This window comes from Streptomyces sp. NPDC026377, assembly GCF_055567715.1.
In genome coordinates this window covers 317,613-430,482 of record NZ_JBVHPV010000004.1, presented here as the reverse complement: position 1 = coordinate 430,482, position 112,870 = coordinate 317,613, and the positions used below count along the sequence as shown (strand labels likewise).

The window sequence follows — 112,870 nt, the reverse complement described above, 5'->3', positions numbered from 1 at the left end:
GTCGGTACGCGCCGAGGTCCGCCACACCGCCGCGTCCACCCGGACGACCCGGCTCGGGTCGAGGGCGGCCTCGGCGGCGGGGTTGCGCGCGTACGGCGGCGCGGCGGCGCCGTCCGGGCCCCAGCCCTCGCCCGGCAGGCCCAGGAGCGTGCCGCAGACCGCCAGCGCCGCCGCGGCCACCAGGGCGGCGCGCAGATGCTGGCGGCGGCGCATCAGGTCGGTGGGCCGCGCCTGGAGCGAGCAGGGGTCGAACTCCGCGGCCTCCAGGAGCGCCGCCGCCGCTCCCGGCTCGCCCGCCTCCTCCACGGCCGCCCCGGCGTCCTCGACGCCCGCGGCTTCGAGCTCCCCGCGCACCTCGGCGTCGGTCAGCCGGTCGAGGCCGCGCAGCACGAACGCGGCCCGCGCGGGACCGCTGAGCGCGGAGAGCCGCTGGTCCAGGGCGAGTTCGTCGGCCCCGCCGGAGCGGGGGAAGAGCCGCAGCCCCCACACCTGCGGCAGCAGCGGCGGCAACTGCGCCCGCCTGGGCCACGCCCGCCGCCGCAGCGGCAGCCCGGCCTCCAGCGCCTGCCGCACGACCTGGCGCCGTACGAATCCGTATCCCGGGTCGCCGCGCCGGGGCGCCGGGATCGCCGCCCGGGTGGCGGCGCGGCCCCGGGGCAGCGACCGCTGCACCAGCGCGTGCGCGGTCAGCACCCGCCGGTTGCGCCCGAGGGAGGGCGGCAGCACGAGATAGGCGAGCCGGGTCAGCCGGGGATAGTGCTCCACGAGAGCGGCTTCGGCCTGCTCGATGCCGACGGGGGTGGGGCGGGTGAGGATGTCCTGGGGCGGGGCCACGTTCAGCAAAACGAGCGAATCGTGGGATGGTCACCGCGCCCGTCCGCGCCCGGGTCCCGCCCACGGGCGGCAGAAGGCCGTACGAGCCGCCGGCACCCCCCGCGAATGCCCTCCCGGCAGCCCCTTGAGCGCCCCGCCTCAGGCCGAGCGCGTCAGCCGGGAGCGCAGGCGTCCCAGGACCTCCCGCCGCCCCGGCTCAGGCCGAGCGCGTCAGCCGGGAGCGCAGGTGCTCCACCGCCTCGTCCCCGACCCCCAGCCCGTCCCGTGCGTACGCCTCCATCGACCCGTGCCGCGCCGCCACCTCCTCCAGGCCCGCCGCCAGGTACTCCGGCACCACCCCGATCACCGCGAGCGCCACTTCCGGGTCGCCGCCCTGCGCCGTGAAGCCTTCGACCAGCGGCGCGAACGCCTGCCGCACCGCCGCGTTCACCGACAGGTACTCCCGCTCCACCACCTCGGGCCCCGCCCCCAGCAGGGACAGCAGCACCGTCGCCCCCCACCCCGTGCGGTCCTTGCCCGCCGTGCAGTGGAAGAGCAGCGGCCCCGCCTCCTCGGCCGCCAGCTCGCGCAGCAGCGTCCCGTACGCCGCCCGGGCCGAGGCCGACGTCACCAGGCCCCGGTAGAGGTCCCCGAACACCGCCTGCGCCCGGCCCCCGCCCAGGTGCCGCTCGGCCGTGACCGGGTCGGCCAGCACCCGCCGCAGCTGGGCGGCCGGGGGCGCCCCGTAGGCGCTCACCGCGTCGGCCAGCGCGTCCGCGACGACCAGCCGCGCCCCGTCCGGCAGCCGGTCGGGCCGCTCGGCGCGCTCGGCGTCCGTACGGAGGTCGACGACGGTGCGGAGCCCGAGGCCGGTCACCGCCGGGTCCCCGGCCGGGTCGAACCGGTCGAGCGCCCCGGCCCGGAAGACCAGGCCGGGTCGGACCGTACGGCCCCCGGCGAGCGGCGTACCGCCGAGATCGCGGAGGTTGGCGACGCTGGTGGAGGGGATCGCGGTCATGGGCGGACGCACTCCTGGGGCAGGGGCGGCCGGGCGCGGGCCGCCGGGTCGGGACAGCCGGTGCGGCCGGGGCCGCTGTCAAGCGGGTGTGCGACCGCGGAGGACGCCGGGGCCGTGTGCACGGAGTTCGCCACCCCGGCGGCGGGCCCGGCGACGACGGCTTCCGCGCCGCCCGGCGCCGTCCGTCCCGACGGTCCCAGCGGTCTCGGCGGGAGGGTCATCGGCTCGGTGCTCCTCGTGTCGGGGGGTGGCCACGGACGCCCGCGGAGCGCACGGTGACGGCGGGGCGACTGTCGGGTCACGGGGCCACTGAAATGGTCAAACACCCACGATGGAGGGGTGGTTGAAGGCACGATGGAGGTATGCGCACCCTTGTACGAGCGGCCCTGGCAGCCGCGGTCGTGACCCTAGCCGCGGGCTGCGGCGGGGGCGGCCACGACGCGCCCAAGACGGCCGGCGGAACCCTCGAAGAGATAGCGGCCCAGGCCGCCTGCAAGCCGAAGATCTCCACCGACGCCGCCGAGCTCCGGCAGGCCAACTGCGACACCGCGGACGGGCGGTACGTCCTGGCGACCTTCGCCACGGACCGCGGCCAGCGGGAGTGGATCAACGGAGCCAAGGACTACGGCGGCGCCTATCTGGTGGGCCGCAAATGGGTCGCCGTGGGCGACGAGAGCGTGGTCGACGCACTGCGCGGCCGGCTCGGTGGGAGTGTCGAGACCGGGACCAACCATTCCGGACACCACCACATGAGCTGACCGCGCAGTGTGCGTGCTCCCCCGGGTGGGGTGACCCGGGGGAGCCCATCAAGGGGAGCGGGTTTCCAGGCGCGTGCGCGCCCTGTCGGTCAGGCGCAGCTGCGCCCCGTGTTGATGCAGGTCACCGCCTTCCTCATCAGCGAGTCGCTGAAGACGTTGATGAAGTCACCGTGATCGGTGACCGGCTTGTGGAGCTGCTCCGGGAAGGAGTCGACGGCGAACCCGGGGCCCGGCGGCACGGCGTACACGATCCGCTGCTGGAGCTGCGGGATCGCCTTGAAGCCGCGCGGGCACGCGCCGTTCCGCCCGGCGAAGGCGACGTGCGTCCGGTGGTTCGCGCTGTCCGTGTTCTTCCCGTCCCAGCAGCTCTGGAAATTGAAGGTGCGGACGACTTTGCTGCCCTGGGGGCAGATCGGGTATTTCTCCTTGAGCTGGCGGTTCTCGAATCCGGTGCAGCTCCAGGAGGCGTTGGCATTCGCGTTGCCGTTGGTGAAGGCCTTCGCGTCACCGGTGATGATCCGCAGAAAGCGCGGCATTGCGGTCACCTTGCCGACGGGATTCCCAGCGAGCTTGATGGTGACCTGGGAGGGCGTCTGGATCTTTCCGACGTTCTTGTCCCGGCCACCGCCGTCCGCGTTGGCGTCGTTCTCGTTCTGGCCGTTCTGAAGGCGCAGTACGGGCCAGTAATAGGTGGACTTGTCGCCCTGGTTGCGGCAGCTGGTGCCGCCCTTGGCCAGATCGGCGTCGCTGGAGAAGGCGTCGGTCGCCTGGTTTCCGACATAGTCGTGCATATGGTGGGCGCCATTGCTCACGCCGGGCGCGACGATGACGTTGTCGGGATTCCGCTTGGCGTTCTGGTTGACGCCGCAGCTGCTGGTGAAGAACCCGGTCGAGCCGTTGCGCTGGGTGCGGGGGGCCTGGACGTTCGGCCGTACGGAACGGATGTCGACGAAGTCGCTCTTCGCGGGCCCGTTCCCGACGTTCTGGCCCTGGCCCTGCCCCTGATCCTGGCCCTGACCAGGCCGTTGACCCTGAACCTGGGCTTGTCCCTGGCCCTGGTTCTGACCCTGGGCCTGTCCGGCGGCGCCCTGGCCGCCCGTGCCCGTGCCCCCGCCCCCGGCGTTGTCGTCCGCGCGCAGGGTGCACGGCGCGAGTGCCCGCATGCCCTGCGGCGGCCGTCCGCCGCTGCGGCCGACGGCCACCGCGATCCGGTCGAGCGACGCCGTCCGCCTGTCCTTCAGCGGACCCAGTACGGCTTGCTGGGCATAGCCGGGATCGCGGTCGACCTGATCCTTGTTCGAGGCGAACTTCTCGTACGCGTCGGTGATCTGCGTATCGATGGCCGCCAGTTCCCGGTCCACCTCGGGGCGGGCCGGATCCGGCACGTCGGGGAGGCTGTTGGACACGTCCGGGCAGTCGATCGTCGACGCGTTCGTCACCGGGGCGGCCCGTACCTGGGCCTTCCCCGGATCGTCGCTCGCCGAGGCGTACACATTCACCGCGACAAGGCCGCCCCCACCGATGAAGAGTGCCGCGGCGGCCATCGTCATCCGCCGAGGGAAGGTCGGCCGTTTTCGTATTGAGCGTCCCATGGAACTCCTTCGCTTGAAGCAGCGCGTCGTTCCATACGCAAGGGGCGCGTGGGGCGTTCAAAGCCCCGGCAGTTTCGTAGGTATCTCCTAAGACACCGGTCAGCGCTTGACCGCGCGCAGCACCACGAACTTCGGGTCGCTGGCGACGAGTTCGCTGTTGCCGAAGAGCCGCTGGAGCTTGAGGTGGTAGCCCAGGTGCCGGTTGCCGACGACCCACAGCTCACCGCCCGGCCGCAGGGCCTCGCGCGCGTCCGTGAACATCCGCGTGGAGGTGCGGTCGGTGGTCGCCTGGTGGGTGTGGAACGGCGGGTTGTTGAGCACCAGGTCGGCCGTGCCCGGCGGGAAGCCGCTCAGGCCGTCGCCCAGCCGGAACTCGGCGTCGGCCTCGCGCGCCGCGCCAGCGCAGAGCCGGAAGGTGGCCCGGGCCGAGGCGATCGCCTGGTGCGACTCGTCGGTGAACACCACGTGCGCCTCGGGGTTGGCGAGCGCCGCCGCCGTTCCCACGATGCCGTTGCCGCAACCGAGGTCGACGACCCGGTCCGGGCCCGTACGCGTGGGCAGGTGCTGGAGCAGGAAGCGGGTGCCCATGTCCAGGCGGTCGGCGCAGAACACCCCCGCGTAGTTGGTGACGGCGAGCCCGGAGGCGGGCCCGATGCCCATCTCCAGCGAGTACGTCAGCGGCCACGGGTTCACCGGCCGGACCAGGGCCGGGTCCGGCTCGCAGAAGATCAGCCGGGCCTTCTTCTCGGCCAGCGAGGTCTTGGTCGGGCCGAGGAGGCGCTCGAAGAGGTTCAGGGTGGAGGTGTGGATGTCCTTCACCATGCCGGCGCCGACGACCACGGTGTCCGCGTGCACGGCGGGCGCGAGCCGGTGCAGCTGGTCCTCCAGGAGGGCCAGGCTCTTCGGTACGCGCACCAGCAGCACGTCCACCCGGGCGGGCGGCTCGTCGTGGGTGGACAGCAGCGTGACGGAGTCCTGGGCCGCGCCCGCCCGCGCCAGGTTGGCGCGGGTGGCCTCCTGGCCGAGGAAGGACTCGCTGATCTGGGTGAGCGAGCCCGCCCCCCGGCCCGCGAGGGCGGTCGTCAGGGCGCCCCACCGGTCCCCGAGGGCGACCACGGACCCCGAGAGGCCGATGCCCTCCAGATGCCGCAGCAGATACTCGTCGGCGGCGTCCCAGGCCCGCAGCGGGTCACGCGGGTCCTCGGGAAAACGGGTCAGCTCGTACGCGCCCCAGGGCGTGGTCATCGGATTCATTGTCAGCCAGGCTAACCCGCCCGACCGAACCCCCCGCACCACCCACGCCCCGGGCGTGCCAACGGCAGCCACACCCCCGCGCCCCTCCCAGGGGCGTGGGGAACCGCGCGAACGGCCCCCCACATCCCGCACCCGGCAGTCGGCCGGGAGCTCAGGGGGCGTACTTGTACCCCACCCGCCGGACCGTCTGAATCGCGTGGCGGTGGCGGGTGCCCAGCTTGCGGCGGAGCCGGGCGATGTGGACGTCCACGGTCCGGCCGTCGCCGACGTGGCCGTACCCCCACACCGTGGTCACCAACTGGTCGCGCGTGTGCACCCGCTGAGGGTTCGCCACCAGATGGGCCAGCAGTTCGAACTCCAGGTACGTGAGGTCCAGCGGGCGCCCGTCGACCTCGGCGGTGCGGCGGACGGTGTCGATACGGACGAGCGCGTCGCCCCCGGCCGCCGTGTCCGCGCCCGGCTCCTCGGCCACCGGGGCCGGGGCGGGCGCGGCGGCGAGCAGCGGCGGCTGCTGGTCGGCCGGGAGGAGCACCAGATAGCCGACCATCGGCGGCCGGCCGGGCAGCGAGGGCAGGGTGTGCGGGGGCGCGGGCAGCCAGGTGGCGCCCGGCGGGAGGAAGTCGGCGACGGTGCCGGTGGCGGCCACTTCGTCGCGGTCGACGGCACGGAGGCGATGGCGTCCCGGCGGGACGGGGGCGGGGCGGGCAGCGGTCGCAGCGGAGGCGGAGAAGACAGGGGCGTTCGCCATGAGAGGTCAGCTCTTTCGCGCGGAGTCGTCGGGGGACGTACGTCGTCGCGCGCGGGCCGAAGGCCTTCGGTGAGGGGAGGCTTTAGAGGGCCGGCGCGTTCATCGCGCGGCAACACACCCGGTCGAAGTCGTGGTGCTGACGGGACGGCCAGAACGGCTCCAGATCGCTGCGACCTGTCGCGGGGTTCGGGTGGCTGGCCATGTGCATATTGAACCAGATGCTTCCGGCGGTGAGCAGTGGCCTCCCACACACTGATACGGAACTTGGGCGCACGGTGACCGGAACTCGCCCTGCGCCAAAGCCCGGAGGGCGCCCACCGCATGTGCGGGGGCGCCCTCGGAAGCACGTCGTACGGCTCGGACCCGACCGGTCGTACGGCTCGGAGACACGTCGTACGGCTCGGACCTGACGGGTTGTACGGCTCAGACCTGACCGGCCTTCTCCAGCCCGGTGCAGCAGGTCTCGACGATGAGCCGGGTCACCACGTACGGGTCGACGTTGGCGTTGGGGCGGCGGTCCTCGATGTAGCCCTTCTTGTCCACCTCGACTTGCCACGGGATGCGCACCGAGGCGCCGCGGTCCGAGACGCCGTAGGAGTACTCGTTCCACGGGGCGGTCTCGTGCAGACCGGTGAGGCGCTCGTCGATCCCGGCGCCGTAGTTCTTCACGTGGTCCATGGGCTTGGAGCCCTCGCCGAGCGACTCGCACGCGGTGATGATCGCGCCCCAGCCCTGGTCGCCTTCGCGCATCGCCCTGGTGGAGAAGTTGGTGTGCGCGCCCGCGCCGTTCCAGTCGCCCTTCACCGGCTTCGGGTCGAGCGTCGCCGAGACGTTGAACTCCTCGGCGGTGCGGTAGAGCAGCCAGCGCGCGATCCACAGCTGGTCGGAGACCTCCAGCGGGCCCACCGGGCCGACCTGGAACTCCCACTGGCCGGGCATGACCTCGGCGTTGATGCCGCAGATGCTGAGGCCCGCGGCGAGGCAGTGGTCGAGGTGCTTCTCGACGATCTCGCGGCCGAAGATCTCGTCGGCGCCGACACCGCAGTAGTAGCCGCCCTGCGCGGCCGGGAAGCCGCCGACCGGGAAGCCCAGCGGGCGGGTGCCGTCGAAGAACGTGTATTCCTGCTCGATGCCGAAGACGGGCTCCTGCGCGGCGAACCGCTCGGCGACCGGGCGCAGCAGGGCGCGCGTGTTGGAGGCGTGCGGCGTGCCGTCGATGTCCAGGACCTCGCACAGGACGAGCAGGTTGTCGCCGCCGCGGATCGGGTCCGGGCAGGAGAAGACCGGCTTCAGGACCCGGTCGGAGGCGTGGCCCTCGGCCTGGTTGGTGGAGGAGCCGTCGAAGCCCCACACCGGCAGCTCGGCGCCGTCCGGCACACCCGCTATGATCTTGGTCTTCGAGCGGAGCTTGGCGGTCGGCTCGGTGCCGTCGATCCAGATGTACTCAGCCTTGAACGTCACGGAAGCCATCCTTTGCGGGGAGCTGCTGGTGGTGCGGGAGCCGCGGTGCGGCGGGCCGTCGGCGCCGTGCGGGGCGTCCGGGGCTGCTGGGGGCAGCCTCACATCCCGGGATTTCCCGTCCGTTGCCCGTGTGTGAACCCGGTGTTACCCGGGTTACGTCCGTGCACCCGGGGTTTCCTCCGTGGCCGGCGAGCACACTGATCGGTATGACCGACGTATCCGGCGCCGCATCCGCCTCCGCAGCCCCTCCCGCACCTCTCCGTGTCGGCCTCCTCGGCACCGGCCCCTGGGCGGTCGCCACCCACGCGCCCGCGCTCGCCGCGCACCGGGACGTCGAGTTCACCGGGGTCTGGGGGCGCCGCCCCGAGGCTGCGGCCCAGCTCGCCGCCGAGCACTCCGTTCCCGTGTACGAGGACGTGGACGAGCTCTTCGCGGCGTGCGACGCGGTCGCCTTCGCGCTGCCCCCGGACGTCCAGGCACCGCTCGCCGTCCGGGCGGCCGGGGCCGGTTGCCATCTGCTGCTCGACAAGCCGGTCGCCACGGACACGGACCGGGCGCGCGAGGTCACGGAGGCCGCGCGGCGTGCCGGGGTCGCCTCCGTGGTCTTCTTCACCCTGCGCTTCGCCCCAGGCACCGCCGGGTGGATCGACAGCCGGACCGGCCTGGAGGGCTGGTTCACGGCGCGTGCGCACTGGCTGGGCGCGCTCTTCACCCCCGGCGCCGCCCCGAGTCCGTACGCCGTCTCGCCCTGGCGCCGGGAGAAGGGCGCGCTGTGGGACGTCGGCCCGCACGTCCTGTCGGTGCTGCTGCCGGTGCTCGGCGAGGTGACCCGGGTGACGGCCGCGCCCGGCCCCGACGACACCGTCCATCTGGTCCTGCGCCACGCCTCGGGCGCCTCCGCCACGGTGACGCTGGGCTTCGCCGCGCCCGAGGCCGTGGCGGGCGTGGGCGTGGAACTCCTGGGCGAGCGGGGCGTGGAGCGGCTGCCGGACTGGGGCGGGGCGGACGAGGCGTTCGCGGCGGCGCTGGACGCACTGCTGGACGCGGCCCGCGGCGGGGTGCCGCATCCGTGCGACGCGGGGTTCGGGGCGCGGGTGAGCGAGATCCTGACGGAGGCGGAGCGGCAGTTGGGGGAGGCGTGAGGGGCCGGGCCTCGCGCTGACGGGGCCGGGTGGTGACGGGGCCGAGGGATGTCCGGCCCTCGGGGTGTCCGGCCCCCGGGACCTCACCGGGAGAGCGCGTCCCGTACCGCCTCCTCGGTGCGGCCCACCACCGCCGTGCCGTCGTCCGCCGTGATGATCGGGCGCTGGATGAGCCGGGGGTGCGCGGCGAGCGCGGCGATCCAGCGCCCGCGCGATCCCTCCTCGCGCGGCCACTCCTTGAGCCCGAGCTCCTTCGCCTCGGCCTCCTGGGTGCGCGTGATGTCCCACGGCTCCAGTCCGAGCCGGCCGAGCACGTCCCGGATCTCGTCCTCGGACGGCACGTCCTCCAGGTAGCGGCGGACGGTGTACGAGGCGCCCTCGGCGTCCAGCAGGTCGATGGCGCCGCGGCACTTGGAACAGGCGGGGTTGATCCAGATCTCCATGGGGGACACGGTACCGCCGGTACGCCTGTGACCTGCTCAAAGACCGTACGGCCAGCGGCGATTGTCAGTGGCGGGCAGTAAAATTGAGGCAGTTCGTGAGGGTTCCCGACAGCCCAGGAGGATGCCCATGGCCGCTGCCGTACTGACGTCGCGCGCCCCGCAACAGCTGTCCCTGATGTCCCTGAAGAAGGTGCCGCTCCCGGCCGGACGCCCGCGGGTGTGGTACGAGACGCACAACAGGCGCCTCAAGGCGATGCGCCTGGCCATCGCGCTGCTCGACACGGGGGTCTACCAGCCGGAGCACGCGCCCAACCGCAAGATACGGAGCACGGCGGAGCTGATCGGCGTGCACCCGCCGTCGGACACGACGTGCCGGATGGTCCGGGCCCTGATCCGCTCGGGCCGCTGACGGCAGGGTGCCGCGCCCGGAGGAAACCGGGCGCGGCACTCCCGCCCGCCGCCTCAGCAGGTGGCCGGGGCCCCGTTGGTGGGTGGTGGCGGCGCGCAGCTTGTTGGAGTTGGCGACGTATGCGTCGAAGACGCCGCTGTCCTCCAGCCGGAGCATGGTCTCGTCGCTCTGCCGCAGCGAGTTCCCGCTCCAGTTGTGGCTGGCGGTCCACAGGACCTCGCGGTCCGGGGTCTCATGAAGCCACGAGGGGCGGCCCGATTCGCAGCGGAGTGACATCCTGGGAGTCGCGTCGGCGAAAGGGAGTTGGACCCATGCGGTGGACCGTCCATGGCGAACGGCAGATCTATGACAACCCCTGGGTCAACCTGTGGCTCGTGGACGTCCAGCAGCCCGACGGACGTCGCTGGGAGCACCATGTCGTCCGTATGCGGCACCTGGCGGTGGCGGCCGTGGTCGACGACCGCCGGCGGGTCCTGATGATGTGGCGCCATCGGTTCATCACCGACACCTGGGGCTGGGAACTTCCCATGGGTCTCATCGAGGCCGACGAGACACCGGAGCAGGCCGCCGCGCGGGAGGTCGAGGAGGAAACCGGTTGGCGGGTCGAGGCCATGAAGCCCCTCGTCTACGCACAGCCCGCGAACGGCATCACCGACTCGGAGCACCACGTCTTCCGCGCCGACGGCGCCACGTACGCGGGCCCGCCGACGGAGCTGAACGAGTCGGACCGGATCGAATGGATCCCGATCACGGAGATCCGGGGAATGATCGACCGCCGGGAGATCGTCAGCAGCGGCACCCTGGTCGGCCTGCTCTATCTGCTGCTGGACGAGGCCACCAAACCCGCCGGTTAGCCGAGGGTCTCCCGCATCCGGTACTCGAACGCGATCACCGGCGTCTCATGTGCGTACGGCACCAGGCAGCGGCGGAACTCCTGGACGTGTCCGGCGACGCGGGGTGAGTCGATCGAAGCGGTGAGGTCGAGCGCGACCTCGGCGCTGCGGCACGCGGCGTCGAGCTTGCCCTGCTGGAGTTGAGTGCTGGCCAGCCAGAAGGCGTGGAAAGCGCGACCCCGATTCTGCGTGGCCTTGTCCCGGCGTAGCCCCTCGGCGATGAGCGGTTCGGCACGCGAGGCTTCGCCGAGACGGGCCAGCGCGATCCCGGTGTCGACGATGAGCTTGTTCTCGTCGAAGTAGCGGACCCAGGAGGGTGCTTCGCCCTCGTGCTCCCGAGCCCGGTCGAATGCGTCGCGCGAGCGGTCGATAGCCTGGTGGCACGAGGAGGCGTCGCGAAGCGTGGCGTGGGCGAAGGCTTCACGCATGTGAAGCATGGACATGACCAGCGGCTGGTCTCCCGCAGCGCGGGCGGCGTCCTGGGCCTTGCAGGCGAGGGCGACGGCGTCGTTCGGATGGCCGTCGTAGGTGGCTTGCAGGCTCATGCAGGAGAGCACGTTGGCCATGAACAGCCGGTCGTCCTGACCATGGGACAGCTTGAGGGCCTGAGTGAAATAGGTGCGGGCGGTGCTGAACTGGCGGGCGTCGAAGCAGGCCCAGCCCGCGAGCCGGGCCAGTTCAGCCGCAAGGTACTGCAAGTCGCACCGCAGCGCGGCGTCCGCGCCGTGCATCAGATGGAGCACATAGCGCAGGTGCCCCACGACGGCGGGCCGCAGTGCCGCGCCGCCGTGCTGGTCGTCCCGGCGCCAGTAGTCCTCAACGGATGATTGCAGAGCGGTAAGCGTTGAGCGGGTGACTCGCTCGTCGGCGAGTGCGAGAAGGGCGTCCAGACTCTCGCCGGGTTCAAGGGCAGCGGGTGGTTTGCCCCCGGTCGGCCGTACGGGCACCGCCGCCTGTTCCCACGTCCATTCCCGCGCTGGAATCTCCCAGGGGCGGTGGGCCAGGCCCAGCATCGCGCCGGGGATACGGAGACCGTCGGCCACCCGCTCGATGACATCGATATGAGCCAGGCTGCGACGCCCTGCCATGATCTCGCCGACCCTGCTGGGCGTCATGTCGCACAGCCTCGCGATCCGCGAAGGATAGACCCCGGCCTTCACCTTGAGCAGCCGAAAGATCCGGGTGAAATCGCGTTGACGACAGGCTTCCTGCCACCCCGGGTCGGCCAGTAACGCCGCCGGTAGCGCGCGGTCGGGCTGTGGTCCGGACACTCGCGTCCTTCTTCCTCAGCCCGCAGCACGGGCAGTCGGTGCCTCAACTCCACAGAATTTTACCCACGTTGGGTAACCAACGTGACCTGATCCGGTGACCGGTGATCGCGGTGAACTGGTCCCTCGAACCACTCGTGAGGAGACGCGATGCTCCCTATGGCAAAGCACGATCAGCCAATCACCGAGCAGTGGCACATGCGGCTCACCTCCAGCCCCCAGTGCGTCCCCCTGGTCCGCAGACAGGTCGGTAAGGCACTGGCGGACTGGGGCTGCGGCGCGGACGACATCGACCGGACGCTCCTGGTCTGCGGTGAGCTGGCCGCCAACGCCGTACAGCACGGACCCAACCCCGGCCCTCTCTTCGAAGTCCGCGTGACCGTCAGTGGGGTCACCTGTCTGGTCGAGGTCTCCGACACGAGCCCGCTCCCTCCCCGGCCGGTCGGAGCGGGGTCCGACGATGAGTGCGGCCGCGGCTTGCAGCTGGTCGCGGCGCTTGCTGAGGAGACCGGCCACCACTTCCGTCATCCGCTCGGCAAGACCGTGTGGGCCCGCCTCCTGCTCGACGCCTCGAAGGAGGAGAACGATGTATGAACTGATCGCTGCCCCATATCTGGAGAACTCTCTCCTCGTGCGGCCGGGCAGTCCCAAGGCAGTCAAGCTCCCCTTCATCGAGTACTCCTGGCTCATGCAGGCAGCCGACGCAAATGTCCGCGTCCCGACCTGGCTCATCAACGTCGCACAACGCACCTGGGGTGTGGAGCTCAACGGCCGACGAGTTCACGAGGCGGTCGCCGTCCGGCTGCCCTCACCCTTGGGGTACGGGCGCGCGTCGTACGAACTGAATCTTGGTTGCAACTACGACTGCGACCACTGCTACCTCGGCCTGAAGCGGTTCTCCGGACTGGAATGGCCCGAGCGAGAGCAACTCCTGTACGCGATCCAGGCGGCCGGCGTTCTGTGGCTCCAGCTGACCGGCGGCGAGCCGATGATCGACAAGCTGTTCCCGGAGACCTACCAGAGGGCCCACGAGCTGGGGATGCTGGTGGAGATCCTCACCAACGGGTCCCGTCTCGCGGCCGCGAAGAACCTCGCTCTGCTCACACAGCGCCGCCCGCACAAGATCACCCTCAGCGTGTACGGCGCCACCGCCGAGGCGTACGACGGGCTGACCCGCCGCAAAGGCTCGCACCGCATGTTCCTGAAGGGGCTGAACGGCGCGCACGAAGCCGGGCTGCCCCTCGACCTCGCGTTGATCATCACTCGGCACAACGCTCACGAGGCCGACGGGATGCGGGCCCTGGCCGACCGCTACGACTTGTCGTACCGCGAGTACACCCACATGTCTCCGACGATCTACGGCGGCGCCGAAAGCCTTGCCTCCCAGGCACCGGATCACCTCGCGGACCGCGAACCCTTCCTGGGCTGCAACGCCGGCCACACCTTCTTCCACGTCGACCCGCACGGCATGGCGTCCATCTGCAAGGCCGGCCGCGACGAGGCCATCCCGCTCATCACCGAAGGAGTCGGGGGTCTCGCCCGTCTCTGCGGCGTGGCGGACTCCCTGATGCTTCGCACCGGTGGTTGTACCGGCTGCCAGCTCTCCGGCACCTGCCGGGTCTGCAGGCCGCTGGCCAAGCTCTACCAGGAGGCGAAGGCACCGCTGAACAGGTACTGCCAACACGCAGAGACAAGGAGCTGACCATGGCACCCGTACCCATCGACATCGCACCGTTCCGATCGCTCGACGCCGAGGAAGGAGACTTCCTCATCGAAGTCATCGAGGACCTGGACGCCTTCGCCCAGGCCGCCCTGCCCGGCTGCGGCGACGACAACCCGTACAACTGACCAACCATCGGAGGGGGTTTTCGGCACCACTCCGCGCCGGGAGCTCCCTTCGGTCCTCACATCTGGGACCCTGTCCGCCATGCCCGTGACCGCAGTCGAATTCGGCGACCTGCCCGCCCGAGTCCGCTCCGCCATCGAGGCCGAGACCGGTCCGATCCTGAAGGCGGAGTCGATCTCGGCCGGACTCAACAGCGCCGTGTCCGCGCGTCTGCGGACTGCCATCGGGGCCGTCTTCCTCAAGGGCCTGCGCACCGACCACCGCTGGGTCTGGACCCAGCGGCGTGAAGCGGACATCAACGGGTACGTCACCCCGCTTGCCCCACGCCTGCTCTTCCGCATCGTCACCGACGGATGGGACATCCTCGGCTTCGAGGCGATCGACGGCCGTCATGCCGACTACTCACCGCGCTCCCCCGACCTTCCGAAGGTCGTCGAGGCCATGCGGCGACTCGGCGAGATCCCGTGTCCTGATATCGAACTCCGTCGTGCGGAACAGCGTTTGACCGCCTACGTCGACAACCCGGCGGACGCCGAGATGTTCAAGGGCGACGCCCTGCTCCACACCGACTGGAACAACCACAACGTCCTCATCACGGACGATCGCGCGTACGTGGTCGACTGGGGCTGGGCGACACGGGGGGCGGCCTGGCTCGACGCGGCATACTGGATCATCTGGCTCATCGCTGCTGGTCACATCCCCGAAGAAGCGGAGTATGTGGTCTCGCGAGTGCCCAGCTGGTCTACGGCGTCGCCAGCGGCCGTCGACGCTTTCGCCGTAGCGAGTTCCGGCCTGTGGGATGAGATCGCGGGGAACGCGTCAGATGACTGGACGAGCCGCCAGCGGTCGGCCGTGCGGCAGTGGTGCGACCACCGCACTGCTCGCGCCTGAGCCTGACCTCCGAGTCAAGAGGTGCGGTGCACGAGGGACATCAGGTGGATCCTTCGCCGCCCGTGCGGCTTCGGGCGCGTGCCTTGCGACGCCTACCGGCGGTCCCTTGCCGCGGTCGGCCCTTTTCTGTCATGTGGCGACGGTGATCCAGGAGGGCAATCCACCATGCCAGTCGATCGCTGGAGTCATTTGGGATGAGCACTCGGAGCACCCGGAGAACAAACAAGGCCAAACCAGCGAATGCGACGACCAGGCAGGCAGCCCACCAGGGCATGCCCGTGACCGTGGTCCCCAGGATCTCGATCACGACGCGAGTGCTTCCTGTTGGCGATGAAAGGGCTGGATGGCGTATCGCCGACTAGGTACGCCGCGAGCGAAGGCGGAGAGCAGCGCCTTTGAGGGTGATGATGAGATCGCCAGTCGCTGAGATGGTCCTGGCTCCCGGGATACCGACGATTGGATCGGTCATCGCCGCAGCCAGATCATCCGGATAGGGATATGCGTTCCACTGCAACTCCCACCTGTCGTCGGCCCCATGGAGCTTGCGAGCCCCGAACGGTCTGCGGGCTTTGTCGAGCCGGCCTGGGCACTCCAGAGGATCGTAGAACCAGTTGCCGATGGCCCAGGTTCCGTGGGGGTCACGGACACCGATCCGGGAGAAGAGGCCGGCCAAGAGGCATTGAGCTTCCGTGGTCATGCGGGGGACCACAGCCAACTGATCCCGTTCGGCGTCAGTGAGCGGTGTGTCCGTGGTCATGTAGTCGAAGTAGGGCTCATTAAGCGCGCCGGTAGGTGCTCCGAATGAATTACGCGTAACCACGACCTGCGCAGAAGTCGGCAGATGTCGCATTACGTAGCTTCCGTGGCCGCGACGTTCCTCAAGCCGCAGACCAGGCAGGCCAGTCTTTCCATCCGGGCGGCGGAGCAGACGACTGGCCACATTGTCAGGCACATCGGTGATGAGCACCAGGCGCTCGAAACGAGGGGAGACCGTGAAGGTATAGGTGCTGAGGAGGGACAGTTGCCACCCAGCCGGGCCCTCATGGTCAACCCCATGGTTTAGCAGGCCGATTGCCAGTAGAGCTCGGACTTCTTGCTGGTCGGAACGACAGACGTCCAGCCCCATGGAGTGGTCGCGGGCGATTCCGGTCTCGGCAGCGGCCGGCTTCTCACCTGTGTAGAGGGCACGGATGCGGGCGGCATTCTTGCGTCGGCTTGCGGGCATGCTTCACCTCGCCACTGCCCGGCCAGCGCATCAGGGTCACATACCTAGTGAGACCGCACTTGATCGACTGCTTCGCGGAGTGAGTGCTCCACACCCTTGCGCAGCTTCTGTGAGTACCGGGCTCACGTACTTTTGCTGGCGTCCGGACCTCCGCAGGCCGAGAACTGCCCGCACTCTACAGGAGGTCTCTCCAACTGCGCGGGCGAATGCGGGGGGGGCGAGACGGGCAACGAGCATGACCGGTATAGGAAAAAGACCGCCGACCGTGCCCCACCTGGACGGTGGAAGACACGGCCGACGGCCCACAAACGGCTCAGGCGAGCGGAGACCCGCTCCGACCCGGGGCCCTGCTAAATGTCGAAGTACAGCTCGAACTCGTGCGGGTGCGGGCGCAGCTGGATCGGGGCGATTTCCGCCGTGCGCTTGTAGTCGATCCACGTCTCGATCAGGTCGGACGTGAAGACGCCGCCCGCCTGGAGGTACTCGTTGTCGGCCTCCAGGGCCTCCAGTACCGCCGGGAGGGAGGTCGGGACCTGGGGGACGCCCGCGTGCTCCTCGGGGGCGAGCTCGTAGAGGTCCTTGTCGATCGGCTCGGCCGGCTCGATCTTGTTCTTGATGCCGTCGAGGCCCGCGAGGAGCAGCGCCGAGAAGGCGAGGTACGGGTTCGAGGACGGGTCCGGGGCGCGGAACTCGACGCGCTTGGCCTTCGGGTTCGAGCCCGTGATCGGGATGCGCATCGCGGCGGAGCGGTTGCGCTGCGAGTACACGAGGTTGACCGGGGCCTCGAAGCCGGGGACCAGGCGGTGGTAGGAGTTCACCGTCGGGTTGGTGAAGGCCAGCAGCGACGGGGCGTGCTTGAGGATGCCGCCGATGTAGTAGCGGGCGGTGTCCGACAGGCCCGCGTAACCCTGCTCGTCGTAGAAGAGCGGCTCGCCGCCGGTCCACAGGGACTGGTGGACGTGCATGCCCGAGCCGTTGTCACCGAAGATCGGCTTCGGCATGAAGGTCGCGGTCTTGCCGTTGCGCCAGGCGACGTTCTTCACGATGTACTTGAAGAGCATCAGGTCGTCGGCCGCGGCCAGCAGCGTGTTGAACTTGTAGTTGATCTCCGCCTGGCCGGCCGTGCCCACCTCGTGGTGCTGGCGCTCGACCTGGAGGCCGGACTTCTCCAGCTCCAGGGAGATCTCGGCCCGCAGGTCGGCGAAGTGGTCCACCGGCGGGGCCGGGAAGTAGCCGCCCTTGTAGCGGACCTTGTAGCCGCGGTTGTCCTCGACCGCACCGGTGTTCCAGGCGCCCGCCTCGGAGTCGATGTGGTAGAAGCCCTCGTTCGCCGTGGTGGCGAAGCGCACGCTGTCGAAGACGTAGAACTCGGCCTCGGGGCCGAAGTACGCCGTGTCCGCGATGCCGGTCGACGCGAGGTAGGCCTCGGCCTTCTTGGCGATGTTGCGCGGGTCGCGGCTGTACTGCTCGCCCGTGATCGGGTCGTGGATGAAGAAGTTGATGTTCAGCGTCTTGTCGCGGCGGAACGGGTCCAGGCGCGCGGTCGACAGGTCGGCGCGCAGCGCCATGTCGGACTCGTGGATGGCCTGGAAGCCGCGGATCGACGAGCCGTCGAACGCCAGCTCCTCGGCCGGGTCGAACGCCGTCGCCGGGATCGTGAAGTGCTGCATCACGCCGGGAAGGTCGCAGAACCGGACGTCGACCATCTTGACGTCATTGTCCGCGATGTACTTCTTGGCGTCGTCGGCGTTCTGGAACATCCAACTCCTCCTACTCCCGTCCGGGGGAGACGGGGTTGTAGCTCGTGGTGCGGCCAGTGCGGTGGCACACGCTGGACCCGACCATAGGCAGGCGGGATTTCTCAAGCGTGACCCGTTTGTTTCGCCCAAGTTAACCGGGACCCGGGCAGGGGTCACATCAGGACCCGTACAAAAGGGATATAACCGGGCCTCCGGGCCATCCCGGGGGTGGGGGCGTGGAGGCCGGCCGGTACCGTGGAAGCGTGGACAACAGGCAAGCAATCGGATCGTGGCTCTCCGGGCCCAAGGCGGCGGCCGAGGAGATGGGCGTCGACTTCGGTTACCGGGGCGAGCAGCTCGGTCTGCCGGAGGAGGGGCCGGGCGCCATCGCCCCCCTGGGTCGGCGCTTCGGCGCCATCTTCATCGACTGGTCGGTGAGCGCCCTGATCGCATACGGGCTGCTCGCGCACCGCCAGCTCCACCTCACCAACAACTGGGCGCTCGTCGTCTTCCTGGTGATGAGCATCCTGACCGTCGGCACGGTCGGCGCCACGCCCGGCAAGCGCGTCCTGGGTCTGCGGCTGATCGCGGAGGGCGGCGGCCGGCTGAGCTTCCCGCGCGCCCTGCTGCGCAGCGTGCTGCTGTGCCTCGCCGTCCCGGCCCTGGTCTGGGACCGGGACGGCCGGGGCCTGCACGACCGCCTCTCGCGAGCGATCCAGGTCCGGATCTAGCAGCCCCCGGCCCCCTGGGGGGCGCCCGAAGGGCCGCCCTTTCAAGGGCGCGGGGACCGCGCGACCAGCCACACACGACCCGCAGTCGAACACGCACGCGCAACAAAGGAAGGGGCCCGGCAGAACCTCTCGGTTCTGCCGGGCCCCTTCCCGCACGCCCCAGCGGAGCGTCAGCGCGCCTTCCCGCCGCGCGGCATCCGCATCCCCTTGGGCATCGGCCCCTTGGGAAGCGGCATGTTGCTCATGAGGTCGCCCATCGCGCGCAGCCGGTCGTTGGCCGCGGTGACCTGCGGCCCCGCCAGGACGCGCGGGAGCTTCAGCAGGGTGGTGCGGAGCTTCTTCAGGGGCACCTGGCCCTCTCCGTCGCCGACCACGACGTCGTGGACGGGGACGTCCACCACGATCCGCGCCATCTTCTTCTTCTCGGCCGCCAGCAGCGACTTCACCCGGTTCGGGTTGCCCTCGGCCACCAGCACGATGCCGGCCCTGCCGACCGCCCGGTGCACCACGTCCTGGCTGCGGTTCATCGCCACCGCCGGGGTCGTCGTCCAGCCGCGTCCGATGTTCTGGAGCACCGCGGCCGCGGCCCCCGGCTGTCCTTCCATCTGCCCGAAGGCAGCGCGCTCGGCACGGCGTCCGAAGACGATCGCCATGGCGAGGAAGGCCAGCAGGAAGCCGAGAATGCCCAGGTAGATGGGGTGACCGATCAGGAACCCGAGCGCGAGGAAGACGCCGAAGGTGACGATTCCCACTGCCGCGACGACGAGACCGACCTTGGAGTCGGCCTTGCGGGTCATCTTGTACGTGAGGGCGATCTGCTTCAGTCGCCCGGTGTTCGCAGTAGTGTCTGCGATTTCCTTCCTCGCCATGAACCGAAGTTTACGTGGCTCAGGGCCGACGGCTAGCCACGGCCTCCAGTACGTGCTGGACCTCGGTCCGGTCCTTGGCGCGGCGGCGGTCCTCCAGGACCGCGGTCCAGGCGTTGCGGCGGGCCGTGCGCTGGCCGGCGGCCAGCAGGACGGACTCCATGGCACGCAGCGCGTCGGTGACGGACGGGAGCGCGGTGGCGCGTACGGTCGTCGCGGACTGCATCGTGGGGTCCTCCCTGGGACGGACAGCAGTGGGGCGTGCACTCCGGCGCACACACGGGGAGCGTGCGCGGTGCGTGTGTACAGCGTCACTGACTGGTGTTACCAGGGCGTGTCCGGGCGGTCAAACGGCAATGAAACCTTGACGCGCCCGGGAGAAACGCCGACGCGGCCCCCGCGCGCCTCCTACCTGCGAAGGGCGCGGGAACCGCGTCGAATCGGCCATTACCGGCCAGTAATACTTTGTGCGCGAATTCACACGCCGACGGCGCCCACCGCGGGTGCGGCCTCGGTGGCGCTCACGGCCCCGGCAGCCGCAACCCCGGCGCCCGTCTCCTGGGTCGCGGCCTTCGCGCCCCGGCGCTCCATCGCCTGCTGGAAGAGCCGGCCCGCGCGGTACGAGGAGCGGACCAGCGGGCCCGACATCACACCGGAGAAGCCGATCTCGTCGGCCTCCTCCTTCAGCTCCACGAATTCCTGCGGCTTCACCCAGCGCTCCACGGGGTGGTGGCGCACCGACGGACGCAGGTACTGCGTGATGGTGATCAGCTCGCACCCGGCGTCGTGCAGGTGCTGGAGCGCCTCACTGACCTCCTCGCGGGTCTCGCCCATGCCGAGGATCAGGTTCGACTTGGTCACCAGGCCGTAGTCGCGCGCCTGGGTGATGACGTCGAGCGAGCGCTCGTAGCGGAAGCCGGGGCGGATGCGCTTGAAGATGCGCGGCACGGTCTCGACGTTGTGCGCGAAGACCTCGGGGCGGGAGGAAAAGACCTCGGCCAGCTGCTCGGGCACCGCGTTGAAGTCGGGAGCCAGCAGCTCCACCTTGGTGCGGCCCTCCGCGCGGTCCGCCGTCTGCGCGTGGATCTGGCGCACGGTCTCCGCGTACAGCCAGGCGCCGCCGTCCGCCAGGTCGTCGCGGGCGACGCCGGTGATCGTGGCGTAGTTCAGGTCCATGGTGACCACGGACTCGCCCACGCGGCGGGGCTCGTCGCGGTCGAGCGCCTCGGGCTTGCCCGTGTCGATCTGGCAGAAGTCGCAGCGCCGGGTGCACTGGTCGCCGCCGATGAGGAAGGTCGCCTCGCGGTCCTCCCAGCACTCGAAGATGTTGGGACAGCCTGCCTCCTGGCAGACCGTGTGCAGCCCCTCGCTCTTCACCAGGCTCTGCATCTTGGTGTACTCGGGGCCCATCTTCGCCCGGGTCTTGATCCACTCGGGCTTGCGCTCGATGGGGGTCTGGCTGTTCCGGACCTCCAGGCGCAGCATCTTGCGTCCGTCGGGTGCGACTGCGGACACGACGTGCTCCCTATGACTTCGATTCTTCGGCGGACACCAGGGTACGCCCGTTATTTGCGTGGCATTACGTCTGGCCAACCCGTGGCCAGAGGGGCGCATTCCCGTTCACTGGTGCGCCCCGGGCGTACTAGGCGGTAGCCCGCTCGATCTCCCTCGGTGCCAGGTCCGCGTTCTCCAGGATCTCCTTGAGGTGCTTCTCGACCACCGGCAGGACGTCGGCGATCCGGATCTCGCGGCCCAGTTCGTACGAGAGCGAGGTCACGCCCGCGTCGCGGATGCCGCACGGCACGATCCGGTCGAACCAGGTGTTGTCCGGGTTCACGTTCAGCGCGAAGCCGTGCATGGTGACGCCCTTGGCGACGCGGATGCCGATCGCTGCGAGCTTGCGGTCCTCGCGGCGCTGGCCCGCGTTCGAGGGGGCGTACTCCGGCCCGTTCAGGCGCGGGTCGAACTCCTCGTCGGTGAGGCGCGGGTCGAAGTCGAGGGAGAGGCCGCCGGGCTTCGGGCGCTGCTCGACGGGGTCGCCCAGCACCCACACCCCGCTGCGGCCCTCGATCCGGGTGGTCTCCAGACCGAAGTCGGCGGCCGTACGGATCAGGGCCTCCTCCAGGCGGCGCACGTGCGCCACCACGTCCACCGGGCGCGGCAGCTTCTGGATCGGGTAGCCGACGAGCTGCCCCGGGCCGTGCCAGGTGATCTTGCCGCCCCGGTCCACGTCCACCACCGGCGTCCCGTCCAGGGGGCGCTCGCTGGGGTCCGTGCGCCGGCCCGCCGTGTAGACCGGCGGGTGCTCCAGGAGCAGACAGGTGTCGGGGACCTCGTCGGCGAACCGGGCCGCGTGCACCCGCCGCTGCTCGTCCCAGGCCTCCTGGTACTCGACCGCGTCGTCACCGAAACCCAGTCGGACAAATCGCAGCTCGTTCACGCCCGGCTCCTCACCCAAGTGCATCCATGCGCCTCAGCCACTGTACGACCGCGTTCGATGGCAGCGTGCGGCGGGCAGAAACGGCACCTCCTCACACGATCGGATGAATGCGGGGCGAAGGCGGCGGTCAGGGCGTTATTGGCCGCTAAATTCCCCCCGTTCCATGAGGGCTGCCCGCTTGGCCCGGAAGGCAGGAGATCGCACAGCTGATGACGGAACGACCCGCACAGCGCACACCCAACCGACAGCTCGCCGCACTCATCGCGGAGGCCGGATTCTCCAACGCGGGGCTCGCGCGCCGTGTGGACCAGCTAGGGCTGGAACACGGCCTGGACCTGCGGTACGACAAGACGTCGGTGACGAGGTGGCTGCGCGGGCAGCAGCCACGCGGCACCACGCCGGCGCTGATCGCCGAGGTGTTCACCCGGCGCCTGGGGCGCAGACTCTCGGCCCAGGACCTGGGGCTCGACGCGTGTGCGCCGGTGTACGCCGGGCTCGAGTTCGCGGCGACCCCGGAGGAGGCCGTCGACATCGTCAGCGGTCTGTGGCGCAAGGACTCGGGCAGCCACGTCGAGCTACGGAAGATCGCCTTCACCCCGGCCGGGCTCGTGGTGCCCAGCCGGGACTGGCTGATCGGCCGGGCCGACGAACGCGTGGGCCATGGCGACCCCTCCCCGCGTTTCGCGGGCGAGCCGGCCACGGCGGCCCCCCGCATCCCCAGCCAGGGCCGGCCCGCGGTGCCCCGGCAGCGCGGCTCCGAACGGGGCCCGGGGCAGCGGGTGACCAGCGGTGACATCGCGGCCCTGCGCTCGGTCGGGGAGCTCTTCCGCACCCTGGACCACGCCTACGGAGGCGGCCACGCGCGCCAGGCCCTGGTGCGCTATCTGGAGCACGAGGCCGAACCCATGCTGCGCGGCAGCTACGGCGAGAACATCGGCCGCAGGCTCTTCGCGGCGGCCGCCGACCTCACCCGCCTCGCGGGCTGGACCTCGTACGACATCGCCGCGCACGGTCTGGCACAGCGGTACTTCGTCCAGGCGCTGCGTCTCGCGCAGGCGGCGGGCGACCGGGCGTACGGGTCGTACGTACTGGTCACCATGAGCCGCCAGGCCGTGTACCTCGGCCACGGCCGGGAGGCGGTGCAGCTCGCCCGGGTCGCCCAGCAGGGCGTCGGGTCCTCGGCGCCGCCGGTGGTGCAGGCGATGCTGCACTGCGTGGAGGCGCGCGGGCACGGGGTGCTCGGCGAGATCCGGGCGTGCACGGCGTCGCTGGTGCGGGCGGAACGGGCGATGGAGGCGGCGCGGCCGGGGGACGAGGTGCCGCACTGGGCCCGGTGCTTCGACGACGCTCAGCTGGCGGACGAGTTCGGGCACTGCCACCGGGACCTCCAGCAGTACCGGGCGGCCGCGCAGCACGCCGAGCGCTCCTTGCAGCTGCGCGCCCCGGCGTACGCGCGGTCCCGGCTCTTCTGCCGGGTGGTGCTCGCGTGCGCCCGGCTCGGGCTCGGGGAGCTCGACCAGGCATGCGCGCTGGCGGCGGAGGCGGCGCAGCAGGCGAGCGAGATGCGGTCGGTGCGGGCGATCGAGTATGTGCGGGACTTCGAGCGGCGGCTTGAGCCCTATCGGGATGCGGCGGCGGTGCGGACGTATCGCGATCGGGTTGCCGCGCTCGGGTAGTCACGGGGTGCCCCCCGGGGCGGGGCGCGGTTGCCGTCCCGGGGGCGCGTTTCGTCTGCGGGGGTGTGGTGGGTTGCTCGCGCAGTTCCCCGCGCCCCTGGGCCTGTGTTTGGCTGCGGGTTGTGGGTGGCTGGTCGCGCAGTTCCCCGCGCCCCTGAACCCGCCCTTCGGCTGCCGGTCGTGGTGGGTTGCTCGCGCGGTTCCCCGCGCCCCTGAACCCGCCCTTCGGCTGCCGGTCGTGGTGGGTTGCTCGCGCGGTTCCCCGCGCCCCTAGGTGCCTAGGGGCGCGGGGAACGGCGCGACCAGCCACCCACGGTCCGCAGACGAAAGCTGTCGCCGTCGGCCGTGGGCCGAAACGGGGTCCGGTCAGGCCGCCGGCCTGAGGGGCATCGGTTCCGGGGTTGCCGGGCGCAGGCCCAGGTCGGACAGGAGGGCGTGGGCGGCCCTGCGGCCCGAGTACAGGGCCCCCTGGACCGTACTGGTGTCCCGGTGGTCCCCGCACACGTACAGGCCCGCCAGCAGCCGCACGGGGCGGCGCACGTCGTGCGGCGCCGACATCGCCGGGACCGCCTCGGGGGTGTGGCGGACCGCCAGCAGGTCCCAGTCCGCCGTGGACGTCCCGTACAGCCGTCCCAGATGGGCCAGGACCGACCTCTCCAGGTCCGGCGGCGGCGGGCCCAGCACGGTGGAGCTGATGAGCGCCCGCCCGCGCGGCGCGCGCGCCGGGTCGACCTCGCTCATCACCGCCGTGTGCGCCACCGGCCCGCCCCCGTCGGCGTCCAGCAGCAGCGCCGGTTCGGCCAGCGGGGGCGCGGGCGCGGTGTGGTGCACCACCGTCACCGGGTGGAACGGCGGCACCCGCAGCCCGGGCAGCAGCTCGGAGGCGGCGCGCGCGTCGGTGGCCAGCAGCAGCGAGCGGCAGTTGATCACGCCGTGGTCGGCGGTGGTCACGGCGGTCGTGGCGACCGAGGTGACCTTCACGCCGCTGCGGACCGTGCCGGGCGGCAGCGCCGCCGCCAGCAGTTCGGGCAGCACCGAGGCACCCCCCGACGGCACACACAGCCGTCCGCGCGCGAAGCCGCGCAGCGCGAGGTCCGCGCACCGGCTGGAGGTGGTGAGGTCCGGGTCGCAGAGCAGCGCCGAGAGCAGCGGGCGGACGAACCCGTCGAGGGTGCGGGCGGGCAGCCCCCGGGTCTGCAGGGCCGTCCCGATGGGCAGTTCGGGCCGGGCGAGCAGCCGCTCCACCGGCGTCGCGGCGAGCCGGGCGAGCGAGGCGCCGAGGCGGGCCTGGTCGACCGGGCCGCCCAGCGGGGTGGCGGCGGCCCGCGCGGTGCTCCTGGGCACGCCCCGGGTGCCTCCCCTGGGGGCGCTCGCGAGGGCGCGCGCCGTGGCGAGTGCGCCCCGCGCGCTCCGCGGTACGCCCGCCCGGTAGTGGCGGCCCGCGCTGTGGACGAGCACCCCGGGCGCGAACGCGCTCAGGGCCAGCCCGTCCAGTCCCGGCGAGCGGGTCAGCTCCGGGTACGAGGTGGAGAGCAGCTGGCCGATCCGGTCGAGACGGAAGCCGTCGAGGTGCTCGGTGGACATGCGCCCGCCCACCTCCCCGGCGGCCTCCAGGACCATGACCGAGACCCCCGCGCCGGTCAGCTGGTGAGCCGCTGACAGGCCGGCGAGCCCGGCCCCCACGATGACGACGTCCGCCTGGTGTGCGCTGCTGAGCACGTGCCCCTCCCTGAGGTCGGCGCGGCTTGGTGGAGGCCTCATGCCCCCAACGAGTGAACGAAATGCAGGAGTTCGGAGAGAGAGACTAGAAAGCGCGGTCGATTCCCCGGGTCGCGCACACGACCGGGCACGGAGGCACGGCGGCGCACCCCGTGCGCCGGGGTCTTTCCGGCCGGGCGGGCCGGGCGGGCCGGGCGGGTACGCGGAGCCGCCCCACGAGGGGACGCCGGTGATCCCGCACGCCTACCCCGCCGCCCGGATCGCCCCGTCGATCCCCGGGAACGCGAATCTGAAGCCCGACTCCAGGAGTCGTCGGGGAAGCACCCGCTGGCTGCCGAGGACGTCCTCGGCGAACTCGCCCAGGACCAGCCGGATCGCCGGGGCCGGGACCGGAAAGAGCGCCGGGCGGCGCAGCACCCGGGCCATCGCCGCCGTCACCTCGCGGTTGGTGACCGGCTCCGGGGCCGTCAGGTTCACCGGGCCCGACACCTCGGGGGTGTCCAGGAGGTGGCGCAGCGCCGCGATCTCGTCGTGCAGGGAAATGAACGACCAGTACTGGCGGCCGTCGCCGAGCCGCCCGCCGAGCCCCGCCCGGAAGATCGGGAAGAGCTTGCCCCAGGCGCCGCCCTCGCGGGCCACCACGAGCCCGGTGCGCGCGAACACCGTACGGATGCCCGCCTCCCGGGCCGGGGCCGCCGCCTCCTCCCACTCCACGCAGACCCGCGCCAGGAAGCCCTCGCCGGGCGGCGCCTCCTCGTCCACCACGCGCGTGCCCGTGTCGCCGTAGTAGCCGATCGCCGTGCCGCACAGCAGTACCCTGGGCGGCTCGTCGAGCGAGGCCAGGGCCTCGGCGAGGGCGGCCGTGCCGAGCACCCGGCTGTCGCGGATCTCCCTCTTGTACGCGTCCGTCCACCGGTGGTCCCCGACCCCCGCCCCGGCGAGGTGGACCACCGCCTCGCACCCGGTGAGCCCCGCCGCGTCCACGTACTGGCGCCGCGGGTCCCACTCGACCTCGTCCGCGGTCCGCGCCGGGCGCCGCACCACGGAGACCGGCTGGTGCCCGTCCGCCCGCAGCGAGCGGCCCAGCGCCGTGCCGATGAGCCCGGTCGAGCCCGTGATAGCGATCCGCATGCCGCCTTCTCCCGATGGTGGAGGGTGCCCCGGTCCGGAACGGAAACCATGCTTCCTCATCCGTCCCCGATGGCACAGTTGCCCCATGTCCGCGCCTCGCATACGTCCCGCCCGCCTCGGCGACGCGATCGCCCTCGCCGAACTCGACCACGACGTCTGGTCGCCGCTGCACTCGGTCCAGCCCCGGCCCACGCCGCCGCCGGAGCCGTTCTTCGGCCCCGCGAACCCGCCCGCGCACTACCTCGTGGCGGAGCTCGACGGCTGGGTGGCCGGATATCTGCGGCTGGTCCGGCCCACCGCCCTGGAGTGCAACGGCCACGTCCGCCAGATCCAGGGCCTGGTGGTCGCCGAGGACGCCCGGGGCCGGGGTCTGGCCCGGGCGCTGCTGCGCGCCGCCGTCGAGGAGTCCCGGCGCCAGGGCGCGCGCCGCCTGACCCTGCGCGTCCTGGGCCACAACACCCCCGCCCGCGCCCTCTACGCCTCGGAGGGCTTCATGGTCGAGGGGGTCCTGCCGGGGGAGTTCCTGCTGGACGGGGAGTACGTGGACGACGTGCTGATGGGGCGCGCGCTCACCGAGTGACGTAGAACAGGAGGTAGCAGCGCGAACCCGGCGGCCGAGGAGTTCCCCATGGTGGACGAGGGCGCGTCCGGGCTGCTGCCGGTCGCCCCCCGGCCCCTGTGGCAGCGGGCGCTGCCGGTGGTGGTCCTGGCCGGGATCACGGCCGCCCAGCTCGCCACCCCCAACGGCGTCGAGCTCGGCTACTTCCTGGCCGCCGTGCCCCCGCTCGCCGCCTTCGCCTACGGCCCGCTCGGCACGGTCGTGCTGGCCACCATCACCTTCGTCGGCGTACTGCTGCCGCACACCCGCGACTGGTACCCGCACCCCGGCGACATCCTCACCCTCGCGGTCGTCGTGGTCTTCAGCATCGTGGTGGCCCGGGTGCGCCAGCACCGCGACCACCAGCTGGTGACCGTCCGCACGGTGGCGGAGGCCGCCCAGCTCGCGGTGCTGCCGCCACTGCCGCGGGCGGTGGGGCCGGTGCGCTGCGCCGGGCTCTACCAGGCCGCCCAGCGCGGCACCCTGGTCGGCGGCGACTTCTACGACGTACGCGAGGGCCCGCACGGCGTCCGGGCGGTGATCGCGGACGTCCAGGGCCACGGCCTGGCGGCGGTCGGCACGGTGGCCGCGCTGCTCGGCGCCTTCCGCGAGGCGGTCCTCGACGAACCCACGCTGCCCGGCGTCGCCGCCCGCCTCGACCGCCGCCTGGTGACCGACGCGGGAGCCGACGGCGAGCTGTTCGCGACCGCGCTGCTGCTGGAGTTCCCGCCCGGCGAGCCGGTCGTACGGGTGGTGAGCTGCGGGCACCCCCGGCCGTTCCTGCTGCGCGGGGGCGGCGCCGCCGAACTGGCCGCCGAGCCCGCCCCACCGCTGGGCCTCGGCCTGGCCGGTCTCGCGCCACCGCGCGAACTGCGGGTCGGACTCGCCGAGGGGGACAGGATCCTCGCGTACACGGACGGGGTGACCGAGGCACGCGACGGGGCCGGGGTCTTCTACCCGCTCGCGGAGCGGCTGGCGGGCCTGGCACCGCGCGACGGTCTGGTGACGCTCACCGAGGCGGTACGCGACGACCTCGTGCGGTACGCGGGCCGCGCCCAGGACGATGTGGCGCTGCTGGCCCTGGCCGTGGACGCGCCGCCTCTAGAGTGAGCCGCCGAACCGCTCCCACAGCCGGGGGAACCGTTCCGCCAGGGCGGCCTCGTCCTCCGGGTCGAGCGGGGTGCCCAGCGGCTCGGAGGGCTGCGGCGAGATGCCCGGAGCGGGCGCGGTGACCCCGGTGAGCTGCTCGTACGCCTCGTCCGCCGCGTAGCCGAGCTCCTCGCCGTCCCCGTCGATCTCCTCGTCGAAGTCGTCCAGGAGCTCGGCGAGCCGGTCCGGGTCGTGCAGGGCGCCCTCGAACACCTCGCGGCCCTGCCCGATGAGCCAGCAGCGGAAGTAGTCGAAGGCGTCGTCACCGGCGCCGCCGAGCAGCACGGCCGCCGCGCCCCACAGATCCCAGACGTACGCGCGGTTGTAGCGGGCCTCGAAATGCCGGGCGAAGTCCAGGACGGATTCCGGGTCGAGGCCCAGCAGGCGTTCCACCAACAGCTCCGCGTGGTCCTCGGGGTCACCCTCGGCGTCCGCGCGGGTACTGTCGATGAGCTCCCAGAACTCCGTCTCGTCCATCACGGGTCCAGCATCGTGGCTGGCGGGTGGGCGCGCACGCGGAGCCGTACAAATCAGCCCTTCGGGCGTCCGGATCGAACCAGCGGTCCCATCCCTGCGGCTCACCCGTCCGCAGCGTCCGGCGTGCCGGCGTAGAGCCCGGCCATCGCGCGGGCGGCGGCCGCGAACCGCTCCCGCAGCGCAGCGGGTTCGAGCACCTCCACCTCGGCGCCCAGCGGCATCAGCTGGCCGAACGCCACGTCGCAGGACTCCACCGGCAGCGCCACGGTCAGTCGGCCCCGCGCGTCCGCCTCACCGGCCGCCGCCAGGGCCGCCAGGACCGACTCCCGGTCTCCCAGGACCGACGGCAGCCGGGCGGCGCCCGCCTCGGAGACCCGCACAAGCACGGTCTCCCGAAGCATCGCCCGGGCGAAGTCGGCCGCCCGCTCGGCCCAGAACCCGGCCAGGTCGAAGGAGTCGTCCCGGACGAACGCCTCCCCGCCCTCGCGCACCTCGTCGAACCGGTCGAGCCGGTACACCCGGAAGCCCGGCCGCTCCCCGTCGGCGCGGGCGCACACGTACCAGACCCCGGCCTTCAGGACGAGCCCGTACGGCTCCAGACGGCGCTCCACGGCCTCCCCGTCACGGCGCCGGTAGACCACCCGCAGAGCCCGGTCCGCCCACACGGCACGGGCGACGGCGGGCAGGTGCCCGGGCGTCCCCGGCTCGCGCCACCAGGCGGGCGCGTCCAGGTGGAAGCGCCGCCCGGCGCTCGCCGGCGCGTCCCGCAGCGAGGGGAGCAGGGCCGCCGACACCTTCAGCCGGGCGGCCGAGGCCGCGTCCTGAAGGCCCATGTCGCGCAGGGCGCCCGGCACCCCGGACAGGAACAGCGCGGCGGCCTCGTCCCTGCCCAGACCGGTGAGACGGGTGCGGTAGCCGCCGACCAGCCGGTAGCCGCCGTTGCGGCCCCGGTCCGCGTAGACCGGGACGCCCGCCTCGCTCAGCGCCTGGGCGTCGCGGGTGACGGTCCGCTCGGAGACCTCCAGCTCGCGCGCCAGCTCGGCGGCGGACATGGAGGGGCGCGACTGGAGGAGCAGCACCATCTTGATCAGTCGGGCGGCACGCATACGTCCATGATCGCCCGGGTCCGGCCGGACGGGAACGGCCCCCGGGGGCACGGCACCGAGCCGCGCCCCCGGGGGCCGTACACCGCGAGCCCGGCCCTACAGGCCGTACCGCTCGCGGGCCTCCTTCACGGCCGAGGCCTTGACCTCGCCGCGCCGGGCCAGCTGGGCCAGGGCCGCGACCACGATCGACTCGGCGTCCACGCCGAAGTGGCGGCGGGCCGCGTCACGGGTGTCGGAGAGGCCGAACCCGTCGGCGCCGAGCGAGGACCAGTCCTGCTCGACCCACTGCGCGATCTGGTCCGGGACCTGACGCATGTAGTCGCTGACCGCGAGGACCGGGCCCTCGGCGCCGGCCAGGGCCCGGCGTACATACGGAATCCGCTCCTCGCCGCGCAGCAGCGCGGCGTCCGCCTCCAGGGCGTCGCGGCGCAGCTCGGTCCAGGAGGTCGCGGACCACACGTCGGCGGCCACGCCCCACTCCTCGGCGAGCAGCTTCTGGGCCTTGAGGGTCCAGTGGATCGCGGTGCCGGAGCCGAGCAGCTGGATGCGCGGCGGGTTGACGGCCGCCACGTCCAGGCCCGCCGACTCGGCCGTGTTGAACCGGTAGAGGCCCTTGACGATGCCCTCGTCGACCCCGGCCGGCTTGGCGGGCTGCGGCATGGGCTCGTTGTAGACCGTGAGGTAGTAAAAGACGTTCTGGTCCTCGCCCGGGGCCGCCTCGCCGTACATCCGGCGCAGACCGTCCTTGACGATGGTGCCGATCTCGTACGCGAACGCCGGGTCGTAGGTCAGCGCCGCCGGGTTGGTCGCGGCGATCACCGGCGAGTGGCCGTCGGCGTGCTGGAGGCCCTCACCGGTCAGCGTGGTGCGGCCGGCGGTGGCGCCCACCAGGAAGCCGCGGCCCAGCTGGTCGCCGAGCTGCCACATCTGGTCGGCGGTGCGCTGCCAGCCGAACATCGAGTAGAAGATGTAGAACGGGATCATCGCCTCGCCGTGCGTGGCGTACGCGGTGGAGGCGGCGATGAAGTCGGCCATCGAACCGGCCTCGGTGATCCCCTCGTTGAGGATCTGGCCGTCCTTCGCCTCGCGGTAGTACATCAGCTGGTCGCGGTCGACCGGCTCGTACGTCTGGCCCTTCGGCGAGTAGATGCCGAGCGAGGGGAAGAGCGACTCCATACCGAAGGTGCGGGCCTCGTCGGGGACGATCGGGACCCAGCGCCTGCCGGTCTCCTTGTCGCGGATGAGGTCCTTGATCAGCCGTACGAAGGCCATGGTGGTGGCCATGGACTGGCTGCCGGAGCCCTTGTCGAAGGCGGCGAACGCCTTGTCGGCCGGGGCGGGCAGCGGGGCGAGCGCGTGGGTGCGGCGGGCCGGGGCCGGGCCGCCGAGGGCGGCGCGCCGCTCCTGGAGGTAGCGGACCTCGGGGGAGTCGGCGCCGGGGTGCCCGTAGGGAACGACGCCGTCGGTGAACTGCGCGTCCGAGATGGGAAGTTCGAGCAGATCCCGCATGTTCTTGAACTCGTCGTTGGAGAGCTTCTTCATCTGGTGGTTCGCGTTCTTGGACGCGAAGCCCTCACCGAGGGTGAAGCCCTTGACGGTCTGCGCCAGGATGACGGTCGGCGCGCCCTTGAACTCCAGCGCGGCCTTGTAGGCGGCGTACACCTTGCGGGGCTCGTGGCCGCCGCGGGAGAGGTGGAAGCACTCCAGGATCTTGTCGTCGCCGATCAGCTTCGCCATCTCGACGAGCGCCGGGTCCTTGCCGAAGAAGTCCTCGCGGATGTAGGCCGCGTCACGCGTCTGGTACGTCTGCACCTGCGCGTCCGGGACCTCGCGCAGCCGGCGGACGAGGGCGCCGGTGGTGTCGAGCGCGAACAGCTCGTCCCAGGCGCCACCCCACAGCGACTTCACGACGTTCCACCCGGCGCCGCGGAACTGGGCCTCCAGCTCCTGCACGATCTTGAAGTTGGCGCGGACGGGGCCGTCGAGGCGCTGGAGGTTGCAGTTGATGACGAAGGTGAGGTTGTCGAGGCCCTCACGCGCGGCGAGCGCGAGTGCGGCGGTCGACTCGGGCTCGTCCATCTCGCCGTCACCGAGGAAGGCCCAGACGTGGGAGCCGGAGACGTCCTTGATGTTGCGGTTGGTGAGGTAGCGGTTGAAGCGCGCCTGGTAGATGGCGGAGAGCGGCCCCAGACCCATCGACACGGTCGGGAATTCCCACAGCCAGGGGAGGCGGCGGGGGTGCGGGTAGGAGGGCAGGCCGTTGCCCGCGGACTCCTGCCGGAAGTTGTCGAGGTGGCTCTCGTTCAGCCGGCCGTCGAGGAAGGCGCGGGCGTAGATGCCGGGGGAGGCGTGGCCCTGGATGAAGAGCTGGTCGCCGGACCCGTCGGCCTCCTTGCCCCGGAAGAAGTGGTTGAAGCCGGTCTCGTAGAGCCAGGCGGCTGAGGCGAAGGTGGCGATGTGGCCGCCGACGCCGTGCTTGGCGCCGCGGGTGACCATCGCGGCGGCATTCCACCGGTTCCAGGCCGTGATCCGGCGCTCCATCTCCTCGTCGCCGTCGACGGCGGGCTCGGCGGAGGTGGGGATGGTGTTGACGTAGTCCGTCTCCAGCAGCTTGGGCAGGGCCAGCCCCGCGCCCTCGGCGTGCTGGAGCGTGCGGCGCATCAGATACGCGGCCCGGTGGGGGCCCGCGGCCTTGGCGACGGCGTCGAGGGAGGCCGCCCACTCGGCGGTCTCCTCGGTGTCACGGTCCGGGAGCTGGTCGAGCTCGCTCGGAGACTTGCGCGTGGGGTCGATCATGATCGCCGCCTTCCGGACAGGAGGGGGGTGGAGAAGAGTGCCGTGTCTGGCAGGACAGGGCCGGTGGACCGGGTAAGTCCGCCGTTGACTGTAAGCCGACGATCGATGATCGATCAAAGCGTTGAGCGAAAAACTTCTTGTTCGGGGGAAAGTCGGCACAGGGTGCCGTGGATGGGGGCACGGGGTGCCTTGTTTTCGCAGGTGGGGTGGGGTTCGGATGAGCGGGGGCGCCGGATTTTGAGCGGGGTACGCCCCCCTCTCCCCGCACCGAACCGGGGCTGCGCCCCGGGCCCCCTTGGGTTCGTCTGCGGGTGGGTGGGGCTGATCGCGCAGTTCCCCGCGCCCCTGAGGGTGTTGAGTTTGTCTGCGGACCGTAAGTGGCTGGTTGCGCAGTTCCGCGCGCCCCTGTCTGGCCGGGGGTTTGTCTGCGGGTCGTGTTGGGTTGCTCGCGCAGTTCCCCGCGCCCCTTGAGGGGGCTGTGGCCGAGGGCTGTTTACCGGGGCCCCCGGAGGGGTGTGGGGCGAGCCTTGGTATCCCGGCGACCGGGACCCCCGGGGGCGCGGGGAACTGCGCGACCAGCCATCCACGGTCCGCGGATGACAGCCGACCCAATAAGGGGCACGGGGGCGGAGCCACGCAAGAGTGGTCTGCGCTCAAGCACCCCGGGGTGCGGGCCGAGTCATGGCCCCCAGGGTGCGGGCTATGCCCGGGGCGCGCAGCCCAGGACGTGGGACTTGACCAGGGTGCCGATCCGCGGATCGTGGCGCCGGAACGCCTCGACCAGCTCCTGATGCTCCTCCGCGTACGACTTCTGCACCGTCCCCAACCACCGGATGGACAGAGCCGTGAAGACCTCGATCCCGAGACCCTCCCACGTGTGGAGGAGCACCCCGTTGTGCGCCGCCCGCACCAGCTCGCGATGGAACCCCACCGTGTGCCGCACCTGCGCCGTCCCGTCCGCCGCCGCGTCCGCCTCGTACAGCGCCGCCACATGCGGCTCCAGGGCCGAGCAGTCCGCGGCGAGGCGGTCCGCCGCCAGCTCCGCGGCGATCTGCTCCAGACCCGCCCGTACGGGGTAGCTCTCCTCCAGGTCGGCCGCCGTCAGGTTCCGTACCCGTACGCCCTTGTTGGGCGCCGACTCGATCAGCCGCAGGGACTCCAGCTCCCGCAGGGCCTCGCGGACCGGCGTCTGGCTGACCTGGAGCTCGACCGCGATGCGGCGCTCCACGATCCGCTCACCCGGCTTCCAGCGGCCGCTGACGATCCCCTCCACGATGTGCTCGCGGATCTGCTCGCGCAGCGAGTGGACGACGGGCGGGGTCATGAAGAGCTCCTTCACGCGCGAGCGGTGACCTCTAGACAATACGGCGGCGCCCCCACCTGGAATCACTCCGGGCGGGGGCGCCTTCGTCACAGACCGTACGGCCGCGTGTCCTACAGGCCGAGCTCGACCTCGAACTCGCCGGCCTCCAGGATCGCCTTGACGGCCGTCAGGTAGCGGGCCGCGTCGGCGCCGTCGACCAGACGGTGGTCGTAGGAGAGCGACAGGTAGGTCATGTCGCGGACGCCGATGACCGTGCCCTCGGCGGTCTCGATGACCGCCGGGCGCTTGACCGTGGCACCGATGCCCAGGATGGCGACCTGGTTCGGCGGCACGATGACCGTGTCGAACAGCGCACCGCGCGAGCCGGTGTTGCTGATCGTGAAGGTCGCGCCGGACAGCTCGTCCGGGGTGATCTTGTTGGCGCGGACCTTGCCGGCCAGCTCGGCCGTGGCCTTGGAGATGCCGGCCAGGTTGAGGTTGCCCGCACCCTTGATGACCGGGGTCATCAGACCCTTCTCGGAGTCCACGGCGATGCCGATGTTCTCCGAGTCGAAGTACGTGATGGTGCCCTCGTCCTCGTTGATCCGGGCGTTGACGACCGGGTGGGCCTTCAGCGCCTGGGCCGCCGCCTTCACGAAGAACGGCATCGGGGACAGCTTGACGCCCTCACGGGCGGCGAAGGAGTCCTTCGCGGCCGCGCGCAGCTTCATCAGCTTGGTGATGTCCACCTCGACGACCGTGGTGAGCTGCGCCTGCGAGTGCAGGGCCTTCATCATGTTGTCGCCGATGACCTTGCGCATCCGGGTCATCTTGACCGTCTGGCCGCGCAGCGGGGACGCCTCCAGGGAGGGGGCGGCCTTCGCGGCGGGCGCGGCGGCGGCGGCCGGCGCCGGGGCGGCGGCCTTGGCGGCCTCGGCCGCAGCGATGACGTCCTGCTTGCGGATACGGCCACCGACACCGGTGCCCTTGACCGCGCCCAGGTCCACACCGGACTCGGAGGCGAGCTTGCGCACCAGCGGCGTGACGTACGCGCCGTCGTCACCGGAGGTGGCGGCCGGCGCCGGAGCGGCGGCCGGGGCCTGCTGCGCCGGGGCGGCGGGCGCCGCGGCGGGCTGCGGGGCCGGGGCCTGCGGGGCGGCGGCCGGCGTCTGCGGAGCCGGGTCCGGCACCGGGGCCTGCGCGGCCGGGGCGGGCTGCGCGGGAGCCGGGGCCTGCTGGGCCGGGGCGGCCTGCGCCGGAGCGGGAGCCGCGGCCGGAGCCGGGGCGGCCTGCGCCGGAGCCGCCTGGGCCGGGGCGGCGGCGGGCGCGGAGCCCGCGGCGCCGATGACGGCCAGCTTGGCGCCGACCTCGGCGGTCTCGTCCTCGCCGACCACGATCTCCAGCAGCACACCGGCGACCGGGGCGGGGATCTCGGTGTCGACCTTGTCGGTGGAGACCTCCAGGAGCGGCTCGTCCTCGGCCACCTCCTCGCCGACCTGCTTCAGCCAGCGGGTGACGGTGCCCTCGGTCACGCTCTCGCCGAGCGCGGGGAGGACGACGTCGGTGCCCTCGGCGGAGCCACCGCCGGACGCGGCCTCGGCCGTCGGGGCCGGGGCGGGGGTCTGCGTCTCGGTGGACGGCGCGGCCTGCGGCGCGGGGGCCTCCTGGGCGGGGGCCTCCTGCGCCGGAGCCTCCTGCGCGGGGGCGGCCTCGGCGGCCGGGGCGCCGGAGCCGTCGTCGATGATCGCCAGCTCGGCGCCGACCTCGACGGTCTCGTCCTCGGCCACCTTGATGGAGGCCAGGATGCCGGAGGCGGGGGCCGGGATCTCGGTGTCGACCTTGTCGGTCGAGACCTCGAGCAACGGCTCGTCGGCCTCGACGCGCTCGCCCTCGGCCTTCAGCCAGCGGGTGACGGTGCCCTCGGTGACGCTCTCGCCGAGCGCCGGAAGGGTTACGGAAACCGACATGGTTTCAGTTTCTCCTTACAGATGTGCGGAAGTGGTCGTCGCGCCCGAGGGCAGTCAGTCGTGGGAGTGCAGCGGCTTGCCGGCCAGCGCCAGGTGGGCCTCGCCGAGAGCCTCGTTCTGCGTCGGGTGCGCGTGGATGAGCTGCGCGACCTCGGCCGGCAGAGCCTCCCAGTTGTAGATCAGCTGGGCCTCGCCGACCTGCTCGCCCATACGGTCACCGACCATGTGGACGCCGACCACGGCACCGTCCTTGACCTGGACGAGCTTGATCTCGCCCGCGGTCTTGAGGATCTTGCTCTTGCCGTTGCCCGCGAGGTTGTACTTCAGAGCGACGACCTTGTCCGCACCGTAGATCTCCTTGGCCTTGGCCTCGGAGATGCCGACGGAGGCGACCTCGGGGTGGCAGTACGTCACGCGCGGCACACCGTCGTAGTCGATCGGCACGGTCTTGAGACCGGCCAGACGCTCCGCCACCAGGATGCCCTCGGCGAAGCCGACGTGCGCGAGCTGGAGGGTCGGGACGAGGTCGCCGACGGCCGAGATGGTCGGCACGTTGGTGCGCATGTACTCGTCGACCAGGACGTAGCCGCGGTCCATCGCGACGCCCTGCTCCTCGTAACCGAGGCCCTGGGAGACCGGGCCGCGGCCGATGGCGACGAGGAGGACCTCGGCCTCGAACTCCTTGCCGTCGGCCAGCGTGACCTTGACGCCGTTCTGGGTGTACTCGGCCTTCTGGAAGAAGGTGCCCAGGTTGAACTTGATGCCGCGCTTGCGGAAGGCGCGCTCAAGGAGCTTCGAGGAGTTCTCGTCCTCGGCCGGAACCAGGTGCTTGAGGCCCTCGACGACCGTGACGTCGGTGCCGAAGGACTTCCACGCCGAGGCGAACTCGACGCCGATGACGCCGCCGCCCAGGATGATCGCGGACTGCGGGACCCGGTCCAGGGTGAGCGCGTGGTCCGAGGAGATGATCCGGTTGCCGTCGATCTCCAGGCCCGGCAGCGACTTCGGCACGGAGCCGGTCGCCAGGAGGACGTGGCGGCCCTGGACGCGCTGCCCGCCCACGTCGACCGAGGTGGGCGACGACAGCCGGCCCTCGCCCTCGATGTACGTCACCTTGCGGGAGGCGACCAGGCCCTGGAGGCCCTTGTAGAGGCCCGAGATCACGTCGTCCTTGTACTTGTGGACGGCCGCGATGTCGATGCCCTCGAAGGTGGCCTTGACACCGAACTGCTCGGCCTCGCGGGCCTGGTCGGCGATCTCGCCGGCGTGCAGCAGGGCCTTGGTGGGGATGCAGCCGTTGTGCAGGCAGGTGCCGCCGAGCTTGTTCTTCTCGATCAGTGCGACGTCCAGGCCCAGCTGCGCTCCGCGCAGGGCCGCGGCGTACCCGCCACTGCCACCGCCGAGGATCACTAGGTCGAAAACGGTGCTGGCGTCGTTCGCCACGTCACGTCCTCCATGCATGTGCGCCGGGCGCGGTCGTCGATGACCGGCGGCGGCTGGTGTTCGGCCGCTTTTCTTCGGCCCTGTGGTGGGGGCCCTGTCCTGCCGAGAACCCATCTTCGCACTTGTTGACGGAAGGCGGGACGCGGGGCCGGGGTCTGAGACGGCCGATCGCCCTTCTGGCGGGCGATCACCGGGTACGTACCCCCGGATTTCGTCCACAGCGGAACGGGGCCGGGTGCTGGGGGTGAACACGAATGGCCTCGGGCACATGCCCGAGGCCATCGGTGTCACACGGGTCAGCCCAGCTCGCCGTCGGCGGTGCGCTCGGCCAGCCGGACCAGGGTGCGGACCGCGGAGCCGGTGCCGCCCTTGGGGGTGTAGCCGAAGGGGGCGCCCTCGTTGTAGGCCGGGCCCGCGATGTCCAGGTGGGCCCAGGTGATGCCCTCGCCCACGAACTCCTTCAGGAACAGACCGGCCACCAGGCCGCCGCCCATCCGCTCGCCCATGTTGGCGATGTCGGCGGTCGGGGAGTCCATGCCCTTGCGCAGCTCGGCGGGGAGCGGCATCGGCCAGGACTGCTCGCCGGCCTCCTCGGCCGTCTCGTGGACGGCGGTGCGGAAGGCGTCGTCGTTGGCCATCACACCGAAGGTGCGGCTGCCGAGCGCCATCATCATGGCGCCGGTCAGCGTCGCCACGTCGACGATCGCGTCCGGGTTCTCCTCGGAGGCCTTGGCCAGGGCGTCGGCGAGCACGAGCCGGCCCTCGGCGTCGGTGTTGAGGACCTCGACGGTCTTGCCGCTGTACATCCGCAGCACGTCGCCCGGGCGGGTGGCGGTGCCCGACGGCATGTTCTCGGCGAGCGCCAGCCAGCCGGTGACGTTCACCTTCAGGCCCAGACGGGCGGCGGTGACGACGGCGGCGAAGACGGCGGCGGCGCCGGCCATGTCGCACTTCATCGTCTCGTTGTGGCCGGCCGGCTTCAGCGAGATGCCGCCCGAGTCGTAGGTGATGCCCTTGCCGACGAAGGCCAGGGACTTCTCCGCCTTGGGGTGGGTGTAGCCGATGCGCACCAGGCGCGGGGCGTTGGCGGAGCCGGCGCCGACGCCGAGGATGCCGCCGTAACCGCCCTTGGTGAGCGCCTTCTCGTCGAGCACCTGGACCTTGACGCCGTGCTCCTTGCCCGCCGCGGTGGCGACGGCGGCGAAGGACTCGGGGTAGAGGTCGTTCGGCGGGGTGTTCACCAGGTCGCGGGCGCGGTTGATCTCCTCGGCCAGCGCGATCGCGCGCTCGGCGGCCGCCTTGTGAGCCTTGTCACGCGGCTTGGTGCCGGTCAGTGCGATTTCGGCCAGCGGCGCCTTGCCGTTCTTGCCGCCGTCCTGGTACGCGGTGAAGGCGTACGAGCCGAGCAGCGCGCCCTCCGCGATGGCCGCCACGTCCTCGGCCGCCTCCACGGGCAGCGCGAACGCGGCCTTCTTGGTGCCGGCCAGGGCACGGGCCGCGACACCGGCGGCCGAGCGCAGCGCCTCGGCGGCGAACGTCTCGTCCTCGCCGGGGGCCGCGCCGAGTCCGACGGCCAGCACGACGGGCGCCTTCAGACCGGAGGGCGAGGGCAGCTTGGTCGCCTCGCCTTCGGCGCCGGAGGCGCCCAGGGTCTCCAGGACGCCGGCGAGCTTGCCGCCGAACGCCTTGTCCACGGCCTCGGCGCCCGGCGCGACGACCAGACCCCCCTTGGGCCCGGTGCCCTTGGTGATGCCGACGACCACGGCGTCGGCGCGCAGCGTCGCGGCACCGGCAGTGCTGAGAGTCAGAGCAGTCACGGTGGTGAAGTCTCTCTTCCGTTGAGTTTCCGAGCCGAGGGATGGGTCGGCTGTGCCCCGGCGCATCGTAATTCGGCCGAGTTGGGCGCGGATACGAGCGTACGCGCGCGGATCCGCTTCGCTCACGGCGGCGGCAATTCACTCATCCGTGGTGTCTGTTCCATGTTTGCCCGTCAGACTGTGATCGCTCGGTCACACTCGGCCCGTCCGGGCAAGGGCGCACAGGGCTCCTTTGCACCATTTCCACAGGTCCTGCCGTGTGCGCGCGCATAGGGAAGGGCCCCCATGAGGGGGGAACGTTGAAGAAGGCGAACCGGATGAGAACGGGCAGAACCGCGGTGGCACTGCTCACCGCCGGGCTCCTGGCGGCGGGCATACCCGCGGCCGGCGCCGACGCCGCGACCACGGCCCCGCGCATCGACCTCCAGGTGCTCGTCCTGGACGACGGCGGCGGCGCGGTGGACGCGCTCACCGACCGGCTCAGGAGCATCGGACTGCCGTACCGGACGGTGCGCCTGGGCGACACCGGACGGCAGACGGTCGACGCGGCCTTCCTCGCCGACACGGTGAACGGGCGCCCCCGGGCGAAGTTCCAGGGCGTGATCGCGCCCAACGAGATCCCCTTCGGCTCGGCCGACTCCCCCGAGCAGACCGCGCTCGCGGCGTACGAGAAGACCTTCGGCATCCGCCAGATCGACGCATCCACCTGGGCCCACCCCGGGGTCGGCCTCGACTACACCGACCAGAACGGCGGCTGGGCCGGGGTGCTCGACGGCGCCAGGACCCAGCTCACCCCGGACGGGCTGAAGGGCCCCTTCGCCTACCTGGACGGAACGGTACCCTTCGAGGACAACTCGGCCCAGGTGCCGGAGAGTTACGGCTACGCGGGCCACCCCCGGGAGGGCTACACCAGCTATCTGACCGCGCCCACCGGCGGTTCCCTGGTCGGGACCTACACCCACGACGGGCGCAGCGAACTCGTCGTCACCTTCGCCTACAACCAGTACCAGCAGCAGTTCCAGGTCCTGGCCCGCGGCATGGTCGAGTGGCTGACCCAGGGCGTCCACCTCGGGCAGAACCGCAACTACTTCGCCGTGCACGTCGACGACGTCTTCGCGCCGGACGCCCGCTGGGACACCGCGCGCGACTGCACGCCGGGCGACTTCGACTGCCCCGGCGGGGGCGGCGGCACGAGCGACATCCGGATGACGGCGGCCGACGCGCAGTACGCCGTCCAGTGGGAGCGGTCCAGCGGCTTCACCCTCGACCTGCTGTACAACGCGGGTTCCGGCGAGGAGTGGAAGGCCGAGAACGGCGGCACCGACGCGCTCACCGCCCAGCTCCTCGCCGACAAGGCCGCCTTCCGCTGGGAGAACCACACCTACACGCACGCCTTCCTCGGCTGCGTCCAGGACACCACCACGGTGCCCTGGACCTGCGCGAAGAACGCGGACGGCAGCACCAAGTGGGTCAGCCGCGCCGACATCGCCGGACAGATCACCGACAACTACCAGTGGGGCGTGCGCAAGGGCCTGCCCGTCGACCGCACCGAACTGGTCACCGGCGAGCACTCCGGCCTGAAGACCCTGCCGCAGCAGCCCCAGGACAACCCCAACCTGGCCGCTGGGTTCGCCGACGCCGGGGTCAAGTGGGCCGGCAGCGACAACTCGCGCGAGCCGCAGCAGCGCCCGGTCGGCACCGCCCTCACGGTGCCGCGCCACCCGATGAACGTGTACTACAACGTGGGCACGGCCGCCGAGATGGCCGACGAGTACAACTGGGTCTACACCTCCCGGGCGGACGGCGGCAGCGGGGTCTGTGAGAACAACCCGACCTCCACCTGCCTGCCCGCGCCCCTGGACACCGCGACCGGGTACACCTCCCACATCGTTCCCCAGGAAGCCGCCACCGCGCTGCGGCACGTGCTCGGCAACGACCCGCGCCCGCACTACGCCCACCAGTCCAACCTCGCCGAGGAGCGCCTGCTCTACCCGGTCCTCGACAAGGTGCTCGGCGACTACCGCGCCCTGTTCGCGGACAGCGCGCCCGTCGTCAACCCGCGCCAGCGCGACATCGGCACCGAACTCGCCCGCCGGGCCGCGTGGGCCAAGGCGGTCGCGGACGGCAAGGTCACCGCGTACCGCGTCGGCACCACCGTCACCGTCCAGGCGCCCTCGGGCGTGGTGGCGCCGGTCACGGCTCCCGAGGGCACCCAGCAGCAACAGCTCCTGGGCACCACCGTGTTCGGCTCGCCTTACGCGGGTCAGCGCACCGCCTGGTCCGCACCCGGAGCGCTCCAGACAGCCATCACGCTGAAGCTCCCGGCCTGACCGGCCGACCGACATTCGCTGTCCAGGGGGGACACCAATGCCGAGCAGTGGCCGTCATGTCACCATGCTCACGGAAGGCACCTATCCGCACATCCACGGTGGTGTGAGCACCTGGTGCGACCAGCTCGTCCGCGGTATGCCGGAGGTCGACTTCAACGTCCTGGCGCTCACCGGCAGCGGCCGCGAGCCGGTCGCCTGGGAGCTGCCGCCGAACGTGTACCGGCACACCGCGTTCCCCCTGTGGGGGCCGGCGCCGCGGCGCCGGCCCCTCCTGGGCAAGGAGCGGCGCCGCTTCATAGACGTCTACGAGCGGTTCCTGCTCTCGATGCTCGACCCGGAGTCCGGCTGCGACTTCACCCAGGGCCTGTACGCCCTGGCGCGGCTGGCCCGGGCCGGGCGGCTCTCGGGGGCGCTGCGCTCGGAGGCCGCGCTGCGGTCCCTGATGTGGATCTGGACCATGCCGCACCTGGAGATAGCCGCCGCACGGCCCACCGTGCACGACGCCCTGACCGCCACCGACCTCCTCGAACACGCGCTGCGCCCGCTGACCGCCCGCCTCCCCGAGGACTGCGTGGCGCACGCGGTCAGCAGCGGCCTCGCCACGCTGCCCGCGCTCGCCGCCCAGCACTTCGACGGCGTGCCCTTCCTCCTCACCGAGCACGGCATCTATCTGCGCGAGCGCTATCTCGGCTACCGCACCGGCGAGCAGAGCTGGCCGGTGAAGTCGCTGGTCCTCGCCTTCTACCGCGAGCTCAACTCCCTGGGGTACCGCAAGGCCGACCTCATCACCCCGTGCAACCAGTACAACCGCCGCTGGGAGGAGCGCGGCGGGGCGCCCGCCGACCGCATCAGGACGGTCTACAACGGTGTCGACCCCAGCCTCTTCCCGCACGCCGGCCCCGACCCGGCGGTGCCCACCCTCAGCTGGTGCGGGCGCGTCGACCCCATCAAGGACCTGGAGACCCTGATCCGGTCGTACGCCATGGTCAGGGCGGAGCTGCCGGAGGTGCGGCTACGGCTGTTCGGGCCGGTCCCGGCGGGCAACGCGGACTACCGCACCAAGCTGGAGAAGCTCGCCGCCGAACTCGGCGTCACCGACGGGATCACCTACGAGGGCCGCGTCAGCGATGTCGCGGGCGCCTACGCGGCGGGGAGCGTGGTGATGCTCTCCAGCATCAGCGAGGGCTTTCCCTTCTCGCTGATAGAGGCGATGTCCTGCGGGCGCGCCACGGTCTCCACCGACGTGGGCGGGGTGCGCGAGGCCGTCGGGGACGCGGGTCTTGTGGTGCCGCCGCGCGAGCCCGCGCTGATGGCCGAGGCCGCCCTGTCCCTGCTGCGCGACCCCGAACGGCGCGCGGAACTGGGCGCGTCGGCCCGCGGCCGGGTCGTCGAGCAGTTCACGCTCCACCGGTCCGTGGACGGCTTCCGCCGGATCTACCGGGAGCTCGCCGGGGCCCCCGAGCCCCTGCCCCGGTACGCGCGGCCCGTCGCCGCCCCCGCCGAGGTGCCCGTCGTGGTGCCCGCCGAGGCGGACGACTGGACGCTCGAACTCACCGACCCCTGGTACCGGGAGCTGGCGTCGGACGGATCGGTCTGGTGAGCGGCTCGCTCTGGCTGGGCGCGGAGGGGCAGCACACCCTGCCCTTCATCCCGCGCCAGCGCCCGCACGCGCCCGCCGCCGACCCCGTCGACGAACTGGCCGACCGGATGGCGGAGTTGATCGCCGCCGCCGTCCACCCGGACGAGGTCGCGGCCATCCTGGAGTCCGACGGCATGACCGACTCCCACATCCGTACGGCCTACGGCCGTCAGGACTCCTTCGAACTCGCCGAGGACCTCTACGCGCGCGTGGAGCGCCGCTACCCGTCGGCCGCCGCCCCGGCCGCCGACCCCTGGCACGGCTCCCTGGGCGCCTGTCTGCTGCGCGGCCTGGTCTTCGCCCTGCCCGGCCTCGCGTACGTGCTGGGCGCGCCCCTGCTCGCCGGTCCCGTGGACGGCTCCGGCCTGCCCTTCGGCACGGTCCCGCTGCTCGCCTCCGCCGTCACCGGCTGGGTGTGGAACCAGGGGCTCTCGCACCGGGCGTACACCTGGCTGGGGCTGGGCGACCGGGCCGCCGCGGGTGCCGCCCTGCGCACCGGGGCCCCGGTGGGGGCGGTGCTGAGCGCGCTGGTGGCGCTGGCGGTGAGCGGGCCGGGCGAGTTGCCCGCGGCCGCCTTCGCCGCCGGACAGGCCGGGTATCTGGCGGCGGCGACCGTGCTGCTCGTCCTGGGGCGCGAGCGGGACCTGCTGTACGCGCTGGCGCCGGTGGCGGCGGGCGCCGCGTGGGCCGGCGCCCTCGACCTGCCGGACGCGCCGCGCACCGCACTGCTGCTGCTCTCGCTAGCCGCCGCGACCGGCTTCGCCCGGCGTGCGCTGGCCCGCGCGGGCGGCGGCCGTACGGACGGCGGCGGGGCGGGCGACGGCCGGCCGGGCCCGTCCCTGGCCGCCGCGGTCCCGTACGCGCTCTTCGGCCTGGGCACCGGGGTCCTGGTGCTCCATACGGCCGTCGGGGACGTGCTCGCCGACGGGGCCGGGTCCGCCGTGGCCGCGCCCTCGGCGGTCGCGCTCACCCTGAGCATGGGGCCCGCCGAGTGGCTGCTGTACCGCTTCCGAGGCGAGAGCCAGGCCGGGCTGCGGGCCTGCACCACCGCCCGCGGCTTCCGCCGGACGACCGCGGTGACCCTCGCCGCCTGCCTGGGCGGCTATCTCGCCGTGCTCCTCGCCCTCACCGTCGCCGGCACGCTGCTGTGGCCCGGCGCGCCGGGGCTCGGCGCGCTCCGGCTGACGGGACTGCTGCTCACCGGCGTGGTCCTGTGGACCGCGCTGCTGCTCCAGTCCTACGGCGCCGTCCGCGCCGCCGCGGCCGTGTGCTGCGCGGCGGCCGGGGCGCAGGTGCTGTCCCTGGTGACCGGGGCGGGCCGCCCGAGCACGGTCGGGCCGGTGGTGGCGGGCCTCGCCGCGGTGGTGCTCGCCGTGCTCGTGGGGGCGCTGCTGGGCCGGGCGACGGCCCACCGCGTATGACCGCCGCCGAAGCGGGGCCCATGGCGGCCGCGCGCACAGGGAGAGAACCCACGCACATCATGCACACCACACCGGCAACCTCCGCCACATCGGCGGCATGCACCGCGTCCACCCCTCCCGCCCCGCAGCGGAACCTCCTCGTCCCGTTCTACGACCACCCGGCCGACCGCCCCGACGCCTGGGAGAGGCTCATCGCGGCGGCGCCCCGGCTGTACGGGGTGGTGCTCAACCCGGCCAGTGGCGCCGGGCAGGCCCCCGACGCGGCGTTCGCCGAGGCGGCGGCCCGGCTGCGGACGGCGGGCGTCCCCGTCCTCGGCTACGCGGACACGGACTACGGCCGCCGCCCGCACGCCGACGTCGTACGCGACCTGCTGCGCCACCGCGACTGGTACGGGGCCGACGGCGCCTTCCTCGACCAGGCGGCCACCGATCCGGCGCTGCTCGCGCACTACCGGCGGCTCTCCGTCGCCGCCCGCGCCGCCGGGGCCCGCACGCTGGTCCTCAACCATGGCACCCACCCCCACCCGGGGTACGCCGCACTCGCGGACCTGCTCGTCACGTACGAGGGCACCTGGGCGGCCTACCCTGGGGCGAGCGCCCCGGCGTGGACCCTGGCCCATCCGCCTGAGCGCTTCTGCCACCTCGTCTACGCGGCCCCGCCCGGCGCCCGGCCCACCACCTCCGTGCACTGCGCGGTGCCGGGCGGCGCCCCGCACCCCTGGGGCACGCTGCCGCACCTCCTGGAGCCCGCCCGATGACACGCCGCCTCCCGCTCGCGCTGGTCCTGCTGCTGCTCCTGGTCGCCGGGTGCTCCTCGTCCTCCTCGGACGACGACGATGACCGGCCGGGGCCGGACGAGTCCGGCGCGAGGCCGTCCCTGTCCGGGTCCCCGACCCCGAGTCCGACCCCGACTCCGTCCGCGTCCGGGTCCACGGACGGGCACTGGCGGCCGCGGCCCGGGCTCGCCTGGCAGTGGCAGCTCACCGGGAAACTGGATCCGTCGGTGGACGTGCCGGTGTACGACGTCGACGGCTTCCACGTGTCCAAGGCGCAGGTCGACGATCTGCACCGGCGCGGACGCAAGGCGATCTGCTACGTCTCCACCGGCGCCTGGGAGGACTTCCGCCCGGACGCCGGCCGGTTCCCCGCGTCGGTACTGGGCAGGCCCAACGGCTGGAAGGGCGAGCGCTGGCTCGACGTCCGGCGTACGGACGTGCTGGAACCGTTGATGGCCCGGCGGTTCGACATGTGCCGGGAGAAGGGGTTCGACGCGGTCGAGCCGGACAACATGGACGGCTACGACAACGAGACCGGCTTCCCCCTCACGGCGGCGCAGCAGCTCGCGTACAACCGGCTCGTCGCGCGGCTCGCCCATGACCGGGGTCTCGCGGTCGGGCTGAAGAACGACCTCGACCAGATCCCGGAGCTGGTGGGGGACTTCGACTTCGCGGTGAACGAGCAGTGCGCGGAGTTCGGCGAGTGCGACGCGCTGGGCACGTTCACCCGTGCCGGGAAGGCGGTCTTCCACGTCGAGTACGAGAAGGGGCCCGCGGAGTTCTGTGCGGGGTCGCGGAAGCTGGGGCTCAGCTCCATGCGGAAGGAGTTGGAACTGGGGGTGTGGAGGGTGGGGTGCTAGCGCTTGGGCCCGGCGTTTGTCCGCGGGTGCGCTGTGGCTGGCCGCGCAGTTCCCCGCGCCCCTAAAAGCGCCCTGGCTGAGCCAAGTACTCCGGCTACGGGCAACCTCTGAAGGGACGCGGGGAACTGCGCGAGCAACCACCCGCCGGCCCGCGGACAAAGACCGGGCCTGTCAGGGGGAACCGCGCGGGCATCCCGGGACGGCCGCAGGCCTAGTGCGTCCCCAGTGCCGCCACGAGCAGCACCCCCGTCGCCCCCACCTCGGCCACCGCACCGAACACATCCCCCGTAACCCCGCCGAAGCGCCGCACGCAGTGGGCGAGAAGGAGCTGGGCCACCACCAGCCCCGCCCCGACCGCCAGCGCGTGGTGCAGAGCCGCCCCGGCACCCCCCAGCGCCGCCCCGGCACCGGCGCAGCCCAGCCCCACCGCCAGCCCCACCGCGCCCGCCGCCCGCCACGGCACCGCCCCCGCCACCGCCGCCCCCAGACCGTCCGGCCGGGCCGGGGGGACCCCGGGGCGGCAGGACAGGGTGAGGGCCAGGCGGGCCGTGACGGCCGCGACCGTCGCCGCCGACGCGCCCCGGGCCCAGCCCGCCGCGTACAGCTCGGCCAGCGCCGCCACCTGGCCCAGGAGGACGAGGACGAGGGTGAGCACCCCGAACGGCCCGATGTCCGACTGCTTCATGATCCGCAGCGCGTCCTCGGCGGGCTTGGCGCTGCCGAGCCCGTCCGCCACATCCGCTAGGCCGTCCAGGTGCAGGCCCCGGGTGAGCGCGGCCGGGACCGAGGCCGTGGCGACGGCGGCGAGCAGCGGCCCCGAGCCGAGGAGCAGGAGCAGGCCCCCGGCGGCCGCCGCGCAGACGCCCACGACCAGGCCCGCCAGGGGCGCCCAGAGCATGCCGGAGCGGGCCGCCGCGCGGTCCCAGCGGGTGACCCGGACCGGGAGCACGGTGAGCGTGCCGAAGGCGAAGCGTATGCCGTCCATGGGATTCATCGGGCGCAGGGTATCCCGGGCGCCGCTCCCCGCCCCACAGGGGTAAATTACCCCTATTGCGGCCAAGTGGAGCGGATGCGGATGAGCTGGTTCAACCGGAACTTCGTCGAGCCGGGCAAGCTCCCGATGCTGCTCGCCCTGGCGTCGTTCGTCCTGACCTTCGTCGTCACCCGTACGATCACCCGGCTCATCCGGGCCGGGCGCGGCCCGTTCCGCAACATCCGCCCGGGCGGTCTGCACATCCACCATGTGGTGCCGGGGGTGATCCTCACCGTGGTGGGCGGGTTCGGGGCGGTCGGCAGCGGGCGGCACGGGATCGGCGCCTGCGTCTTCGCGGTGGTCTTCGGGATCGGCGCGGGCCTGGTCCTCGACGAGTTCGCGCTGATCCTGCACCTGGACGACGTCTACTGGACCGAGCAGGGCCGCAAGAGCGTCGAGGTGGTGGTGCTGACCGCCGCCCTGGTGCTGCTCGCCCTCGGCGGGTTCTCGCCGCTGGGCGTCAACGACATGACCCCGCAGGAGAGCCACGACCGGGCGTCGTTCCTGCTCACCCTCGCTGTCAACTTCGGGTTCGTGCTGATCGCGCTGGTCAAGGGCAAGTTCCGGCTGGCCGTCGTGGGCACGCTGGTCCCGTTCGTGGCGCTCGTCGCCGCGATCCGCCTGGCCCGGCCTGGCTCCCCGTGGGCGCGCCGGTTCTACCGCCGCCGCACCCGGGCCCGCGCCCGGTCGGCCCTGCGGGTCTACCGGCACGACCGGCGCTGGACGCGGCTGCGGCTGCGGGCTCAGGACTTCATCGGCGGGGCCCCGGACAGACTGCCGGTGCGCCGGCCCTGACGGGCGCGGACGCGGCGGCGTCGCTGTCGCACCGAGGTGATCCAGCAGAGCACGCCCACCGCGACGATGGCCGCGATGTGCTCCTTGCCCGCGAGGTTGTCCTTGACCACCATCTCGCCCGCCATGGAGGCGGCCACGACCCCGGCCGTCCAGTACGCCCGGTAGCGCCAGCACACGTACACCGCCAGCCCCACCACCGCCGCCGAGGGGCCGGTGTCGACCATCCGGGCGTCGGAGGCGGGCAGCCCCAGGACGCTGTCGGGGCCGAGCGCGATGCCCACGCGCGCGTACATCGTCCCGGCCAGGGTCGCCGCGTAGGCGATGAGCAGGGTGTGGCGGCGGCCGACGCAGATCTCGGCGACCCCGAAGACCAGCAGCAGCTGGGCGAGCGCGCCCCACACCGGCAGGTCGAGGGCCGGGACGAAGAGGGAGAGCGGGGTGCGCAGCAGGGAGACGGCCAGCGCGTCCTCGGCCTTCACCGAGCCGATGACCTGGACCGGCCTGAAGCCCCACGGCTGGTTCTGCACCACCTGGAACAACGATGTCAGCGCGACCGCGCCGAGGGTCATGGGGACCGCCCGCCAGCGCTGGGTGGAGAGCGCGTAGCGGACGGCGAGGTGGAGGGGGCCCCACTCCCGCCGGGCGAACCGACGTACTGGTCCGTTGCCCGGCAGGGAGAGGGGAGCCTTCACCTCTGGGACTCCAGGTGCCTGCGGTGCAGCCACTTGGGCAGCCCGGGCGCCTCCAGGAAGCCCTCGGCGCGCGCGGCGGCGATGCCGATGCGCGGCAGGTCGGCGGACTTCTCGAAGAGCATGAAGCGGGGCTCCCAGATCGGCCGGTACTTGGCGTTGGCGCGGTACAGCGACTCGATCTGCCACCAGCGGGAGAAGAAGCTGAGCAGCGAGCGCCACAGCCTCAGCACCGGGCCGGCGCCGAGCTTCGAGCCGCGTTCGAAGACGGAGCGGAACATCGCGAAGTTCAGCGAGACCTGGGTGATCCCGATCTCCTTGGAGCGCTGGAGGAGCTCGATGACCATGAACTCCATCAGGCCGTTCTCGGAGTCCCGGTCGCGGCGCATCAGATCGAGGGAGAGCCCCTTGGGGCCCCACGGCACGAAGCTGAGGACGGCCCGCAGGGCGCCGTCGCCGTCGGTGCACTCCAGCATCACGCACTGGCCGTCCGCCGGGTCGCCGAGGCGGCCCAGGGCCATGGAGAAGCCGCGCTCGGTGGCGCCGTCGCGCCAGTCGTCGGCCTTGCGCAGCAGTTCACTCATCTCATCGGCAGGAATGTCCGCGTGGCGGCGGATCCTCACCTCGTACCCGGCACGCTTCACCCGGTTGTACGCCTGCCTCACGGTCCGCATGGCGCGGCCGTCCAGAGTGAAGTCGGCGGTCTCCACGAGCGCCTCGTCACCGAGCTCCAGGGCGTCCAGGCCGTGCCGGGCGTAGACGGTGCCCCCCTCCTCGCTGGCGCCCATCACCGCCGGGGTCCAGCCGTGCTCGCGCGCCTCGGCCAGCCACGGCTCGATCGCGCCGGGCCACGCCTCGGGGTCGCCGATGGGGTCGCCGGAGGCCAGCGAGACACCGCCCACGACCCGGTAGGCGACGGCGGCCTTGCCGGTGGGGGACCAGATGACGCTCTTCTCGCGGCGCAGCGCGAAGTAGCCGAGCGAGTCGCGCTCGCCCTGCTTGTCCAGGAGCGCGCGCAGCCGCTCCTCGTCCTCCACGGAGAGCGGGTCGACGGCCTTGCGGTTGCGGAAGGCCGCGTAGATCACGGCGATCAGCAGCAGCGTGGAGAGCACGTTGATGGCCACGTTGACCCAGCCCGGGGTGTCGATCCCGGTGATGTCGTGGTCGTCGGGGACGAGCGAGACGAGCCGCATCACGCCGTAGCGCCAGCGCCCCAGGAACGTCGAGTGCCGGCTGCCCTCGTACGTGTTGGTGACCGTGACCAGGAGCGTGGCCAGCAGCGAGGTGAGCAGCAGCCCGCCGACCGCGACGACCGCCGCGAGCCGGGGGTTGGCGCGGTCGCCCTTGGCGTAGAACTCGCGGCGGCCGAGCAGCAGGGCGAGGACGAAGGCGGCGGTCAGGACCAGGGAGACCCAGTTCTGCGCGTACTGCCGGATCTCCGGGAAGACCATGACGAACGCGAACAGCAGCAGGACGAGGCCGCTGAGCACCATGTTGAGGATCCAGGCGGCACGCTTGCGGCGGCGCATGGTGACGGCGAGGAACAGCGTGAACACACCCGAGGCGAACCCGGCGTCGAGCAGGTACGGCGTGAAATAGTTGTCCGTGTTGTGACGCCGAAGGTCCTGGCCCAGGGAGACCCATACGGCGCTCAGGAAGTTGATGAACGTCACGGCGCGCAGGTACCAGACGGCGAAGGCCGCACTGCGTCGCGACCGGACGGTACTCCGGTTCAATCCTTCGGTGGTCAAGCGGACTTCTCCCATGAAACGCGATCATATGGGGCATCGGACATCGCGCCGCACGGCGGTCACGGACGCGGCCGGGCGGTGCCCGGCCGCGCCGCGGCTCAGTCTTCGGCGCGATCCCCCTCGGTCTCCGCGCGCTCGGTGAGCTCCGCGGCCAGGGCGGCGGCGGCCTGCACGAGAGGGAGGGCGAGCAGGGCCCCGGTTCCTTCGCCCACAGTGACGCCGTGGTCGAGCAGGGGGTTGAGCGCCATCCGGTCCAAGGCCTTGGACTGGGCCGGCTCCCCGCTCAGCTGACCGGCCAGCCACCAGTCCGGAGCCCGGAAGGCGGCCCGCTGAGCAACCAGCGCGCAGGCCGAGGAGACCACCCCGTCGAGGATGACCGGCGTTCGGCGCACCGCGCACTGAAGCAGAAAACCGGTGGCCGCGGCAAGATCGGCCCCGCCGACGGCCGCCAGAAGCTCCAGCTGGTCGCCCAGGACCGGCCGCGCCCGGCGCAGCGCGTCCCGGATCGCGGCGCACTTGCGCATCCACGCCAGGTCGTCGATCACCGCCCCGCCACGCCCGGTGACGACCGAGGCGTCGGTGCCGCACAGCGCCGCGATCAGGGTGGCCGCGGCGGTGGTGCCGCCCACGCTGAGGTCACCGAGCACCACCAGGTCGGTGCCGGAGTCGGCCTCCTCGTCGGCGATCCGCATCCCGAGGCGTACGGCCGCCTCGGCCTCCTCGACGGTGAGCGCGTCCTCGATGTCGATCCGCCCGCTGCCGCGCCGCACCCGGTGGCGTACGACGTCCTCGGGCAGCAGCGCGGGGTCGCAGTCCAGCCCCGCGTCCACGACCCGTACGGGCGCGCCCAGGCGCCGGGCCAGTACGGAGACGGGGCCGCTGCCGTCCAGCACGGACCGCACCAGGGTGTGCGCGGAGCCCGCCGGGCGCGCCGAGACGCCCAGCTCGGCGATGCCGTGGTCACCGGCGAAGAGGATCACGCGGGGGTGCTCGATGGGCCTGACCGGCACCGCGCCCTGGGCGGCGGAGAGCCACTCGCCCAGCTCGTCGAGCCGGCCGAGCGCGCCGGGCGGCACGGTCAGCCGCTCCCGGCGTTCCTCGGCGTCACGCCGCACACCGCTGTCGGGGCGTTCGATCAGATCGGAGAAGTCGTCGAGATTCAGCCTGCTCATTCGCCGAACAGTACCGGCAGCGGGTGTCCGCCCCACCGGTGGTGCGGCGGGATCGGGCCCCGGCGCCCGCCCGGCTCAGCCGCGCAGCACCAGGGCCTGCCCGGCGACGACCAGCAGAACGTGCTCGCACTCGGCCGCCACCGCCGAGTTGAGCCTGCCGAGCTCGTCCCGGAACACCCGTCCCGCGCGCGTCGCGGGCACCACCCCGGACCCCACCTCGTTGCTGACGAACACCACGGTCCTGCGGGTCGCACGCACCGCCGCGACCAGTTCGGCCACCCGCTCGCGCACCGCCGCCGGGAGCTTCTCCTCCACCCACGCCCCGGCCCGGTCCATGGCGTCGGTCAGCCACAGCGACAGGCAGTCCACGAGCAGCGCGGGCCCCTCGCCGGCCAGCAGCGGCACCAGCTCGCAGGTCTCCTCCGTGCGCCAGGCGCCGGGCCGGCGGTCGCGGTGCAGGCCGACACGCGCCGCCCACTCCGGGTCGCCCTCCCGGGTGCCGCCGGTCGCCACGTACACCACCTCGGGGAAGGCCTCCAGGCGGCGTTCGGCCTCCACCGACTTGCCCGAGCGCGCCCCGCCCAGCACCAGGGTGCGGCGCGGCAGATCGGGCACCGCGTGGTACTCCCCGACGATCAGCGTCGATCCGTCCGGCACCGCCCGCGCCCCGGCCGCCGCGAGCCGGCGGGCCAGCTCGCGCCCGGGCGGCACGTCGTGGCCGATGTGCGCGGCCACCACGTCCGTGGCGGGCCCCACCGCGCCCGCCGCCCGCAGCCTCGCCAGCGCGTCCGGCCGCCCCAGCACGTCGCAGACCACCATGTCGTACGGGTGCGCGGCCTCGGCCATCCCCGAGGGCGTCCCGCCGGGCGGCAGATACAGCAGCCGCTCGCCCTCCGGCGAGGTCACCTCGTACCCCGTGCCCGGCGCGTCCATCGGCACGGCCCGCACCCGGTGCCCGCTGATCAGCGTCAGGACCCGGCCGTCCGGCACCCGCCCGGCCGACGGCAGCCCGGGCGGCAGCTCCACCGCGGGCCCGTCGTGCGGATGGGTGAGCAGGACCTGCCGTACGCCCGCGAGCGAGTGCCCGGACCGGGCGGCGGCCAGCGCCGCCCCGGGGGTCAGATCGAGCAGCAGGGCGCCGTCGACGAGCAGGGCGGTCGCGGCGCGCGCCTGGTCGCCGCGGGCCGAGGCGCACGCGGCGCAGGGGCAGTCGGGGCGCGGCAGCCCGTCGGGGGCTCCGGTGCCGAGGAGAGTCAGTTCCACGAAGACGATCCTCCCGCGTCACCGCGGCGGGTGCGCGCCCGGATACGCTGCGGGCAGCAACGTGACCCGGGAGGCGGACATGGCGTGGACGTGGCGATTCGAGAAGTCCGACGGGACGGAGGTCGAGCCGGCGGTGACACCGGAGGAGTTCACGACCCAGGGCGACGCGGAGTCCTGGATCGGTGAGGTCTGGAAGGACCTGCTGGAGGGCGGCGCCGACCAGGTGCACCTCTTCGACGACGGCAGGAAGATCTACGGCCCGATGAGCCTGCAGGCCGACGCGTCCTGACGCACGGACGCACAGGGCGGCGCCCGAGGACCCAACCGGCCCCCGGGCGCCGCCGCACGCCGGGGGCGTGTGCGGGGGTGAGGGCTTGGAGCCTGTGGGCCGGGCAACCGGGGTGCGGGGCCGGCGGCCGGGTTCTGGTGCCGGGGGTCCGGCGGCCTGGTGACTCGTGGCCGGGGGCCGGGGGCCGGAGGCCGGGGGCCGAGGCTCGGCGGGTCCGAGGGCCTGGTGACTCGTGGCCGGGGGTCCGGCCGCCTGGGGCCAGGGCGCCCGGGGCCAGGCCGCCAGGGATCAGGCCGCCCGGGATGTGACGGTCTCAGCCCCCTCCCCGGCCCCCCGCCCCCTCAGATCTCGCCCAGTGTGACCGTGGTGGTCTTCGGTGATCCGTCGCGGGTGTAGGTCACCTGGACCGTCTGGCCGGGCTTGGCGGCGGCCAGGGCCTCCGACATGGAGGTGATGGTGCCGATCTCGGTCTCGCCGAGCCGGGTGATGATGTCCCCGGCCCGCAGCCCCGCCTTCTCGGCCGCCCCGCCCGCCTTCACCTCGACGATCGCGACGCCCGCGGGCCGGTACCCGGAGTCGACCACCGTACGCCCGGTCACCCCCAGCGCCGCCCGGCCCGAGTCGGTCACCCTGCCGCTCTGGATGATCTGGTCCGCGACTGTCTTCACCATCGAGACCGGGATGGCGAACCCGATGCCGGGGGCGGCGCTGCCGCCCATGTCCGGGTCGGTCGCCGCCAGCGTGGGGATGCCGATGACCTCGCTGTCCAGGTTGACCAGCGCGCCGCCGCTGTTGCCGGGGTTGATCGCCGCCGACGTCTGCACCATGTTGCCGATGGTGGCGCCGGTGCCGCCGCCCGCCCGGCTCTCGGTGACCGTCCGGCCGGTCGCCGAGACGATGCCCTGGGTGACGCTGCTGGACAGCCCCAGCGGCGAGCCCATGGCCAGCACGATCTGGCCCATCTCCACCTTGGCGGAGTCCCCGAACCGGGCGGGCCTGAGCCCCTTCGGCACCGTGTCCAGCTTGATCACGGCGAGGTCCTGCTCGGGATAGGCCGCCACCAGCCTGGCCCCGATCGCGCCGCCGCCGGTGGCGGTGGACACCTTGAACGCCTTGTCGCCGCCCACCACATGGGCGTTGGTGACGATGTGGCCCTGGGCGTCGTAGAGGACACCGGAGCCCAGGCTGTTGGATGCGTCGATCTGGACGACCGACGGCAGCACGTCCTTGATCACCCTCTGGTAGTCGGCCTGGAGGCCGCCGCCGTCCGCCCTGCGGGGGGCCTCGGCCTTCCTCGGCGCGGCCACGTCCGCCCGCGCCGGGGAGGAGTGCGTGGTGGAGGAGCCGGAGCAGCCGGCCAGCAGGGCGGCCGTGGCGAAGGCCGCCGTCACGGGGAGCAGCAGCCGGCGAACCCGGCCGCGGGTCACGGATGCATCCATGTCCGCAGTATCGCCACGGCCCCGGCCCACGGCCTCCCACGACGGTCCGATCAGGTCGAACGCCCTACCGGCGGATCAGCCCGTCGCCAGGAACTGGGTCGCCGCCAGCTCCCCGTAGAGGGAGTCCCCGGCGACCAGCTCGGCATGGGTGCCCACCGCCCGTACCTTCCCCGCCTCCATCACCACGATCCGGTCCGCCAGCGTCACCGTGGACAGCCGGTGCGCCACCACCAGGACCGTGGTCTCCCGCGCGGCCTCGGCCACCACGTCCCGCAGCGCCAGCTCGTTGACCGCGTCCAGCTGCGAGGTCGCCTCGTCCAGGAGCAGCAGCCTCGGCCGCCGCAGCAGCGCCCGCGCGATCGCCACTCTCTGCCGCTCCCCGCCCGACAGCTTGGACCCCCGGTGCCCCACCACCGTGTCCAGACCGTCCGGCAGCCGCTCCACCAGCGCGTCCAGCTTCGCCCGTACGAGGACGTGGGCGATCTCCGCGTCCGTGACGTCCGGGGCGCCGAAGACCAGGTTCTCGCGGACGGTCCCGGCCAGCACGGGGGAGTCCTGCTCGACGTAGCCGATGGCGGCGCGCAGCTCGGCCAGCGGCCAGTCCCGCACGTCCCGGCCGTCGATCAGGATCCGGCCGCCGGTCGCCTCGTAGAACCGCTCGACCAGCGCGAAGACGGTCGTCTTGCCCGCTCCCGAGGGTCCCACGAACGCGGTCATCCCGGCGCCGGGCACCTCGAAGGAGACCCCGTGGTGGACGTACGGGAGGTCGTCGCGGTAGCGGAAGGTCACCTCGTCGAAGACGACGGAGGCGGCACCGGTGGCGGGCGCGGCGGCCCCCGCCACGGGCTCCCGGGTCTCCTCGGTCTCCAGGCGCTCGGCCTCCTCGATCCGGGCGATCGCGGCCGAGCCCACCTGGTACTGCGTGGCGGCCTGCACCAGCCGGGAGACCGGGTCGATCAGATAGAACAGGAACAGCAGGAACGCCACGAGCGTCGACACCGAGATCGCCCCCGAGGCGACGCGCGCCCCGCCGATGCCGAGCACCGACAGGAACGACACCTGCACGGCGAGCCCGACCGAGGTCCCGGCCACCGACTGCCACTTGGCCGAGCGCACCCCGTGCCGCCAGGCCTCCTCGGCGGCCGCGTCCACGACCGCCGTCTCGCGCTCCTCGGCGCCGGAGGCCTTGACCGTGCGGAAGGCGCCGAACGCCCGCTCCAGGACGGTGGATATCTCCGCCACCGACTCCTGGGCCCGCGCGGTCGCCCGGGCGATCCGGGGCATCACCAGGGCTACCGCCGAGCCGATCAGGACGATCACGCCGAGCGTCACCCCGAGCAGCACGGCGTCCATGTACGCCATCATCGCGATCGTCGCGAGGAAGGTGAGCCCGCCGGTGGCCGCCGAGACCACGGACTGGGTGGTGACGGCCCGCAGCAGGGTGGTGTCGGAGGTCACCCGGGACATCAGGTCGCCCGGGGGCAGCCGCTCGACCTCCGGCAGCCGCAGCCGCAGCAGCCGGCCGATGAGGGAGCGCCGGGCGGCGAGGACGACGGACTCGGCGGTGCGCTCAAGGACGTACGCCCCGCACGACTCGACCACCGTGCCCAGCACGACGAGCGCGGTGAGCAGGACGAGCACGCCCGCGATCGGCTCGTCCCCGCCGAGCCGGTCCACCAGTGCCTTGGCGGCGAGCGGCTGGGCGAGGCCGGTGGCGGACCCGGCCAGGGTCAGCAGCGCCCCCAGCGCGACGGTGGCGCGATGGGGGCGGAAGTGGCGGTAGAGGGCCCGCCAGGTGTCCCGGGCGGGCATTTTGGAGGGGGAGTCGTCAGTGGTCACACAGGAAGGACGCACAGGACCCCGGCCGACCTGACTCCCAGCGGGCGCCACGGCTGTCCGGCCACCGACCTGATTCCCAGGGGCGGGACCGGCCCGCCCCACCCCGCACCCGGTGGGACTACCCCCGTACGCCGCACAGATGGAGCAGGGCCGCGACCCGCCGGTACGGCTCGGTACGCCCGGCCCTGTCCTCGGCGGCCAGCAGCCGTTCGAGCTCGTCCGCCGCGGGCAGTCGCACGTCATTGGGCACGTTGTCGGTGAAGACCCGCACCCCGTACCAGGCGTGGAGCGGCGCCGCGATCCCGTCCAGCGTCCGCGTCAACGTGTCGAGCCGGTCCGCCCGGACGGGCAGCCCCAGCCGGTTGGTGTACGCCTCGGTGTCGAAGGAGGCCAGCGCCCCGTCCCAGTCCCCGGCCAGCCCCGGCCGCATGGCCAGCGCGTCCGCGTTCCGTACGAGCAGCGACAGCAGCCCGCCGGGAGCCAGCATCCGGGCCAGCCCCGCGAGCATCGGGTCGGGCTCCTGGACGTACATCAGCACCCCGTGGCAGAGCACCACGTCGAAGGAGCCGGGCAGGAAGTGGACACCGGTCTCGTTGCCGTCGCCCTCGATCAGCCGGACCCGCTCGCGGATGCCCTCCGGCTCCGTCAGCAGCGCCTCGCGCGCGACCCTGAGCATCTCGGGGTCGGACTCCAGGCCGGTCACCGTGTGCCCGGCCCGGGCCAGGCGCAGGGCCTGGGTGCCCTGGCCCGTACCGACGTCGAGGACGCGCAGCCGCTGGCCGACCGGGAACCGGCCGGCTATCTGCTCGTCGAGCTGACGGGCCACGAGCTCCTGGCGCACGGTGTTGCGCAGGCCGCCCAGACCCTTCAGCCAGTTGCCGGAGGCGCCGCTGAAGGCGGCGACGTCCGTGCTCAGGGCCGTTCCCCGCGCTTGACCTGCGGCTTCGGCAGCCGAAGCCGGCGCATCTGGAGCGTACGCATCAGGCCGTACGCCACCGCGCCCTTGGTCGGCTCGTCCTGGAAGCGCTCCTTGAGCTGCTTCTTGAGACGGAAGGCCAGACCGATGGAGTCGAGCACGATCAGCACGATCACGGCGAGCCACAGCAGCAGCGCGACGTTCTGCAGGCTGCCGATCCGGACCATCGACAGGACCAGGATGATCACGGCGAGCGGCAGGAAGAACTCGGCGATGCAGAACCGCGAGTCGACGTAGTCGCGCACGAACTTGCGCACGGGACCCTTGTCGCGGGCCGGCAGAAAGCGCTGGTCGCCGTTGGCGAGCGCCTCGCGCTGCTTGGCCAGCTCGGTCCGGCGGACCTCGCGCTGGCGCTTGGCGGCCTCCTTGCGGTCGGTCGGCACGGTCGACGCCCGACGGCGCTGGGTCTGGGCCGCACTGCGCTTGGGCGTGGGCCGGCCCTTGGGGGCCTCGGGGTCGCGGGGCTGCTTGGAGAGGTCCGCCGTCACCTTTTCGGTGGGGGCCTTCTCTGCGTTGGAACGGCTACGGAACACAAAGACCAAGGGTACGGGGTCGCGGGCATGGACCACAGGCCGGTGGGGAACGATCCCGCAACGCCTTGCGTCTCCAGGGGTACGGGCGGAGGCGGAAGCGGGAAGGGAGGGCCCGGTCCCCGACCGTCACCTACTCCCTGCGCCGGAGCGCGCGGGGCCGCAGTCGTCCTTGGGGATGACCGCATCAGCGTCCGAACAGTGCGGTAATGGATGTGGGGCCCGTACTGTGGGTTCTGTCGCAATGCTGGAGCCGGAGTCCGTCAGAAGGGGGCGCGCGAAGCCCATGAGCGGTGTCATGAAGCGTATGGGGATGATCTTCCGCGCGAAGGCGAACAAGGCCCTTGACCGGGCCGAGGACCCGCGCGAGACCCTCGATTACTCGTACCAGAAGCAGCTGGAGCTGCTCCAGAAGGTGCGCCGCGGCGTGGCCGACGTGGCGACCTCCCGCAAGCGGCTCGAACTGCAGCTGAACCAGCTCCAGAGCCAGTCCACCAAGCTGGAGGACCAGGGCCGCAAGGCGCTGGCACTCGGCCGCGAGGACCTGGCGCGCGAGGCGCTGTCCCGCCGCGCCGCGCTCCAGCAGCAGGTCACCGATCTGGAGACGCAGCACCAGACCCTCCAGGGCGAGGAGGAGAAGCTCACCCTCGCGGCCCAGCGGCTCCAGGCCAAGGTCGACGCCTTCCGTACGAAGAAGGAGACCATCAAGGCGACCTACACGGCGGCCCAGGCGCAGACCCGGATCGCCGAGTCCTTCTCGGGCATCTCCGAGGAGATGAGCGACGTCGGCATGGCCATCCAGCGGGCCGAGGACAAGACCGCGCAGCTCCAGGCGCGGGCCGGGGCGATCGACGAGCTGCTGGCCTCCGGAGCCCTCGACGACCAGTCCGGCCTCCAGAAGGACGACCTCCAGGCCGAGCTCGACCGCATCTCCGGTGGTACGGATGTAGAGCTGGAACTGCAGCGGATGAAGGCGGAGCTCACCGGAGGCACGTCGGGCCAGCAGGCCCTGGAGGGCGGCACCGGTGCCCCGCAGGACCGTCCGCAGCAGCAGACGCCCCGCTTCGACAAGCAGTAGGGCCGAGGGCCGAGGAGGAGTCGCCATGATCGTGCGGATCATGGGGGAGGGCCAGGTGAAGCTGGCGGACAGCCACTTCACCGAGCTCAACAAGCTGGACGACGAACTGCTGGAGCAGATGGAGGCCGGTGACGAGGACGGCTTCCGCCGCACCCTGGCCGCCCTCCTCGACGCGGTCCGCCGGCTGGGCGAGCCCCTCCCGGACGACGCCCTGGAGCCTTCGGAGCTCATCCTCCCGGCCGAGGACGCCACCCTGGACGAGGTCAGGGACATGCTCAGCGACGACGGCCTGATCCCGGGCTAGGCTCCGGGCCGCCCGGCCGGGGGTACGGCGCCGTGGGCACGGCCTGTCCCGGGCTTCGGCTTGCCGGGGTGCGCCCGTCCCCGGGCCGGGGCGTGCCGGGTCCACCCCGTCGCGGGCGGGTGCGCAGGGGTGTCTCCGTGCGGCCGGTGCGACCCGTACCGTAAGGAGGCGTGACGTTCGCCCGTATCCATGGATGGCTCCGCGCCCACCCCCTCGCCGGGGACGCCGCCCTCGCGGGGGCCGTCCTCGTCTGCATGGTCGTCGGGTCCTTCGCCGACCCGCACGGCTCCAACGGCCCCGTCTTCGGGACCCGGACCCCCAGCGTGACCGCCCTCGTCCTGGCCGTGCTCGGGGCCGTCTCCCTGGTGCTGCGCCGCCGCAACCCGCTCGCGGTCCTCGGACTGACCGGCGGCGTCACCGTCGCCGACCTGCTCGCGGGCAACTCGCCCGCCCCCATCGCGATCGCCCCCGTCGTCGCGCTGTACACGGTCGCCGCGCACACCGACCGCGCGACCACCTACCGCGTCGGCATCACCACCATGGGCGTCCTCACCGCCACCGCGATGGTCTTCGGGGACGCGCCCTGGTACGCGCAGGAGAACGTCGCCGTGCTCGCCTGGACCGGCCTCGCCGCGACCGCGGGCGACGCCGTCCGCAGCCGCCGGGCCATCGTCGAGTCCATCCGCGAGCGCGCCGAACGCGCCGAACGCACCCGCGAGGAGGAGGCGCGGCGCCGCGTCGCGGAGGAGCGGCTGCGCATCGCCCGCGATCTGCACGACGTCGTCGCCCACCACATCGCGCTGGTCAACGTCCAGGCGGGGGTCGCGGCCCATGTCATGGACAAGCGCCCCGACCAGGCCAAGGAGGCCCTCGCGCACGTACGGGAGGCCAGCCGCTCGGCGCTGAACGAACTGCGCGCCACCGTCGGCCTGCTGCGCCAGTCCGGCGACCCCGAGGCCCCCACCGAGCCCGCCCCGGGCCTGGCGCTCCTGGACGACCTGCTGGGGGGCTTCCGCCGGGCGGGGCTGCCGGTCGAGCTCGCCGCCCTCGACCCGGCCGTACGCGCGGGTCTTCCGGCGGCCGTGGACCTCGCCGCGTACCGGGTGATCCAGGAAGCCCTCACCAACGTACGCAAACACGCGGGACCGGACGCGAGGGCCGAGGTCAGCGTGGTACGGGTGGGGCCGAACGCGGAGGTCACGGTCATCGACAACGGCACCGGCACGGGCGACGGCGCCACCGGGGGCGACGGCGGGGGCCACGGTCTGCTCGGGATGCGCGAGCGCGTCAGCGCGCTGGGCGGCACCTGCACGGCGGGACCCCGCTACGGCGGTGGCTTCCGGGTGCAGGCGATACTGCCGGTCAAGGCCGCCGACACGGCCCGCACCGCGGAGGCCCGCAAGGCGGCCGACGCCGTCCGGGCGGCCGAGGGACCGGGGGAAGGCTGCGCATGACGATCAGGGTGGTACTCGCGGACGACCAGGCGCTGCTGCGCTCCGCGTTCCGTGTGCTCGTCGACTCCGAGCCGGGGATGCTCGTGGTGGGCGAGGCGTCGGACGGGGCCGAGGCGGTCGAGGTGGCCCGGGCGACCCGGGCCGACGTGGTGCTGATGGACATCCGGATGCCCGGGACGGACGGGCTCGCCGCGACCCGCATGATCAGCGAGGACCCGGATCTCGCCGATGTCCACGTGGTCATGCTCACGACCTTCGAGGTGGACGAGTACGTGGTGCAGTCCCTGCGGGCGGGGGCTTCGGGCTTCCTGGGCAAGGGCGCCGAGCCCGACGAGCTCCTGAACGCCATCCGGATCGCGGCGGCCGGCGAGGCGCTGCTCTCGCCCGTGGCCACCAAGGGCCTCATCGCCAGCTTCCTCGCCCAGGGCGGCAGCTGGGACGGCACGGGCGAGCCGCCCGGGGCCCACGCGGAGCGCCTGGCGGCCCTCACCGGGCGCGAGCGCGAGGTTCTGGTCCAGGTGGCGGGGGGGCTGTCCAACGACGAGATCGCCGAGCGTCTGGTGGTCAGTCCGCTCACGGTCAAGACCCATGTCAACCGGGCGATGGCCAAGCTCGGGGCTCGCGACCGTGCGCAACTCGTCGTGATCGCGTACGAGTCGGGGCTGGTGCGGCCGAGGGTGGAATAACCCGACGCCCCTTTTTGGCCCGGCTTCTGTCTGCGGGCGTGTGCTGGGCCGCTCGCGCCGTTCCCCGCGTCCCTAAAGACCCTCGTTCGTCCGCGGGCCGGTGGTGGGTTGCTCGCGCCGTTCCGCGCGCCCCTTGGATAGTCGGGCTCAGCCGGGGGGGCTTGGCTCAGCCACGGGCTTTTAGGGGCGCGGGGAACTGCGCGAGCAACCGGCCACGGTCCGCAGACGAAAGCGGGTTGAGGAGGGCGCGGGAACCGCCCGGGGGGACCCCACCACCCAGGGGCGCGGGGCACCCCCGGAACGGGACGTGCCGCCCAGGGGTGCGGGGAACCGCGAGACGTGCGAGCAACCGTCACCGGGCCGCACACGAAGCCCGGGCACCCGCAGCCGCGCCTACGGCAGCGCCAGCATCCGCTCCAGCGCCAGCTTCGCGAAGCTCTCCGTCTCGGAATCCACCTGGATCCGGTTGACCAGCTTCCCGTCCGCCAGCGACTCCAGCGTCCACACCAGGTGCGGCAGGTCGATCCGGTTCATCGTCGAGCAGAAGCAGACCGTCTTGTCGAGGAAGACGATCTCCTTGTCCTCCGCGGCGAATCGATTCGCCAGCCGTCGGACCAGGTTCAGCTCGGTACCGATGGCCCACTTCGAGCCGCGCGGCGCGGCCTCCAGGGCCTTGATGATGTACTCCGTCGAGCCCACGTAGTCCGCCGCGGCCACGACCTCGTGCCGGCACTCGGGGTGCACCAGCACGTTCACGCCCGGGATCCGCTCCCGTACGTCGTTGACCGAGTCCAGCGAGAACCGGCCGTGCACCGAGCAGTGGCCGCGCCACAGGATCATCTTGGCGTCGCGCAGCTGCTCGGCGGTGAGCCCGCCGTTCGGCTTGTGCGGGTTGTAGAGCACACAGTCCTCCAGCGACATGCCCATGTCGCGGACGGCCGTGTTGCGGCCCAGATGCTGGTCCGGCAGGAAGAGCACCTTCTCGCCCTGCTCGAACGCCCACTCAAGCGCCTTCTTGGCGTTGGAGGAGGTGCAGATCGTGCCGCCGTGCTTGCCGGTGAAGGCCTTGATGTCGGCGGAGGAGTTCATGTACGAGACGGGCACGACCTGCTCGGCGATCCCCGCCTCGGTCAGCACGTCCCAGCACTCGGCGACCTGTTCGGCCGTGGCCATGTCGGCCATCGAGCAGCCGGCGGCCAGGTCCGGCAGGACCACCTTCTGCTCGTCCGAGGTCAGGATGTCGGCGGACTCGGCCATGAAGTGCACACCGCAGAAGACGATGTACTCGGCCTCCGGCTTCGCGGCGGCGTCCCGGGCCAGCTTGAAGGAGTCGCCGGTCACGTCGGCGAACTGGATGACCTCGTCGCGCTGGTAGTGGTGGCCGAGCACGAAGACCTTGTCCCCGAGCCTGTCCTTGGCCGCACGGGCGCGCGCCACCAGGTCCGGGTCGGACGGGGACGGCAGGTCGCCGGGGCACTCCACGCCGCGCTCGCTCTTCGGGTCGGCCTCGCGGCCGAGCAGCAGCAGGGCGAGCGGCGACGGCTGGACAGCGAGATCCTGCCTGGGTTGGGCGGTGGTCACGTCACGCACCCTTTCTCTTTCGCAGACGAGTTTTCGTCTAAATGACGCTATCTATCATAACCGCTTCACGTCAGTTTGACGATGGCCATAGCGTCGATGTGACACACCCCGCTTCACCCGGGCCGCACCTCCGCGGGGTCGGTTTTCCCCAGGTTTCCCCAGGCCTTTTCCGGCCCGCGCCGGGGTGTGCGAGCATGAAGGAGAGCCCCGGCATGGCCGAGGCCCACGCACGGCCCGGAATGAATCCGGCGCCCCGCCGGTTGCAACCGTCGGCAAGCAGTCTCCGTACAACCCGGGAGAGAAGCAGATGTCCGTATCGGACGAGACCACCACTGTGAGCGACGGCATCCTCCTGTCCGACGCCGCCGCGGCCAAGGTCAAGGCCCTCCTTGACCAGGAAGGCCGGGAAGACCTCGCCCTGCGCGTCGCCGTCCAGCCCGGCGGCTGCTCCGGCCTGCGCTACCAGCTCTTCTTCGACGAGCGCTCGCTCGACGGCGACGTCGTGAAGGACTTCGACGGTGTGAAGGTCGTCACCGACCGCATGAGCGCCCCGTACCTGGGCGGCGCCTCGATCGACTTCGTGGACACCATCGAGAAGCAGGGCTTCACGATCGACAACCCGAACGCGACGGGCTCCTGCGCCTGCGGCGACTCCTTCAGCTGAACCGCGCGCCTGACGCGACGACGAAGGCGGGCGCCCCTCTCGGGGGGTGCCCGCCTTCGTCATGCGCGGCGCCGCCGGGTTCAGCCCTTCGGCAGCGGCTTGCCGGTACGGGCGTCCACCACCTCACGCGCTCCCAGCGTCTGATGCAGCGTCACCGAGACCGTCTCCTTCTTCGCGACCATGACGCAGATCTTCTTGGGGTCGTGGTGCGCGACCCCCACCGAGACCCGGACCCGATCGCCGCTCTCGTCCGCCGTCGCCGCGTAGGTGTCGCAGACCCCGCCCCAGAAGGTGACGGCCAGGGAACGGCCGTCGTCGCCGACCGTGTACGAGACCAGCGCCTGGCGGCCCGTCGGGGACGACCCGGACGGCGCCGGCAGGGCGGTGCCGGGACCGGCGGGCGGGGCGGGCGGCTTCGCCAGGTACTTCGGGGCCAGCGCCGGCGCGCTGACGGTGACCGGGCGCTCGGAGCCGGTCGGCTTCACCCGGAAGAGCCAGGACGGTACGAGCGCCTGCTGCCCGTCCACGTACTGCGCGGAGAGTCCGAACACCGCCTTGTCGACGATCACCGTCGAGGGCGTGCCCTGCTTGCAGGGCTCCTGGCCGCCGCCCCGCGGGTCGCTGGGCAGCCCGCGCTGCGGGTCGCTCGGCAGCCGGCCCCGGGTGGGCTCGCCCTGCGGGTCGTCCAGCGGCACCGGGCCCGTGCAGTCCTTGCCGGTCGGGCGGCCGCCCCCCGATCCATTGAGCTGCTTCAGGGTCTCCTCGGCGCTCAGCACCGGATAGGTGGCGCCCTTCTGCGGCGCCTTCAGCAGGCCGCTGCCGCCGACCACCTGCCCGTCCGGGCCGACCCGGACGCCGGTCGTCCAGCCGAAGGTGGGCAGACCGCCGATCACCGGGTCCGCGTTCACCACCCGGACCGCGCCCATCAGCTGGGACGCGTCCAGCTTGGCGTCCTGCTGGCCCACCGCCTTCAGCACGGGCGCGGCCGCCGCCCTGGCGGCCTGCTCACCGGGCGCGGAGCCGTGGCCCGTGGGGTCGTGCTCGCCCGGGGCCACGCCCTGGCCGGTGGTGTGCATGGGGCACTTGCTGCCCTTGGGGCAGTTGTCCGTGCCGCCGGAGCCGTAGCGGGCGAACGTCCAGCTGCCCGGCGCCTTCTGGTTGACCGTCAGTACCGGACCGCCGTCGTCCCTGGTGACCCCGGCCTTCCACACGGAGCCCTCCAGGCGCGGGGGCCCGTCGATCCCCAGGGCCTTGGCCAGCCTCGCCACCTCGGCCTCGCCGACCGTACCCGCGGGCCGGTACACCGGCGCCCGCGCCGGGCCCTCGGGGAGCTTCCCCTCGGCGCGGTAGACCACCCCGTTCGGGTCCGGCTCGCCGGGGGCGATGCCCTCCCTGCCGCTGTCCAGGCCGATCGGCGGCGGACCGTCGTCCCTGCCCGCTCCGGCCTTCGCGTCCGCGGTGCCCGGGGCGGCGGGGGAGCCGCCCGAGGCGGTGGAGGCCCAGTAGACCCCGCCGCCGCCCGCGACCAGCACCGCGGCCGCGACCGAGGCGAGGACGAACGGCGATCGTCGCGTCCGCCGCTGTGCCGGCTCATCCTGCGTGTGCTCGCTGCTCACCGCATCGCTCCTGTCCATTCGTATCCCGCATCCCCTTTACGGGGGACAGGCTTTGGACGGAGCGGGGGAGCGCGCGGTTCCCTCCGCGCGCTGCCCCCGTCGCCCGGGGCCCGCCGGGGCCGCCCCCGGGAACGGTCCCGGGGAGCTGTCGGGAGGGCTCAGTCGCCGTAGTCGGACATGGTGGCGATGAGCTCCACCGAAGACGGTGGCACGGACACCCCGTGGATCCGCGAGGGTGGCACGGGCGCGGGCGCGGCGGCCGCCGGGACCACCCAGTGGGGGGCCATACGGACACAGGCGCCGCGCAGCTCGGCGAGGCTCGGTTCGGCCGTGACGGCCGGTGTGACGTTTCCGGTGCGCTTCATGGTTTCCCTATTCCGCATGGCAGCCGAGGGGAACCATGCGGAAAAAGAACCGTTACGGGGTAGTTTCAGCCCTTCAGCGGAACCTCGGCGACCCGGTAGCGTTAGCTGTCAACAGTCCTCCACGCAGGAGTGTCCTAGCCGTGCGTATCGCAGTCACCGGCTCCATCGCCACCGACCACCTCATGACCTTCCCCGGCCGATTCGCCGACCAGCTGGTCGCCGATCAGCTGCACACGGTCTCCCTCTCCTTCCTCGTCGACAACCTCGACGTGCGCCGGGGCGGTGTGGGCGCGAACATCTGCTTCGGGATGGGGCAGCTCGGCACCCGGCCGATCCTCGTCGGCGCCGCCGGCTCCGACTTCGACGAGTACCGGGCCTGGCTGGACCGGCACGGGGTGGACACGAACTCGGTCCGTATCTCCGAGGTCCTGCACACCGCCCGCTTCGTGTGCACCACGGACGCCGACCACAACCAGATCGGCTCCTTCTACACGGGCGCGATGAGCGAGGCCCGCCAGATCGAGCTCCAGGCGGTGGCCGAGCGCGTGGGCGGTCTCGACCTCGTCCTCATCGGCGCCGACGACCCCGAGGCGATGCTGCGCCACACCGAGGAGTGCAAGACGCGCGGGATCCCCTTCGCGGCCGACTTCTCCCAGCAGATCGCCCGGATGTCCGGCGACGACATCTGTACGCTCCTGGAGGGCGCGAAGTACCTCTTCTCCAACGAGTACGAGAAGGGGCTCATCGAGTCCAAGACGGGCTGGAGCGACGAGGAGATCCTGGGGAAGGTCGGCTACCGGGTCACCACCCTCGGCTCGCGCGGCGTGCGCATCGAGCGCGTGGGCGAGGGCGCGATCGAGGTCGGCTGCCCGGAGGAGGACGCCAAGGTCGACCCGACCGGCGTCGGCGACGCGTTCCGCGCGGGCTTCCTGTCGGGCCTGTCCTGGGGGGTCGGCCACGAGCGGGCCGCGCAGGTGGGGTGCATGCTGGCGACGCTGGTGATCGAGACGCTCGGCACCCAGGAGTACCAGCTGCGGCGGGCGCACTTCATGGACCGCTTCACCAAGGCGTACGGAACGGACGCGGCGGACGAGGTCCGAACGTACCTGTCCTGACGCCCAGCGCCCCGGCGTCGGCGGGCACCGCCCGACGCACACCGGGACGGCTCCCGTCGCTGTGGGCACGGCGCGCCGGGGCGCCGGCCGCCCCACACGGCTGTGGGCGCCGCCCCGCCGCTGTGGCACCGCCCCCGTGCCGCTGGGGGCCCCTCGCCGCTGTGGGAGCCGCCCTCCCTCCCGCCGCTGTGGGCATGCGTGCCGCCAGGGGCGGCACGGGTGGGCACAGCGGCGCCCCCGCTCCCGCCGGGCTGCGCACCCCGTCTGCCCCGGTTCCGCCGTCGGCGGGTGCGGGTGTGTGGGGGCTGGTCGCGCAGTTCCCCGCGCCCCTGAAGGGCCTGGGCTGCGCCCGGCCCCCTCAGGGCACACACCTAGCCCCGCTGAGAACACGCACCCCAAACCCCGCTCAGGAAACGCGCCGCACCCCGTGAGCCATCCCGCACCCCAAGCCCCGCTCAGGAAACGCGTCGCACCACATAAGCCGACCCCCGCTCCCGAGCCTCCTCTCCCACGTACTCCTGCCCCCGCATCCCGCACCACGCCGGGATGTCGAGGCGGGCGGCCTCGTCGTCGGCGAGGATCGTGATCGTGGCGCCCAGCGGGACGTCGTTGATCGCCTTGGCGAGTTCGATCACCGGGAGCGGGCAGCGCTTGCCGAGGGCGTCGAGGGTCAGGTCGCCGGAGGGCGCGGCGGGTGCCGGGGAGGACGCGGGGGCGCCCAGCCGCGCCCGTACCGACGCCACCACCCGGGGCAGCACCTCCAGGAACCGGTCCACGTCGGACGCCTCGGTGCCCCACGGCAGCGAGACCCGGACGTTCCCCTCGCTCAGCACCCCCATCGCCCGCAGCACATGGCTGGGCGTGAGCGTGCTGCTCGTACAGGACGAACCGGACGAAACCGAGAAGCCCTCGCGGTCCAGCTCGTGCAGCAGGGTCTCCCCGTCGACATAGAGACAGGAGAAGGTGACCAGATGCGGCAGCCGCCGCACCGGGTCCCCGACCACCTCCACGTCCTCCACCAGCCGCGCCACCCCGGTACGCACCCGGCCGACCAGCTCGCGCAGCCGCTCCGCCTCGGCCGCCGCCTCCGCCCGCACCGCCCGCAGGGACGCCGCCGCCGCCACGATCGCCGGGATGTTCTCGAAGCCGGGGGCCCGGCCCGACTCCCGCTCGTCGGCGGGGCCCGGCGGGGCGAACCGCACGCCCTTGCGGACCGCCAGCAGTCCGACCCCCGACGGCCCGCCCCACTTGTGCGCGCTCGCGGCCAGCAGCGACCAGCCCTCCTCGACCGGGCCCCACGCCAGCGACTGGGCCGCGTCCACCAGCAGCGGCACCCCCGCCTCCCGGCACGCCGCCGCCACCTCGCCCACCGGCTGGACCGTGCCCACCTCGTGGTTGGCGGACTGCAGGCACGCCAGCGCCGTGTCGGGGCGCAGGGCGGCGGCGAACGCGGCGGAGGAGACCGCGCCGGTCCGCTCGACCGGCACCCGCGTCACCTCGCCGCCGTCCGCCTCCAGGGCCCCGCCCGCGTGCAGTACGGAGGAGTGCTCCACCGCCGACACCACCAGATGGCGGCCGACACGTCTGCGCCCGGCGAGGGAACCGTAAATTCCGGAGTGCACCGCCCGGGTACCCGAAGAGGTGAACACGAGCTCGTCCGGGCGGCAGCCGACGGCCTCGGCCGCGGCCTCCCTGGCCGCGTCGAGCAGCAGCCGGGCCCGTCTGCCCTCGCGGTAGAGCCGGGCGGGGTCGGCCCACCCCTCGTCGAGGGAAGCCATCAGGGCCTGGCGGGCCACGGGGTGCAGGGGGGCGGAGGAGGCGGCGTCGAAGTAGGGCACACGATCACGCTATCCCCGGCGGGGTGCGGGGTGCGGGGTACGCGTCCCCGGGGCGCAGGTCCCCGGGATGCGGGGTGCGGGTCCCCGGGGCGCGGGCCACCCGTCCCCGCGCCCCCTTCGAGGCGACCCCGCACCGCCCCACTCCCCGTACACCCGTACGGAAAGACCCGTCAGATGCCTCCCGGAGGCCCGGATTCCACCCCTTCGGGGGCCCCGGCGGCGCGTTGGGCACCCTCCCCGCGCGACCCCAAATAGCGTCCAGTAGGGTTTGCTCCGCATAAACATCCAAACCCCTGCCCGCGGCCAGGGCGGCGACCGACCAGCGAGACGGACGGCCGGAGCCGGCCGGCGCGGGCGAGACTCTCGGGAAGGCGCTACGTGAGTCCCAACGGCTCCGACCTCCCCCGCTGCCTAGAGGGCGCGGGCGGTTCCCCCACGTCGAGGCGCCCGATGCGGCGGAAGCTGCTGCAGGTGTCGACCGCGGGCCTGGTCCTGGCTACCGCCTCCGGTTGCTCGTACAACTGGAAAGACTTCCCTCGCCTAGGTATGCCCACCCCGGTGACGGAGGAGGCTCCGCGGATCCTGTCCCTCTGGCAGGGTTCGTGGGCGGCCGCGCTCGCCACGGGCGTGCTGGTCTGGGGCCTGATCCTGTGGAGCGTCATCTTCCACCGGCGCAGCCGCACCAAGGTCGAGGTACCTCCGCAGACCCGGTACAACATGCCCATCGAGGCGCTGTACACGGTCGTCCCCCTCATCATCGTCTCGGTGCTCTTCTACTTCACCGCGCGCGATGAGTCGAAGCTCCTCGAGCTCTCCCCGAAGCCGGCCCACACCGTCAACGTGGTCGGCTACCAGTGGAGCTGGGGCTTCAACTACGTCGAGAACGTGGACGGGAACCCGGCCACGGGCGACGCCGCCAAGTCCAAGGAACTGTCCGCCATCCCGGACCGCTTCACCAAGGACTTCCCGGCGGGCGCGGACGGTGTGTACGACGTCGGCATCCCCGGCACGCGGAACCCGCAGACCGGAAACCCCGGGCCCACGCTGTGGCTGCCCAAGGGCGAGAAGGTCCGCTTCGTGCTGACGTCCCGTGACGTCATCCACTCCTTCTGGGTGGTCCCCTTCCTGATGAAGCAGGACGTCATCCCGGGGCACACCAACTCCTTCGAGGTGACCCCGACCCAGGAGGGCACCTTCCTCGGCAAGTGCGCCGAGCTGTGCGGTGTCGACCACTCCCGGATGCTCTTCAACGTGAAGGTCGTCTCCCCGGAGCGCTACCAGCAGCACCTCAAGGAGCTGGCGGCGAAGGGCCAGACCGGCTACGTGCCGGCGGGCATCGCTCAGACCGACCCCGCCAAGAACGCGGAGACGAACAAACTGTGAGCATCCTCAACGAATCCCAGGGTGCCGCGGCAGCAGACGACTCGTACGAGAACGAGCTGCCGGTCCGGCGCAAGCAGCCGGGGAACGTCGTCGTGAAGTGGCTGACCACCACTGACCACAAGACGATCGGCACGATGTATCTGGTCACGTCGTTCGCGTTCTTCTGCATCGGCGGGATCATGGCGCTCTTCATGCGCGCCGAACTCGCCCGCCCCGGCACGCAGATCATGTCGAACGAGCAGTTCAACCAGGCGTTCACGATGCACGGCACGATCATGCTGCTGATGTTCGCGACGCCGCTGTTCGCCGGATTCGCGAACTGGATCATGCCGCTGCAGATCGGTGCGCCCGACGTGGCGTTCCCGCGGCTGAACATGTTCGCCTACTGGCTCTACCTGTTCGGCTCGACCATCGCGGTCGGTGGCTTCCTCACCCCGCAGGGCGCGGCCGACTTCGGCTGGTTCGCCTACTCCCCGCTGTCGGACGCGGTCCGCTCGCCGGGCGTCGGCGCCGACATGTGGATCATGGGTCTGGCCTTCTCCGGCTTCGGCACGATCCTCGGCTCGGTCAACTTCATCACCACGATCATCTGCATGCGCGCCCCTGGCATGACGATGTTCCGGATGCCGATCTTCGTGTGGAACGTCCTGCTGACCGGTGTGCTGGTCCTGCTCGCGTTCCCGGTCCTGGCCGCCGCGCTGTTCGCCCTGGAGGCGGACCGCAAGTTCGGTGCCCATATCTTCGACGCGTCCAACGGCGGCGCGCTGCTGTGGCAACACCTCTTCTGGTTCTTCGGCCATCCAGAGGTGTACATCATCGCTCTGCCCTTCTTCGGCATCATCTCCGAAGTCATCCCGGTGTTCTCCAGGAAGCCGATGTTCGGCTACATGGGCCTGGTGGGCGCGACGATCGCCATCGCCGGTCTGTCCGTGACCGTGTGGGCGCACCACATGTACGTCACGGGCGGCGTGCTCCTGCCGTTCTTCTCGTTCATGACGTTCCTCATCGCGGTACCGACCGGTGTGAAGTTCTTCAACTGGATCGGCACGATGTGGAAGGGCTCGCTGTCCTTCGAGACCCCGATGCTCTGGGCCGTCGGCTTCCTGATCACCTTCACCTTCGGTGGTCTGACCGGCGTCATCCTGGCCTCGCCCCCGATGGACTTCCACGTCTCCGACTCGTACTTCGTCGTCGCGCACTTCCACTACGTCATCTTCGGCACCGTGGTCTTCGCGATGTTCTCCGGCTTCCACTTCTGGTGGCCGAAGTTCACGGGCAAGATGCTGGACGAGCGCCTGGGCAAGATCACCTTCTGGACGCTGTTCGTGGGCTTCCACGGCACGTTCCTGGTGCAGCACTGGCTCGGTGCCGAGGGCATGCCGCGTCGTTACGCGGACTACCTCGCCGCCGACGGTTTCACCGCGCTGAACACGATCTCGACCATCAGCTCCTTCCTGCTGGGCCTGTCGATCCTGCCGTTCCTGTACAACGTCTGGAAGACCGCCAAGTACGGCAAGAAGATCGAGGTCGACGACCCGTGGGGCTACGGCCGTTCGCTCGAATGGGCGACGTCGTGCCCGCCGCCGCGGCACAACTTCCTCACCCTGCCGCGTATTCGCTCCGAATCCCCGGCGTTCGACCTGCACCACCCGGAGATCGCGGCTCTCGACCAGCTCGAGAACCACGGCGCCGGTGGCGACGCGGCGCTGGCCGGCAGCAAGGAGGCGGGCAAGTGAAGATCCAGGGCAAGATGTTCCTCTGGCTCTCCGTCTTCATCCTGATCATGGCCGTCGTGTACGGCGTGTGGTCGAAGGAGCCGGCCGGTGCCACCGCTCTCGTGATGGCCTTCGGCCTGAGCGTGATGATCGGCTTCTACCTGGCCTTCACGGCCCGGCGGGTCGACGCGGGCGCGCAGGACGACAAGGAGGCCGATGTCGCGGACGACGCCGGTGAGCTGGGATTCTTCTCCCCGCACAGCTGGCAGCCGCTCTCGCTCGCCGTCGGTGGCGCGCTGGCGTTCCTGGCCATCGCGATGGGCTGGTGGCTGCTGTACTTCTCGGCGCCGCTGATCCTCATCGGGGTCTACGGCTGGGTGTTCGAGTACTACCGCGGCGAGAACCAGAACCAGTAGGTCCCCGCACGCACCCGTGAAGGGCCCCGCGGCTCGTACCGAGCCGCGGGGCCCTTCCGCGTACCCGGGGGCCGTTCCCGGGCCGCCCAGGGGGAGCACCGCCCGTTTGCAGTCCTCCCGCGCGCCGAACCGGCCCGCTCTTCATAACGTGTGGGCATGAGTCAGGCACCGCGTATCCGTACCGTCCTCGGCTGCACCCTGCTGGTCATCGCCCTGGGGGCGGGCGCCGCCGGGTGCGGCCACTCCGGCGGCGACGGCAACCCGCTCTCGGCCAAGCCCTACGACGCGGCCGGCCAGGTCGCGTACAACGGTCCGGCGGGCAGCGCGAAGGCGGACCCGGACAAGCCCCTGGAGATCACCGCCAGGGGCGGCCGCGGCCGGATCACGGACGTGACGGTCGCGGACGCGGCGGGCCGCTACCTCGCGGGCGAGCTCGACGGCGACGGCAACCGCTGGCACTCCACCTCGCCGCTGGTCGCGGGGACCCACTACACCGTGGTGGTCTCCACGGAGGACTCCGACGGGGCTCCGGGGCGCCGTACGCTGACGTTCGACACCACCGCGCCCACGGACACCGTGAAGGTCGAATTCGGCCCGGACGCGGGCAAGTACGGCGTCGGGCAGCCCATCACGGCGGAGCTCAGCAAGCCGGTCAAGGACAAGGCGGCCCGCTCGGTCGTGGAGCGGGCCCTGAAGGTCGAGTCCACGCCCTCGGTGGAGGGCGCCTGGTACTGGGTGGACGACAAGACCCTGCACTACCGGCCCAAGGACTACTGGCCCGCGCACGCGACCGTCAGGGCCACCTCGCGCCTGGAGGGCGTGCGGATCGCGGACAAGCTCTACGGCGGTCCCGCCAAGCCGTTGAAGATCACCACCGGTGACCGCATCGAGGCCATCACGGACGCGGCCACGCACTACATGACGGTCAAACGCAACGGGGAAGTGATCAATACCATTCCGGTGACCACCGGCAAGCCGGGCTTCTCCACCCGCAACGGCGTCAAGGTGGTGCTGGGCAAGCAGTACTACGTACGTATGCGCGGGGAGACGGTCGGGATCTCGGCCGGCAGCGCCGACGCGTACGACCTGCCGGTCTACTACGCGACCCGGGTCACCTGGAGCGGCGAGTACGTGCACGCGGCCCCCTGGTCGGTGGGCTCGCAGGGCGCGGCGAACGTCAGCCACGGCTGTACGGGCATGTCCACGGGGAACGCGGCCTGGTTCTACGAGACCGTCACCGAGGGCGACATCGTCAAGGTCGTCAACAGCATCGGCGAGGACATGACGCCCTTCGACAACGGCTTCGGCGACTGGAACGTGGACTGGGACAAGTGGCGCAAGGGCAGCGTGCTCCAGGCCGACGCGAAGGCCGGGCAGAGCAAAGTGAACTCCGCCCGGCTGCGGCCGCAGGTCTAGGGCCTGCCCGGTGGGGGCTGGGGCGGGGGGATCAGGCCCGGGTGGCCAGGGCGCCGTCCGGACGGCGCTGACGCAGCAGGGCGGCCAGCGCGGCCGCGAACTCGACCGGTTCGACCGGGAGGGTCACCGCGGCGTCCGCGCGGCTCCAGGTGGCCAGCCAGGCGTCCTGGGGGCGCCCCATGAGCAGCAGCACGGGCGGGCACTGGAAGATCTCGTCCTTGATCTGCCGGCAGATGCCCATGCCCCCGGCCGGGGCGGCCTCCCCGTCCAGGACGCACACGTCGATGCCGCCGCGGTCCAGCTCCTTGAGGACGGCGTGCGGGGTCGCGCACTCCAGGAACGTCACCGGGGGAACATCGGAGGCGGGCCTGCGCCCGGCGGCGAGCCGCACCTGCTCACGGGTGTTCGCGTCGTCGCTGTAGACAAGTACGGTGGCGCTCGACTGCATTGTTCCTCCGATTCGACGGCGGTACGGGCTCGGGAGCCGATGCGCGGATGCTACTCCGTCCGACACGGTGTCAACACCGCTTCGGCGAGCCCCCGGATGGGCCGTTCGGGCAGGACACGGGGTGCGGACACACCGAACGGCACCCCCCGGAGTGAGCGCGAGATAAGCGACCGACATAATGTCGGTCGTGGCGACAGCAACGACAGTAGAAACCGGGCACGCGCACCCGTCGGTCAATCGGCCGAACCTCACCAGCGTCGGAACCATCATCTGGCTGAGTTCCGAGCTGATGTTCTTCGCGGCCCTCTTCGCGATGTACTTCACCCTGCGATCGGTGACGGGTGCCGAGCACTGGAAGGAAATGGCGTCCTCGCTGAACCTTCCGTTCTCGGCGACGAACACCACGATCCTGGTGCTCTCCTCCCTCACGTGCCAGCTCGGCGTCTTCGCCGCCGAGCGGGGCGACGTGAAGAAGCTGCGCACCTGGTTCACGATCACGTTCGTGATGGGTGCGATCTTCATCGGAGGCCAGGTCTTCGAGTACACCGAGCTGGTGAAGAAGGACGGCCTCTCGCTGTCCTCCGACCCCTACGGCTCGGTGTTCTACCTGACCACCGGCTTCCACGGTCTGCATGTGACAGGCGGTCTCATCGCCTTCCTGCTGGTTCTCGGCAGGACGTACGCGGCCAGAAGGTTCACCCACGAACAGGCGACCGCCGCCATCGTCGTGTCCTACTACTGGCACTTCGTCGATGTCGTCTGGATCGGCCTCTTCGCCACGATCTACCTGATCAAGTAATCGGGCACGCAGACCCGACACCATCCCGCACTGACGCAGAAGATCCTGACACCGGGGTAATCCGTGAAAAAGCTCTCCGCACGACGACGCCATCCGCTGGCGGCGCTCGTCGTCCTACTCCTCGCGCTGGCGGCCACCGGGGGGCTGTACGCCGCGTTCGCGCCCGCGGACAAGGCGAAGGCCGACGAAACCGCCCAGTCCCTCGCCATCGACGAGGGCAAGAAGCTCTACTCCGTCGGCTGCGCCAGCTGCCACGGAACCGGCGGTCAGGGCACCTCTGACGGCCCGTCCCTGGTCGGCGTCGGCTCCGCCGCCGTGGACTTCCAGGTCGGCACCGGCCGGATGCCGGCGCAGCAGCCCGGCGCCCAGGTGCCGAAGAAGAAGGTCATCTACTCGCAGGCCGAGATCGACCAGCTCGCCGCGTACGTCGCCTCCCTCGGCGCCGGCCCGATCAAGCCGACCGAGAAGCAGTACAGCCCGGAAGGCGCGGACATCGCCAAGGGTGGCGAGCTGTTCCGCACCAACTGCGCCCAGTGCCACAACTTCTCCGGCAAGGGCGGCGCGCTGACGCACGGCAAGTACGCCCCGAGCCTGGAGGGCGTGGACCCGAAGCACATCTACGAGGCCATGCAGACCGGCCCGCAGAACATGCCGTCCTTCCCCGACACGACGATGCCGCAGAAGCAGAAGCAGGACATCATCGCGTACCTGGACGCCGTGAACAGTGAGAAGACGGCGAGCCCCGGTGGCCTGTCGCTGGGGGGCCTCGGTCCCGTCAGTGAGGGCCTGTTCGCCTGGATCTTCGGCCTCGGTGCCCTCATCGCAGTCGCCATCTGGATCGCGGCCCACTCCGCTAAGGCCAAGAAGTCATGAGTAGCCAAGACAATTCCGAGAACCTGCCCAGCGAGCAGGACCCCGAGCACGGCTCGGTCGAGCGCGCCCGCGACCCGTTCGCGGACCCGGGGCTGCCGCCCCACCGTCCGCGCGTCCAGGACATCGACGAGGCGGCCGCCAGGCGCTCCGAGCGCGTGGTCGCCGGTCTCTTCATGCTCTCGATGGTCGCCACGGTCGCCTTCATCGCGTCCTTCGTGATCTTCCCGATCGACAAGATCGTCTACATCTTCCCGTTCGGGCACGTCAGCGCGCTGAACTTCTCCCTGGGTCTGACCCTGGGTGTCGCGCTGTTCTGCATCGGCGCCGGCGCGGTCCACTGGGCCCGCACGCTGATGGCCGACGAGGAGATGTCGGACGAGCGTCACGAGATCGCCGCTCCGCCGGAGGTCCGCGAGAAGGTCATGCGGGACTGGGCGGACGGCGTCCGCGAGTCCGGCTTCGGCCGCCGCAAGCTGATCCGCAACACCATGTACGGCGCGCTGGCCATGGTGCCGCTCGCCGGTGTGGTGCTCCTGCGCGACCTGGGCACCCTGCCCGAGGACAAGCTGCGCAAGACGATGTGGGCCAAGGGCAAGGCCCTCATCAACATGAACACCAACGAGCCGCTGCGTCCCGAGGACGTCGCCGTCGGTTCGCTCACCTTCGCCAAGCCCGAGGGCCTGGAGGAGGACCAGCACGACTTCCAGACCCAGATCGCCAAGGCCGCCCTGATGATCGTCCGGCTCCAGCCGGAGAACATCAAGGACAAGCGCGAGCTGGAGTGGTCGCACCAGGGCATCGTGGCGTTCTCGAAGATCTGCACCCACGTCGGTTGCCCGATCAGCCTGTACGAGCAGCAGACCCACCACGTGCTCTGCCCGTGCCACCAGTCCACCTTCGACCTCTCCGACGGGGCCCGCGTCATCTTCGGCCCGGCCGGTCACGCTCTGCCGCAGCTGCGCATCGGCGTGAACAGCGAGGGTTACCTCGAAGCGCTCGGCGACTTCGAAGAGCCCGTCGGTCCTGCCTTCTGGGAGCGCGGATGAGCACCACCACGACCGACGAGCGCCGCGAGGCCGGCAACGGCGAGAAGTTCGCCGACTGGGCCGACGGCCGGCTGGGGATCTACACCCTGGCCAAGACCAACATGCGCAAGATCTTTCCGGACCACTGGTCCTTCATGCTCGGCGAGATCTGCATGTACACGTTCATCATCATCATCCTCACGGGTGTGTACCTGACACTGTTCTTCCACCCGAGCATGAACGAGGTCGTCTACGACGGCTCCTACGTTCCGCTCCAGGGCGTACAGATGTCCGAGGCGTTCAACTCGACCATGCACATCAGCTTCGATGTGCGCGGTGGTCTGCTGATCCGGCAGATCCACCACTGGGCGGCGCTGATCTTCCTCGCCGGCATGTTCGTGCACATGATGCGCGTCTTCTTCACGGGCGCGTTCCGCAAGCCGCGCGAGGTCAACTGGCTCTTCGGCTTCCTGCTGTTCTTCTGCGGCATGTTCACCGGCTTCACCGGCTACTCGCTCCCGGACGACCTGCTCTCGGGCACCGGCGTCCGGTTCATGGAGGGCGCCATCCTGGGCGTGCCGGTCGTCGGCACGTACCTGTCGTTCTTCATCTACGGCGGCGAGTTCCCCGGCGGCGACTTCGTGGCCCGGTTCTACTCGGTCCACATCCTGCTGCTGCCCGGCATCATGCTCGGCCTGATGATCACTCACCTGATCCTGGTCTTCTACCACAAGCACACCCAGTTCGCGGGCCCCGGCCGCACCAACAAGAACGTCGTGGGCGCGCCGCTGCTGCCCGTCTACACGGCCAAGGCCGGCGGCTTCTTCTTCCTGGTGTTCGGTGTCATCGCGGTCATCGCCGCGATCGCCTCGATCAACCCGATCTGGGAGATCGGCCCCTACCGCCCGGACCAGGTGTCGACCGGCGCCCAGCCCGACTGGTACATGGGCTTCGCCGAAGGCCTCATCCGAGTGATGCCGGGCTGGGAGATCAACCTGTGGGGCCACACGCTGGTCCTCGGTGTGTTCATCCCGCTGGTGATCTTCCCGCTGGTGCTCTTCGCGATCGCGGCCTACCCGTTCATCGAGGCCTGGATCACCAAGGACACCCGCGAGCACCACATCGCCGACCGTCCGCGCAACGCTCCCGTCCGCACCGGTATCGGTGTGGCGTGGGTGACCGCGTACATGGTGATGCTGGTCGGTGGTGGCAACGACCTGTGGGCGACCAACTTCAACCTGTCGCTCAACGCCATCACCTGGTTCGTCCGGATCGCGTTCTTCGTCGGCCCGGTCGTCGCGTTCATCGTCACCAAGCGGATCTGCCTGGGCCTGCAGCGCCGGGACGCCGAGAAGGTGCTGCACGGTCGCGAGACCGGCATCATCAAGCGGCTGCCGCACGGTGAGTTCGTCGAGGTCCACGAGCCGCTCGACGCGGGCCAGCTCTACAAGCTCACCGCACACGAGCAGACCCGTCCGGCCGAGCTGCCGGCCGCCGTCGACGAGAACGGTGTCAAGCGCAAGGTCTCCCGTATGGAGAAGCTGCGCGTCAAGCTCCACAAGGGTTACTTCGGCGAGCAGAGCCAGATCGCCAAGCCGACCGCCGAGGAGTACGAGGAGATCACCAGCGGCCACGGCCACCACTGATCCCCTCCCAGCGCACCGCTGTACGCCACACAGCACGGGGCCCCGTCCACGCGATGGACGGGGCCCTTCGCCGTCCCCGGGGCTGGATAGGGTGTTCCCATTCCCCATCCGTCGGTGGACCCAGGAGTGGACCATGAACGTTGTGACCCCGGCAGGCGGCGACAGCGTGGCGGCCTACTCCTGGCCGGGCGTACTGGAAGCCCTGCTCAGCGGCACCGACCAGAGCGCCGAGGCGACCGCCTGGGCGATGGACTCGATCATGCGCGGCGAGGCGACCGACGCGCAGATCGCCGGTTTCGCGGTGGCCCTGCGGGCCAAGGGCGAGACGGTCGCCGAGATCACCGGCATGGTCCGCGCGATGTACGAGCACGCCAATCTGATCGAGGTGCCCGGTCGGACCGTCGACATCGTCGGCACCGGCGGCGACGGCGCCAAGACCGTCAACATCTCCACCATGTCCGCCATCGTGGTCGCGGGCACCGGAGCCAAGGTCGTCAAGCACGGCAACCGGGCCGCCTCCTCCGCCAGCGGCGCCTCCGACGTCCTGGAGAAGCTCGGCGTCAACCTCGACCTCACGCCCCGCCAGGTGGTCCAGGTCGCCGAGGAGGCGGGCGTCACCTTCTGCTTCGCGGTCAAGTTCCACCCCGCCCTGCGGTACGTCGCCGCCGCCCGCCGCGAGCTCGGCATCCGCACCACCTTCAACTTCCTCGGCCCGCTCACCAACCCCGCCCGGGTGAAGGCCCAGGCCACCGGGGTCGCGGACGCGCGGATGGCGCCGATCGTGGCCGGGGTGCTCGCCGAACGCGGCTCCTCCGCGCTGGTGTTCCGGGGCGACGACGGCATGGACGAGCTGACGACCACCGCGACCTCCCGGGTCTGGGTGGTACGGGACGGGGCCGTGCGCGAGGAGGCGTTCGACCCCAGGGACGCGGGCATCGACCTGGTGCCGGTCCAGGCGCTGCGCGGGGCCGACGCCTCGTACAACGCGGACGTCGCCCGGCGGCTGCTGGCCGGGGAGACCGGGCCGGTACGGGACGCGGTGCTGCTCAACTCGGCGGCGGCGCTCGTCGCGCTGGACCCGGGGCCGGGCGGCCTGGTCGAGCAGATCCGGGACGGGATCGCCCGGGCGGCCGAGTCGGTGGACTCCGGATCGGCGAGACGGGCCCTGGAGCGGTGGGTGGCCGCCAGCAACGCCTAGCCCCCTCCCGCGTGTGACGTGAGGCGCGGTCCGGATGCCGGACCGCGCCTTGCGCGTACGCGAACGTATGGCAGGATGCTTTCCAAGGTCATGAGTGACAGCGACTACGGCCCCGGCCCGCTGTCCGGCAACCCTCCGTCCGTGGCGGGGTGCCCCGGGTGAAGACCAGGCCGCAGGCAGCGAGGTCGGCGGCAAGCGCGGACCCCTGCGCACCCGTTCTCCGGGTGGCGCGCCCCTGGGGTCCTGGTCCTCGAGGGAGCAGTCTCGTGAGCAAGCGAATGCGATAGGGCCTTCGGCCCCTTCTTCTGTACATCTCCGTACGCCTTCTCCGCGTACGTCGAGGTCACCCCCCGTGCGTCCGGCGCCGTCGGCCGGTCCGCCGCGCCCCGGGGGTTCCACAGCCGATTCGCCTTGTCCCGCCGGGAGATACCGCCATGTCCGCATACGCGTCCACGTCCGCCCTCACCCCCACCTCCTCCGCTGTCGCCCCGTCCCCGGCCCCGTCCGAGGAGCCCTGCTGCGCGGCGCCGCTGCCGGTGCTCGGCCGGGACGTCACCGTGCCGCTGGTCACCGGCGGCGAAGTGACGTACGCGGCCCTCGACTACGCGGCGAGCGCCCCCGCCCTCCAGCGGGTGTGGGACGACGTGGCCGCCTACGCGCCCTACTACGGCAGCGTGCACCGGGGCGCCGGCTACCTCTCGCAGCTCTCCACCGACCTGTTCGAGAAGAGCCGGGAGACGGTGGCCGAGTTCCTCGACTGCCGCCCCGGCGACCAGGTCGTCTTCACCCGTTCGACGACGGACTCGCTGAACCTGCTGGCCCGGGTGCTCCCGGCCGACTGCGAGGTCTTCGTCTTCGAGACCGAGCACCACGCGTCGCTGCTGCCGTGGCGGGACGCCCGGGTGACCTACCTCGACGCGCCGCGTACGCCCGAGCAGGCGGTGGCGACGCTGGAGCGGGCGCTGGCCGACCGCGACCCCTACGGTCCGGCCCTCGTCTGCGTCACCGGTGCCTCCAACGTCACCGGGGAGCTCTGGCCGGTGCGGGAGCTGACGGCGGCGGCGCACGCGCACGGGGCGCGGGTCGTGCTCGACGCGGCGCAGCTGGCGCCGCACCACCCCGTCTCCGTACGGGAGTCGGACGTCGACTGGATCGCCTTCTCCGGGCACAAGCTGTACGCGCCGTTCGGAGCGGGGGTGCTCGCCGGGCGCGCGGACTGGTTCCAGGAGTCCGAGCCGTACCTCGCCGGGGGCGGGGCGTCCCGTACGGTCGCGCGGCGCGCGGACGGCGGGGTGGACGTCGAGTGGCACACCACGGCCGCCCGCCACGAGGCCGGTTCGCCGAACGTGATCGGCGTGTACGCCATCGCGTCCGCCTGCAAGGCGCTGACCGAGGCGGGTTTCGACGCCCTGGTGGAGCGGGAGCGGCACCTGATCGCGAAGGTGCGCGAGGGGCTGGCGGCGGTTCCGGAGGTTCGGGTGCTGTCCCTCTTCGGCGACGACGCGCCGAGGGTCGGGGTGATCTCGTTCGTCGTGGACGGCTGGAACAGCTCGCACTTCGCGGCGGCGCTGTCGGCGGAGTACGGGATCGGGGTGCGGGACGGTCTGTTCTGCGCGCACCCGCTGGTGCGGACGCTGCTGGGCGGGCAGCCGCAGGAGCAGGGGGAGTGCGGGGCGCCGGAGGGGGAGCCGGGGGAGCGGTCGCTGAACGCGATCCGGGTGAGCTTCGGGGCCGGGACGCCGGATGAGCATGTGGAGCGCTTTGTGGGGGCGGTGCGGGAGTTGGTGGCGGAGGGGGCGAAGTGGGGGTACCGGGTGGAGGGTGGCCGCTGCGTCCCGGCGAAGTGACGCCCCGGGGCTGCGCCCCGGCCCCCTCCGGGGGCTGCGCCCCACCCCCTTTTCCGTCCGTGGACCGTGGTGGGCTGGTCGCGCAGTTCCCCGCGCCCATCAAATGCCGCTGCGCGGCATCCCCGGGGCGCCCCGAAGGGGCGCTCTGGGGGCGCGGGGAACTGCGCACCAGCCCAGCACGACCCGCGGCCACAGATGGGCGGAGGCACAAGACCCGGTTGCCGCCCGCTCAAGGGCTACGCGTCGAGGCCGATCGCGAACGCCGCCTCCAGGTCGTGCTGGGAGTAGGTCCGGAACGCCACATGCGTGTCCGTCACCTCCACGCCCGGAATCTTGCTGATCCGCCCGGGGATGATGTCCGCGAGATCGTCGTGGCGGGCCACCCGGACCAGCGCGATCAAGTCGTAGGTACCGGTCACCGAGTACACCTCGCTGACGTTCTCCAGCGACGCGATCGACTCCGCGATCTCGGGAATCCGGTCCACGCTGGTCTTGATGAGCACGATCGCGGTGATCACGGCTGGTTCTCTCCCTCGGTGGCGGCCGGCGCGGACGGCTTCGGCCGTTGCGGTCGTTTCACTCTAGCCGTCCCGCGGAACCGGACCCAGGCGTAGAGAAAGCCCAGGCCGAAGCCGACGAGATGGGCCAGGTAGGCCACTCCGGGACCGGCCGGAGCCGCCCGTACGGCCAGCCACTGGAGCACGAACCAGAACACCAGCACCGGCGCCGCCGGGAAGCGCAGCGGCAGGAAGAAGAGGAAGGGGAAGAGGCTGGTGACCCGCGCGCGGGGAAAGAGGTGGAGGAAGGCGCCCAGGACACCGGAGATCGCCCCCGACGCCCCCACCAGCGTCTGCTCGGACGCCGCGTGCGCCACCGCGTACCCGAGCAGGGCGAGGTAGCCCGCGCCGAGGTAGAACAGCGCGAAGCCGAGCCTGCCCATGCGCTCCTCGGCCATCACGCCGAAGACGTAGAGGAAGAGCATGTTCCCCAGCAGGTGCAGCCAGTTGCCGTGCACGAAGAGCGCCGTGAGGGGGGTGAGGAGCGCGCCGGGGTCACCGGCCGTGAGTTCGTTCGGGATGACACCCCACCGGGCGAAATACGCGCTCTGGGCGGCGAGCAGCGCGTCCCCCGTCCCGTACGAGGGGTTGAGGCCCGAGACGGGGCTGACGAGGAAGACCAGGCAGCAGGCCGCCAGCACGGCGTAGGTGACCGTCGGACCCCGTACCACCGCCACCCGGACGGCGCTCGGCTTGATCATGGACAGAGCATGGCGCACCGGGACCGAACGGTACAGACCGCCTCGCCGTGCCGGGGGGTACCCGGTAGGCCGTAGGGTTACGGGCAGTACATCCGCAGTTCGACGGCGCACCGCGAGATCCTGGATCACGGCTTCGACACGAATGACCCCGCGAAGCGGAAAGAGGACGGCACCACATGACGAGCGTTCCCCTGCCCACCGCCACCACCCGGTGGCGCTGCACCCTCTGCGGCAATCTGACCCGCTTCGACGTCACCCGCTCGTCCAAGGTCGTCGAGTACGTCCATCTGGACCTCGCCGGTGAGCCGAAGGTCGAGGAACGCGAGGTGGTCAGTGAGACCATCGAGTCGGTGCGCTGCCGCTGGTGCAACGCGGTGGACCGGATCGAGCTGGTGGACAGGCCGGGCGCCGGCTCCGAGTGAGCCGCCCGGGTGAGTGACGGACGACAGTTGAGGTGACGGATCGTGGAGCATGCAAGCGGTGCCGAACCGGCCGGTGCGGCCGGTGACGGCCCCGCCGAGGTGCTCGACCGACCGCTGCCCGAAGGGGTGCGGCGCAGGGTCGTCGCGCTGGTCTCGGACGCCTTCGGCGGGTTGACCGTCGCCGAACTGCCGCCGCAGCTGCGGCAGTACGCCCGTTTCACCCCGACTCGTCGTGCCAAGTTCGCCGGCAACGCCATGGCCGCGGCCCTGGAGTCCGACCCGGTCTTCCGGCAGCGGATCGGGGAGCGGTTCAAGGAGGCGCAGCCGGAGCTGGCGGGCGCGCTGGAGTCCGGCGCGCCGCCCGCGGCCGCCGACCCCGTGGACGTCGCGGCCGCCGCGTACGTCCTGCGCCCCACCGGCTGGGTGAAGCTGGTCGCGGCGGCCGGCGAGGAGGCCCAGCGGGCGGACGCCGAGCGGGCCGACGAGGAGGGCCGGCGCGAGCTGGAGCGGCTGCGCCGGGAGCTCGCCGAGGCCCACGAGCGGCTGCGCACCGAGCAGGAGGAGCTGCGCGCCGACCTGGCCGCGGCCCGCAAGGAGGCCGAGGCGCTCCAGCGCAAGCTGCGCAGCGCGCTCAGCGACGTCAAGCGCGGTGAGGCCGCCCTGCGCAAGGTCACCGGGGAGATCGACGGGATCAGAGCGGAGGCGGCGGCCCAGGTGGCCGCCGCCGAGAGCGAGTCGCGGCGGATCAGGACCCGGCTCACCGAGGCCGAGGCGTCGGTCGAGGCGAGCCGCCGCGCGGTGCGCGAGGGACGCTCGATCGAGGACATGCGGCTGCGCCTGCTGCTCGACACGGTCCTGGACGCCGCCTCCGGGCTGCGGCGCGAACTCGCCCTGCCCCCGGCCTCGGTGCGGCCCGCCGACACCGTGGAAGCGGTCGAACCGGGGCAGATGACCCCGAAGGACATCGCGGCCCGGGCGCTCTCCGAGACCGATCCGGCCCTGCTCGACCAGCTGCTCGCGCTGCCCCAGGTGCATCTGCTGGTGGACGGCTACAACGTCACCAAGACCGGCTATCCGACGATGCCGTTGGAGAAGCAGCGGCTGCGGCTGCTCGGCGGGCTCTCCGTGCTCGCCGCGCAGACCGGCGCCGAGGTCACCTGCGTCTTCGACGGCGCCGAGCTGGCCGCGCCGGTGCTGCTGGCGCCGCCCCGCGGCGTACGGGTGCTCTTCTCCAAGCCGGGGGTCACCGCGGACGAGCTGATCCGCCAGCTGGTGCGGGCGGAGCCGTCCGGGCGGCCGGTGGTGGTCGTCTCGACCGACCGCGAAGTGGCCGACGGGGTGGCCAGGGCGGGGGCGCGTCCGGTTGCGTCCGTCATGCTCTTGAAGCGGCTTTCGCGCGTCTAGCAACTCCTGCGTTCAATGCCCGAATTCGGGTGATCAGTTCCCAGCGCTCTGTCAAGTGCCCATTACTACGCGTGGGATGACTGTAAAGAATCCTCCTTTCGACCGAGTTTTTTCCTATCAGGATTTGAACTGATCACAAGGAGGTCACTAGGGTCAGCTCGAACCTTCACGCGGTTGATCACTCGTCCGGGGTGGCCGTGAGGGTACCGCCGAGTCCTTCGCTGTTCGGCGCTGAGGAAGAAGGAGCTCGCCTTCGTGGCGTCCCACCGTCGACCCAAGCCTGCGAGCCGCACCCGCGTGACCGTGCTCACCGCCACCGCCGCCGCAGCCGTCGCTCTCACGTCCCAGGCCGCGCACGCGGACCCGAAGCCGTCCAAGAGCGAAGTGAAGTCCAAGGTCGACAAGCTCTACGACGAGGCCGAGCAGGCCACCGAGAAGTACAACGGCGCCAAGGAGAAGCAGGACCAGCTGGAGAAGCAGGTCGGCGCGCTCCAGGACAAGGTGGCCCGCGGCCAGGACGAGCTCAACAAGCTCCGCGACGGCCTCGGTTCGATGGCCTCGGCGCAGTACCGCTCGGGCGGCATCGACCCCTCCGTCCAGCTCTTCCTCTCCGCCAACCCGGACGACTTCCTGGACAAGGCCTCCTCCCTCGACCAGTTGAGCGCCAAGCAGACCGAGGCGCTCCAGAAGATCCAGGAGAAGCAGCGCAGCCTGGCGCAGCAGCGCAAGGAGGCCCAGGACAAGCTCAAGGACCTCGCGGACACCCGCAAGGAGCTCGGCGCCAAGAAGGCCGAGACCCAGTCCAAGCTCGCCGCCGCGCAGAAGCTCCTCAACTCCCTGACCGCCGCCGAGAAGGCCTCGCTCGCCTCCGACGACGCGCGCGCCAACCGCGCCAACGAGCGCGTCGACCTCGGCCACGAGGCCCCCGCCTCCGGCCGTGGCGCCGCGGCCCTCGCCGCCGCCCAGACCCAGATAGGCAAGCCGTACGTGTACGGCGCCACCGGCACCGCCTCGTTCGACTGCTCCGGACTCACCTCCTGGGCCTACCGCCAGGCGGGCATCTCCATCCCGCGCACCTCGCAGGCCCAGGCCGGCGCGGGCACCCAGATCGGCCGCAGCCAGCTCAAGCCGGGCGACCTGGTGCTCTTCTACGGCGACCTGCACCACGTCGGCCTGTACGCGGGCAACGGCCAGGTGCTGCACGCCCCGAAGCCGGGCGCCGTCGTCCGCTACGAGGCGATGGACAACATGCCGTTCCAGTTCGGCGTCCGCATCGCCTGACGTCAGGGCCGCACGGCCCGCCGTATAACAACTCGGTTGCCACCGCCCTCCGAACGGGCGAATTCCGGCAACTCGCGCTGACGCCACGCCCCGCCGGTGACCTGTGTTCTCCGGTGGGGCGTCACTTTGCGTACACGGCGGGGTCTTTGGACCCCGTGTGGTCGTCCGACTACTGTCCGGCGTGCGGTTCCCCCCATGACTCTTTCCACTCGTCCGCCCGCCCGGGCGGCAGGGGCCCGCACCAGCGGAAGGAGTGCGGCTTCCCGTGGCGTCCCATCGCCGTCCGACGCAGTCCGGGCTCTCCCAGAGCACCCGGGTCACCGTCCTGTCCGCCGCGGCGGCCACCGCGGCCGCGGCCTTCGCGGCCCCCGCCGGCGCCGAACCCGCCGGCACCGGCAAGGAGCGGGTCGACCGGCTCTTCGCCCAGGCGGAGGAGGCCACCGAGCAGTACAACAAGGCGGACGAGCGCGCCGACCTCCTGCGCGAGCAGGTCAAGCACGCGCAGGACAGCGTCGCCCGCGGCCAGGAGCGCATCAACCGGATGCGGGGCGCGCTCGGCGCGATCGCCGGTGCCCAGTACCGCTCCGGCGGCCTCGACCCCTCGATCGCGCTGCTGCTCTCCGAGGACCCCGACACCTACCTCGACAAGGCGGCGGCCCTCGACCGGATCGGGGAGCGCCAGAGCGCCGAGCTGCGCGAACTCCAGCACGAGCAGAGGCGGATCGGCCAGCAGCGCACCGAGGCCACCCGCAAACTCGCCGAGCTGGAGCGCAGCCGTGCGGAGGTCGCCCGGCACAAGCGCACCGTCGAGTCCAAGCTCGCCGAGGCCCGCCGGGTGCTGCTCGCGCTGCCGAGCGCCGAGCGGGCCGCCTTCGACCGGGTCTCGCGCTCGGGGCGCGGCGCGCTGCCCGACCTGAGCGGGGCGGTGCCCGCCTCCGGGCGGGCCGCGGCGGCGGTGGCGGCGGCCCGCCAGGCCGTGGGCCGCCCCTATGTGTGGGGCGCCAACGGACCCACCGGCTTCGACTGCTCGGGCCTGATGCAGTGGTCCTACGCGCACGCGGGCGTCGGGCTGCCGCGCACCTCGCAGGCGCAGCGGTACGCCGGGCGCCGGGTCTCCCTCTCCGAGGCGCAGCCCGGTGACCTGGTCGCCTACCGCTCCGACGCCAGCCACATCGCGATGTACGTGGGCAACGGCCAGGTCATCCACGCCCCCTACCCGGGCGCGCCGGTGCGCTACGACCCGGTGGGCATGATGCCCATCTCCTCGATCACCCGGGTGTGACCGTACGATCGGGGGGATGGCGGACGGCTGGCTGAGCGGCACAGGGCGACGGCGCACGGCGGGATACGGTCTCGCCGCGCTGCTGTCCCTGGGCGCCTGCACCTCCCCGGCCGCGGCCCCCGACCCCGTCACCGGCCAGGTGCAGCGCACTTTGGACGGGCGGGCCGCCGCCGTCCTCGGCCACGACGAGCGCGGCTATCTGGCCGCCCTCGACCCCGGTGCGGCGGGTCTGCGGGACGCCCAGCGCGCCGAGTTCGCCAATCTGCGCCAGGTGCCGCTGGGCGCCTGGGCGTACCGGGTCACCGGCGTCAGCCGCAGGGGCGACCGGGCCACCGCCCGGGTGGAGCTGCGCTACCGGCTCGCCGGGTACGACAGCGCGCCGGTGACCTCGGCCAGGGTCGTGGACCTCGGCGAGCGGGCCGGACGCTGGTACGTGACCGGCGACCGGGCGGGCGAGGGCGCGGCCGAACCGCTGTGGCGGCAGGGCCCGGTGTCGGTGGTGCGCGGCGCCCACAGCCTGGTCCTCGGCGTCGGCCAGGAGCGCGGGACCCTCCAGCGGATCGCGGACACCGCCGACCGCGCGGTGCCCGCCGTCTCGGGTGCCTGGCCCGGCCGCTGGGCGGGCCGGGTGGTGGTCCTGGTGCCCGCCTCGCTCGACGCGATGGCGGCGCTGCTGGCCGCGCCCCCGGCCTCGTACCGGGGGATAGCGGCGGTCACCACCGGCGAGGCGGGGGCGGCGGGGGCGGCGCCCGCGGACCGGGTGATCGTCAACCCGGAGGCCTACGGCGTACTGGGCGATCTCGGCCGGCGGGTCGTCCTCACCCATGAGACCACCCATGTCGCCACCCGCGCCCGCACCTCGTCCGCGACCCCGATGTGGCTCTCGGAGGGGTACGCGGACTGGGTCGGCTACCGGGGCACCGGGCGCACCCCCGCCGAGGCGGCGCCCGAGCTCCAGGAGGCGGTGCGGCGCGACGGGCCGCCCGGCGAACTGCCCGACGACGCCGACTTCGGCTTCGAGGGCGGCGCGGACCGGCTGGCGCGCGCGTACGAGGGCGGCTGGCTGGCGTGCCGCCTGATCGCCCAGCGCTGGGGCGAGGCGAAGCTCGGCGCCCTCTACGCCCAGGTGGGCGGGGCGAAGCACCGCGAGGGCGCGCTGGAGAAGGCGCTCAACGACCAACTGGGCACCACGCCGAGGGAGTTCACCGCCCTGTGGCGGACCTACGTCCGCGACCAGCTGGGCTGACCGGCGCCGCTCAGCCCTCCAGCTCCCCGATCGCCTCGGCGAGCCATTTCTTCTCGGCCGTGCCGGTGGCGCGGGCGATCCTGAGCATCCCCCGGCGGAAGAGGTCGGGGCTCTCCTCGGCCCGTACGGGCTCGCCGTCGCGGTAGAAGAAGCTCGCCGGGGTGTTCAGGAACGCCTGGCGGCGGCGGAGCACGGCGGCCTGTTCGGCCCGGTCGGGCAGCCGTCCGAGGAACGCGAGCAGGGTGAAGAACCGCTGCCCGTCGGTGATGTCGACGTCCCTGGGGTGCCGCAGCCGCTCCAGCAGTTCGGCGCGGCCCGCCTCGGTGAGGGAGAGGATCCGGCGCGGGGCGGCGCCGCTGCCGGGCCCGGTGCGCTGCTCCAGTTTCCCCGCCTTCACCAGACGGGTGATCGCGGGGTAGAGGGCGCCGTCGCTCACCGGGCGGACGTGGCCGCTCAGCCCTCTGATGCGCTCCTTGAGCTCATAGCCGTGCAGGGGCTCCTCGTCGAGGAACCCCAGGATCGTCAGCTCCAGCACCCGCTTCTCCTTCCGGACGCGCTTCTCCTGCCGGCCCGGCCATGATATCTCTTTTCGCGGTACCTCGATTCGATGTACCACGAAAAGAGGGGGAGGGTTTCCGTGTCACACCGCCGCCGGCTGGTCTCGCTCGCGTGCCCGGTCTACTTCGAACTCCTGGCCGGGGTCGCGGCCGGGGTGATCAACATGGTCTGGGTGGCACGGCTCGGCGGGGAGAGCGTCGCCGCGGTCGCCGTCGCCACCAACGTGGAGAACCTGCTGCTCGGACTGATCCTCATGGCGGGCACCGGCACCGCCGTGCTGGTGGCCCGGGCCCGGGGCGCCGACGACCCCGGCGGCATCAGGGCCGCCGTGCGCGGTGGCTGGGCGCTGTGGGCGCTGATCACCCCCGTGGTCGCCGTCGGCGGCTGCCTCGGCCGCGAACCGCTGGCCCGGCTGGTGCTGGGCGGCGCGGACGACGGCGTCCTGGCCCTGACGTCCGGCTACTTCGCCGTCGCCCTGCCGGGGACGGCCGTCTTCTTCGCCACCAACGTCGTCGACGGCATCCTCAAGGGCGCGGGCGACACCCGCACCCCGATGCGGCTCGCCTTCCTCGCCAACGCGCTGATCCTCGTCCTCGACCCGCTGCTCATCCTCGGCTGCGGCCTGGGCGTGCGCGGCGCGGCCCTCGCCACCGTCACCGGGCGGAGCGCCGCGCTCGCCGCGGGCATGCTCGCGCTGCGGCGCGACCCGCACCTGCGCGCCGCCCGGCTCGCCGCGCCGGGCGAGCCGTGGACCGCCGCCCTGCGCCGCACCCTCACGACCGGGCTGCCCATGTCGCTCGACTTCGTCGTCCGGATGGCCGGGGGGCTCGCGCTGGTCGCGGTGGTCGCCCGGATCGGCGTCGGGGAGGCCGCCGCGTACGGCATCGCGACCAAGGCGATGTACGCCGCCACCATGGCCTTCTACGCGGTACGCCAGGCCGCCTCCCTTCATACCGCCCAGCTGCTCGGCGCGGGGCGCGACGAGCGGGCCGCGGTCGGGCGGCAGGCCGCGCTCCTCTCCGGCGCGCTGGGGCTCACGGCCGGGCTGGTGCTGCTCGCGGCGGCGCCCTGGATCATGGCGGCGTTCGGCGCGAGCGGCGAGGTGGCGGCGGCCGGGACGCTCTATCTGCGCTGCCTCGGCCCGTACCTGGTCCTGCTCTCCGTCCTCATCGCGCTCGGCGGGGTCTTCGAGGGCAGCGGCGGCAGCCCGGCGCTCGCCGGGGTCACCGCGTGCGGCGTCGCCCTCCAGCTCCCGCTCGCCCTCGGCCTGTCCGGCGCGGGCCTGCCGGGGATCTGCCTGGCCATGGCCCTGTCCATGGGGCTCCAGTGCGCGGCCGTCGCCCGGATGTACCGGCGGCTGTGTACGGCCGGTCAGCGCACCAGGACCGAGAAGACCCTCGTGCGGACCTGCTGAACGGGAAGCGGGGGGCGGGGCACGGTGCCGCGCCACAGGCGCCGGCACGCGCTCACCGACGCCACCACCAGGAGCCCGTTGCGGACCGACAGGAGCAGCACCCCGAGCCAGTCGCTCGCCACCACGTGCGAGAACCAGATCGGGAACTCCAGCAGGGTCACCCCCGCCGCGGCCAGCACCAGATACGCGGGCCGGGCCATCGGGGAGCGGCGCACGGCCAGGCACACCGCCGCGAGCCCCACCAGCCAGATCAGATACTGCGGGCTGATCACCCGGCTGGTGGTGGTGAACAGCAGTACGGCCGTGAAGGCGGCCTCCGCCAGGGTGCCCGGGCCGGTGCGGCGCGCCCGCAGCCGCCACAGCAGCAGCCAGCCGAACGCCAGCGCCGTCAGCCCCATCGCCAGCGTGGAGACCACCGGCACGTACGGGCCGAGGAACTCCACCGACCCGTAGTTGAGCTGCACCCGCCCCCGCCAGCCCAGATGGCGGGCCACATGGAAGACGAGCGCGCCCAGCGACTCCACCTCGGTGCCCCGGTCGCGCTGGAAGGTGAGGAACGCGAAGGCGCCCGGCGCGACCGCGTGGCACCCCAGCAGGAAGACGCCCGCGGTGACGGCCGCCGCGGCCCACGCCCGGCGCGGCGCCCGGGCGAGCAGCAGTACGGGCCACACCTTCAGCAGGGCGCCGAACGCGGCGAGCGCGCCCAGCACCCGGGGGCGGCGCGCCCCGGCCAGCAGCGCGGCCACCGCGACGGCCGTCACCATCAGGTCGTAGCGGGCGTACGCGGTCGGCCCCAGCAGCGGTACGCCCCACACCCAGAGCCGGGCGCCTGCCCGGGACCCGCCGGGGCGCCCGCCCGCGTACAGCAGCAGCCCCAGGACCAGCGCGTCGGCGAGGAACGCGAGGACGAAGAAGGCGGAGGCGTAGTCGAGGAAGGGCAGGGCGGCGGGGGAGAGGATCGCCAGCGCGGCGGCCGGCGGGTACTGCCAGGTGACGTCGTCCAGCGGATACGTGCCGGTCCGCAGCACCTCGTACCAGCCCTGGTAGATCACCGACACATCGCTGGTGACGTCCGGGCCCGGGACGACCAGCACCCGCAGGACGCAGAGCAGCAGCAGGCACCGGGTGACGGCGAACACCGCGAGGATTCCCGGCACGCCCCTCGCGCGCTCTGTGCCGCTTCCTTCCGACATGCACACCCCGTCCCTGTATCGCGTGCGACGGGCCTTTCGCCCGCCACGGTCATGATGCCGGGCGGGGCCGGGCGCGAGCGACGAGGCGGGGCCGTTGGGTACTGTCGGCGGCGATGCACAAGACGTTGATCGTGACCAATGACTTCCCGCCGCGCCCCGGCGGGATCCAGGCGTTCCTGCACAACATGGCGCTGCGGCTGGACCCGGAGCGGCTCGTCGTCTACGCCTCCACCTGGAAGCGGGGCCGGGAGGGCGCCGAGGCGACCGCCGCCTTCGACGCCGAGCAGCCCTTCACCGTGGTGCGCGACCGCGCCACCATGCTGCTGCCCACGCCCCGGGTGACCCGGCGCGCGGTCGGACTGCTCAAGGAGCACGGCTGCTCCTCGGTGTGGTTCGGGGCGGCGGCGCCGCTCGGGCTGATGGCGCCCGCGCTGCGCCGGGCGGGAGCGGAACGCCTGGTCGCCACCACGCACGGCCACGAGGCGGGCTGGGCCCAGCTGCCGGGCTCGCGGCAGCTGCTGCGGCGCATCGGCGAGGGCACGGACACGATCACGTACCTGGGCGAGTACACCCGCTCCCGGATCTCCGCCGCGCTGAGCGCGCGGGCGGCCGACCGGATGGTGCAACTGCCGCCGGGCGTCGATGAGAAGACCTTCCACCCCGGCTCCGGGGGCGGCGAGGTCCGGGCCCGCCTGGGGCTCACCGACCGGCCGGTCGTGGTCTGCGTCTCGCGCCTGGTGCCCCGCAAGGGCCAGGACACCCTCATCCTCGCGATGCCCTCGATCCTCGCCCGCGTGCCGGACGCGGTGCTGCTGATCGTGGGCGGCGGGCCGTACGAGAAGGCGCTGCGCGCCCTGGCCGAGAAGACCGGGGTCGCCTCCTCGGTCCGCTTCACCGGCGCCGTCCCGTGGGCCGAGCTGCCCGCGCACTACGGCGCCGGCGACGTCTTCGCCATGCCGTGCCGCACCCGCCGGGGCGGCCTCGACGTGGAGGGCCTGGGCATCGTCTACCTGGAGGCCTCCGCGACGGGCCTGCCGGTGGTGGCGGGCGACTCGGGCGGTGCGCCGGACGCGGTGCTGAACGGGGAGACGGGGTGGGTGGTACGGGGCGGCTCGGCGGAGGAGTCGGCGTCCCGGATCGTCACCCTCCTCCAGGATCCCGATCTGCGGCGGCGGATGGGGGAGCGGGGGAGGGGTTGGGTGGAGGAGAGGTGGCGGTGGGATTTGCTGGCGGAGAGGCTGGAGCGGTTGCTGTAGGCGGGGGGTGTGGCGCGGGCGGCACGCCTGGCCGATCGCGCGGTTCCTCGCGCCCCTGAGGGGTCCGTGTTTTTGGGTGCGGCCCGGTGGTGGGCCGGTCGCGCAGTTCCCCGCGCCCCTGAAGGTCCGTGTTCTTGGTGCGGCCCGGTGGTGGGCTGGTCGCGCAGTTCCCCGCGCCCCTTAGCGGGTTGCGGGTGGGGCGGTTGTGCTGGGTCGGGGGGTGTACCCGCCCGTACTTCAGCGGCGCCCCGTAAAGGGGCGCGGGGAACTGCGCGACCAGCCCCCACCGGCCCGCAGGCGAAGGTCGGCCCTGAAGGGGCGCGGGGAACTGCGCGATCAGCCCCCACCGGCCCGCAGGCGAAGGTCGGCCCTCAAGGGGGCGCGGGGAACCGCGCGATCAGCCCCCACGTACCCGCACCTGAGGCACCGGCCCATTGAGGGGCGCGGGGAACTGCGCGAGCCGCCACCCACACCCCCCGCACCCGGACAACAGCCCGACCACCCTCCCACCCCTGACGGTCACTCAGATTCAAGACAACCTCCCCCCTTCGCGGAAGCCCAAATTCCGCCCATGCTGCCCGCATGACACCAAACCTGACGCGCCGTCACCTCCTGGGTCTCGGCGCCCTCCAGACGGCCGCCCTGCTGGGCCTGCCCAGAATCACCCTCGACCCCGCCCGCGCCGCGCAGGCGCAGCCCACCACCCACACCCCCGCCCTGGTCATCGGCTCCGGCTACGGAGCGGCCGTCGCCGCGCTCCGGCTCGGACAGGCCGGCGTCCGCACCCTCGTCCTGGAGATGGGCCGCCTCTGGGACACCCCCGCCCAGGACGGCGCGGTCTTCTGCTCGACCTCCGCCCCGGACCAGCGGTCCATGTGGTTCCGCACCCGCACCGAGGCACCTCTCGCCACGTTCCTCTGGCTGGATGTCGTCAACAAGGCCATCAGCCCCTACCCGGGCGTCCTCGACCGCGTGAACCACGGCGACATGTCCGTGTACGTGGGCCGCGGCGTCGGCGGCGGCTCCCTCGTCAACGGCGGCATGGCCGTCACCCCCCGCCGCGACTACTTCACCCAGGTCCTCCCGCAGGTCGACGCCGCCGAGATGTACGCCACGTACTTCCCGCGCGCCAACGCCATGCTCGGCGTCAACTCCATCGACCCGGCCTGGTTCGAGTCCACCGAGTGGTACAGGTTCGCCCGTACCTCCCGCAAGGCGGCCCAGAACGCCGGGCTGAAGACCGTCTTCGTCCCCAACGTCTACGACTTCGGCTACATGCGGCGCGAAGCCGCCGGCACCGCCACCCGGTCCGCGCTCGCGGGGGAGGTCATCTACGGCAACAACCACGGCAAGAGATCCGTCGACCAGACCTACCTCGCGGCAGCCCTCGGCACCGGCAACGTCACCATCGAGACCCTGCACCACGCCCGCGCGATCCGCAGGGAGCCCGACGGCACGTACGTCGTCACCGCCGACCGCACCGATCTGACCGGCCACGTCGTGGAGACCCGGGAGATCGGCTGCGGCAGGCTCTTCCTCGGCGCCGGCAGCCTCGGCACCACCGAACTGCTGCTGCGCGCCCGCGAGAGGGGCACGCTGCCCGCCCTGGACGCGGCCGTCGGCACCGGCTGGGGCCCCAACGGCAACATCATGACCGCCCGCGCGAACCACGTGTGGGACACGGTGGGCGCCAACGAGTCCACCATGCCCGCCCTGGGCATCGACGACCGCGACAACGCCGCCAACCCGGTCTTCGCCGAGATCGCTCCGCTGCCGATGGGCTTCGAGCACTGGGTGAGCCTCTATCTGGCGATCACCACGAACCCGCAGCGCGGGACCTTCTCGTACGACCCGGCGACCGACTCGGTCAGGCTCAACTGGACGCGGGCGCAGAACCAGCCCTCGGTCGACGCCACGAAGAAGCTCTTCGACCGGATCAACCTCAAGAACGCGACGATCTACCGGTACGACCTGTTCGGCAACGACACCCCGTTCGCGGACGGCTTCTGCTACCACCCGCTCGGCGGCTGCCCGTTGGGGCGGGCGACCGACAGCTACGGGCGGGTGAAGGGGTATCCGGGCCTGTACGTCACCGACGGAGCCCTCATCCCCGGCTCCATCGGCGTCAACCCGTTCGTCACGATCACGGCGCTCGCCGAACGCAACGTCCAGCGCGTCCTCGCGGAGGACGTCCCGGCCTGATTGGTCCGCCCTGATCGGTCCGGCCCGATCAGTGGGCGTAGATCGCCTCGATCTCGTCGGCGAAGTCCTTCGCCACGACGTTGCGCTTCAGCTTCAGCGACGGGGTGATGTGCCCCGCCTCCTCCGTGAACTGGGAGGTGAGAATGCGGAATTTCCGCACCGATTCCGCCTTGGAGACCGCGGCGTTGCCGTCGTCGACCGCCCGCTGCACCTCCGCCAGCAGCTCCGCGTCCTGCCGCAGCGAGGCCGCCGAGGAACCGGCCGGCTTGCCGTGGTCCGCGGCCCAGTGGGCCAGGAACTCCTCGTCGAGCGTGACCAGCGCGCCCACGAACGGCCGCCCGTCGCCGACCACCATGCACTCCGCGACCAGCGCGTGCGCGCGGATGCGGTCCTCGATCACCGCCGGGGCGACGTTCTTGCCGCCCGCCGTGACGATGATCTCCTTCTTGCGGCCGGTGATCGCGAGGTAGCCGTCCTCGTCGAGGGTGCCGATGTCACCGGTGTGGAACCAGCCGTCGGCCAGCGCCTCGGCGCTCGCCGCCTCGTTGTTCCAGTACCCCGTGAACAGGTGCTCGCCGTGCAGCAGCACCTCGCCGTCGTCCGCGATGCGCACCACGGAGCCCGGCAGCGGCTGGCCGACCGTACCGATCTTCTGGCGGTCCCACGGGTTGAACGCGGTCGCGGCGCAGGACTCGGTGAGGCCGTAGCCCTCCAGGACCGTGAAGCCGATGCCCCGGAAGAAGTGGCCGAGCCGCTCGCCCAGCGGGGCGCCGCCGGAGATCGCGTACTCGCCCTTGCCGCCCAGGACCGCGCGCAGCTTGCTGAAGACCAGCTTGTCGAAGACCTTGTGCTTGAGCTTCAGGCCGAGCGAGGGGCCCTGCGGGGTGCCGAGCGCGCGGCTGTAGGCGATCGCGGTGTGCGCGGCCCTGTCGAAGATCGCGCCCTTGCCGTCCGCCTGCGCCTTGGCCCGCGCCGCGTTGTAGACCTTCTCGAAGACCCGCGGCACCCCGAGGATCAGGGTCGGCCGGAACGCGGCCAGCTCGTCGGTGAGGTTCTTGATGTCCGGTACGCAGCCGAGCTTGATCGGCGCCATCACGGACGCCACCTCGACGAGCCGGCCGAAGACGTGCGCGGCGGGCAGGAAGAGCAGGACCGAGCACTCGCCGGTGCGGAAGAGCGGCTTGAGGCGCTCGACCACGTTGCCGCACTCCGCGAAGAAGGCGCGGTGGGTCAGCACACAGCCCTTGGGGCGGCCGGTGGTGCCCGAGGTGTAGACGATGGTCGCCGGGTCGTCGGCGTGCGCCGAGGACATCCGCTGGTCGAGCAGCTCGTCCGAGATGTCCGAGCCGCCCGCGGTGAGCTGCGCCACCGCGTCCGCCTCCAGCTGCCAGACGCCCTTGAGGGCGGGCAGCGCCGACTGCACCGCGGTGACGGACGCCAGGTGCGCCTCGGTCTCCACCACGCACAGGGTGGCGCCGGAGTCGCCGAGGATCCACTGGATCTGCTCGGGCGAGCTCGTCTCGTACACGGGGACGGTGACCGCGCCCGCGCTCCAGATGGCGAAGTCGAGCAGCACCCACTCGTAGCGGGTGCGGGAGAGCAGGGCCACCCGGTCGCCGGGCTCGACGCCCGCGGCGATGAGGCCCTTGGCCACGCCGCGGACCTCGGCGAGGAACTGGGTGGCCGTGACGTCGGTCCAGCGTCCCGCGACCTTGCGGCCCATGACCGCGACATCGGGATGCTGAGCGGCATTGCGGCGGATCAGATCCGTCAGGTTGCCGTCCGTGGGGACCTCGTACAGGGCCGGAAGGCTGAACTCGCGCAAGACTGCTGCTCCTCATCGGGCGCCGGTGCCACGGCTCTGTGTGACGCACCGGCTGCGGTCCAAGATCGGGCAGGTGCCCGGAGCAACTTGTTGGGGGTCTGCTCCGAGCACGACTGGACTGCCCGGACGTTACCCACCGGTAGTGGGTTCCCGATAGGGGGTCCTGGCCAGATGTTCGCTGCGTCACATGGATTTCGCGCCGCTTCACGCACAGTAGTCCACTCCTTTCGCGACTCGGAAGTAACCGCAGGTCCGGCGGCCTAGGGTGGCTGCATGCGAGTACATGTGATCAGCGATGTGCACGGAAACGCCGAGGGCCTGGCGAAGGCGGGCGACGGCGCCGACGCCCTGGTCTGCCTCGGTGACCTCGTCCTTTTCCTCGACTACGCGGATCACTCGCGCGGGATCTTCCCCGACCTCTTCGGTGTCGAGAACGCCCGCCGGATCGTCGCCCTGCGCACCGCCCGCCGTTTCGAGGAGGCCCGTGAACTGGGCCGTTCGCTGTGGGCCGGACTCGACCGTGAGACCGTCATCGAGGCGGCGGTCCGCCGCCAGTACGCCGAGCTGTTCGCCGCCTTCCCCACGCCGACGTACGCCACCTACGGCAATGTCGACCTGCCGACCCTCTGGCCGCAGTACGCCGGTCCGGGCACCAAGGTCCTCGACGGCCACCGGGTCGAGATCGGCGGCCGCGTCTTCGGCTTCGTGGGCGGCGGACTGCGCACCCCGATGCGTACGCCCTACGAGATCTCCGACGAGGAGTACGCGGCGAAGGTCGAGGCGCTCGGCGAGGTCGACGTGCTCTGCTCGCACATCCCGCCGGAGGTCCCCGAGCTCGTCTACGACACCGTCGCCCGCCGCTTCGAACGCGGTTCGCGCGCCCTGCTCGAAGCCATCCGGAAAACGAGGCCCCGGTACTCCCTGTTCGGCCACGTCCACCAGCCGCTCGCCCGCCGCCTCCGCGTCGGCCGCACCGAATGCGTGAACGTCGGCCACTTCGCCGCCACCTCCCGGCCCTTCGCGCTCCAGTGGTGAGGCGGGCACCGGCGTAAGGCCGCGGCCGCACGCGATAGCCTGCACGTCTACCGACCCCCACACACCGGCCCGCGCACTGGAGGAGCCACGACGATGGCGGAACACACCAGCTCGTCTATCACCATCGAGGCGGCACCGTCCGAGGTGATGGGGGTGATCGCCGACTTCGCCCGGTACCCGCAGTGGACCGGAGAGGTGAAGGAGGCCGAGGTGCTGTCGAAGGACGCCGAGGGCCGTGCCGAGCAGGTCCGCCTGGTGCTGGACGCGGGGGCCATCAAGGACGACCACACCCTCAAGTACACCTGGGACGGCTCCCGCGAGGTGAGCTGGAGCCTGGTGAAGTCCCAGATGCTGCGCGCCCTCGACGGCTCCTACAGCCTCGCCGACGCCCCCGGCGGCCACACCGAGGTCACCTACCGGCTGACCGTGGACGTCAAGATCCCCATGCTCGGCATGATCAAGCGCAAGGCCGAGAAGGTCATCATCGACCGCGCCCTCGCCGGTCTGAAGAAGCGCGTCGAGAGCGGCGCGGCCGGCACCGCCGACGGGGCCGAGAAGGCCTGAGGATGCGCACGGTCCTCGTCACCGGTCCCGGCGGCGCGGGCCGCACCACCGTCGCCGCCGCGACCGCGCTGGCGGCCGCCCGGCGCGGCGAGCGTGTCCTGCTCCTCTGCGCGGACCGCGAGGACCCGCTGGACCGGCTGCTCGGCGGCGAGGAGCCGGGGGGCCTCGACGTCGTACGCGTCGACTCCGGCGCCCGCTTCCGCACCGAACTGCTCGCCCTCCAGGACCGGGCCGGGACCGCCCTCGACCTCCTGGGCGCCGGGCGCCTCGACGCCGAGGAGCTGACCGAGCTGCCCGGCGCCGAGCAGCTCGCCCTGCTCGGGGCGGTGCGCGAGGCGGCGGGCGGCGGCCACGACCTGCTCGTCGTCGACCTGCCTCCGGTCCACCAGAGCATCGCCGTCCTCGCCCTGCCCGGGCAGCTGCGCCGCTATCTGCGCCGGCTGCTGCCCGCCGAACGGCAGGCCGCCCGCTCGCTGCGCCCGGTCCTCGCCCAGCTCGCCGGGGTCCCGATGCCCGCCCAGTGGCTGTACGAGACGGCCGCCCGCTGGGACGCGGAGCTGGCCGCCGTCGAGGCCGTGGTGCGCGACCCGGCGACGACCGTCCGGCTGGTCGCCGAGCCCGGCGCGGCCGCCGTGGCCGCCCTGCGCACCGCCCGCCTCGGCCTCGCCCTGCACGAGCTGCCCCTGGACGCGGTGATCGCCAACCGGGTTCTGCCCACCGGGTCCGCCGACCGCTTCCTCTCCGCGCTCTCCGGGCACCAGCAGTGCGCGCTCAAGGAGCTGGCCGAGGAGTTCGAGGGCGTACCGCTGCACGAGGTCCCGCACCTGGGCCGCGACCCGCGGGGCACCGAGGAGCTCGACGAGCTGATCGACGGGCCCACCGGCGAGAGGGGGCTGTGGCCCCAGGACGGCGACGCCGTACGGCCCGGGCCGTGGCACATCGAGGACCGGCTGGCCGACGACGGCGTCCTGGTGTGGCACCTGCCGCTGCCCGGCGCCCGCAAGGACGGGCTCGGCCTGGTGCGCCGGGGCGAGGAACTCCTCCTCACCGCCGGACCGTTCCGCAGGATCGCGCCCCTGCCCTCCGCGCTGCGCCGCTGCACGGTCTCCGGCGCCGGGCTCACCGACGGCGTGCTGCGGATCCGCTTCACCCCGGACCCGGATCTATGGCCCCGGACGTCCTGAACGCCGTACCCCCGTTCGGGTAACGTCGACAGCACAGACCCTTCTCCCAGCAGCTGGAGCCCGCCATGAGCGAAGCCACCGAGCGCCCCGCACCCGACGCGGATGCCTGGGCCGACGCGTGTGCCGAGGACCTCGCCGCGGAGAAGGCGCGCCGCCGCGCCGCCTCCGGGGCGCAGCCCGGCTCGGCCGCCGAGGAGCTGCGCAAACTGGTCGACGCCGTCGCCGACAAGGTCGCCTCCTTCCAGTCCTCGCTGCCCGGCGCGGCCGCGCAGAGCGCCGTGCAGCAGTTGATCGGCCAGGCCAGGGCCGTGGTCGAGCCGGTCATCGAGCGCAACCCGGACGTCTTCGACCACCTCGCCGCGGCCGGTGGCGAGCTGCTGGCCGCCTACCGCTCGGCGGTCGAGGGCGCCGAACGCCGCTGGACGGCGGGCGGCCCGGCAGGCGGCGCGTCCGGTGCCGCGCCCGGAGGGGCGAAGAAGGACGACGGCGGAGCGGGCGCGGGGCCGACCGAGCACATCGACCTGGACTGACAGACCGGTGCCCGCCCTCGGGTACGGTGGGCCTTAGCGGGGCTCGACCGAAAACTGAGGGACTTAATGGGACTCACCATCGGCGTCGACATCGGCGGCACCAAGATCGCGGCGGGAGTGGTCGACGAAGAGGGCCACATCCTCGAGACGCACACGGTGCCCACGCCGCCGACCGCTGACGCCATCGTGGACGCGATCTGCGCCGCGGTCGAAGGGGCCGGCAAGGGCCACCAGATCGACGCCGTCGGCATCGGCGCCGCCGGATACGTCGACGACAAGCGCGCCACCGTACTCTTCGCACCCAACATCCACTGGCGCCACGAGCCGCTGAAGGACAAGGTCGAGCAGCGGGTCGGGCTCCCCGTGGTGGTGGAGAACGACGCCAACGCGGCGGCCTGGGGCGAGTACCGGTTCGGCGCCGGCCAGGGCCACGAGGACGTCATCTGCATCACGCTCGGCACGGGCCTGGGCGGCGGCATCATCATCGGCAACAAGCTGCGCCGCGGACGCTTCGGCGTGGCCGCGGAGTTCGGCCACATCCGGGTCGTGCCCGACGGGCTGCTGTGCGGCTGCGGCAGCCAGGGCTGCTGGGAGCAGTACGCCTCGGGGCGCGCGCTCGTGCGGTACGCCCGCCAGCGCGCCAACGCCACCCCCGAGAACGCCGAGATCCTCCTCGGCCTCGGCGACGGCACCATCGAGGGCATCGAGGGCAAGCACATCAGCGCCGCCGCCCGGCAGGGCGACCTCGTCGCGGTGGACTCCTTCCGCGAGCTGGCCCGCTGGGCGGGCGCGGGCCTGGCCGACCTGGCCTCGCTCTTCGACCCCTCGGCGTTCATCGTCGGCGGCGGGGTCTCGGACGAGGGCGAGCTGGTCCTCGACCCGATCCGCAAGTCGTTCCGGCGCTGGCTGATCGGCGGCCAGTGGCGGCCGCACGCCCAGGTGCTCGCGGCCCAGCTCGGCAACAAGGCCGGTCTGGTCGGCGCGGCGGACCTGGCCCGCCAGGGCTGAGCACCCGCCCCCCGTACGGTGGTTGAGCGCCCGCCGCGTCCCTTCACGGACGCGGCGGGCGCTGCTCTATGTTGTGCCCCATGCCGCTCACCGATCTTCCCGCCTCCCGTACGGAGAACGGCTCGGCCGTGATCCGCGTCCTCAGCTACAACATCCGCTCGATGCGCGACGACACCGCGGCACTGGCCCGGGTGATCCGCGCCTGCGACCCGGACCTGGTCCTCGTCCAGGAGGCGCCCCGCTTCTTCCGCTGGCGCAAGGCCGCCGCGCGGCTCGCGGCGGCCAGCGGCCTCGTGGTCCTCAGCGGCGGCGCCACGGCAGCGGGGCCGCTGCTGCTGTGCTCGCTGCGGGCGGTGGTGGAGCGCACCGAGGACGTCCTGCTCCCGCTCACCCCGGGCCTGCACCGGCGCGGTTTCGCCTCGGCGGTGGTACGGGTCGGGGGCGCCCGGCTCGGCGTCCTCAGCTGCCATCTGAGCCTGCGGGCGGACGAACGCCACACCCAGGCGGGGCTACTGCTCGACCACCTCGCGGCGCTGGACGTGCCCCACGCGGTCGCGGGCGGCGATCTGAACGACCGCCCCGACGGCCGGGCCTTCCGCCGCCTGGCGGGCGCCCTCCAGGACTGCTGGGCGGTACGGCCCTGGGGCGGCGAGTACACCTCGACCCCGGCGGACCCGCACCAGCGGATCGACGCGGTCTTCGCCACGGCGGGGGTGGAGGTGTTGGGGTGCGGGGTTCCCGTGGGGCTGGCGGGGGTGTCGGGGGCGGATCTGCTGGCGGCGACGGATCATCTGCCGGTGCTGGCGGTGCTGCGGGTCCCGGCGGATTCCCCCACCCCGCCCCTCCCCTGAACCCTCAGGGGGACCTTGTCGTCCCCGCGACCCGGTGGACCCCGGGCCCCATCCGTGACCCGGTGGTGGGCTGGTCGCGCAGTTCCCCGCGCCCCTTGGGGCCTGCGTCGTCTGCGGCCCGATGGGTGGGTTGCTGGGGCAGTTCCTCGCGCCCCCTTGGGGCCTTCGATCGTCTGCGGGGCGTGGCCGCTTGCTCGCGCCGTTCCCCGCGCCCCTTCGGGGCGCCCCCCGGGGATTGCCGCGTAGCGGCATCCAAGGGGCGCGGGGAACTGCGCGACCAGCCGTCCACCGGGTCGCAGAAGACCGGGGCGGGGGCGGACCCCCCGTGGCACGGGTGGGGGCCGACGGGGCGGGACCCGGGAAAGCGAGAGCTAGACCACCGCGCCCCGGCCCGGGTCGTCCTCGCCCTCGTCGTCCTCGTTCATCCGGGCGAAGAGGGTGGCGAAGCCCCCGATGAAGCCGCCGACGCCCAGCGTGGTGAGCCACCACGTGAACTCCCACCGGAGAATCGCCGCCAGCAGCATCAGCAGCGGGCCACCGATCACCGCCAGCCAGGCGAACTTCGCCGTCACGTCCGTCTCCGGCAGCGGCGGCGGCTCCGGCGGGACGAAGTGGCCCTCGTCGCCGTCGTCCACGCCGTCGTCGGACGGCTCCTTCACCGTGAAGTCGCGCGGCCCGCCCACCCCGGGCGCGAAGACCACCGAGCTGCCCAGCGGCTTGGGCTCGGGCTCGGGCGGCTCGGGGCGCGCGGGCGCCTCGGGCGTGAGGTTGGGCTCGCTCTCCAGGAGCGCGAGGTCCTCGACCGACTTGAACGGCTTGGCGCCGGGCGGGTCGGACGGCTCGTCGCCGTACCCCGCCACGATCGCCGCCCAGGCGGCCTCCTCGTCGATCGGCTGCGGCTCTCTGTCCGCGTCGTGCTCAGCCACCGGTCGTGCTCCCCTTCATCCCGACACTAGGAGCGAGGCGGCCGATGAACGCGTAACTCTCCTCGAAGATCCGCTCCGCATCGTGGTCCAACGTCGCCACGTGGTAGCTCTGTTCCAACAGGATCTCGGTGACGTCCGCGGACGAGACCCGGCCGAGGATCCGCGCCGAGTCGGCCGGCGGCACCACATGGTCCTGCGGGCTGTGCAGCAGCAGCAGCGGCTGCGTGACCTGCGGCAGCTCGCGGTCGACCAGCCGGAAGAACGTGCGCAGGGCGTGCGCGGCGTGCAGCGGCACCCGGTCGTACCCCACCTCCGCCGAGCCCTCCTTGGCGATGTCGCTGGCGATGCCCTTGGTGGAGCGCACGAAGTGGCGCACCACCGGCAGCGCGTGCGCGGCCAGGCCGTGCACCTTGTTGCCGGGGTTGACGACCACGACACCGCTGACCGCGTCGCCGTGCTTCGCCGCCAGGCGCAGGGCGAGCGCACCGCCCATGGAGAGCCCGAAGACGAAGACCTGCTCGCACCGGCCGCTCAGGTCGCGCAGCGCCCGGTCCACTTCCGCGTACCAGTCCTGCCAGCCGGTGAGCTGCATGTCCTGCCAGCGCGTGCCGTGTCCGGGCAGCAGCGGCAGCTCGACCGTCAGCCCGCGCTCGGCCAGGAAGTCGGCCCAGGGGCGCAGCGACTGCGGGGAACCGGTGAAGCCGTGACAGAGGAGGACGCCGACCTCTCCGCCCTCGTGGCGGAACGGCTCGGCTCCAGGGAGGACCGGCACCGGGGTCTCCTGTTCATGAGCAGGGGCGGGGGAGTCGTACTTCACGGTACGCGACCGGACTGACACCGACCAGAGCCGTCACCGGCCCGCGCGCGGGAGGGCGGGTCCCGTACGGGTTAAGGTCTGTTCGACAGACAGAGGGAAGGCATCCGAGTTGATCTACGGCGCTATGAAGTTCTCCATCGGCGGGTCGCTGAAGCTTGCCTTCCGGCCCTGGGTGGAGGGCCTCGACAACATTCCCGCCGAGGGGCCGGCGATCCTCGCCAGCAACCACCTCTCCTTCTCGGACTCCTTCTTCCTGCCGGCGGTCCTCGACCGCAAGGTGACGTTCATCGCCAAGGCGGAGTACTTCACCTCGCCGGGGGTCAAGGGCAGGCTGACGGCCGCCTTCTTCAAGGGCGTCGGCCAGCTCCCGGTGGACCGCTCCGGCGCGCGCGGCGCGGGTGAGGCGGCCATCAGGAGCGGCATCGAGGTACTGGAGCGCGGTGAGCTGTTCGGGATCTACCCGGAGGGCACCCGCTCGCCCGACGGACGCCTCTACCGGGGCAAGCCCGGCGGCCTCGCGCGCGTGGCGCTGGCCACCGGCGCTCCGGTGATCCCGGTCGCGATGATCGACACCGAGAAGATCCAGCCGCCGGGGAAGGTCATGCCCAAGCTGATGCGCCCGGGCATCCGCATCGGCAAGCCGCTCGACTTCAGCCGCTACCACGGCATGGAGGGCGACCGCTTCATCCTGCGCTCGGTGACCGACGAGGTCATGTACGAGATCATGAAGCTGTCCGGCCAGGAGTACGTGGACGTCTACGCGACCGCCGCCAAGCGCCAGATCGCGGACGAGGCCAAGCGGAAGGCCGACGAGGAGAAGGCGGCCGAGCGGGCCGAGAAGGCCCGGGAGGCCGAGCAGGCCAAGCGCGCGGAGCGACCCGGCGACTGAGCGGGCCGCCCGGCAGGCCGCGACCGTTCGTTTCAGGGGTGGGGGAGCATGGCGAAGCGCGAGCGCGTCATCAGGATGTCCGTAGAGCTGCCGCTGTGGCGTGCGCTCACCGCGTACCGCGTCCTGACGATGCTCTACGCGGTGCTGGTCTTCGTCTCCGAGTACCGGCACTTCGAGCGCGCCTGGGTGGCCGTGGCCTTCCTTTCGGTGCTGGCGGTGTGGACGCTGGCGACGGTGCCGCGGGTGGCGAACGCGGCGAGCTGCACCAAGCGGTTCCTTGGCGTGGACCTGACGATCGCGCTCACCGGCATCCTGCTGACCCCGCTGGCGGACACCGACGCCCAGTCGGTGAACGGCCCGACGCTGCCCACCATATGGACGGCGGGCTCGGTGCTCGCGTTCGCGATCAAGGGCGGCTGGCGCTGGGCCGCCTTCGCCTCCTCGCTGGTCGCCGCCGCCAACCTGGTCGAGCGCGGCACCCCCACCCGGGACACGCTCCACAACGTGCTGCTCGTGTGGGTCGCGTCCATCGCCATCGGGTACGTGGTGGAGGTCGCCCGCGCGAGTGAGGCCACCCTCGCCCGCGCCCTGGAGATCGAGGCGGCGACCCGGGAGCGGGAGCGGCTGGCCCGCGACATCCACGACAGCGTGCTCCAGGTCCTCGCCATGGTGCAGCGGCGCGGCACCGCCCTCGGCGGCGAGGCGGCGGAGCTCGGCCGGATGGCGGGGGAGCAGGAGGTGGCCCTGCGGACCCTGGTCTCCAGCGGTCTGGTGCCCACCACGCGCGCGTCCGAGGACCCGGCGCTCGGCGCCCTGGTCCGTACGGTCGAGGACGACGAGACCGAGGCGCGGCCCGGGGCCGAGGACGCCGAGGTGGATCTGCGCGCCCTGCTCGCCCCGCACGCCGGATCACGGGTCTCGCTGGCGGAACCGGGCGCTCCGGTGCTGCTCGCGCCCCCGGCGGCGCGGGAGCTCGCGGCCGCTGTCAGTGCCGCGTTGGACAATGTCCGCAGACACGCGGGGGAGTCGGCCCAGGCCTGGATCCTGGTCGAGGACTGGGGGGACGAAGTGATCGTGACGGTCCGGGACGACGGTCCCGGCATCCCGGAGGGCCGGCTCGCGCAGGCCGAGGGGGAGGGGCGCCTGGGCGTCGCCCTCTCGATCCGCGGCCGGCTGCGGGACCTGGGCGGCACCGCCGAGCTGATCTCGGTGCCGGGCCAGGGGACGGAAGTAGAGCTGAAGGTTCCACGGGGGAAGGCGAAGGCATGAGTGAGCTGACGACGGTGAAGGTCATGGTGGTCGACGACCACCCGATGTGGCGCGACGCGGTGGCGCGCGACCTGGCGGCGGCCGGGTTCGACGTGGTGGCCACCGCCGGGGACGGCCCGCAGGCGGTCCGCCGCGCCCAGGCGGTCACGCCCGACGTACTGGTCCTGGACCTCAATCTGCCCGGGATGCCGGGCGTCCAGGTCTGCAAGGAGCTGGTCGGCGCCAATCCGGCGCTCAGGGTCCTGGTCCTGTCCGCCTCCGGGGAGCACGCGGACGTCCTGGAGGCCGTGAAGTCCGGGGCCACCGGCTATCTGCTGAAGTCCGCGAGCACCGAGGAGCTCACCGACGCCGTGCGCCGCACCGCAGTCGGCGACCCGGTGTTCACCCCGGGCCTGGCCGGTCTGGTCCTCGGCGAGTACCGCCGCCTGGCCTCGGACCCGGCGCCCGCCGCCGCCGACGAGCCGAAGGCCCCGCAGCTCACCGAGCGCGAGACCGAGGTGCTGCGCCTGGTGGCCAAGGGCCTGTCGTACAAGCAGATCGCCGAGCGCCTGGTCATCTCGCACCGCACCGTCCAGAACCACGTCCAGAACACCCTGGGCAAGCTCCAGCTCCACAACCGCGTCGAGCTCGTGCGGTACGCGATAGAGCAGGGCCTCGACGAGGTGTGAGCCACGCGCGCGTGGACGTGCTCCGCTCGTACGGGTGAATGACCAATCGTCAACGGCCCCCAGAATTCAAGGAATTGACCTTTCGCCCCATCCCGGGGTGACCTGCGTCACCCTTAGCGTGACCGTAGAGGCCTTCGGGGCCTCCCATGCGTCCGTCACGGCGAAGGGACAATTCCATGCGGGTCGGAGTACTGACCGGAGGCGGTGACTGCCCCGGGCTCAACGCCGTCATCCGGGGTGTCGTCCGCAAGGGCGTGCAGGAGTACGGCTTTGACTTCGTAGGGTTCAAGGACGGCTGGCGCGGCCCGCTGGAGGGGGACACGGTCAAGCTGGACATCCCCGCCGTGCGCGGCATCCTGCCCCGGGGAGGCACCATCCTCGGCTCCTCGCGCACCAACCCGCTCAAGGCCGAGGACGGGGTGCGCCGCATCAAGGAGAACCTCGCCAAGCACGAGGTCGACGCGATGATCGCGATCGGCGGCGAGGACACCCTGGGGGTGGCGGCCCGGCTCAGCGACGAGTACGGCGTGAAGTGCGTCGGCGTGCCGAAGACCATCGACAACGACCTCTCCGCCACGGACTACACCTTCGGCTTCGACACGGCGGTCGGCATCGCGACGGAGGCCATCGACCGCCTCCACACCACCGCCGAGTCCCACATGCGGGTCCTGGTCGTCGAGGTGATGGGCCGCCACGCGGGCTGGATCGCCCTCCACTCGGGCCTGGCGGGCGGCGCCAACGTCATCCTCATCCCCGAGCAGCGCTTCGACGTCGACCGGGTCTGCGGCTGGATCACCTCCCGCTTCAAGGCGTCGTACGCGCCGATCGTGGTGGTCGCGGAGGGGGCGATGCCGAAGGATGGCGACATGGTCCTCAAGGACCAGACGCTGGACTCCTTCGGCCATGTGCGGCTCTCGGGCGTCGGGGAGTGGCTGGCCAAGGAGATCGAGAAGCGCACGGGCAAGGAGGCCAGGACGACGGTCCTGGGCCACGTCCAGCGCGGCGGCACCCCCAGCGCCTTCGACCGCTGGCTGGCCACGAGGTTCGGCCTGCACGCGATCGAGGCGGTCCGGGACGGCGACTTCGGCAAGATGGTGGCCCTCCAGGGCACGGCGATCGTCCGCGTACCCATCGCCCAGGCGACGTCCCGCCTGAAGACGGTGAACCCGGAACTCTACGCGGAGGCGGAAGTCTTCTTCGGCTGACCCCGACAAGCGGGTACCCCCTCCGGGGGCCAGGGGGCCAGGGGGCCAAGGGGCCAAGAGGGCAGGGGCCGCAGGCCCCGCCCTCACAGGGGCGCGGGGAACGGCGCGCTCAGCCCCCACGGGCCCGCAGACGAACAGGGGGATGAGGGCCGCAGGCCCAAGCCTTTCAGGGGCGTGGGGAACTGCGCGACCAGCCCCCCCACCAACCCGCACCCAAACCCGACGCAACCCCACCCGGGGGCTGTGCCCCCGGGGCCCGGGGGCACAGCCCCCGGACAGCCACCCGCCCCCACCCCCGGAGGGTTGAGGGAAGGGGCGGGGAGGGGCAACTCACACCCGGGACGAAACCCCCCGCACCAACTCCCCCACAACCCCCACCCCCCGCAAAGTCAACACCGACTCCGGATGAAACTGCACCCCTGCGAACCCGGGCCCCCGCAGGGCATGCACCTCCCCCGACACCACGTCCCGACTCACCTCCACCCCCCGCCCGGCCAGCGCCACAGCCTCCCCCTCCCCGCACCGCGCCGTGAAGCTGTTGTAGAACCCGACCCGCTCCGCACGCCCGAAGAGGTCGATCCGCACCTGCGCCCCCTGGTACGGCACCCGCTTGCGCACCAGCGGCAGCCCCAGCTCCGCCGCGATCAGTTCGTGCCCCAGGCACACCCCCAGCAGCCCGTGCCGATGGGAGCGCAGCAGCTCCGCCGCCAGCGGGCGCAGCACACGCATCTTCTCGTCGGACCCGTCCGAGGGGTCCCCGGGGCCGGGCCCCAGGACCACCGGCCCCCGGTGCCCGAGCACCCGCTCCCGCAGCCCGGCCGCGTCGTACCGCACCACCGACACCCCCAGCCCCGACGACCTCAGCAGATGCGCCAGCATCGCGGTGAAGGTGTCCTCGGCGTCCACCACCAGCGCCTCGCCCCCCGTCATCGGGACGGGCTCCCGCATCCGCAGCCAGAACGGCGCCAGGTCCGCCCGCCGCGCGTCCAGCGCCGCCCGCACCCGCGGATCGTCGCCCAGGGCGGGCGCCGGACGGGCGGGGGCCGGCCGGCCCGGGGCCGCCCCCAGCGCCGCCAGCACCCCCGCCGCCTTGGCGTGCGTCTCCGCCACCTCGCCCGCCGGATCCGAGTGGCGCACCAGCGTCGCCCCGATCGGCACCCGTACCCGCCCGTCCGCCGCGATGTCGGCCGTACGGATCAGGATGGGTGAGTCGAGCGTCTGGGCGCCGCTCGCGTCCCGTCCGAGCAAGGCGAGCGCGCCCGCGTAGTAGCCGCGCCCGCCCGCCTCGTACCGCTCGATCACCCGGCACGCGTTCTGCACCGGCGACCCCGTCACCGTCGCCGCGAACATCGTCTCGCGCAGCACCTCGCGCGCGTCCAGCGAGCTGCGGCCCCGCAACTCGTACTCGGTGTGGGCCAGGTGGGCCATCTCCTTGAGCCGGGGCCCGACCACCACCCCGCCCCGGTCGCCCACCGTGCACATCATCTTCAGCTCCTCGTCGACGACCATGGAGAGCTCGTCGATCTCCTTCTCGTCGGAGAGGAAGGCGAGCAGGTCCTCGGCCGTGGGGCCGGCCGCCGGGTAGCGGTAGGTGCCGCTGATCGGGTTCATGACCACCGTCCCGCCCGCCATCCGCACATGCACCTCGGGGCTCGCCCCCACGAGCGTGCGCCCGCCGGTGTGGACGACGAACGTCCAGTACGCCCCCCGCTCGCCCGCCAGCAGCCGGCGGAACAGCGCCAGCGCGTCCGCCCGGCCGAAGCCGGGGATCTCGCCCGTGTAGGTGCGCCGGATGACGAAGTTGGCGCCCTCGCCCTGCCCGATCTCGTCCTCGATCACCCGCCGCACGATCCCGGCGTACTCCTCGTCCCCGACGTCGAAGCACCCGCCCTCGACCGCCACCTCGTGCCGGGGCAGCGCCTCCAGGACCTCCTCCAGCGGCAGTTCGTACGTCTCGTCCGCCTCCAGGACGGCCAGCGGAGTGCCGTCGTCGCGTACGTCGAAGCCGCGCTCGCGGATCTGCCGGAACGGGACCAGGGCGAGTGAGGGCCGCGGACCGCACGGGATGTCGGCGAGCCGCTCCACCTCCCGTACGCCGCCGATGAGCAGCTCGACCACGTCGTGGTCGCGGCCGGGCGTACGGCGCCGGATCAGCGCGAAGGGCGGGCAGTCGTCGTCGAGGAGTCTTTCCAGCGGCGTGGTGCGCATGGGGTTGTTCCTTCCGGAAGGAGGGAGGGAGGAACGGCCGCGGGAAAGAGAAAAGGCCGCCCCTCGGGCGGCCTTTCGCGTGCTCTGGAGTACGCGCGATCAGTGGGCCGCCGGATGAGCGGTCCACCACCAGTTCTGGTGCGAGTGCGCGAACATGCTCCGCACCCTAGCGGAAGAGGCGCGGAATGCGCGAAGGCCCGTCCGCCCCTCGGAATCCGAGGGGCGGACGGGCCCTGCTGAATCGATTCTGCTCAGACCAGCAGGTTGAACATCTGCCAGCCGCCGCCCACCTGGACCCGCGCGGCGAACGGCGCGCCGGTCGCGCTGCCCGTGCCCTTGTAGTACCAGAGCACGCCCGAGGAGTCCCGGGCCACCAGGTCCGGAAGGCCGTCGCCGTTCAGGTCGCTCGGGCCGAGCAGGGTGTTGTAGCCCTGCCAGCCGCCGCCGACCTGGACGCGCGGGGCGTACGGGGCGGTCGGGGTGCCGGTGCCCTTGTAGTACCAGAGCACGCCGGAGCCGTCCCGGGCCACCAGATCGGCCCTGCCGTCCCGGTTGAGGTCGCCGGTCGAGACCATCGCGTTGTAGCCCTGCCAGCCGCCGCCTATCTTCACGCGCGCGGCGAAGGGCGCCGCCGGGGTGCCGGTGCCCTGGTAGTACCAGAGCGTGCCGGTGCCGTCGCGGGCGATCAGGTCGGCCCTGCCGTCACCGTTGAGGTCACGGGCACCGGTCAGGAAGTTGTACGTCTGCCAGCCGCCGCCGACCTTGAGGCGCCCCTGGAAGGGCACGTCCGGGTTGCCGCTGCCCTGGTAGTACCAGAGCGTGCCGGTGCCGTCGCGGGCCACCATGTCGCCGGTGCCGTCCGCGCGCAGCGCGGTCATCGCGGAGACGGTGTTGTACCCCTGCCAGCCGCCGCCGACCTTGTACCGCCCGTAGAACGGCGTCGAGGCGCTGCCGGTGCCCTGGTACTGCCACAGCACGCCGGAGGAGTCCCGGCCCAGCAGGTTGTAGCGGGTGGTGCCGGGGTCGGGGGCGGTGCTGGTGGCCTGCTCGACGTCATCCGCCTTCACAAAGGCCAGACGGTGGTTGTACCGGATCGGGTAGAAGGCCGTATTGCCCTTTACCAGCGTCCGGTCGGCGGTGCCGGTACCGGCGAACGTCCCGGCGTACCAGTAGTCGCCGTTCCGCGCCGGGCCTGCCTGCACGTAGGCCTGACCGGCCGGAACCGTGTACAGCGTGAGCGGGTCGGAGTTCTTGGTGTTGTTGATGACATCGTCCTGGACCGGGACTCCGGTCCCCGCATAGGCCGAATCCTCCGGATAGGCACGCCCGTACACCCGGACGGAACTCGCGCCGGCCTTGGCCTTCAGGACCGGCTGGCCGGTCTTGCCCACGGGTGCGGTGAACTTGCCGCCGGGGTTGTAGAACCAGGCCTTTTGGCCGCCGTACCAGATGGCGGTCCAGTCGGTCTGCGCCTCGGCGACGACGTACTTGCCGCCGGCGACGACCTTGTTGGACCAGTTGGGGCCCTCGGTCGCGGTCTGGCTGCCGAGGTAGGGGTCGGCCAAGGGCTTGCCCGACGTGGACGGCGTCTCGTACAGGTAGCCGAAGTTCGCCGGACGGCTGTAGGTGCTGCCGTTGTACGTCACCGTGGGCTGGTTGGCCGTGGTGAACGGCGGAACCACGCGGACCAGCTGGCCCGCCTTGAGCGGGCCGCCCGCGCCCTGGTCTCCGCTGGGCGCGCCGGCCAGGGTCATGTAGTGGTTCCAGTCCCAGTACGGGCCCGGATCCCAGTGCTGGGACCTCACATTGCGGTCCAGAACGCCCGGCACCTCGTCGTGGCCGACGATGTGCTCACGGTCGAGCGGGATGGAGAACCGGTTCGCCAGGTACTTCACCAGCGCGGCCGAGGACTCGTACTGAGGCTCGGTGTACCACGTGGCGTTGTCCTTGATGGCATAGCCCTCGTGCTCGATGCCGATCGAGTGCATGTTCATCGTCTTGTTGCCCGCGTGCCAGGCCTCGTCCTTGGTCGCCACCATCTGCGTGACGTGACCGTCCGAGGCCCGGATCACATAGTGGGCGGACACATAGGTCGCCGAGTTCTTGAAGGTGTTCAGCGCCGAGGAATAAGGGGTCTCCGTGTCGTGGATGACGATGGAACGGATGTCCTCACCGTTGCCCGGACGGTTGGAGACGTTGTAGTTGCCGAAGTCCGTGGGGTCGTCCGGCTTGCCGGGGGCGGGCGGGTTGTGCGCGAACGCCGCCCCCTGGAAGTCGCAGTTCAGCCCCGCCGGGCACTCCGGCGTCTGCGCCGTCGTCGCGGTGAACGCCGCCAGCGACAGCGTCTCCGGCCTGACCGGCTTCACCGACGGGTCGGCCGCCAGGGCGAGCTGCTGGCCGTCGGCGGTGACACGGGCCTCACCGGTCCGGATCGACTCGTACACCCGCTTCGCGAACAGCGACGCGCCCTTGGTGTCCGGCGCCTGGCTGTAGCGGGCCACGGCCGCGTACCAGTGGCCCGCGTCCTCGGGCAGCGAGCCCGTCGCGTCCTTCTGGTACTTCGCGAGCAGTGCGGCGCCCGCGCGGACGGACTGGTTCGCGTCCTCGCGGACCGCGTCCACCGGCTTGTCGATCAGCTCGGCGGCCTCGTCCAGCGTGTGCAGCCGGGGGTCGCTCGTGTCGACGGCCTTCGGCGCCTTCTTCAGGGCGCGCTTGGCGTCGAAGTGCTTCATGACGGCCGGGTCGCCGCTCATGTTGAGGTGCGACAGGCGCTCGGCGTCCGTCGGCTGCTCGATGTCGTCCGCCGTCACCCGGGTCAGGCCCATGACGTTGTACGCGCCGGTCGTCGACGGCTGCCCGCCGTGGCTCTCCCACAGCGTCTGCCGGTACGAGACCGCCATCAGCACGCTCTGGGGCACGTGGAACTCCCGGGCGGCGTCGGCGAACCGGGCCTGGAGCTCGGTGGCCGGACCGGTCGGCCTGGTGTTCGCGGTGGCGGGGCCGGGGGAGGCCACCGCCAAACCGGTGATCGCCGCACCGGCGACGACCGCCGTGCTCACCCCGTAAGCGATCAGCTTCTTCTTGCGGTCTCTGCGGTGACTCCGCTTCAACGCCCACCCCTGCATCGCTCTGTTGATTTCTGAAGCACTTCTGAAACGCGCAGAGGCTAGCAGGCCCTCGGCCGGGCCCCGTCACCGGGCGGCCGTCCGCGTGTCTCATCAGATGGGCGGGCGTATGGACGGCTGAGCCGACCCCGTAAGGTGGTGGGGGTGACCGTGAACGTAAACACCTGGCGTGACCTTCCCGCGGCGCAGCAGCCCGAGTACCCCGATGCCGAGGCTCTGCGCGATGTGATCGCGGACCTCGAGTCGTATCCGCCGCTCGTCT

Annotated in this window: 102 protein-coding genes and 1 riboswitch (2 of these 103 only partly in view); of the genes, 54 read left to right on the top strand and 48 right to left on the bottom strand. The window is 72.2% G+C overall.

The genetic code is table 11. The features are described 5' to 3' along the window. The 3 genes from ACZ4MU_RS12230 to ACZ4MU_RS12220 all read right to left on the bottom strand — a co-directional run. Positions 1–843, bottom strand: the 5' end (the start) of a protein-coding gene (locus ACZ4MU_RS12230) for a hypothetical protein (protein WP_467874466.1). 1,083 nt of this gene lie to the left of the window's left edge; the window shows 843 of its 1,926 coding nt (coding positions 1–843); its start codon is at positions 841–843; the stop codon falls past the left edge of the window. 187 nt (positions 844–1,030) lie between these two features. Then, positions 1,031–1,831: a tyrosine-protein phosphatase gene (locus ACZ4MU_RS12225; RefSeq protein WP_467874464.1), complete on the bottom strand. Its 801-nt coding sequence runs from the start codon at positions 1,829–1,831 to the stop codon at positions 1,031–1,033. Further along, on the bottom strand, positions 1,828–2,052 hold the full coding sequence (locus ACZ4MU_RS12220; RefSeq protein WP_467874462.1) for a hypothetical protein: 225 nt from the start codon (positions 2,050–2,052) through the stop codon (positions 1,828–1,830). Before ACZ4MU_RS12220 ends, ACZ4MU_RS12225 begins: the two co-directional genes overlap by 4 nt. Positions 2,053–2,193: 141 nt before the next feature. Between ACZ4MU_RS12220 and ACZ4MU_RS12215 the strand changes: the two genes are divergently transcribed. Next, positions 2,194–2,589, top strand: coding sequence for a hypothetical protein (locus ACZ4MU_RS12215; RefSeq protein ID WP_365110113.1), 396 nt, complete (start codon positions 2,194–2,196; stop codon positions 2,587–2,589). A gap of 89 nt (positions 2,590–2,678) precedes the next feature. On the opposite strand, the gene ACZ4MU_RS12210 is transcribed toward ACZ4MU_RS12215, so the two are convergent. From ACZ4MU_RS12210 to glnII, 4 genes are all read right to left on the bottom strand, one after another. Next, complete coding sequence (locus ACZ4MU_RS12210; RefSeq protein WP_467874459.1) at positions 2,679–4,181, bottom strand: DUF1996 domain-containing protein; 1,503 nt, start codon at positions 4,179–4,181, stop codon at positions 2,679–2,681. 99 nt (positions 4,182–4,280) lie between these two features. Next, positions 4,281–5,426, bottom strand: a complete 1,146-nt coding sequence (locus ACZ4MU_RS12205) for a methyltransferase (protein WP_467874457.1) — start codon at positions 5,424–5,426, stop codon at positions 4,281–4,283. Between the two features lie 160 nt (positions 5,427–5,586). After that, entirely contained in the window at positions 5,587–6,183 is a 597-nt protein-coding gene (locus ACZ4MU_RS12200; protein ID WP_467874454.1) for a winged helix-turn-helix domain-containing protein, read from the bottom strand. A 423-nt stretch (positions 6,184–6,606) separates the two neighbouring features. Next, a complete protein-coding gene (gene glnII / locus ACZ4MU_RS12195) occupies positions 6,607–7,644 on the bottom strand; it encodes a glutamine synthetase (RefSeq protein ID WP_467874452.1) in 1,038 nt (345 codons plus the stop codon). Between the two features lie 206 nt (positions 7,645–7,850). Here glnII and ACZ4MU_RS12190 point away from each other — a divergent pair, with 206 nt between their 5' ends. Beyond that, the gene (locus ACZ4MU_RS12190) at positions 7,851–8,786 is read left to right on the top strand and encodes a Gfo/Idh/MocA family protein (RefSeq protein ID WP_467874449.1); all 936 of its coding nucleotides are present in this window, start codon (positions 7,851–7,853) and stop codon (positions 8,784–8,786) included. A gap of 83 nt (positions 8,787–8,869) precedes the next feature. Here the strand turns inward: ACZ4MU_RS12190 and ACZ4MU_RS12185 are convergent, their stop codons facing one another. Next, positions 8,870–9,229, bottom strand: coding sequence for an arsenate reductase family protein (locus tag ACZ4MU_RS12185; RefSeq protein ID WP_467874446.1), 360 nt, complete (start codon positions 9,227–9,229; stop codon positions 8,870–8,872). A 127-nt stretch (positions 9,230–9,356) separates the two neighbouring features. Between ACZ4MU_RS12185 and ACZ4MU_RS12180 the strand changes: the two genes are divergently transcribed. After that, positions 9,357–9,638, top strand: coding sequence for a hypothetical protein (locus ACZ4MU_RS12180; protein WP_101388032.1), 282 nt, complete (start codon positions 9,357–9,359; stop codon positions 9,636–9,638). Positions 9,639–9,949: 311 nt separating this feature from the next. Then, positions 9,950–10,492: an NUDIX hydrolase gene (locus ACZ4MU_RS12175; protein ID WP_467874444.1), complete on the top strand. Its 543-nt coding sequence runs from the start codon at positions 9,950–9,952 to the stop codon at positions 10,490–10,492. Here ACZ4MU_RS12175 and ACZ4MU_RS12170 read toward each other — a convergent pair. After that, positions 10,489–11,802, bottom strand: a complete 1,314-nt coding sequence (locus tag ACZ4MU_RS12170; protein ID WP_467874442.1) for a helix-turn-helix domain-containing protein — start codon at positions 11,800–11,802, stop codon at positions 10,489–10,491. The two genes, ACZ4MU_RS12175 and ACZ4MU_RS12170, sit on opposite strands and share 4 nt — an antisense overlap. A 156-nt stretch (positions 11,803–11,958) precedes the next feature. Here ACZ4MU_RS12170 and ACZ4MU_RS12165 point away from each other — a divergent pair, with 156 nt between their 5' ends. From ACZ4MU_RS12165 to ACZ4MU_RS12150, 4 genes are all read left to right on the top strand, one after another. Continuing rightward, positions 11,959–12,393: an ATP-binding protein gene (locus tag ACZ4MU_RS12165; protein WP_467874440.1), complete on the top strand. Its 435-nt coding sequence runs from the start codon at positions 11,959–11,961 to the stop codon at positions 12,391–12,393. Continuing rightward, the gene (locus ACZ4MU_RS12160) at positions 12,386–13,501 is read left to right on the top strand and encodes a radical SAM protein (RefSeq protein WP_467874438.1); all 1,116 of its coding nucleotides are present in this window, start codon (positions 12,386–12,388) and stop codon (positions 13,499–13,501) included. Before ACZ4MU_RS12165 ends, ACZ4MU_RS12160 begins: the two co-directional genes overlap by 8 nt. A 2-nt stretch (positions 13,502–13,503) precedes the next feature. Continuing rightward, on the top strand, positions 13,504–13,647 hold the full coding sequence (locus tag ACZ4MU_RS12155; protein ID WP_467874436.1) for a hypothetical protein: 144 nt from the start codon (positions 13,504–13,506) through the stop codon (positions 13,645–13,647). Positions 13,648–13,726: 79 nt separating this feature from the next. Then, positions 13,727–14,536: a phosphotransferase gene (locus tag ACZ4MU_RS12150; protein ID WP_467874434.1), complete on the top strand. Its 810-nt coding sequence runs from the start codon at positions 13,727–13,729 to the stop codon at positions 14,534–14,536. Positions 14,537–14,894: 358 nt separating this feature from the next. Here ACZ4MU_RS12150 and ACZ4MU_RS12145 read toward each other — a convergent pair whose 3' ends face one another. After that, a complete protein-coding gene (locus tag ACZ4MU_RS12145; RefSeq protein ID WP_467874431.1) occupies positions 14,895–15,761 on the bottom strand; it encodes a hypothetical protein in 867 nt (288 codons plus the stop codon). Between the two features lie 350 nt (positions 15,762–16,111). Next, positions 16,112–17,521, bottom strand: coding sequence for a type I glutamate--ammonia ligase (gene glnA, locus ACZ4MU_RS12140; protein WP_467874428.1), 1,410 nt, complete (start codon positions 17,519–17,521; stop codon positions 16,112–16,114). 242 nt (positions 17,522–17,763) lie between these two features. Between glnA and ACZ4MU_RS12135 the strand changes: the two genes are divergently transcribed. Beyond that, on the top strand, positions 17,764–18,231 hold the full coding sequence (locus ACZ4MU_RS12135; protein WP_467874426.1) for an RDD family protein: 468 nt from the start codon (positions 17,764–17,766) through the stop codon (positions 18,229–18,231). A gap of 170 nt (positions 18,232–18,401) precedes the next feature. On the opposite strand, the gene ACZ4MU_RS12130 is transcribed toward ACZ4MU_RS12135, so the two are convergent. The 4 genes from ACZ4MU_RS12130 to lipB all read right to left on the bottom strand — a co-directional run bounded on the left by ACZ4MU_RS12130 (position 18,402) and on the right by lipB (position 21,537). Continuing rightward, a complete protein-coding gene (locus tag ACZ4MU_RS12130) occupies positions 18,402–19,100 on the bottom strand; it encodes a DUF4191 domain-containing protein (RefSeq protein ID WP_358834223.1) in 699 nt (232 codons plus the stop codon). Between the two features lie 19 nt (positions 19,101–19,119). Further along, positions 19,120–19,323, bottom strand: coding sequence for an SCO2195 family GlnR-regulated protein (locus ACZ4MU_RS12125; RefSeq protein WP_467874423.1), 204 nt, complete (start codon positions 19,321–19,323; stop codon positions 19,120–19,122). Positions 19,324–19,574: 251 nt separating this feature from the next. Further along, positions 19,575–20,612, bottom strand: a complete 1,038-nt coding sequence (lipA, locus tag ACZ4MU_RS12120; RefSeq protein ID WP_467874421.1) for a lipoyl synthase — start codon at positions 20,610–20,612, stop codon at positions 19,575–19,577. Between the two features lie 127 nt (positions 20,613–20,739). Then, positions 20,740–21,537, bottom strand: a complete 798-nt coding sequence (gene lipB, locus ACZ4MU_RS12115; protein WP_467874418.1) for a lipoyl(octanoyl) transferase LipB — start codon at positions 21,535–21,537, stop codon at positions 20,740–20,742. Between the two features lie 209 nt (positions 21,538–21,746). On the opposite strand from lipB, the gene ACZ4MU_RS12110 reads away from it, so the two are divergent. Beyond that, a complete protein-coding gene (locus tag ACZ4MU_RS12110; protein ID WP_467874415.1) occupies positions 21,747–23,213 on the top strand; it encodes a regulator in 1,467 nt (488 codons plus the stop codon). A gap of 366 nt (positions 23,214–23,579) precedes the next feature. Here the strand turns inward: ACZ4MU_RS12110 and ACZ4MU_RS12105 are convergent, their stop codons facing one another. Both ACZ4MU_RS12105 and ACZ4MU_RS12100 read right to left on the bottom strand, forming a co-directional pair. Beyond that, positions 23,580–24,932, bottom strand: a complete 1,353-nt coding sequence (locus tag ACZ4MU_RS12105) for an NAD(P)/FAD-dependent oxidoreductase (protein ID WP_467874413.1) — start codon at positions 24,930–24,932, stop codon at positions 23,580–23,582. A 243-nt stretch (positions 24,933–25,175) separates the two neighbouring features. Beyond that, positions 25,176–26,063, bottom strand: a complete 888-nt coding sequence (locus tag ACZ4MU_RS12100; RefSeq protein ID WP_467874411.1) for a TIGR01777 family oxidoreductase — start codon at positions 26,061–26,063, stop codon at positions 25,176–25,178. 85 nt (positions 26,064–26,148) lie between these two features. Here ACZ4MU_RS12100 and ACZ4MU_RS12095 point away from each other — a divergent pair, with 85 nt between their 5' ends. Beyond that, positions 26,149–26,643 carry a GNAT family N-acetyltransferase gene (locus ACZ4MU_RS12095; protein ID WP_467874408.1) on the top strand — a complete coding sequence of 165 codons (495 nt, stop codon included), beginning with the start codon at positions 26,149–26,151 and terminating at the stop codon, positions 26,641–26,643. 48 nt (positions 26,644–26,691) lie between these two features. Next, complete coding sequence (locus ACZ4MU_RS12090; protein ID WP_467874405.1) at positions 26,692–27,771, top strand: PP2C family protein-serine/threonine phosphatase; 1,080 nt, start codon at positions 26,692–26,694, stop codon at positions 27,769–27,771. Here the strand turns inward: ACZ4MU_RS12090 and ACZ4MU_RS12085 are convergent. The 7 genes from ACZ4MU_RS12085 to ACZ4MU_RS12055 all read right to left on the bottom strand — a co-directional run bounded on the left by ACZ4MU_RS12085 (position 27,763) and on the right by ACZ4MU_RS12055 (position 38,719). Continuing rightward, positions 27,763–28,287 carry a DUF4240 domain-containing protein gene (locus ACZ4MU_RS12085; RefSeq protein ID WP_467874651.1) on the bottom strand — a complete coding sequence of 175 codons (525 nt, stop codon included), beginning with the start codon at positions 28,285–28,287 and terminating at the stop codon, positions 27,763–27,765. The genes ACZ4MU_RS12090 and ACZ4MU_RS12085 overlap by 9 nt on opposite strands. 101 nt (positions 28,288–28,388) lie before the next feature. Continuing rightward, a complete protein-coding gene (locus ACZ4MU_RS12080) occupies positions 28,389–29,393 on the bottom strand; it encodes a helix-turn-helix transcriptional regulator (protein ID WP_467874403.1) in 1,005 nt (334 codons plus the stop codon). A gap of 96 nt (positions 29,394–29,489) precedes the next feature. Then, positions 29,490–32,189, bottom strand: a complete 2,700-nt coding sequence (gene aceE / locus ACZ4MU_RS12075; RefSeq protein ID WP_467874401.1) for a pyruvate dehydrogenase (acetyl-transferring), homodimeric type — start codon at positions 32,187–32,189, stop codon at positions 29,490–29,492. A 700-nt stretch (positions 32,190–32,889) separates the two neighbouring features. Next, positions 32,890–33,513, bottom strand: a complete 624-nt coding sequence (locus ACZ4MU_RS12070; RefSeq protein WP_358836434.1) for a GntR family transcriptional regulator — start codon at positions 33,511–33,513, stop codon at positions 32,890–32,892. Positions 33,514–33,623: 110 nt separating this feature from the next. Further along, positions 33,624–35,459 carry a 2-oxoglutarate dehydrogenase, E2 component, dihydrolipoamide succinyltransferase gene (gene sucB, locus ACZ4MU_RS12065; protein WP_467874398.1) on the bottom strand — a complete coding sequence of 612 codons (1,836 nt, stop codon included), beginning with the start codon at positions 35,457–35,459 and terminating at the stop codon, positions 33,624–33,626. Between the two features lie 54 nt (positions 35,460–35,513). Further along, a complete protein-coding gene (gene lpdA, locus ACZ4MU_RS12060) occupies positions 35,514–36,902 on the bottom strand; it encodes a dihydrolipoyl dehydrogenase (RefSeq protein ID WP_358836712.1) in 1,389 nt (462 codons plus the stop codon). 296 nt (positions 36,903–37,198) lie between these two features. Continuing rightward, on the bottom strand, positions 37,199–38,719 hold the full coding sequence (locus tag ACZ4MU_RS12055; RefSeq protein WP_467874395.1) for a leucyl aminopeptidase: 1,521 nt from the start codon (positions 38,717–38,719) through the stop codon (positions 37,199–37,201). Between the two features lie 317 nt (positions 38,720–39,036). Here ACZ4MU_RS12055 and ACZ4MU_RS12050 point away from each other — a divergent pair, with 317 nt between their 5' ends. Genes ACZ4MU_RS12050 through ACZ4MU_RS12030 form a run of 5 tightly spaced genes read left to right on the top strand, consistent with a single transcriptional unit; the run spans position 39,037 to position 45,745 of the window. Next, complete coding sequence (locus ACZ4MU_RS12050) at positions 39,037–41,049, top strand: hypothetical protein (RefSeq protein ID WP_467874392.1); 2,013 nt, start codon at positions 39,037–39,039, stop codon at positions 41,047–41,049. Positions 41,050–41,086: 37 nt separating this feature from the next. Beyond that, on the top strand, positions 41,087–42,649 hold the full coding sequence (gene pelF / locus ACZ4MU_RS12045; protein ID WP_467874390.1) for a GT4 family glycosyltransferase PelF: 1,563 nt from the start codon (positions 41,087–41,089) through the stop codon (positions 42,647–42,649). Continuing rightward, on the top strand, positions 42,646–44,109 hold the full coding sequence (locus tag ACZ4MU_RS12040) for a hypothetical protein (protein WP_467874388.1): 1,464 nt from the start codon (positions 42,646–42,648) through the stop codon (positions 44,107–44,109). The genes pelF and ACZ4MU_RS12040 overlap by 4 nt, the downstream gene beginning before the upstream one ends. 59 nt (positions 44,110–44,168) lie before the next feature. Continuing rightward, positions 44,169–44,867, top strand: a complete 699-nt coding sequence (locus ACZ4MU_RS12035) for a spherulation-specific family 4 protein (RefSeq protein WP_467874385.1) — start codon at positions 44,169–44,171, stop codon at positions 44,865–44,867. Beyond that, positions 44,864–45,745 carry an endo alpha-1,4 polygalactosaminidase gene (locus ACZ4MU_RS12030; protein WP_467874383.1) on the top strand — a complete coding sequence of 294 codons (882 nt, stop codon included), beginning with the start codon at positions 44,864–44,866 and terminating at the stop codon, positions 45,743–45,745. The genes ACZ4MU_RS12035 and ACZ4MU_RS12030 overlap by 4 nt, the downstream gene beginning before the upstream one ends. A 211-nt stretch (positions 45,746–45,956) precedes the next feature. Here ACZ4MU_RS12030 and ACZ4MU_RS12025 read toward each other — a convergent pair whose 3' ends face one another. Continuing rightward, positions 45,957–46,739: an adenosylcobinamide-GDP ribazoletransferase gene (locus tag ACZ4MU_RS12025; protein ID WP_467874380.1), complete on the bottom strand. Its 783-nt coding sequence runs from the start codon at positions 46,737–46,739 to the stop codon at positions 45,957–45,959. Between the two features lie 81 nt (positions 46,740–46,820). Between ACZ4MU_RS12025 and ACZ4MU_RS12020 the strand changes: the two genes are divergently transcribed. Further along, the gene (locus tag ACZ4MU_RS12020; protein ID WP_467874377.1) at positions 46,821–47,573 is read left to right on the top strand and encodes a hypothetical protein; all 753 of its coding nucleotides are present in this window, start codon (positions 46,821–46,823) and stop codon (positions 47,571–47,573) included. Here the strand turns inward: ACZ4MU_RS12020 and ACZ4MU_RS12015 are convergent. The 4 genes from ACZ4MU_RS12015 to ACZ4MU_RS12000 all read right to left on the bottom strand — a co-directional run bounded on the left by ACZ4MU_RS12015 (position 47,522) and on the right by ACZ4MU_RS12000 (position 52,448). After that, complete coding sequence (locus tag ACZ4MU_RS12015) at positions 47,522–48,265, bottom strand: hypothetical protein (RefSeq protein WP_467874374.1); 744 nt, start codon at positions 48,263–48,265, stop codon at positions 47,522–47,524. The two genes, ACZ4MU_RS12020 and ACZ4MU_RS12015, sit on opposite strands and share 52 nt — an antisense overlap. After that, positions 48,262–50,028, bottom strand: coding sequence for a phosphatidylglycerol lysyltransferase domain-containing protein (locus tag ACZ4MU_RS12010; RefSeq protein WP_467874372.1), 1,767 nt, complete (start codon positions 50,026–50,028; stop codon positions 48,262–48,264). The genes ACZ4MU_RS12015 and ACZ4MU_RS12010 overlap by 4 nt, the downstream gene beginning before the upstream one ends. Before the next feature lie 83 nt (positions 50,029–50,111). Further along, a complete protein-coding gene (gene cobT, locus ACZ4MU_RS12005) occupies positions 50,112–51,185 on the bottom strand; it encodes a nicotinate-nucleotide--dimethylbenzimidazole phosphoribosyltransferase (protein WP_467874369.1) in 1,074 nt (357 codons plus the stop codon). Between the two features lie 75 nt (positions 51,186–51,260). Continuing rightward, entirely contained in the window at positions 51,261–52,448 is a 1,188-nt protein-coding gene (locus ACZ4MU_RS12000) for a bifunctional adenosylcobinamide kinase/adenosylcobinamide-phosphate guanylyltransferase (protein WP_467874367.1), read from the bottom strand. A gap of 79 nt (positions 52,449–52,527) precedes the next feature. On the opposite strand from ACZ4MU_RS12000, the gene ACZ4MU_RS11995 reads away from it, so the two are divergent. Continuing rightward, a complete protein-coding gene (locus tag ACZ4MU_RS11995; protein ID WP_467874365.1) occupies positions 52,528–52,737 on the top strand; it encodes a hypothetical protein in 210 nt (69 codons plus the stop codon). Between the two features lie 341 nt (positions 52,738–53,078). On the opposite strand, the gene ACZ4MU_RS11990 is transcribed toward ACZ4MU_RS11995, so the two are convergent. From ACZ4MU_RS11990 to ACZ4MU_RS11975, 4 genes are all read right to left on the bottom strand, one after another. Then, complete coding sequence (locus ACZ4MU_RS11990) at positions 53,079–54,176, bottom strand: S1C family serine protease (protein WP_467874363.1); 1,098 nt, start codon at positions 54,174–54,176, stop codon at positions 53,079–53,081. Between the two features lie 75 nt (positions 54,177–54,251). Continuing rightward, positions 54,252–55,988, bottom strand: coding sequence for an ABC transporter ATP-binding protein (locus tag ACZ4MU_RS11985; protein WP_467874648.1), 1,737 nt, complete (start codon positions 55,986–55,988; stop codon positions 54,252–54,254). Between the two features lie 145 nt (positions 55,989–56,133). Next, positions 56,134–56,868, bottom strand: a complete 735-nt coding sequence (locus tag ACZ4MU_RS11980) for a class I SAM-dependent methyltransferase (protein WP_467874646.1) — start codon at positions 56,866–56,868, stop codon at positions 56,134–56,136. A gap of 59 nt (positions 56,869–56,927) precedes the next feature. Then, entirely contained in the window at positions 56,928–57,524 is a 597-nt protein-coding gene (locus ACZ4MU_RS11975; RefSeq protein ID WP_467874360.1) for a DUF3043 domain-containing protein, read from the bottom strand. Between the two features lie 283 nt (positions 57,525–57,807). Here ACZ4MU_RS11975 and ACZ4MU_RS11970 point away from each other — a divergent pair, with 283 nt between their 5' ends. The 4 genes from ACZ4MU_RS11970 (at position 57,808) to ACZ4MU_RS11955 (ending at position 61,043) form a co-directional block, all read left to right on the top strand. Further along, positions 57,808–58,599, top strand: coding sequence for a PspA/IM30 family protein (locus ACZ4MU_RS11970; RefSeq protein WP_358833653.1), 792 nt, complete (start codon positions 57,808–57,810; stop codon positions 58,597–58,599). A 25-nt stretch (positions 58,600–58,624) separates the two neighbouring features. Continuing rightward, positions 58,625–58,903, top strand: a complete 279-nt coding sequence (gene pspAA, locus ACZ4MU_RS11965) for a PspA-associated protein PspAA (protein ID WP_467874357.1) — start codon at positions 58,625–58,627, stop codon at positions 58,901–58,903. Between the two features lie 170 nt (positions 58,904–59,073). Further along, positions 59,074–60,357, top strand: coding sequence for a sensor histidine kinase (locus tag ACZ4MU_RS11960; RefSeq protein ID WP_467874355.1), 1,284 nt, complete (start codon positions 59,074–59,076; stop codon positions 60,355–60,357). Continuing rightward, positions 60,354–61,043, top strand: coding sequence for a response regulator (locus ACZ4MU_RS11955; protein ID WP_467874352.1), 690 nt, complete (start codon positions 60,354–60,356; stop codon positions 61,041–61,043). Before ACZ4MU_RS11960 ends, ACZ4MU_RS11955 begins: the two co-directional genes overlap by 4 nt. Positions 61,044–61,436: 393 nt before the next feature. Here the strand turns inward: ACZ4MU_RS11955 and nadA are convergent, their stop codons facing one another. After that, a complete protein-coding gene (nadA, locus tag ACZ4MU_RS11950; protein WP_467874349.1) occupies positions 61,437–62,633 on the bottom strand; it encodes a quinolinate synthase NadA in 1,197 nt (398 codons plus the stop codon). A 298-nt stretch (positions 62,634–62,931) separates the two neighbouring features. On the opposite strand from nadA, the gene ACZ4MU_RS11945 reads away from it, so the two are divergent. Then, the gene (locus tag ACZ4MU_RS11945) at positions 62,932–63,288 is read left to right on the top strand and encodes a HesB/IscA family protein (protein ID WP_159692765.1); all 357 of its coding nucleotides are present in this window, start codon (positions 62,932–62,934) and stop codon (positions 63,286–63,288) included. 80 nt (positions 63,289–63,368) lie between these two features. Here ACZ4MU_RS11945 and ACZ4MU_RS11940 read toward each other — a convergent pair whose 3' ends face one another. Further along, positions 63,369–64,904, bottom strand: a complete 1,536-nt coding sequence (locus tag ACZ4MU_RS11940) for a hypothetical protein (RefSeq protein WP_467874346.1) — start codon at positions 64,902–64,904, stop codon at positions 63,369–63,371. A 158-nt stretch (positions 64,905–65,062) separates the two neighbouring features. After that, on the bottom strand, positions 65,063–65,269 hold the full coding sequence (locus ACZ4MU_RS11935) for a hypothetical protein (RefSeq protein WP_467874343.1): 207 nt from the start codon (positions 65,267–65,269) through the stop codon (positions 65,063–65,065). Between the two features lie 140 nt (positions 65,270–65,409). On the opposite strand from ACZ4MU_RS11935, the gene ACZ4MU_RS11930 reads away from it, so the two are divergent. Next, positions 65,410–66,384: a carbohydrate kinase family protein gene (locus ACZ4MU_RS11930; RefSeq protein WP_467874341.1), complete on the top strand. Its 975-nt coding sequence runs from the start codon at positions 65,410–65,412 to the stop codon at positions 66,382–66,384. 455 nt (positions 66,385–66,839) lie between these two features. Here ACZ4MU_RS11930 and ACZ4MU_RS11925 read toward each other — a convergent pair whose 3' ends face one another. Further along, entirely contained in the window at positions 66,840–68,222 is a 1,383-nt protein-coding gene (locus tag ACZ4MU_RS11925) for an aminotransferase class V-fold PLP-dependent enzyme (protein WP_467874339.1), read from the bottom strand. Positions 68,223–68,600: 378 nt separating this feature from the next. On the opposite strand from ACZ4MU_RS11925, the gene ctaC reads away from it, so the two are divergent. The 4 genes from ctaC to ACZ4MU_RS11905 all read left to right on the top strand — a co-directional run bounded on the left by ctaC (position 68,601) and on the right by ACZ4MU_RS11905 (position 73,152). Continuing rightward, positions 68,601–69,605 carry an aa3-type cytochrome oxidase subunit II gene (gene ctaC / locus ACZ4MU_RS11920; RefSeq protein ID WP_467874337.1) on the top strand — a complete coding sequence of 335 codons (1,005 nt, stop codon included), beginning with the start codon at positions 68,601–68,603 and terminating at the stop codon, positions 69,603–69,605. Continuing rightward, positions 69,602–71,341 carry an aa3-type cytochrome oxidase subunit I gene (gene ctaD, locus ACZ4MU_RS11915; RefSeq protein ID WP_467874335.1) on the top strand — a complete coding sequence of 580 codons (1,740 nt, stop codon included), beginning with the start codon at positions 69,602–69,604 and terminating at the stop codon, positions 71,339–71,341. Before ctaC ends, ctaD begins: the two co-directional genes overlap by 4 nt. Continuing rightward, positions 71,338–71,736 carry a cytochrome c oxidase subunit 4 gene (locus tag ACZ4MU_RS11910; protein ID WP_467874333.1) on the top strand — a complete coding sequence of 133 codons (399 nt, stop codon included), beginning with the start codon at positions 71,338–71,340 and terminating at the stop codon, positions 71,734–71,736. Before ctaD ends, ACZ4MU_RS11910 begins: the two co-directional genes overlap by 4 nt. A 156-nt stretch (positions 71,737–71,892) precedes the next feature. Continuing rightward, a complete protein-coding gene (locus ACZ4MU_RS11905; protein ID WP_467874331.1) occupies positions 71,893–73,152 on the top strand; it encodes a L,D-transpeptidase in 1,260 nt (419 codons plus the stop codon). Positions 73,153–73,183: 31 nt separating this feature from the next. Here the strand turns inward: ACZ4MU_RS11905 and ACZ4MU_RS11900 are convergent, their stop codons facing one another. Next, entirely contained in the window at positions 73,184–73,600 is a 417-nt protein-coding gene (locus ACZ4MU_RS11900; RefSeq protein WP_467874328.1) for a hypothetical protein, read from the bottom strand. 178 nt (positions 73,601–73,778) lie between these two features. On the opposite strand from ACZ4MU_RS11900, the gene ctaE reads away from it, so the two are divergent. The 6 genes from ctaE to ACZ4MU_RS11870 all read left to right on the top strand — a co-directional run bounded on the left by ctaE (position 73,779) and on the right by ACZ4MU_RS11870 (position 80,988). Further along, positions 73,779–74,399: an aa3-type cytochrome oxidase subunit III gene (ctaE, locus tag ACZ4MU_RS11895; RefSeq protein WP_067158287.1), complete on the top strand. Its 621-nt coding sequence runs from the start codon at positions 73,779–73,781 to the stop codon at positions 74,397–74,399. A 63-nt stretch (positions 74,400–74,462) separates the two neighbouring features. Further along, on the top strand, positions 74,463–75,272 hold the full coding sequence (gene qcrC / locus ACZ4MU_RS11890; RefSeq protein WP_358833668.1) for a cytochrome bc1 complex diheme cytochrome c subunit: 810 nt from the start codon (positions 74,463–74,465) through the stop codon (positions 75,270–75,272). After that, positions 75,269–76,318: a cytochrome bc1 complex Rieske iron-sulfur subunit gene (qcrA, locus tag ACZ4MU_RS11885; RefSeq protein WP_467874326.1), complete on the top strand. Its 1,050-nt coding sequence runs from the start codon at positions 75,269–75,271 to the stop codon at positions 76,316–76,318. Before qcrC ends, qcrA begins: the two co-directional genes overlap by 4 nt. Continuing rightward, a complete protein-coding gene (gene qcrB, locus ACZ4MU_RS11880; RefSeq protein WP_467874323.1) occupies positions 76,315–77,943 on the top strand; it encodes a cytochrome bc1 complex cytochrome b subunit in 1,629 nt (542 codons plus the stop codon). The genes qcrA and qcrB overlap by 4 nt, the downstream gene beginning before the upstream one ends. 133 nt (positions 77,944–78,076) lie before the next feature. Beyond that, entirely contained in the window at positions 78,077–79,141 is a 1,065-nt protein-coding gene (gene trpD / locus ACZ4MU_RS11875; RefSeq protein ID WP_467874321.1) for an anthranilate phosphoribosyltransferase, read from the top strand. An 86-nt stretch (positions 79,142–79,227) separates the two neighbouring features. Next, a riboswitch (SAM riboswitch) is annotated at positions 79,228–79,345 on the top strand. Between the two features lie 230 nt (positions 79,346–79,575). Next, positions 79,576–80,988 carry an aminotransferase class V-fold PLP-dependent enzyme gene (locus tag ACZ4MU_RS11870; RefSeq protein ID WP_467874319.1) on the top strand — a complete coding sequence of 471 codons (1,413 nt, stop codon included), beginning with the start codon at positions 79,576–79,578 and terminating at the stop codon, positions 80,986–80,988. A gap of 236 nt (positions 80,989–81,224) precedes the next feature. On the opposite strand, the gene ACZ4MU_RS11865 is transcribed toward ACZ4MU_RS11870, so the two are convergent. Next, positions 81,225–81,506, bottom strand: a complete 282-nt coding sequence (locus tag ACZ4MU_RS11865; RefSeq protein ID WP_067158275.1) for an Lrp/AsnC family transcriptional regulator — start codon at positions 81,504–81,506, stop codon at positions 81,225–81,227. Beyond that, positions 81,503–82,246 (bottom strand): rhomboid family intramembrane serine protease, encoded by a 744-nt coding sequence (locus ACZ4MU_RS11860; protein ID WP_467874314.1) that lies wholly within the window; start codon positions 82,244–82,246, stop codon positions 81,503–81,505. The genes ACZ4MU_RS11865 and ACZ4MU_RS11860 overlap by 4 nt, the downstream gene beginning before the upstream one ends. Positions 82,247–82,422: 176 nt before the next feature. Between ACZ4MU_RS11860 and ACZ4MU_RS11855 the strand changes: the two genes are divergently transcribed. From ACZ4MU_RS11855 to ACZ4MU_RS11835, 5 genes are all read left to right on the top strand, one after another. After that, positions 82,423–82,668 carry a hypothetical protein gene (locus ACZ4MU_RS11855; protein WP_358835256.1) on the top strand — a complete coding sequence of 82 codons (246 nt, stop codon included), beginning with the start codon at positions 82,423–82,425 and terminating at the stop codon, positions 82,666–82,668. Positions 82,669–82,710: 42 nt separating this feature from the next. Then, positions 82,711–84,072: an NYN domain-containing protein gene (locus ACZ4MU_RS11850; protein WP_467874311.1), complete on the top strand. Its 1,362-nt coding sequence runs from the start codon at positions 82,711–82,713 to the stop codon at positions 84,070–84,072. A 255-nt stretch (positions 84,073–84,327) separates the two neighbouring features. Beyond that, on the top strand, positions 84,328–85,353 hold the full coding sequence (locus ACZ4MU_RS11845) for a C40 family peptidase (RefSeq protein ID WP_467874308.1): 1,026 nt from the start codon (positions 84,328–84,330) through the stop codon (positions 85,351–85,353). Between the two features lie 265 nt (positions 85,354–85,618). Continuing rightward, on the top strand, positions 85,619–86,635 hold the full coding sequence (locus ACZ4MU_RS11840) for a C40 family peptidase (RefSeq protein ID WP_467874305.1): 1,017 nt from the start codon (positions 85,619–85,621) through the stop codon (positions 86,633–86,635). A 16-nt stretch (positions 86,636–86,651) separates the two neighbouring features. After that, on the top strand, positions 86,652–87,881 hold the full coding sequence (locus ACZ4MU_RS11835) for a hypothetical protein (protein WP_467874302.1): 1,230 nt from the start codon (positions 86,652–86,654) through the stop codon (positions 87,879–87,881). 10 nt (positions 87,882–87,891) lie between these two features. On the opposite strand, the gene ACZ4MU_RS11830 is transcribed toward ACZ4MU_RS11835, so the two are convergent. Further along, on the bottom strand, positions 87,892–88,416 hold the full coding sequence (locus ACZ4MU_RS11830) for a PadR family transcriptional regulator (protein ID WP_467874299.1): 525 nt from the start codon (positions 88,414–88,416) through the stop codon (positions 87,892–87,894). 72 nt (positions 88,417–88,488) lie between these two features. Here ACZ4MU_RS11830 and ACZ4MU_RS11825 point away from each other — a divergent pair, with 72 nt between their 5' ends. Then, positions 88,489–89,853, top strand: a complete 1,365-nt coding sequence (locus ACZ4MU_RS11825; protein ID WP_467874296.1) for an MATE family efflux transporter — start codon at positions 88,489–88,491, stop codon at positions 89,851–89,853. Here the strand turns inward: ACZ4MU_RS11825 and ACZ4MU_RS11820 are convergent. Further along, complete coding sequence (locus ACZ4MU_RS11820; protein ID WP_467874294.1) at positions 89,811–91,046, bottom strand: glycosyltransferase 87 family protein; 1,236 nt, start codon at positions 91,044–91,046, stop codon at positions 89,811–89,813. The two genes, ACZ4MU_RS11825 and ACZ4MU_RS11820, sit on opposite strands and share 43 nt — an antisense overlap. A gap of 113 nt (positions 91,047–91,159) precedes the next feature. Here ACZ4MU_RS11820 and ACZ4MU_RS11815 point away from each other — a divergent pair, with 113 nt between their 5' ends. Both ACZ4MU_RS11815 and ACZ4MU_RS11810 read left to right on the top strand, forming a co-directional pair. Continuing rightward, positions 91,160–92,302 carry a glycosyltransferase family 4 protein gene (locus ACZ4MU_RS11815; protein WP_467874291.1) on the top strand — a complete coding sequence of 381 codons (1,143 nt, stop codon included), beginning with the start codon at positions 91,160–91,162 and terminating at the stop codon, positions 92,300–92,302. Between the two features lie 582 nt (positions 92,303–92,884). Beyond that, on the top strand, positions 92,885–94,504 hold the full coding sequence (locus tag ACZ4MU_RS11810) for a GMC oxidoreductase (RefSeq protein ID WP_467874288.1): 1,620 nt from the start codon (positions 92,885–92,887) through the stop codon (positions 94,502–94,504). A 28-nt stretch (positions 94,505–94,532) separates the two neighbouring features. On the opposite strand, the gene ACZ4MU_RS11805 is transcribed toward ACZ4MU_RS11810, so the two are convergent. Further along, entirely contained in the window at positions 94,533–96,329 is a 1,797-nt protein-coding gene (locus ACZ4MU_RS11805) for an AMP-dependent synthetase/ligase (protein WP_467874286.1), read from the bottom strand. A gap of 273 nt (positions 96,330–96,602) precedes the next feature. On the opposite strand from ACZ4MU_RS11805, the gene ACZ4MU_RS11800 reads away from it, so the two are divergent. The 6 genes from ACZ4MU_RS11800 (at position 96,603) to ACZ4MU_RS11775 (ending at position 101,501) form a co-directional block, all read left to right on the top strand. Then, a complete protein-coding gene (locus tag ACZ4MU_RS11800; RefSeq protein ID WP_467874284.1) occupies positions 96,603–97,364 on the top strand; it encodes a metallophosphoesterase family protein in 762 nt (253 codons plus the stop codon). Between the two features lie 93 nt (positions 97,365–97,457). Further along, positions 97,458–97,928: an SRPBCC family protein gene (locus ACZ4MU_RS11795; protein WP_467874281.1), complete on the top strand. Its 471-nt coding sequence runs from the start codon at positions 97,458–97,460 to the stop codon at positions 97,926–97,928. Between the two features lie 2 nt (positions 97,929–97,930). After that, the gene (locus ACZ4MU_RS11790) at positions 97,931–99,112 is read left to right on the top strand and encodes an ArsA family ATPase (protein WP_467874278.1); all 1,182 of its coding nucleotides are present in this window, start codon (positions 97,931–97,933) and stop codon (positions 99,110–99,112) included. A 65-nt stretch (positions 99,113–99,177) separates the two neighbouring features. Beyond that, on the top strand, positions 99,178–99,642 hold the full coding sequence (locus tag ACZ4MU_RS11785; protein ID WP_467874275.1) for a DUF5304 family protein: 465 nt from the start codon (positions 99,178–99,180) through the stop codon (positions 99,640–99,642). A 66-nt stretch (positions 99,643–99,708) separates the two neighbouring features. Beyond that, a complete protein-coding gene (locus ACZ4MU_RS11780) occupies positions 99,709–100,650 on the top strand; it encodes an ROK family glucokinase (RefSeq protein ID WP_467874272.1) in 942 nt (313 codons plus the stop codon). Positions 100,651–100,730: 80 nt separating this feature from the next. After that, complete coding sequence (locus ACZ4MU_RS11775) at positions 100,731–101,501, top strand: endonuclease/exonuclease/phosphatase family protein (protein WP_467874269.1); 771 nt, start codon at positions 100,731–100,733, stop codon at positions 101,499–101,501. Between the two features lie 371 nt (positions 101,502–101,872). On the opposite strand, the gene ACZ4MU_RS11770 is transcribed toward ACZ4MU_RS11775, so the two are convergent. Beyond that, on the bottom strand, positions 101,873–102,427 hold the full coding sequence (locus tag ACZ4MU_RS11770) for a hypothetical protein (protein WP_467874267.1): 555 nt from the start codon (positions 102,425–102,427) through the stop codon (positions 101,873–101,875). Beyond that, positions 102,420–103,199, bottom strand: coding sequence for an alpha/beta hydrolase (locus tag ACZ4MU_RS11765; protein WP_467874264.1), 780 nt, complete (start codon positions 103,197–103,199; stop codon positions 102,420–102,422). Before ACZ4MU_RS11765 ends, ACZ4MU_RS11770 begins: the two co-directional genes overlap by 8 nt. A gap of 154 nt (positions 103,200–103,353) precedes the next feature. Between ACZ4MU_RS11765 and ACZ4MU_RS11760 the strand changes: the two genes are divergently transcribed. The 4 genes from ACZ4MU_RS11760 (at position 103,354) to ACZ4MU_RS11745 (ending at position 107,275) form a co-directional block, all read left to right on the top strand. Beyond that, on the top strand, positions 103,354–104,133 hold the full coding sequence (locus tag ACZ4MU_RS11760; RefSeq protein WP_467874261.1) for a lysophospholipid acyltransferase family protein: 780 nt from the start codon (positions 103,354–103,356) through the stop codon (positions 104,131–104,133). A gap of 48 nt (positions 104,134–104,181) precedes the next feature. Further along, positions 104,182–105,402, top strand: coding sequence for a MacS family sensor histidine kinase (gene macS, locus ACZ4MU_RS11755; RefSeq protein ID WP_467874259.1), 1,221 nt, complete (start codon positions 104,182–104,184; stop codon positions 105,400–105,402). Next, entirely contained in the window at positions 105,399–106,070 is a 672-nt protein-coding gene (locus ACZ4MU_RS11750; protein ID WP_467874256.1) for a response regulator, read from the top strand. The genes macS and ACZ4MU_RS11750 overlap by 4 nt, the downstream gene beginning before the upstream one ends. 176 nt (positions 106,071–106,246) lie before the next feature. Beyond that, positions 106,247–107,275: a 6-phosphofructokinase gene (locus ACZ4MU_RS11745; protein ID WP_467874254.1), complete on the top strand. Its 1,029-nt coding sequence runs from the start codon at positions 106,247–106,249 to the stop codon at positions 107,273–107,275. A gap of 330 nt (positions 107,276–107,605) precedes the next feature. On the opposite strand, the gene ACZ4MU_RS11740 is transcribed toward ACZ4MU_RS11745, so the two are convergent. The 3 genes from ACZ4MU_RS11740 to ACZ4MU_RS11730 all read right to left on the bottom strand — a co-directional run bounded on the left by ACZ4MU_RS11740 (position 107,606) and on the right by ACZ4MU_RS11730 (position 112,593). Next, the gene (locus tag ACZ4MU_RS11740) at positions 107,606–109,483 is read right to left on the bottom strand and encodes an anthranilate synthase family protein (RefSeq protein ID WP_467874253.1); all 1,878 of its coding nucleotides are present in this window, start codon (positions 109,481–109,483) and stop codon (positions 107,606–107,608) included. Between the two features lie 99 nt (positions 109,484–109,582). Beyond that, entirely contained in the window at positions 109,583–109,639 is a 57-nt protein-coding gene (locus ACZ4MU_RS11735; protein WP_467874643.1) for a trp operon leader peptide, read from the bottom strand. A gap of 95 nt (positions 109,640–109,734) precedes the next feature. Beyond that, a complete protein-coding gene (locus ACZ4MU_RS11730) occupies positions 109,735–112,593 on the bottom strand; it encodes an N-acetylmuramoyl-L-alanine amidase (RefSeq protein WP_467874251.1) in 2,859 nt (952 codons plus the stop codon). 150 nt (positions 112,594–112,743) lie between these two features. Here ACZ4MU_RS11730 and ACZ4MU_RS11725 point away from each other — a divergent pair, with 150 nt between their 5' ends. Further along, positions 112,744–112,870: the beginning of a class II 3-deoxy-7-phosphoheptulonate synthase gene (locus tag ACZ4MU_RS11725; RefSeq protein WP_467874249.1), read on the top strand. Its footprint extends 1,214 nt past the window's final position; 127 of the gene's 1,341 nt are visible here — the first part of the coding sequence; its start codon is at positions 112,744–112,746; its stop codon lies beyond the right edge, outside the window.

Excerpts from the sequence above, each read along its gene's own strand:
- ACZ4MU_RS12225 (WP_467874464.1), bottom strand. The coding sequence starts at position 1,831 with ATGACCGCGATCCCCTCCACCAGCGTCGCCAACCTCCGCGATCTCGGC.
- ACZ4MU_RS12220 (WP_467874462.1), bottom strand. The coding sequence starts at position 2,052 with ATGACCCTCCCGCCGAGACCGCTGGGACCGTCGGGACGGACGGCGCCG.
- ACZ4MU_RS12215 (WP_365110113.1), top strand. The coding sequence starts at position 2,194 with ATGCGCACCCTTGTACGAGCGGCCCTGGCAGCCGCGGTCGTGACCCTA.
- ACZ4MU_RS12210 (WP_467874459.1), bottom strand. The coding sequence starts at position 4,181 with ATGGGACGCTCAATACGAAAACGGCCGACCTTCCCTCGGCGGATGACG.
- ACZ4MU_RS12205 (WP_467874457.1), bottom strand. The coding sequence starts at position 5,426 with ATGACCACGCCCTGGGGCGCGTACGAGCTGACCCGTTTTCCCGAGGAC.
- ACZ4MU_RS12200 (WP_467874454.1), bottom strand. The coding sequence starts at position 6,183 with ATGGCGAACGCCCCTGTCTTCTCCGCCTCCGCTGCGACCGCTGCCCGC.
- ACZ4MU_RS12190 (WP_467874449.1), top strand. The coding sequence starts at position 7,851 with ATGACCGACGTATCCGGCGCCGCATCCGCCTCCGCAGCCCCTCCCGCA.
- ACZ4MU_RS12185 (WP_467874446.1), bottom strand. The coding sequence starts at position 9,229 with ATGGAGATCTGGATCAACCCCGCCTGTTCCAAGTGCCGCGGCGCCATC.
- ACZ4MU_RS12180 (WP_101388032.1), top strand. The coding sequence starts at position 9,357 with ATGGCCGCTGCCGTACTGACGTCGCGCGCCCCGCAACAGCTGTCCCTG.
- ACZ4MU_RS12175 (WP_467874444.1), top strand. The coding sequence starts at position 9,950 with ATGCGGTGGACCGTCCATGGCGAACGGCAGATCTATGACAACCCCTGG.
- ACZ4MU_RS12165 (WP_467874440.1), top strand. The coding sequence starts at position 11,959 with ATGGCAAAGCACGATCAGCCAATCACCGAGCAGTGGCACATGCGGCTC.
- ACZ4MU_RS12160 (WP_467874438.1), top strand. The coding sequence starts at position 12,386 with ATGTATGAACTGATCGCTGCCCCATATCTGGAGAACTCTCTCCTCGTG.
- ACZ4MU_RS12155 (WP_467874436.1), top strand. The coding sequence starts at position 13,504 with ATGGCACCCGTACCCATCGACATCGCACCGTTCCGATCGCTCGACGCC.
- ACZ4MU_RS12150 (WP_467874434.1), top strand. The coding sequence starts at position 13,727 with ATGCCCGTGACCGCAGTCGAATTCGGCGACCTGCCCGCCCGAGTCCGC.
- ACZ4MU_RS12145 (WP_467874431.1), bottom strand. The coding sequence starts at position 15,761 with ATGCCCGCAAGCCGACGCAAGAATGCCGCCCGCATCCGTGCCCTCTAC.
- glnA (WP_467874428.1), bottom strand. The coding sequence starts at position 17,521 with ATGTTCCAGAACGCCGACGACGCCAAGAAGTACATCGCGGACAATGAC.
- ACZ4MU_RS12130 (WP_358834223.1), bottom strand. The coding sequence starts at position 19,100 with ATGGCGAGGAAGGAAATCGCAGACACTACTGCGAACACCGGGCGACTG.
- ACZ4MU_RS12125 (WP_467874423.1), bottom strand. The coding sequence starts at position 19,323 with ATGCAGTCCGCGACGACCGTACGCGCCACCGCGCTCCCGTCCGTCACC.
- ACZ4MU_RS12110 (WP_467874415.1), top strand. The coding sequence starts at position 21,747 with ATGACGGAACGACCCGCACAGCGCACACCCAACCGACAGCTCGCCGCA.
- ACZ4MU_RS12100 (WP_467874411.1), bottom strand. The coding sequence starts at position 26,063 with ATGCGGATCGCTATCACGGGCTCGACCGGGCTCATCGGCACGGCGCTG.
- ACZ4MU_RS12095 (WP_467874408.1), top strand. The coding sequence starts at position 26,149 with ATGTCCGCGCCTCGCATACGTCCCGCCCGCCTCGGCGACGCGATCGCC.
- ACZ4MU_RS12090 (WP_467874405.1), top strand. The coding sequence starts at position 26,692 with ATGGTGGACGAGGGCGCGTCCGGGCTGCTGCCGGTCGCCCCCCGGCCC.
- ACZ4MU_RS12085 (WP_467874651.1), bottom strand. The coding sequence starts at position 28,287 with ATGGACGAGACGGAGTTCTGGGAGCTCATCGACAGTACCCGCGCGGAC.
- ACZ4MU_RS12080 (WP_467874403.1), bottom strand. The coding sequence starts at position 29,393 with ATGCGTGCCGCCCGACTGATCAAGATGGTGCTGCTCCTCCAGTCGCGC.
- aceE (WP_467874401.1), bottom strand. The coding sequence starts at position 32,189 with ATGATCGACCCCACGCGCAAGTCTCCGAGCGAGCTCGACCAGCTCCCG.
- ACZ4MU_RS12070 (WP_358836434.1), bottom strand. The coding sequence starts at position 33,513 with ATGACCCCGCCCGTCGTCCACTCGCTGCGCGAGCAGATCCGCGAGCAC.
- sucB (WP_467874398.1), bottom strand. The coding sequence starts at position 35,459 with ATGTCGGTTTCCGTAACCCTTCCGGCGCTCGGCGAGAGCGTCACCGAG.
- ACZ4MU_RS12050 (WP_467874392.1), top strand. The coding sequence starts at position 39,037 with ATGAGAACGGGCAGAACCGCGGTGGCACTGCTCACCGCCGGGCTCCTG.
- pelF (WP_467874390.1), top strand. The coding sequence starts at position 41,087 with ATGCCGAGCAGTGGCCGTCATGTCACCATGCTCACGGAAGGCACCTAT.
- ACZ4MU_RS12035 (WP_467874385.1), top strand. The coding sequence starts at position 44,169 with ATGCACACCACACCGGCAACCTCCGCCACATCGGCGGCATGCACCGCG.
- ACZ4MU_RS12030 (WP_467874383.1), top strand. The coding sequence starts at position 44,864 with ATGACACGCCGCCTCCCGCTCGCGCTGGTCCTGCTGCTGCTCCTGGTC.
- ACZ4MU_RS12025 (WP_467874380.1), bottom strand. The coding sequence starts at position 46,739 with ATGAATCCCATGGACGGCATACGCTTCGCCTTCGGCACGCTCACCGTG.
- ACZ4MU_RS12020 (WP_467874377.1), top strand. The coding sequence starts at position 46,821 with ATGAGCTGGTTCAACCGGAACTTCGTCGAGCCGGGCAAGCTCCCGATG.
- ACZ4MU_RS12010 (WP_467874372.1), bottom strand. The coding sequence starts at position 50,028 with ATGGGAGAAGTCCGCTTGACCACCGAAGGATTGAACCGGAGTACCGTC.
- cobT (WP_467874369.1), bottom strand. The coding sequence starts at position 51,185 with ATGAGCAGGCTGAATCTCGACGACTTCTCCGATCTGATCGAACGCCCC.
- ACZ4MU_RS11995 (WP_467874365.1), top strand. The coding sequence starts at position 52,528 with ATGGCGTGGACGTGGCGATTCGAGAAGTCCGACGGGACGGAGGTCGAG.
- ACZ4MU_RS11990 (WP_467874363.1), bottom strand. The coding sequence starts at position 54,176 with ATGGATGCATCCGTGACCCGCGGCCGGGTTCGCCGGCTGCTGCTCCCC.
- ACZ4MU_RS11985 (WP_467874648.1), bottom strand. The coding sequence starts at position 55,988 with ATGCCCGCCCGGGACACCTGGCGGGCCCTCTACCGCCACTTCCGCCCC.
- ACZ4MU_RS11970 (WP_358833653.1), top strand. The coding sequence starts at position 57,808 with ATGAGCGGTGTCATGAAGCGTATGGGGATGATCTTCCGCGCGAAGGCG.
- pspAA (WP_467874357.1), top strand. The coding sequence starts at position 58,625 with ATGATCGTGCGGATCATGGGGGAGGGCCAGGTGAAGCTGGCGGACAGC.
- ACZ4MU_RS11955 (WP_467874352.1), top strand. The coding sequence starts at position 60,354 with ATGACGATCAGGGTGGTACTCGCGGACGACCAGGCGCTGCTGCGCTCC.
- ACZ4MU_RS11945 (WP_159692765.1), top strand. The coding sequence starts at position 62,932 with ATGTCCGTATCGGACGAGACCACCACTGTGAGCGACGGCATCCTCCTG.
- ACZ4MU_RS11935 (WP_467874343.1), bottom strand. The coding sequence starts at position 65,269 with ATGAAGCGCACCGGAAACGTCACACCGGCCGTCACGGCCGAACCGAGC.
- ACZ4MU_RS11905 (WP_467874331.1), top strand. The coding sequence starts at position 71,893 with ATGAGTCAGGCACCGCGTATCCGTACCGTCCTCGGCTGCACCCTGCTG.
- ACZ4MU_RS11900 (WP_467874328.1), bottom strand. The coding sequence starts at position 73,600 with ATGCAGTCGAGCGCCACCGTACTTGTCTACAGCGACGACGCGAACACC.
- ctaE (WP_067158287.1), top strand. The coding sequence starts at position 73,779 with ATGTCGGTCGTGGCGACAGCAACGACAGTAGAAACCGGGCACGCGCAC.
- qcrA (WP_467874326.1), top strand. The coding sequence starts at position 75,269 with ATGAGTAGCCAAGACAATTCCGAGAACCTGCCCAGCGAGCAGGACCCC.
- qcrB (WP_467874323.1), top strand. The coding sequence starts at position 76,315 with ATGAGCACCACCACGACCGACGAGCGCCGCGAGGCCGGCAACGGCGAG.
- trpD (WP_467874321.1), top strand. The coding sequence starts at position 78,077 with ATGAACGTTGTGACCCCGGCAGGCGGCGACAGCGTGGCGGCCTACTCC.
- ACZ4MU_RS11870 (WP_467874319.1), top strand. The coding sequence starts at position 79,576 with ATGTCCGCATACGCGTCCACGTCCGCCCTCACCCCCACCTCCTCCGCT.
- ACZ4MU_RS11860 (WP_467874314.1), bottom strand. The coding sequence starts at position 82,246 with ATGATCAAGCCGAGCGCCGTCCGGGTGGCGGTGGTACGGGGTCCGACG.
- ACZ4MU_RS11855 (WP_358835256.1), top strand. The coding sequence starts at position 82,423 with ATGACGAGCGTTCCCCTGCCCACCGCCACCACCCGGTGGCGCTGCACC.
- ACZ4MU_RS11835 (WP_467874302.1), top strand. The coding sequence starts at position 86,652 with ATGGCGGACGGCTGGCTGAGCGGCACAGGGCGACGGCGCACGGCGGGA.
- ACZ4MU_RS11825 (WP_467874296.1), top strand. The coding sequence starts at position 88,489 with ATGTACCACGAAAAGAGGGGGAGGGTTTCCGTGTCACACCGCCGCCGG.
- ACZ4MU_RS11820 (WP_467874294.1), bottom strand. The coding sequence starts at position 91,046 with ATGTCGGAAGGAAGCGGCACAGAGCGCGCGAGGGGCGTGCCGGGAATC.
- ACZ4MU_RS11815 (WP_467874291.1), top strand. The coding sequence starts at position 91,160 with ATGCACAAGACGTTGATCGTGACCAATGACTTCCCGCCGCGCCCCGGC.
- ACZ4MU_RS11810 (WP_467874288.1), top strand. The coding sequence starts at position 92,885 with ATGACACCAAACCTGACGCGCCGTCACCTCCTGGGTCTCGGCGCCCTC.
- ACZ4MU_RS11800 (WP_467874284.1), top strand. The coding sequence starts at position 96,603 with ATGCGAGTACATGTGATCAGCGATGTGCACGGAAACGCCGAGGGCCTG.
- ACZ4MU_RS11795 (WP_467874281.1), top strand. The coding sequence starts at position 97,458 with ATGGCGGAACACACCAGCTCGTCTATCACCATCGAGGCGGCACCGTCC.
- ACZ4MU_RS11790 (WP_467874278.1), top strand. The coding sequence starts at position 97,931 with ATGCGCACGGTCCTCGTCACCGGTCCCGGCGGCGCGGGCCGCACCACC.
- ACZ4MU_RS11785 (WP_467874275.1), top strand. The coding sequence starts at position 99,178 with ATGAGCGAAGCCACCGAGCGCCCCGCACCCGACGCGGATGCCTGGGCC.
- ACZ4MU_RS11780 (WP_467874272.1), top strand. The coding sequence starts at position 99,709 with ATGGGACTCACCATCGGCGTCGACATCGGCGGCACCAAGATCGCGGCG.
- ACZ4MU_RS11775 (WP_467874269.1), top strand. The coding sequence starts at position 100,731 with ATGCCGCTCACCGATCTTCCCGCCTCCCGTACGGAGAACGGCTCGGCC.
- macS (WP_467874259.1), top strand. The coding sequence starts at position 104,182 with ATGGCGAAGCGCGAGCGCGTCATCAGGATGTCCGTAGAGCTGCCGCTG.
- ACZ4MU_RS11750 (WP_467874256.1), top strand. The coding sequence starts at position 105,399 with ATGAGTGAGCTGACGACGGTGAAGGTCATGGTGGTCGACGACCACCCG.
- ACZ4MU_RS11745 (WP_467874254.1), top strand. The coding sequence starts at position 106,247 with ATGCGGGTCGGAGTACTGACCGGAGGCGGTGACTGCCCCGGGCTCAAC.
- ACZ4MU_RS11740 (WP_467874253.1), bottom strand. The coding sequence starts at position 109,483 with ATGCGCACCACGCCGCTGGAAAGACTCCTCGACGACGACTGCCCGCCC.